The 114,187-nt window shown below is 63.6% G+C and carries 103 protein-coding genes and 1 pseudogene (2 of these 104 running past the window's edge); 48 read left to right on the top strand and 56 right to left on the bottom strand.

The annotated features are described in order from the left end of the window. Positions 1-113 carry the end of an EF-hand domain-containing protein gene (locus BHMPCIPO_RS02955; protein WP_173515386.1) on the top strand. 409 nt of this gene lie to the left of the window's left edge, so only the last 113 of its 522 coding nucleotides appear in the window; the start codon falls outside the window, past its left edge; it ends in the stop codon at positions 111-113. A gap of 105 nt (positions 114-218) precedes the next feature. Here the strand turns inward: BHMPCIPO_RS02955 and BHMPCIPO_RS02950 are convergent, their stop codons facing one another. Continuing rightward, positions 219-1,118, bottom strand: coding sequence for an LOG family protein (locus BHMPCIPO_RS02950; protein WP_173515385.1), 900 nt, complete (start codon positions 1,116-1,118; stop codon positions 219-221). 401 nt (positions 1,119-1,519) lie between these two features. Here BHMPCIPO_RS02950 and dapD point away from each other — a divergent pair, with 401 nt between their 5' ends. The 3 genes from dapD to BHMPCIPO_RS02935 all read left to right on the top strand — a co-directional run bounded on the left by dapD (position 1,520) and on the right by BHMPCIPO_RS02935 (position 4,825). Continuing rightward, positions 1,520-2,377, top strand: coding sequence for a 2,3,4,5-tetrahydropyridine-2,6-dicarboxylate N-succinyltransferase (dapD, locus tag BHMPCIPO_RS02945; RefSeq protein WP_173515384.1), 858 nt, complete (start codon positions 1,520-1,522; stop codon positions 2,375-2,377). 4 nt (positions 2,378-2,381) lie between these two features. Continuing rightward, positions 2,382-2,765: a DUF805 domain-containing protein gene (locus BHMPCIPO_RS02940; protein WP_173515383.1), complete on the top strand. Its 384-nt coding sequence runs from the start codon at positions 2,382-2,384 to the stop codon at positions 2,763-2,765. 140 nt (positions 2,766-2,905) lie between these two features. Next, positions 2,906-4,825, top strand: coding sequence for a DEAD/DEAH box helicase (locus BHMPCIPO_RS02935; RefSeq protein ID WP_173515382.1), 1,920 nt, complete (start codon positions 2,906-2,908; stop codon positions 4,823-4,825). Between the two features lie 199 nt (positions 4,826-5,024). Here BHMPCIPO_RS02935 and BHMPCIPO_RS02930 read toward each other — a convergent pair whose 3' ends face one another. Further along, positions 5,025-5,342, bottom strand: a complete 318-nt coding sequence (locus BHMPCIPO_RS02930; RefSeq protein WP_173515381.1) for a DMT family transporter — start codon at positions 5,340-5,342, stop codon at positions 5,025-5,027. Between the two features lie 56 nt (positions 5,343-5,398). Between BHMPCIPO_RS02930 and BHMPCIPO_RS02925 the strand changes: the two genes are divergently transcribed. Then, positions 5,399-5,821: a winged helix-turn-helix transcriptional regulator gene (locus tag BHMPCIPO_RS02925; RefSeq protein ID WP_246304252.1), complete on the top strand. Its 423-nt coding sequence runs from the start codon at positions 5,399-5,401 to the stop codon at positions 5,819-5,821. A 3-nt stretch (positions 5,822-5,824) separates the two neighbouring features. On the opposite strand, the gene BHMPCIPO_RS02920 is transcribed toward BHMPCIPO_RS02925, so the two are convergent. Continuing rightward, on the bottom strand, positions 5,825-6,736 hold the full coding sequence (locus tag BHMPCIPO_RS02920; protein ID WP_173515380.1) for a LysR family transcriptional regulator: 912 nt from the start codon (positions 6,734-6,736) through the stop codon (positions 5,825-5,827). Between the two features lie 140 nt (positions 6,737-6,876). Between BHMPCIPO_RS02920 and BHMPCIPO_RS02915 the strand changes: the two genes are divergently transcribed. From BHMPCIPO_RS02915 to BHMPCIPO_RS02895, 5 genes are all read left to right on the top strand, one after another. Next, positions 6,877-7,701, top strand: coding sequence for an alpha/beta hydrolase fold domain-containing protein (locus tag BHMPCIPO_RS02915; RefSeq protein ID WP_173515379.1), 825 nt, complete (start codon positions 6,877-6,879; stop codon positions 7,699-7,701). An 81-nt stretch (positions 7,702-7,782) separates the two neighbouring features. Beyond that, positions 7,783-8,985, top strand: coding sequence for an efflux RND transporter periplasmic adaptor subunit (locus BHMPCIPO_RS02910; RefSeq protein ID WP_173515378.1), 1,203 nt, complete (start codon positions 7,783-7,785; stop codon positions 8,983-8,985). A 129-nt stretch (positions 8,986-9,114) separates the two neighbouring features. Next, complete coding sequence (locus BHMPCIPO_RS02905; RefSeq protein ID WP_173515377.1) at positions 9,115-12,300, top strand: efflux RND transporter permease subunit; 3,186 nt, start codon at positions 9,115-9,117, stop codon at positions 12,298-12,300. Between the two features lie 201 nt (positions 12,301-12,501). Beyond that, positions 12,502-13,695 (top strand): succinyl-diaminopimelate desuccinylase, encoded by a 1,194-nt coding sequence (gene dapE, locus BHMPCIPO_RS02900; protein ID WP_173515376.1) that lies wholly within the window; start codon positions 12,502-12,504, stop codon positions 13,693-13,695. Further along, on the top strand, positions 13,682-14,278 hold the full coding sequence (locus BHMPCIPO_RS02895) for a hypothetical protein (RefSeq protein WP_173515375.1): 597 nt from the start codon (positions 13,682-13,684) through the stop codon (positions 14,276-14,278). The genes dapE and BHMPCIPO_RS02895 overlap by 14 nt, the downstream gene beginning before the upstream one ends. Positions 14,279-14,318: 40 nt before the next feature. On the opposite strand, the gene truA is transcribed toward BHMPCIPO_RS02895, so the two are convergent. From truA to def, 3 genes are all read right to left on the bottom strand, one after another. Beyond that, entirely contained in the window at positions 14,319-15,062 is a 744-nt protein-coding gene (gene truA / locus BHMPCIPO_RS02890) for a tRNA pseudouridine(38-40) synthase TruA (protein ID WP_173515374.1), read from the bottom strand. Then, positions 15,062-15,997, bottom strand: a complete 936-nt coding sequence (gene fmt / locus BHMPCIPO_RS02885) for a methionyl-tRNA formyltransferase (RefSeq protein WP_173515373.1) — start codon at positions 15,995-15,997, stop codon at positions 15,062-15,064. The genes truA and fmt overlap by 1 nt, the downstream gene beginning before the upstream one ends. Positions 15,998-16,163: 166 nt before the next feature. Further along, on the bottom strand, positions 16,164-16,688 hold the full coding sequence (def, locus tag BHMPCIPO_RS02880; RefSeq protein WP_173515372.1) for a peptide deformylase: 525 nt from the start codon (positions 16,686-16,688) through the stop codon (positions 16,164-16,166). Between the two features lie 151 nt (positions 16,689-16,839). Between def and BHMPCIPO_RS02875 the strand changes: the two genes are divergently transcribed. From BHMPCIPO_RS02875 to BHMPCIPO_RS02865, 3 genes are all read left to right on the top strand, one after another. Further along, positions 16,840-18,033 (top strand): DNA recombination protein RmuC, encoded by a 1,194-nt coding sequence (locus BHMPCIPO_RS02875; RefSeq protein WP_173515371.1) that lies wholly within the window; start codon positions 16,840-16,842, stop codon positions 18,031-18,033. Between the two features lie 48 nt (positions 18,034-18,081). Further along, positions 18,082-18,981, top strand: a complete 900-nt coding sequence (locus BHMPCIPO_RS02870) for a ribokinase (protein WP_173515370.1) — start codon at positions 18,082-18,084, stop codon at positions 18,979-18,981. A gap of 402 nt (positions 18,982-19,383) precedes the next feature. Then, on the top strand, positions 19,384-21,771 hold the full coding sequence (locus BHMPCIPO_RS02865; RefSeq protein ID WP_173515369.1) for a methyl-accepting chemotaxis protein: 2,388 nt from the start codon (positions 19,384-19,386) through the stop codon (positions 21,769-21,771). Positions 21,772-21,848: 77 nt separating this feature from the next. Here the strand turns inward: BHMPCIPO_RS02865 and BHMPCIPO_RS02860 are convergent, their stop codons facing one another. Then, positions 21,849-22,793 (bottom strand): nucleoside hydrolase, encoded by a 945-nt coding sequence (locus tag BHMPCIPO_RS02860; protein WP_173515368.1) that lies wholly within the window; start codon positions 22,791-22,793, stop codon positions 21,849-21,851. A gap of 351 nt (positions 22,794-23,144) precedes the next feature. On the opposite strand from BHMPCIPO_RS02860, the gene BHMPCIPO_RS02855 reads away from it, so the two are divergent. Both BHMPCIPO_RS02855 and BHMPCIPO_RS02850 read left to right on the top strand, forming a co-directional pair. After that, the gene (locus tag BHMPCIPO_RS02855; protein WP_173515367.1) at positions 23,145-23,576 is read left to right on the top strand and encodes an Hsp20 family protein; all 432 of its coding nucleotides are present in this window, start codon (positions 23,145-23,147) and stop codon (positions 23,574-23,576) included. Between the two features lie 47 nt (positions 23,577-23,623). Then, positions 23,624-23,881, top strand: coding sequence for a BQ00720 family protein (locus tag BHMPCIPO_RS02850; RefSeq protein WP_173515366.1), 258 nt, complete (start codon positions 23,624-23,626; stop codon positions 23,879-23,881). A 223-nt stretch (positions 23,882-24,104) separates the two neighbouring features. Here BHMPCIPO_RS02850 and trmB read toward each other — a convergent pair whose 3' ends face one another. The 18 genes from trmB to mutS all read right to left on the bottom strand — a co-directional run bounded on the left by trmB (position 24,105) and on the right by mutS (position 45,859). Then, the gene (trmB, locus tag BHMPCIPO_RS02845) at positions 24,105-24,803 is read right to left on the bottom strand and encodes a tRNA (guanosine(46)-N7)-methyltransferase TrmB (protein WP_173515365.1); all 699 of its coding nucleotides are present in this window, start codon (positions 24,801-24,803) and stop codon (positions 24,105-24,107) included. Positions 24,804-24,970: 167 nt separating this feature from the next. Then, a complete protein-coding gene (metK, locus tag BHMPCIPO_RS02840; protein WP_173515364.1) occupies positions 24,971-26,239 on the bottom strand; it encodes a methionine adenosyltransferase in 1,269 nt (422 codons plus the stop codon). Positions 26,240-26,441: 202 nt separating this feature from the next. Further along, positions 26,442-26,861 (bottom strand): helix-turn-helix domain-containing protein, encoded by a 420-nt coding sequence (locus BHMPCIPO_RS02835; protein ID WP_173515363.1) that lies wholly within the window; start codon positions 26,859-26,861, stop codon positions 26,442-26,444. A 146-nt stretch (positions 26,862-27,007) separates the two neighbouring features. Continuing rightward, complete coding sequence (gene lnt / locus BHMPCIPO_RS02830) at positions 27,008-28,603, bottom strand: apolipoprotein N-acyltransferase (protein ID WP_173515362.1); 1,596 nt, start codon at positions 28,601-28,603, stop codon at positions 27,008-27,010. Between the two features lie 255 nt (positions 28,604-28,858). Further along, the gene (locus BHMPCIPO_RS02825; protein WP_173515361.1) at positions 28,859-30,028 is read right to left on the bottom strand and encodes a hemolysin family protein; all 1,170 of its coding nucleotides are present in this window, start codon (positions 30,026-30,028) and stop codon (positions 28,859-28,861) included. Positions 30,029-30,040: 12 nt separating this feature from the next. Beyond that, positions 30,041-30,547, bottom strand: coding sequence for an rRNA maturation RNase YbeY (ybeY, locus tag BHMPCIPO_RS02820; RefSeq protein ID WP_173515360.1), 507 nt, complete (start codon positions 30,545-30,547; stop codon positions 30,041-30,043). A gap of 18 nt (positions 30,548-30,565) precedes the next feature. Beyond that, a complete protein-coding gene (locus BHMPCIPO_RS02815) occupies positions 30,566-31,621 on the bottom strand; it encodes a PhoH family protein (RefSeq protein WP_173515359.1) in 1,056 nt (351 codons plus the stop codon). A 27-nt stretch (positions 31,622-31,648) separates the two neighbouring features. After that, positions 31,649-33,049 (bottom strand): tRNA (N6-isopentenyl adenosine(37)-C2)-methylthiotransferase MiaB, encoded by a 1,401-nt coding sequence (gene miaB, locus BHMPCIPO_RS02810; protein ID WP_173515358.1) that lies wholly within the window; start codon positions 33,047-33,049, stop codon positions 31,649-31,651. Between the two features lie 70 nt (positions 33,050-33,119). Then, complete coding sequence (gene olsA, locus BHMPCIPO_RS02805; protein ID WP_173515357.1) at positions 33,120-33,911, bottom strand: lyso-ornithine lipid O-acyltransferase; 792 nt, start codon at positions 33,909-33,911, stop codon at positions 33,120-33,122. A 98-nt stretch (positions 33,912-34,009) separates the two neighbouring features. Continuing rightward, a complete protein-coding gene (locus BHMPCIPO_RS02800; RefSeq protein ID WP_173515356.1) occupies positions 34,010-34,507 on the bottom strand; it encodes a GNAT family N-acetyltransferase in 498 nt (165 codons plus the stop codon). Positions 34,508-34,513: 6 nt separating this feature from the next. Further along, positions 34,514-35,173, bottom strand: a complete 660-nt coding sequence (gene tsaB / locus BHMPCIPO_RS02795) for a tRNA (adenosine(37)-N6)-threonylcarbamoyltransferase complex dimerization subunit type 1 TsaB (RefSeq protein ID WP_173515355.1) — start codon at positions 35,171-35,173, stop codon at positions 34,514-34,516. Between the two features lie 258 nt (positions 35,174-35,431). Then, positions 35,432-35,998: a NifU family protein gene (locus BHMPCIPO_RS02790; protein WP_173515354.1), complete on the bottom strand. Its 567-nt coding sequence runs from the start codon at positions 35,996-35,998 to the stop codon at positions 35,432-35,434. Positions 35,999-36,104: 106 nt separating this feature from the next. Further along, a complete protein-coding gene (locus BHMPCIPO_RS02785; RefSeq protein ID WP_173515353.1) occupies positions 36,105-36,596 on the bottom strand; it encodes a universal stress protein in 492 nt (163 codons plus the stop codon). Between the two features lie 160 nt (positions 36,597-36,756). Next, positions 36,757-37,821, bottom strand: a complete 1,065-nt coding sequence (trpS, locus tag BHMPCIPO_RS02780) for a tryptophan--tRNA ligase (RefSeq protein WP_173515352.1) — start codon at positions 37,819-37,821, stop codon at positions 36,757-36,759. 209 nt (positions 37,822-38,030) lie between these two features. Continuing rightward, positions 38,031-38,423 carry a VOC family protein gene (locus tag BHMPCIPO_RS02775; protein WP_173515351.1) on the bottom strand — a complete coding sequence of 131 codons (393 nt, stop codon included), beginning with the start codon at positions 38,421-38,423 and terminating at the stop codon, positions 38,031-38,033. Further along, entirely contained in the window at positions 38,423-40,027 is a 1,605-nt protein-coding gene (murJ, locus tag BHMPCIPO_RS02770; RefSeq protein WP_173515350.1) for a murein biosynthesis integral membrane protein MurJ, read from the bottom strand. The genes BHMPCIPO_RS02775 and murJ overlap by 1 nt, the downstream gene beginning before the upstream one ends. Further along, the gene (locus BHMPCIPO_RS02765; RefSeq protein WP_173515349.1) at positions 40,024-42,867 is read right to left on the bottom strand and encodes a [protein-PII] uridylyltransferase; all 2,844 of its coding nucleotides are present in this window, start codon (positions 42,865-42,867) and stop codon (positions 40,024-40,026) included. The genes murJ and BHMPCIPO_RS02765 overlap by 4 nt, the downstream gene beginning before the upstream one ends. 238 nt (positions 42,868-43,105) lie before the next feature. Continuing rightward, entirely contained in the window at positions 43,106-45,859 is a 2,754-nt protein-coding gene (mutS, locus tag BHMPCIPO_RS02760; RefSeq protein ID WP_173515348.1) for a DNA mismatch repair protein MutS, read from the bottom strand. 103 nt (positions 45,860-45,962) lie between these two features. Between mutS and BHMPCIPO_RS02755 the strand changes: the two genes are divergently transcribed. After that, entirely contained in the window at positions 45,963-48,248 is a 2,286-nt protein-coding gene (locus tag BHMPCIPO_RS02755) for an NADP-dependent malic enzyme (protein WP_173515347.1), read from the top strand. 437 nt (positions 48,249-48,685) lie between these two features. Here the strand turns inward: BHMPCIPO_RS02755 and olsB are convergent, their stop codons facing one another. The 5 genes from olsB to BHMPCIPO_RS02730 all read right to left on the bottom strand — a co-directional run bounded on the left by olsB (position 48,686) and on the right by BHMPCIPO_RS02730 (position 54,528). After that, positions 48,686-49,576 (bottom strand): l-ornithine N(alpha)-acyltransferase, encoded by an 891-nt coding sequence (olsB, locus tag BHMPCIPO_RS02750; protein ID WP_173515346.1) that lies wholly within the window; start codon positions 49,574-49,576, stop codon positions 48,686-48,688. A 120-nt stretch (positions 49,577-49,696) separates the two neighbouring features. Next, positions 49,697-51,973, bottom strand: a complete 2,277-nt coding sequence (locus BHMPCIPO_RS02745) for a hybrid sensor histidine kinase/response regulator (protein WP_173515345.1) — start codon at positions 51,971-51,973, stop codon at positions 49,697-49,699. 55 nt (positions 51,974-52,028) lie between these two features. Then, entirely contained in the window at positions 52,029-52,520 is a 492-nt protein-coding gene (gene lspA, locus BHMPCIPO_RS02740) for a signal peptidase II (protein WP_173515344.1), read from the bottom strand. Then, positions 52,517-53,377, bottom strand: a complete 861-nt coding sequence (locus tag BHMPCIPO_RS02735) for a TrmH family RNA methyltransferase (RefSeq protein ID WP_173515343.1) — start codon at positions 53,375-53,377, stop codon at positions 52,517-52,519. The genes lspA and BHMPCIPO_RS02735 overlap by 4 nt, the downstream gene beginning before the upstream one ends. Next, on the bottom strand, positions 53,374-54,528 hold the full coding sequence (locus BHMPCIPO_RS02730) for a class I SAM-dependent rRNA methyltransferase (protein ID WP_173515342.1): 1,155 nt from the start codon (positions 54,526-54,528) through the stop codon (positions 53,374-53,376). The genes BHMPCIPO_RS02735 and BHMPCIPO_RS02730 overlap by 4 nt, the downstream gene beginning before the upstream one ends. A 307-nt stretch (positions 54,529-54,835) precedes the next feature. On the opposite strand from BHMPCIPO_RS02730, the gene BHMPCIPO_RS02725 reads away from it, so the two are divergent. Beyond that, positions 54,836-55,297 carry an SRPBCC family protein gene (locus BHMPCIPO_RS02725; protein WP_173515341.1) on the top strand — a complete coding sequence of 154 codons (462 nt, stop codon included), beginning with the start codon at positions 54,836-54,838 and terminating at the stop codon, positions 55,295-55,297. Between the two features lie 33 nt (positions 55,298-55,330). On the opposite strand, the gene BHMPCIPO_RS02720 is transcribed toward BHMPCIPO_RS02725, so the two are convergent. The 3 genes from BHMPCIPO_RS02720 to sppA all read right to left on the bottom strand — a co-directional run bounded on the left by BHMPCIPO_RS02720 (position 55,331) and on the right by sppA (position 57,164). Continuing rightward, positions 55,331-55,675 carry a DUF1049 domain-containing protein gene (locus tag BHMPCIPO_RS02720; RefSeq protein WP_173515340.1) on the bottom strand — a complete coding sequence of 115 codons (345 nt, stop codon included), beginning with the start codon at positions 55,673-55,675 and terminating at the stop codon, positions 55,331-55,333. A 97-nt stretch (positions 55,676-55,772) separates the two neighbouring features. After that, the gene (locus BHMPCIPO_RS02715) at positions 55,773-56,075 is read right to left on the bottom strand and encodes an integration host factor subunit beta (protein ID WP_025425688.1); all 303 of its coding nucleotides are present in this window, start codon (positions 56,073-56,075) and stop codon (positions 55,773-55,775) included. 129 nt (positions 56,076-56,204) lie between these two features. Next, positions 56,205-57,164, bottom strand: coding sequence for a signal peptide peptidase SppA (sppA, locus tag BHMPCIPO_RS02710; RefSeq protein WP_173515339.1), 960 nt, complete (start codon positions 57,162-57,164; stop codon positions 56,205-56,207). Positions 57,165-57,426: 262 nt separating this feature from the next. Between sppA and lptC the strand changes: the two genes are divergently transcribed. The 6 genes from lptC to ptsN all read left to right on the top strand — a co-directional run bounded on the left by lptC (position 57,427) and on the right by ptsN (position 62,620). Then, positions 57,427-58,095 (top strand): LPS export ABC transporter periplasmic protein LptC, encoded by a 669-nt coding sequence (gene lptC, locus BHMPCIPO_RS02705; protein ID WP_173515338.1) that lies wholly within the window; start codon positions 57,427-57,429, stop codon positions 58,093-58,095. Between the two features lie 15 nt (positions 58,096-58,110). Then, a complete protein-coding gene (locus BHMPCIPO_RS02700; RefSeq protein WP_173515337.1) occupies positions 58,111-58,671 on the top strand; it encodes an LptA/OstA family protein in 561 nt (186 codons plus the stop codon). 12 nt (positions 58,672-58,683) lie between these two features. After that, positions 58,684-59,502: an LPS export ABC transporter ATP-binding protein gene (lptB, locus tag BHMPCIPO_RS02695; RefSeq protein WP_173515336.1), complete on the top strand. Its 819-nt coding sequence runs from the start codon at positions 58,684-58,686 to the stop codon at positions 59,500-59,502. A 144-nt stretch (positions 59,503-59,646) separates the two neighbouring features. Then, the gene (gene rpoN / locus BHMPCIPO_RS02690; RefSeq protein ID WP_173515335.1) at positions 59,647-61,185 is read left to right on the top strand and encodes an RNA polymerase factor sigma-54; all 1,539 of its coding nucleotides are present in this window, start codon (positions 59,647-59,649) and stop codon (positions 61,183-61,185) included. Positions 61,186-61,410: 225 nt separating this feature from the next. Then, a complete protein-coding gene (hpf, locus tag BHMPCIPO_RS02685; protein ID WP_173515334.1) occupies positions 61,411-61,983 on the top strand; it encodes a ribosome hibernation-promoting factor, HPF/YfiA family in 573 nt (190 codons plus the stop codon). Positions 61,984-62,155: 172 nt separating this feature from the next. Next, positions 62,156-62,620: a PTS IIA-like nitrogen regulatory protein PtsN gene (gene ptsN / locus BHMPCIPO_RS02680; RefSeq protein ID WP_173515333.1), complete on the top strand. Its 465-nt coding sequence runs from the start codon at positions 62,156-62,158 to the stop codon at positions 62,618-62,620. A 43-nt stretch (positions 62,621-62,663) separates the two neighbouring features. On the opposite strand, the gene BHMPCIPO_RS02675 is transcribed toward ptsN, so the two are convergent. Further along, positions 62,664-63,476, bottom strand: a complete 813-nt coding sequence (locus BHMPCIPO_RS02675) for a helix-turn-helix transcriptional regulator (RefSeq protein ID WP_173515332.1) — start codon at positions 63,474-63,476, stop codon at positions 62,664-62,666. A 152-nt stretch (positions 63,477-63,628) separates the two neighbouring features. Here BHMPCIPO_RS02675 and BHMPCIPO_RS02670 point away from each other — a divergent pair, with 152 nt between their 5' ends. Both BHMPCIPO_RS02670 and BHMPCIPO_RS02665 read left to right on the top strand, forming a co-directional pair. Next, on the top strand, positions 63,629-64,396 hold the full coding sequence (locus tag BHMPCIPO_RS02670) for an SDR family NAD(P)-dependent oxidoreductase (RefSeq protein WP_173515331.1): 768 nt from the start codon (positions 63,629-63,631) through the stop codon (positions 64,394-64,396). Between the two features lie 11 nt (positions 64,397-64,407). After that, a complete protein-coding gene (locus BHMPCIPO_RS02665; RefSeq protein ID WP_173515330.1) occupies positions 64,408-65,643 on the top strand; it encodes a D-arabinono-1,4-lactone oxidase in 1,236 nt (411 codons plus the stop codon). An 89-nt stretch (positions 65,644-65,732) separates the two neighbouring features. On the opposite strand, the gene grpE is transcribed toward BHMPCIPO_RS02665, so the two are convergent. After that, positions 65,733-66,350 (bottom strand): nucleotide exchange factor GrpE, encoded by a 618-nt coding sequence (gene grpE / locus BHMPCIPO_RS02660; RefSeq protein WP_173515329.1) that lies wholly within the window; start codon positions 66,348-66,350, stop codon positions 65,733-65,735. 163 nt (positions 66,351-66,513) lie between these two features. Continuing rightward, positions 66,514-67,593 carry a heat-inducible transcriptional repressor HrcA gene (gene hrcA / locus BHMPCIPO_RS02655; protein WP_173515328.1) on the bottom strand — a complete coding sequence of 360 codons (1,080 nt, stop codon included), beginning with the start codon at positions 67,591-67,593 and terminating at the stop codon, positions 66,514-66,516. Between the two features lie 376 nt (positions 67,594-67,969). Between hrcA and rph the strand changes: the two genes are divergently transcribed. The 4 genes from rph to hemW all read left to right on the top strand — a co-directional run bounded on the left by rph (position 67,970) and on the right by hemW (position 71,052). Then, a complete protein-coding gene (gene rph, locus BHMPCIPO_RS02650; RefSeq protein ID WP_113132032.1) occupies positions 67,970-68,689 on the top strand; it encodes a ribonuclease PH in 720 nt (239 codons plus the stop codon). 14 nt (positions 68,690-68,703) lie between these two features. After that, positions 68,704-69,123 (top strand): VOC family protein, encoded by a 420-nt coding sequence (locus BHMPCIPO_RS02645; protein WP_173515327.1) that lies wholly within the window; start codon positions 68,704-68,706, stop codon positions 69,121-69,123. A gap of 17 nt (positions 69,124-69,140) precedes the next feature. Further along, positions 69,141-69,785 carry an RdgB/HAM1 family non-canonical purine NTP pyrophosphatase gene (gene rdgB / locus BHMPCIPO_RS02640; protein WP_173515326.1) on the top strand — a complete coding sequence of 215 codons (645 nt, stop codon included), beginning with the start codon at positions 69,141-69,143 and terminating at the stop codon, positions 69,783-69,785. A gap of 82 nt (positions 69,786-69,867) precedes the next feature. Further along, positions 69,868-71,052, top strand: a complete 1,185-nt coding sequence (gene hemW / locus BHMPCIPO_RS02635) for a radical SAM family heme chaperone HemW (RefSeq protein ID WP_173518063.1) — start codon at positions 69,868-69,870, stop codon at positions 71,050-71,052. An 82-nt stretch (positions 71,053-71,134) separates the two neighbouring features. On the opposite strand, the gene BHMPCIPO_RS02630 is transcribed toward hemW, so the two are convergent. From BHMPCIPO_RS02630 to BHMPCIPO_RS02610, 5 genes and pseudogenes are all read right to left on the bottom strand, one after another. Beyond that, entirely contained in the window at positions 71,135-71,749 is a 615-nt protein-coding gene (locus tag BHMPCIPO_RS02630; RefSeq protein ID WP_173515325.1) for a glutathione S-transferase family protein, read from the bottom strand. Positions 71,750-72,035: 286 nt separating this feature from the next. Continuing rightward, positions 72,036-72,448: pseudogene (locus tag BHMPCIPO_RS02625) on the bottom strand (DoxX family protein). Positions 72,449-72,523: 75 nt separating this feature from the next. After that, positions 72,524-73,798: an RNA polymerase sigma factor gene (locus tag BHMPCIPO_RS02620; protein ID WP_173515324.1), complete on the bottom strand. Its 1,275-nt coding sequence runs from the start codon at positions 73,796-73,798 to the stop codon at positions 72,524-72,526. Next, complete coding sequence (locus BHMPCIPO_RS02615) at positions 73,795-74,169, bottom strand: YciI family protein (protein WP_173515323.1); 375 nt, start codon at positions 74,167-74,169, stop codon at positions 73,795-73,797. Before BHMPCIPO_RS02615 ends, BHMPCIPO_RS02620 begins: the two co-directional genes overlap by 4 nt. Before the next feature lie 123 nt (positions 74,170-74,292). Continuing rightward, the gene (locus tag BHMPCIPO_RS02610) at positions 74,293-75,225 is read right to left on the bottom strand and encodes a DMT family transporter (RefSeq protein ID WP_173518062.1); all 933 of its coding nucleotides are present in this window, start codon (positions 75,223-75,225) and stop codon (positions 74,293-74,295) included. A gap of 160 nt (positions 75,226-75,385) precedes the next feature. Between BHMPCIPO_RS02610 and gcvA the strand changes: the two genes are divergently transcribed. After that, positions 75,386-76,330: a transcriptional regulator GcvA gene (gene gcvA, locus BHMPCIPO_RS02605; RefSeq protein ID WP_173515322.1), complete on the top strand. Its 945-nt coding sequence runs from the start codon at positions 75,386-75,388 to the stop codon at positions 76,328-76,330. 99 nt (positions 76,331-76,429) lie between these two features. On the opposite strand, the gene BHMPCIPO_RS02600 is transcribed toward gcvA, so the two are convergent. The 5 genes from BHMPCIPO_RS02600 to mutM form a co-directional block, all read right to left on the bottom strand. Next, positions 76,430-77,551: an IS630 family transposase gene (locus BHMPCIPO_RS02600; protein WP_173515064.1), complete on the bottom strand. Its 1,122-nt coding sequence runs from the start codon at positions 77,549-77,551 to the stop codon at positions 76,430-76,432. A 118-nt stretch (positions 77,552-77,669) separates the two neighbouring features. After that, positions 77,670-79,115: a chromosomal replication initiator protein DnaA gene (dnaA, locus tag BHMPCIPO_RS02595; protein WP_246304251.1), complete on the bottom strand. Its 1,446-nt coding sequence runs from the start codon at positions 79,113-79,115 to the stop codon at positions 77,670-77,672. 1,040 nt (positions 79,116-80,155) lie between these two features. Then, a complete protein-coding gene (gene rpsT / locus BHMPCIPO_RS02590) occupies positions 80,156-80,422 on the bottom strand; it encodes a 30S ribosomal protein S20 (protein WP_034797494.1) in 267 nt (88 codons plus the stop codon). A 300-nt stretch (positions 80,423-80,722) separates the two neighbouring features. Further along, entirely contained in the window at positions 80,723-81,496 is a 774-nt protein-coding gene (locus BHMPCIPO_RS02585) for an enoyl-CoA hydratase (RefSeq protein WP_173515320.1), read from the bottom strand. 50 nt (positions 81,497-81,546) lie between these two features. After that, positions 81,547-82,434: a bifunctional DNA-formamidopyrimidine glycosylase/DNA-(apurinic or apyrimidinic site) lyase gene (gene mutM, locus BHMPCIPO_RS02580; RefSeq protein WP_173515319.1), complete on the bottom strand. Its 888-nt coding sequence runs from the start codon at positions 82,432-82,434 to the stop codon at positions 81,547-81,549. Between the two features lie 173 nt (positions 82,435-82,607). On the opposite strand from mutM, the gene ubiE reads away from it, so the two are divergent. The 8 genes from ubiE to BHMPCIPO_RS02540 all read left to right on the top strand — a co-directional run bounded on the left by ubiE (position 82,608) and on the right by BHMPCIPO_RS02540 (position 90,284). Continuing rightward, positions 82,608-83,384 carry a bifunctional demethylmenaquinone methyltransferase/2-methoxy-6-polyprenyl-1,4-benzoquinol methylase UbiE gene (gene ubiE / locus BHMPCIPO_RS02575; protein ID WP_173515318.1) on the top strand — a complete coding sequence of 259 codons (777 nt, stop codon included), beginning with the start codon at positions 82,608-82,610 and terminating at the stop codon, positions 83,382-83,384. A gap of 5 nt (positions 83,385-83,389) precedes the next feature. Further along, positions 83,390-84,964, top strand: coding sequence for a 2-polyprenylphenol 6-hydroxylase (ubiB, locus tag BHMPCIPO_RS02570; RefSeq protein WP_173515317.1), 1,575 nt, complete (start codon positions 83,390-83,392; stop codon positions 84,962-84,964). 227 nt (positions 84,965-85,191) lie between these two features. Next, a complete protein-coding gene (locus tag BHMPCIPO_RS02565; protein WP_173515316.1) occupies positions 85,192-85,719 on the top strand; it encodes a GNAT family N-acetyltransferase in 528 nt (175 codons plus the stop codon). 174 nt (positions 85,720-85,893) lie between these two features. After that, positions 85,894-86,154 (top strand): hypothetical protein, encoded by a 261-nt coding sequence (locus tag BHMPCIPO_RS02560; protein WP_173515315.1) that lies wholly within the window; start codon positions 85,894-85,896, stop codon positions 86,152-86,154. A 169-nt stretch (positions 86,155-86,323) separates the two neighbouring features. Next, positions 86,324-87,103, top strand: a complete 780-nt coding sequence (locus BHMPCIPO_RS02555; protein WP_173515314.1) for an SDR family oxidoreductase — start codon at positions 86,324-86,326, stop codon at positions 87,101-87,103. 468 nt (positions 87,104-87,571) lie between these two features. Further along, complete coding sequence (locus BHMPCIPO_RS02550; protein ID WP_173518061.1) at positions 87,572-88,165, top strand: ankyrin repeat domain-containing protein; 594 nt, start codon at positions 87,572-87,574, stop codon at positions 88,163-88,165. 111 nt (positions 88,166-88,276) lie between these two features. Then, positions 88,277-88,747, top strand: coding sequence for a nucleoside deaminase (locus tag BHMPCIPO_RS02545; protein ID WP_173515313.1), 471 nt, complete (start codon positions 88,277-88,279; stop codon positions 88,745-88,747). Between the two features lie 268 nt (positions 88,748-89,015). Continuing rightward, positions 89,016-90,284 carry an MFS transporter gene (locus BHMPCIPO_RS02540; protein ID WP_173515312.1) on the top strand — a complete coding sequence of 423 codons (1,269 nt, stop codon included), beginning with the start codon at positions 89,016-89,018 and terminating at the stop codon, positions 90,282-90,284. 135 nt (positions 90,285-90,419) lie between these two features. Here BHMPCIPO_RS02540 and BHMPCIPO_RS02535 read toward each other — a convergent pair whose 3' ends face one another. Then, positions 90,420-91,070, bottom strand: a complete 651-nt coding sequence (locus BHMPCIPO_RS02535; protein ID WP_246304247.1) for a bestrophin-like domain — start codon at positions 91,068-91,070, stop codon at positions 90,420-90,422. 198 nt (positions 91,071-91,268) lie between these two features. Here BHMPCIPO_RS02535 and BHMPCIPO_RS02530 point away from each other — a divergent pair, with 198 nt between their 5' ends. Continuing rightward, complete coding sequence (locus BHMPCIPO_RS02530) at positions 91,269-92,171, top strand: cation diffusion facilitator family transporter (RefSeq protein WP_173515311.1); 903 nt, start codon at positions 91,269-91,271, stop codon at positions 92,169-92,171. 21 nt (positions 92,172-92,192) lie between these two features. Here the strand turns inward: BHMPCIPO_RS02530 and BHMPCIPO_RS02525 are convergent, their stop codons facing one another. Next, positions 92,193-93,773 carry an ABC-F family ATP-binding cassette domain-containing protein gene (locus BHMPCIPO_RS02525; RefSeq protein WP_173515310.1) on the bottom strand — a complete coding sequence of 527 codons (1,581 nt, stop codon included), beginning with the start codon at positions 93,771-93,773 and terminating at the stop codon, positions 92,193-92,195. Between the two features lie 108 nt (positions 93,774-93,881). Between BHMPCIPO_RS02525 and BHMPCIPO_RS02520 the strand changes: the two genes are divergently transcribed. Next, a complete protein-coding gene (locus BHMPCIPO_RS02520; protein ID WP_173515309.1) occupies positions 93,882-94,142 on the top strand; it encodes a hypothetical protein in 261 nt (86 codons plus the stop codon). 50 nt (positions 94,143-94,192) lie between these two features. Continuing rightward, the gene (coaBC, locus tag BHMPCIPO_RS02515) at positions 94,193-95,413 is read left to right on the top strand and encodes a bifunctional phosphopantothenoylcysteine decarboxylase/phosphopantothenate--cysteine ligase CoaBC (RefSeq protein ID WP_173515308.1); all 1,221 of its coding nucleotides are present in this window, start codon (positions 94,193-94,195) and stop codon (positions 95,411-95,413) included. Positions 95,414-95,637: 224 nt separating this feature from the next. Here the strand turns inward: coaBC and BHMPCIPO_RS02510 are convergent, their stop codons facing one another. Further along, a complete protein-coding gene (locus BHMPCIPO_RS02510; protein WP_173515307.1) occupies positions 95,638-96,444 on the bottom strand; it encodes a class II glutamine amidotransferase in 807 nt (268 codons plus the stop codon). A 262-nt stretch (positions 96,445-96,706) separates the two neighbouring features. Between BHMPCIPO_RS02510 and BHMPCIPO_RS02505 the strand changes: the two genes are divergently transcribed. The 7 genes from BHMPCIPO_RS02505 to BHMPCIPO_RS02475 all read left to right on the top strand — a co-directional run bounded on the left by BHMPCIPO_RS02505 (position 96,707) and on the right by BHMPCIPO_RS02475 (position 105,582). Further along, the gene (locus tag BHMPCIPO_RS02505; RefSeq protein ID WP_173515306.1) at positions 96,707-97,834 is read left to right on the top strand and encodes a Gfo/Idh/MocA family protein; all 1,128 of its coding nucleotides are present in this window, start codon (positions 96,707-96,709) and stop codon (positions 97,832-97,834) included. A gap of 102 nt (positions 97,835-97,936) precedes the next feature. Beyond that, positions 97,937-98,809, top strand: coding sequence for a MurR/RpiR family transcriptional regulator (locus BHMPCIPO_RS02500; protein ID WP_173515305.1), 873 nt, complete (start codon positions 97,937-97,939; stop codon positions 98,807-98,809). 106 nt (positions 98,810-98,915) lie between these two features. After that, positions 98,916-100,853 (top strand): bifunctional 5-dehydro-2-deoxygluconokinase/5-dehydro-2-deoxyphosphogluconate aldolase, encoded by a 1,938-nt coding sequence (locus BHMPCIPO_RS02495; RefSeq protein ID WP_173515304.1) that lies wholly within the window; start codon positions 98,916-98,918, stop codon positions 100,851-100,853. A gap of 74 nt (positions 100,854-100,927) precedes the next feature. Then, the gene (gene iolD / locus BHMPCIPO_RS02490) at positions 100,928-102,781 is read left to right on the top strand and encodes a 3D-(3,5/4)-trihydroxycyclohexane-1,2-dione acylhydrolase (decyclizing) (protein ID WP_173515303.1); all 1,854 of its coding nucleotides are present in this window, start codon (positions 100,928-100,930) and stop codon (positions 102,779-102,781) included. A gap of 255 nt (positions 102,782-103,036) precedes the next feature. After that, the gene (gene iolE / locus BHMPCIPO_RS02485) at positions 103,037-103,936 is read left to right on the top strand and encodes a myo-inosose-2 dehydratase (protein ID WP_173518060.1); all 900 of its coding nucleotides are present in this window, start codon (positions 103,037-103,039) and stop codon (positions 103,934-103,936) included. A 266-nt stretch (positions 103,937-104,202) separates the two neighbouring features. Then, positions 104,203-105,003, top strand: a complete 801-nt coding sequence (iolB, locus tag BHMPCIPO_RS02480) for a 5-deoxy-glucuronate isomerase (protein WP_173515302.1) — start codon at positions 104,203-104,205, stop codon at positions 105,001-105,003. A 159-nt stretch (positions 105,004-105,162) separates the two neighbouring features. After that, a complete protein-coding gene (locus BHMPCIPO_RS02475) occupies positions 105,163-105,582 on the top strand; it encodes a GFA family protein (protein ID WP_173515301.1) in 420 nt (139 codons plus the stop codon). 64 nt (positions 105,583-105,646) lie between these two features. Here the strand turns inward: BHMPCIPO_RS02475 and BHMPCIPO_RS02470 are convergent, their stop codons facing one another. The 7 genes from BHMPCIPO_RS02470 to ntrB form a co-directional block, all read right to left on the bottom strand. Next, on the bottom strand, positions 105,647-106,342 hold the full coding sequence (locus BHMPCIPO_RS02470; RefSeq protein ID WP_173515300.1) for a DUF2268 domain-containing putative Zn-dependent protease: 696 nt from the start codon (positions 106,340-106,342) through the stop codon (positions 105,647-105,649). 86 nt (positions 106,343-106,428) lie between these two features. Further along, on the bottom strand, positions 106,429-107,931 hold the full coding sequence (cysG, locus tag BHMPCIPO_RS02465; RefSeq protein WP_173515299.1) for a siroheme synthase CysG: 1,503 nt from the start codon (positions 107,929-107,931) through the stop codon (positions 106,429-106,431). Continuing rightward, positions 107,903-110,560, bottom strand: coding sequence for a nitrate reductase (locus BHMPCIPO_RS02460; protein ID WP_173515298.1), 2,658 nt, complete (start codon positions 110,558-110,560; stop codon positions 107,903-107,905). The genes cysG and BHMPCIPO_RS02460 overlap by 29 nt, the downstream gene beginning before the upstream one ends. A 2-nt stretch (positions 110,561-110,562) precedes the next feature. Further along, entirely contained in the window at positions 110,563-110,898 is a 336-nt protein-coding gene (nirD, locus tag BHMPCIPO_RS02455; protein ID WP_173515297.1) for a nitrite reductase small subunit NirD, read from the bottom strand. 4 nt (positions 110,899-110,902) lie between these two features. Next, positions 110,903-113,362, bottom strand: a complete 2,460-nt coding sequence (gene nirB / locus BHMPCIPO_RS02450; protein ID WP_173515296.1) for a nitrite reductase large subunit NirB — start codon at positions 113,360-113,362, stop codon at positions 110,903-110,905. Positions 113,363-113,366: 4 nt separating this feature from the next. After that, positions 113,367-114,167, bottom strand: coding sequence for an ABC transporter ATP-binding protein (locus BHMPCIPO_RS02445; protein WP_173515295.1), 801 nt, complete (start codon positions 114,165-114,167; stop codon positions 113,367-113,369). A 14-nt stretch (positions 114,168-114,181) separates the two neighbouring features. Then, positions 114,182-114,187: the final stretch of a nitrate ABC transporter permease gene (ntrB, locus tag BHMPCIPO_RS02440; protein ID WP_173515294.1), read on the bottom strand. 888 nt of this gene lie beyond the right edge of the window; 6 of the gene's 894 nt are visible here — the last part of the coding sequence; its start codon lies off the right edge, out of view; the stop codon is at positions 114,182-114,184.

The raw sequence follows: 114,187 nt of genomic DNA, 5'->3' as shown, positions 1-114,187 counted from the left end.
ACGGCTCCCTGAGCACCAGCGAAGTTTCGAGCGCCGCCGAGGCCATGTTCAAGCGCCGCGACAAGAACGGCGACGGCGTCATCGACGCCGCCGACTTCACCAGGAAGATCTGACGGGAGCCCCCTCTCCCCACCGCCCGGTGGAGAGGCTCCTGCCTGGCTCATAGCCCCTTGCCCCCGCGAGGGGCTATGAGCGTATCCGAGGTAGCGCGGGGCCGCTCAGCGTCGTCCGTTCGCCATCGGCACCGACTTCGGATCGACGGTTTCATAGAAGCGGGAAATGATCTCCCAGGCCTCGTCCGCCGTTTCGACGAAATGCACCAGATCGATGTCATTGGGCGCGATCGTGCCGAACTCGGCCAGCGCCTCGAAGTTGATGATCGAACGCCAGAACTTTTCGCCGAAGAGAACGAGCGGCACCAGCGCCAGGCGTCCGGTCTGCATCAGCGTCATCGTTTCAAAGAGTTCATCGAGCGTACCGAAGCCACCGGGGAAGACGGTGACGGCCTTGGCGCGCAAGAGGAAATGCATCTTGCGGATGGCGAAGTAGTGGAAGTTGAACGACAGTTCTGGCGTCACGAAGCGGTTCGGCGCCTGCTCGTGCGGCAGCACGATGTTCAGGCCGATCGACGGTGCACCGACATCGTCGGCGCCGCGGTTGCCTGCCTCCATCACGCCCGGTCCACCGCCTGTGACGACCACATATTCCTTGTAGTGCAGCTTGGCCGAATGCTCGGAGCAAATCCGCGCGAACTTGCGCGCTTCCTCGTAATAGACCGAGGCGGCTTCGAGGTTCTTGCGCTGTGTCTCGTTCTTTGCCGCCCAGGCATCGCCGCCGGGCTCGGGGATGCGGGCGCCACCGAACATCACCACGGTCGAGTTGATGCCGCGCTCTTCCAGCATCATCTCGGTCTTCAGCAGTTCGAGCTGCAGCCGCACCGGGCGCAGCTCCTCGCGGCAAAGGAAATCGTCGTCGATATAGGCGAGGCGATAGGACGGTGAGGCGGATTGTGGCGTGACCGGAACCGTCAACGCTCGCTGCCGGCTCTGCGAGCTGTCGGCCAGTGGATCCCAGACCCCGTCCTTGCGGCGCAGGGCGCGCTTCTTCATGCGTGCCATCGTGTCGTCTTTCCCGTCGCGTTCCGGACAATCGGCATCTCGTCCAGACGCGTCCTATCCTCATTTCTCGATCATGAAGGCCGTATGCGCATTTCCCGGATCGATTCCGGAAATGGCGCAGCAGACCAAGGCGCTGCCGCGGCCCTTGCGCATCTCGCACAGGTGCGCGGCGCTGTAGTGCCGGAGTCGCCCGACTTTGCCAAGCCCTTGCGGCCCAAGGGACCCGAAAAGCCCTTCAACTTTTCAGGAACATGCTCTAAGGGCCACGCGTTCTTTTGCACGCACCAAGGTCGCCGCAACGGCCAGATCTGCTGCGCAATTTTGTCCTCAAATCGATTCCGATTTAAGGAATTATGCAGTAGAGCTTTCGCAGGATAACCGCCGAACTTTAAGGAATTCCGATGACCAACCACGACCTCGCCTCCCTGTCGCAGACGATCGAGACCGCCTTTGAAGACCGCGATTCCGTGAACACCGCTACGCGCGGCCCGGTGCGCGATGCCGTCGAGACGGCGCTCAACCTGCTCGACAGCGGCAAGGCCCGTGTCGCACAGCGCGGCGAGGATGGCGTGTGGACGGTAAATCAATGGCTGAAAAAAGCAGTGCTCCTGTCCTTCCGCCTCAACCCGATGGAGATCGTCAAGGGTGGCCCGGGCCAGTCCGTCTGGTGGGATAAGGTACCGTCGAAGTTCGACGGCTGGAGCGTCAACGAGTTCGAGAAGGCCGGCTTCCGCGCCGTTCCGAATTGCGTCGTACGCCGCTCGGCCTATATCGCCCCCAATGCGATCCTGATGCCTTCCTTCGTCAATCTCGGCGCCTATGTCGGTGAAGGCACGATGGTCGATACCTGGGCGACTGTCGGCTCCTGCGCCCAGATCGGCAAGAACGTGCACCTTTCGGGCGGCGTCGGCATTGGCGGCGTTCTGGAGCCGATGCAGGCCGGCCCGACGATCATCGAGGACAATTGCTTCATCGGCGCCCGCTCGGAGGTCGTCGAAGGCTGCATCGTGCGTGAGGGCTCCGTTCTCGGCATGGGTGTCTTCATCGGCAAATCGACCAAGATCGTCGACCGCGCCACCGGCGAAGTGACCTACGGCGAGGTTCCACCCTACTCCGTCGTCGTCGCCGGTTCGATGCCGTCGGGCTCGACCATGGCCAACGGCCAGCCGGCGCCCAACCTCTATTGCGCTGTCATCGTCAAGCGCGTCGACGAGAAGACGCGCTCGAAGACCGGCATCAACGAACTGCTTCGAGACTGATGCGATGACACCGGAGGGGCCACAGCCGAGCATGACCTGGCTGTTCTTCAGCCCCTCCGGTCGCATCGGCCGCCTGCCCTTCTTTCTGTCGTGGCTGTTCTGGTTCCTGATCGGCGGTTTCGTCGTCGCCAGGATGGTCGCCAACGAAGAACACGAGACGGCGCTGGCCCTCTGGACGCTGGCGTTCGTCGTCTCGGCTCTCATTTCGCTGCCGTCGATCGCCATGCTGGCGATCAAGCGCCTGCACGATATCGGCTACCCTGGCCCGCTGTCCCTCTGCCTGTTCATTCCCGTCCTGAGCCCCGTGGTTTTCATTGCGCTCTGCCTGTGGCCGGGAGAGCCGGGACCGAACGAGTTCGGCGCCCATAGCGACGAACCCGGCCCCTGACGTTCGCCCCCTGTACAAGAACCGCGCGACCGCGTATGTAGCGCGCCATGACAGGCCCGCGACGTGTTGGCCGCGGCAATTGGCGCCTGTGACGATCCTCCTCGTCCAGGGCATGACGACCGAAATCCGAAAGACAAGATATGATTGAGTTCGAAGGGATCGCGCCTGCGATCGCCGAGGCGTTGGCAAAACGCGGTTACAATGAATTGACGCCCGTTCAAAAGGCGATGCGCGATCCGGAACTCGCCGACAGGGACGCGCTCGTCTCGGCGCAGACCGGTTCCGGCAAGACCGTCGCCTTCGGCCTGGCGCTGGCGCCGACCTTGCTCGGTGACGGGCGCCGCTTCGGCCCGGCCGGCGCACCGCTGGCGCTGGCGATCGCGCCGACACGCGAGCTGGCGCTGCAGGTCAAGCGCGAGCTCGAATGGCTCTACGGTGAGACCGGCGCGACCATCGCTTCCTGCGTCGGCGGCATGGACATGCGCACCGAGAAGCGGGCGCTGGAGCGCGGCGCCCACATCGTCGTCGGCACGCCCGGACGTCTCTGCGACCATATCCGCCGCAATTCGCTCGACATTTCGTCGCTCCGCGCCATCGTGCTCGACGAGGCCGACGAGATGCTCGACCTCGGCTTCCGCGAGGACCTCGAATTCATTCTCGAGGAATCGCCTGACGATCGTCGCACGCTGATGTTCTCGGCAACCGTTCCGAAATCGATCGCCACCCTTGCCAAGAACTACCAGCGCGATGCCGTGCGCATCAGCACCGCTTCCGAACAGAAGCAGCATGTCGATATCGAGTATCGCGCCCTGACGGTGGCGCCGAACGATCGCGAAAACGCGATCATCAACGTGCTGCGCTACTACGAGGCCAGAAACGCGATCGTCTTCTGTTCGACGCGCGCCGCTGTCAACCATCTGACGGCTCGCTTCAACAATCGCGGCTTCTCGGTGGTGGCACTCTCCGGCGAACTCAGCCAGAACGAGCGCACCCATGCGCTGCAGGCCATGCGCGACGGCCGCGCCCGAGTCTGCATCGCCACCGACGTCGCCGCCCGCGGCATCGACCTGCCGGGCCTGGAACTGGTCATTCACGCGGATCTCCCGACCAACTCCGAGACGCTGCTTCACCGCAGCGGCCGCACCGGACGCGCGGGCCAGAAGGGCATCAGCGCACTGATCGTACCGGTCAACCAGCGCCGCAAGGCCGAGCGGCTGCTCGACGGCGGCCGGATCACCGCGACCTGGGCGCGGCCACCGTCGGCCGACGAAGTCAGCCAGCGTGACGACGAGCGCCTGCTTGCCGACACGAGCTTTGCCGAGCCGATCCGCGAAGACGAACAGGCGATCGTGCGCGCCTTGCTCGAACGGCACGGCGCCGAACAGATGGCCGCCGCCTTCGTGCGCCAGTTCCGCTCGGGACGTTCGGCCCCGGAGGACCTGGTCGAGGTTGCCGTCGGCGACAATCGTGCCAAGACGCGCCGCGACGAGCGGTCGGGTCCGCGTGAGGATTTCGGCGCCGAGCGCGCCGATTTCAGCGACGGCAGCTGGTTCTCGCTGTCCGTCGGCCGCAAGCAGAGCGCCGAGCCGCGCTGGCTGATCCCGATGCTCTGCCGTCATGGCAAGCTGACCAAGCGCGACATCGGCGCAATCCGCATGCAGCAGGAAGAGACCTTCGTCGAAATGACGGCCGAGGGCGCCGAGCGGTTCCTGTCGGCGATCGGCAAGGACAAGACGCTGGAGAAGGGTATCCGGGTGAAGCCGCTGGCGGGTGCGCCCGATCTTTCGCAGCAGCGTCAGGAAAAGCCGGCCTTCGCCAAGAAGCGCCCGCGGCCAGAGGATGGCCCGCGCGACGAGCGCAAGGACTTCAAGCCGAAACGCAAGTTCGACAAGAAGCCTGCCTACTCCGACGGACCGGCCTATACCGAAGATCGGCCGCCGGAAAAGCGCGCCGACAAGCCCTGGAGCAACAAGAAGAAGGGCAAGCCGGATGCCGGCAAGGACGGCGGCTTCAAGCCCAAATCCAAGTCCAAGGGCAACGCCAAGAACCGCCAGGGCTAGAGCGGGATGAGGAAAAGTGTGTGCGGTTTTCCGCCCGCATCCCGCTCCAACTTATTAGAATCGATCACGTTTAGGATTTGGGTCAACCTGACCCAATATCATCGTGATCTGAGCCGACACGGCGAGTTCACAGCCAGTCAAAGCGCCGCGAGCCGATCGCGGCGCTTTTTTCGTGAACAGGGTTCGGGGCGCTGTCGGCTCAGGCCTCCAGAAAGCGCAGGCCGGCGACGGCGACGATGATCATCGCGATACAGGTGACGCGCAGCCAGGAGACCGGATCCCCGAAGAGCACGATGCCGAGCACCGTGATGCCGACCGAGCCGATGCCGGTCCAGGCGGCATAGGCCGTGCCCGCCGGCAGGTCACGCATCGCAATCGTCAGAAGATAGACGCTGCCGAGAGCAGCGGCGATGCCGACTGCGCTCGGCACCAGCTTCGTCCAGCCGTCAGCATATTTCAGCGCCAGCCCCATGACGATCTCGATGAGGCTCGCCGCTATCAGAAGGATCCATGCCATGTTCGTCTCCGTTGGGAATTCTCACATGACAAACAAGCTGGTAGCATAGGTACCAAATGACAATTACGCACCTTTTGGTAACCATGAATAATCCCGACACGCGGACATCCGCCACGTCCGTCCCCGACGTCTTCGATCCGACCTGTTCGTCACGCCATGCGCTGGAACTGATCGCCGGCAAGTGGCCGATGCTGATCCTCTCGGCCCTCGAAGGCGGGCCGATGCGCAATGCCGCGCTGATGCGCAGGCTCGGCGACATTTCGCAGAAGATGCTGACGCAGACGCTGAAGGAGCTGGAGCGCAACGGCCTGGTCATCCGCGAAGACAAGAAGACGGTGCCGCCGCATGTGGAATACAGCCTGAGCCCGCTCGGCCGTTCGCTCAGCGAAACGCTGCTGGTACTCGACCGCTGGGCGGAGACTCATTTCGGCGCACTGGATGCGGCACGCGAGCGCTACGACGCCGATCGGAACCGGTGAGGATCAGGCGGCATCGAGCTGCGACTGGGCAACGACCTTGACCACCCAATCGGCAAAGACGCGCAGGCGGCTGCTGAGGTGCCGGTTCGGCGGATAGACCAGATAGATCGGCATGGGTTCGACCTCCCAGTCCTCGAGGACCGGCCGCATGGCGCCGGACACCAGATCGTCGCGCACCATGAAACGAGGCGCCTGGATGACGCCCAGGCCGGCGCGAGCAGCGGCGAGATAGGTCGTCACTTCATTGGCCGCCACAGCGTAGCGGCCGTTCACCTCGATCTCCTCATTGCCGCGCTTGAAATAGAACGGCATCTGCTGTCCGGTCTGCGGCCGGAAGTAACCGACGACGTAGCAGTTCTTCGACAGATCGGACGGGTGCTGCGGCATTGCGTGACGCTGGAGATAGTCCGGTGCGGCGCAGGCAACGAAGCTCATCTCGGTAATGCGGCGGGCGATCAGCGACTGGTCGGTGAGCGTGCCGACACGGATGGCGCAATCGACGTTCTCCGCGACATAGTCGACGGTTCTGTCGGAAACACCGAGATCGATCTGGATATCCGGATAGCGCTTATGGAACTCGGGCAAGGCCGGAATGACGATCAGATTGGCAATCGCACTGGCCATTTCCACCCGCAAACGCCCCTTCGGCAAGGTCTGGGCGCTGGAAAGGCTGCCGTCGAGTTCGTCGAGATCGGTCAAAAGGCGTGCGGCGCGTTCGTAATAGAGCGCACCATCGGGCGTCACCAGCACGCGGCGGGTGGTGCGGTTCAAAAGTTTTGTGCGCAAATGCGCCTCCAATCCCTGAATGAGATTGGTCAGCGTCGCCTTGGGCATATTCAGCGAAGCGGAGGCGCGGGTGAAATTTCCGGTTTCGACGACCCGGAGGAACGCGCGCATGGCCGTGAGCTGGTCCATTTTCAAGAGCCGTGATTGTTCGAGAATACGAATAGTGTAGTCAGTTTGAAAATACTATTCCAGACAGAAGACAATGCTATTCTCCTACCGTGGCGTGTCGCCGCCACATGTGGGTTGACCTCTGGCCGAAGGCAAGAGAGATGGGCGAACTGTTCAAAGTGGAGACGATGCAGACCGGCCAAGGCTGCTGCACGGCACGCGTCTACCGCGGCGAAGCTTTGCTCAATCCGCCGCCGGTCGTGTTGCACCTGCACGGCGGCTCCTTCGTCGGCGGAACGATCGCCGCCGGCGAGCGCGTCGCCGAGGCGCTTGCGGCGGCTGGAGCGGTGGTGATCTCTCCGGAATATTCCGCGGCCTGCCTCAATCCATTTCCCGCGGCGCTCGATGTCGCCTACGCCATGCTGTCGTCGATGCGCTCGCGCTGCCCGCAGTTCGCGCACAAGAAGTCGTCGCTGTTCGTGGCCGGCGAAGAGGCAGGCGGCAATGTTGCCGCCGGCGCCGCTTTGATGGCGCGTGACCAGTATCTGACCGATCTCAAGGGCCAGATCCTGCTGTCGCCGATGCTCGACCCTTGCCTGGCGACGGAATCGTTCCGGCAATACTGTCCGCAGTCCTCGGCGCAATCGATCGCCGATGGCTGGCAGCGTTACCTCGGGCAAAGCGGTGGCTTCACCCATCCCTACGCCGCGCCGGCCCACTGCACGCGGCTTGCCGGCCTCGTGCCTTCGCTGATCGTGACCAGCGAAGAGTGTCCGATGCGCGACGAGGCTGAAGCCTATGCCGAGCGTCTGCGCAAGGCCGGCGTGATGGTTGAGTCCCATGTCCTGCCCGGACGAGCCGGATGGCTGCCGCAGAATGCGGCTTCCGGCGAAGGCTGGTCGGCGCAGCAGAAGGAAATTACCGGCATCTTCTCCCGCTTCTTCCAGAAGGCAGGGGCAAAGCCGGCGGAAATGACGGTGCGTTAGACGAGGGCGGTCACCTAGCCCATTCCCTCGATCTGACATCGAAAGCAAAGCGCCGGCTCCCAACCGGCAAGGAGAGAAAAGATGACATCGACAGTGACCCGTCGGGCCCTCTGGGGCGCCGGCCTGAGTATCCTTTTGTCTGTCGCCGGCGGTGGTGCCGTCATGCTCGGCCTGCCGCAGCATTTCGAGGCCGACGCCGCCACCGAGACCGCCGCGGCGCCACCTCCGGCCGTGCCGGTTTCGGTGGCGCGGGCGCAGTCCAAGCGCATCACCACCTGGGAAGAATTCTCCGGCAGGCTCGAAGCGATCGAGCGTGTCGAGGTTCGCCCGCGCGTCGGCGGCGCCATCCTCAAGGCGTACTTCCGCGAAGGCGCGCTCGTCAAACGGGGCGATCTCCTGGTGACGATCGATCCGGAGCCCTATGCCGCCGCCGTCGAACGGGCGAAGGCCCAGGTCGAAGCGGCCGAAGCGCGCGTCGCGCTTGCCAAGATCGAACTCGAGCGCGGCCGCAAGCTGGTGACCACCAGCGCCATTCCGCAGAGCGGCGTCGACCAGCGCGCCAGCGCCTATGACGAAGCCCAGGCAGAGGTACGCTCGGCCAAGGCGGCGCTGCGCACGGCCGAACTCGACCTGCAATATACCGAGGTGCGGGCGCCGATCTCCGGCCGCGTCGGCCGGCTCGACGTGACCGCCGGCAACCTGGTCGCCGCCGGTTCCGCCTCGCCCGTGCTGACGACGCTCGTCTCGGTCGACCCGATCTATGCGAGCTTCAACGCCAGCGAAGAGGTCGTCACGACGGCGCTCGCCAAGCTCGCGGCCTCGGCCGGCGGCAACGCGATCGAACGTCTTCCGGTCCAGGTCGGCACCGCCGCCGACGAGGGCACGCCGATCACGGGCCATATCCAGCTCATCAACAACGAGGTGGATGCGGCAACCGGTACGATCCGCGTACGCGCGGCGCTCGAAAACGCCGACGGCAAGCTGATCCCCGGACAGTTCGTCCGCATCCGCATCGGCGAACCGGACCCCGAGGAAAAGCTCGTGATCAGCGACCGCGCCATCGGCTCCGACCAGGACAAGAAGTTCGTCTTCGTCGTCGGCACCGACAACAAGGTCGAGTATCGCCAGGTGAAGCTCGGGCCGAATTCCGACGGTCTGCGCATCGTCGAAAGCGGTCTGAAGTCCGGCGAGAACATCGTCGTCAACGGCCTGCAGCGGGTCCGCCCCGGCGTCGTCGTTGCGCCACAGCAGGTCGAGGAAACGACCGCCTCGATCGCCAAATGATTTAGTCGACCCTTCGCCTGGTGCGAAGGGTTCGCCAACCAAGGCATCACTCAGCAGACATGGCCGCGTGGCGACGCCTCTCGCCGCGCACGCCTGAGGTCTGCTTGAACTCGTCCCAAGGGGGATACCATGAATTTCTCACGCTTCTTCGTCGACCGCCCGGTCTTCGCGGGCGTTCTTTCGGTCCTGATCTTCGTGGCCGGCCTGATCGGCATGACCGGTCTGCCGATCTCGGAATATCCCGAAGTCGTGCCGCCGCAGATCGTCGTGCGTGCACAATATCCGGGCGCCAACCCGGCGGTCATCGCCGAAACGGTGGCGACACCGCTCGAAGAACAGATCAACGGCGTCGAAGGCATGCTCTACATGCAGAGCCAGGCGACCGCCGACGGCCTGATGACGCTGACCGTCACCTTCGAGCTCGGCACCGATCCGGACCAGGCCCAGCAGCTCGTGCAGAACCGCGTCTCGCAGGCCGAACCGCGACTGCCCGAGGAGGTGCGCCGCCTCGGCGTCACCACCGTCAAGAGCTCGCCCGACCTGACGCTGGTGGTGCACCTGATCTCGCCGAACGGACAATATGACATCAACTATCTGCGCAACTACGGTGTGTTGAACGTCAAGGATCGGCTGGCCCGCATCGAAGGCGTCGGCCAGGTCCAGATCTTCGGCGGCGGCGACTATTCGATGCGCGTCTGGATCGACCCGCAGAAGGCCGCCGAACGCGGCCTGGCGGCAAGCGACATCGCCCTTGCCGTCCGCGGCCAGAACGTCCAGGCGGCCGCTGGCGTCATCGGTGCCTCGCCGTCCGTCCCCGGCCTCGACCTGCAGCTTTCCGTCAACGCGCAAGGCCGCCTGCAGACGCCTGAGGATTTCGCCAACATCGTCGTCAAGTCCGGCGCCAATGGCGAAGTCACCCGCCTCGGCGACGTCGCGCGTGTCGAGATGGGTGCGGCCGATTATTCGCTGCGCTCGCTGCTCGACAACAAGCCGGCCGTCGGCATGGGCATTTTCCAGGCGCCGGGCTCGAACGCGATCCAGATCTCGGAAAACGTGCACAAGGCCATGGCCGAGCTGAAGCTCACCATGCCCGAGGGCGTCGACTACGAGATCGTCTACGACACCACCCAGTTCGTGCGCGCCTCGATCGAGTCGGTCATCCATACCCTGCTCGAGGCGATCGCCCTCGTCGTCATCGTCGTCATCGTCTTCCTGCAGACCTGGCGCGCCTCGATCATTCCGCTCGTCGCCGTGCCGGTCTCGATCGTCGGCACCTTCGCGGTGATGTATGTCTTCGGCTTCTCGATCAACGCGCTCAGCCTCTTCGGTCTGGTGCTGGCGATCGGCATCGTCGTCGATGACGCGATCGTGGTGGTGGAAAACGTCGAACGCAATATCGAACAGGGGCTGTCGCCGGTCCAGGCGACCTATCGCGCCATGCAGGAAGTCTCCGGTCCGATCATCGCCATCGCGCTGGTGCTCGTCGCCGTCTTCGTGCCGCTTGCCTTCATCACCGGCCTCACCGGCCAGTTCTACCGCCAGTTCGCGCTGACGATCGCGATCTCGACCGTCATCTCGGCGCTTAACTCGCTGACGCTCTCTCCGGCGCTGGCCGCCCTTCTGCTCAAGGACCATCATGCGCCGAAGGATTGGCTGACCCGGGCGATGGACAAGCTCTTCGGCTGGTTCTTCCGCGGGTTCAACCGCTTCTTCGGAGCAAGCTCGGAAGCCTATGGCCGCGGCGTCGGCCGGATCCTAACGCGCAAGTCGCTGATCATGGTCGTCTATGTCGTGCTCCTCGGCGTCACCTTCACGCTGTTCCGCGCCATCCCCGGCGGCTTCGTGCCGGCTCAGGACAAGCAGTACCTGATCGGCTTCGCCCAGCTTCCGGATGCAGCCACACTCGACCGCTCGGAAGACGTGATCAAGCGCATGAGCGAAATCGCGCTGAAGCACCCGGGCGTCGAAAACGCCATCGCCTTCCCGGGCCTGTCGATCAACGGCTTCACCAACTCGTCGAACTCCGGCATCGTCTTCGTCGCCCTCAAACCCTTCGAGGAACGCAAGACGCCCGAACTGTCAGGTGGCGCGATCGCCATGCAGCTCAACCAGGAATTCGGCGCGATCCAGGATGCCTTCATCGCCATGTTCCCGCCGCCGCCCGTCCAGGGTCTTGGCACGACCGGCGGCTTCAAGCTGCAGATCGAGGACAAGAATGGCCTCGGCTATCAGGCACTCGACGAGGCAGCCAAGGCTTTCCTCGCCAAGGCCTACCAGACGCCGGAACTGGCCGGGCTCTATTCGAGCTACCAGATCAACGTGCCGCAGCTCTATGCCGACCTCGACCGCGTCAAGGCGCGCCAACTCGGCGTGGCCGTCACCGACGTCTTCGAGACGCTGCAGATCTACCTGGGCTCGCTCTACGTCAACGACTTCAACGCCTTCGGCCGTACCTACAGCGTGCGCATCCAGGCGGACGCCAACTACCGCAGCCATGCCGACGACATCGGCAAGCTGAAGGTCCGCTCGCAGTCCGGCGAGATGATCCCGCTGTCGGCGCTCTTGAAGGTCGAGCAGACGGTCGGCGCCGAGCGGGCGATCCGCTACAACGGCTTCCTCTCCGCCGACATCAACGGCGGCCCGGCACCGGGCTTCTCCTCCGGCCAGGCCCAGGCCGCCATCGAAAAGATCGCCGCCGAAACGCTGCCGCCGGGCATCGGCTACGAGTGGACGGATCTCACCTACCAGCAGATTCTCGCGGGCAACTCCGGCATCCTGGTCTTCCCGCTGGCGCTGCTGCTCGTCTATCTCGTGCTCGCTGCCCAGTATGAAAGCCTGACGCTGCCGATCTCGATCATCCTGATCGTGCCGATGGGCATCATGGCGGCTCTCATAGGCGTCTGGCTGACGGGAGGCGACAACAACGTCTTCACCCAGATCGGTCTGATCGTGCTGGTCGGCCTGTCGGCGAAGAACGCCATCCTGATCGTCGAGTTCGCCCGCGAACTGGAACTGTCGGGCAGCACGCCGGTCAAGGCTGCGATCGAGGCAAGCCGGCTGCGTCTCCGCCCGATCCTGATGACCTCGATGGCCTTCATCATGGGTGTGGTGCCGCTGGTGACGTCCACCGGCGCCGGTGCGGAAATGCGCTCGGCCATGGGTGTCGCGGTCTTTGCCGGCATGATCGGCGTCACCGCCTTCGGCATCTTCATGACCCCGGTCTTCTACGTGCTGATCCGCAAGCTCACCGGCGAGCGGCCGTTGAAGCACGCCGGAGCCCATATCGAAGCGCCGCATCTCGCGCCCGGCGAGTAGGGCTCCCTCCTTTCGCGATCTTCAGGCGGGCCGGATCACTCCGGCCCGTCGAAGCTGCGGCGCTGCGCCTCCGCCCAGGCGCGGCGCCGTTTTGCGGCCCGTGTGACAGTTCGCATCGCGCGTGACAGTTCCTTGGCGATCGGATAAACCAGCAGCCTCCATTCCATAGGCCCAGCGGCCATGCAGACGGCATAGCGTTAGATGACCCCCACCGATCCGATCGCCAATCTCGCCACCCTCATTCGCTGCCCCTCGGTCACCCCGGCCGAAGGCGGAGCGCTTGCCGCCCTCGAAGCCATGCTGAAGCCGCTCGGCTTTTCGGTCGACCGCGTGGTGGCCAAGGACGTCGGCACGCCCGACATCGAGAACCTCTATGCGCGGCTCGGCACCGAAGGCCCGCATCTGATGTTCGCCGGTCATACGGATGTGGTTCCCGTCGGCGACGAAGCCGCCTGGAGCCACGGACCATTCGCGGCCGAGATCGCCGGCGGCGAAATGTACGGCCGCGGCGCCGTCGACATGAAGGGCGGCATCGCCTGCTTCGTCGCGGCGATCGCCCGCCACATTGAGAAACATGGCGCGCCGAAGGGCTCGGTATCTTTCCTGATCACCGGCGACGAAGAAGGCCCGGCGATCAACGGCACCACCAAACTGTTGCAATGGGCGGCTGACAAGGGCGAGCGCTGGGACGCCTGCCTCGTCGGCGAACCGACCAACCCGGAGAGCCTCGGCGACATGATCAAGATCGGCCGGCGCGGCTCGCTCTCCGGCCGCATCACCGTCAACGGCGTGCAAGGACATGCCGCCTATCCGCATCTCGCCGACAATCCGGTGCGCGGCATCCTGCAATTGACGCAGGCGCTGATGGATCCGCCTTTCGACAACGGCACCGAGAGTTTTCAGGCATCGAACCTGGAAGTGACGACGATCGACGTCGGCAACGGCGCGGTCAACGTCATTCCGGCCAAGGCCACTGCCGCCTTCAACATCCGTTTCAACGACACCTGGACCGCGGAAAGCCTGATGGCGGAGATCATTGCGCGGCTCGATCGCGCTGCCGCTGCCGGCAGCCTGCGGCCGGATCGTGCGCCCGTCCGCTACGAGATCACCTGGGCCGAGCGGCCGAGCCACGTGTTCCTGACGCGCAACAACGCATTGATCGATTCGCTTTCCGGTGCGGTCGAGGCGGTCACCGGCCGGCAGCCGAAGCTGTCGACGACAGGCGGCACCTCGGATGCGCGCTTCATCAAGGACTATTGCCCGGTGGTCGAATTCGGCCTGGTCGGCCAGACCATGCACATGGTCGACGAGCGCGTCGCCGTCGCCGACCTTGAAACCCTGACCAATATCTACGAGACCTTCATCTCCAGCTGGTTCGATCATGCCGCTGCTTGACGAGGTGCTTGCCTATATCAAGGGCATCTGGCTCTTGGCGCAGGGCAACGAGGAGGGATTCCGCTGGTTCGACTTCAGCGAGAGCGGCCTGTGGCGATCGTTCACGACGATGCTCTGGTGCCTGCCGGCGATCGCCGTCACCTGGGCGTCCTGGCGGCTCTATTATCTCTCCGCCATGCCGACCGGCACGACCGTCGGCATAGACGCTATCTTCAAGCTGGTGCTGGTCGATCTCACCGGTTGGCTTCTGCCGCTGGTGCTGATCGCCGTGCTCTCCCGCCCGCTGGGCTTTGCCCCAGCAGTGGTGCCGGTCATCGTCACAACAAACTGGCTGTATGTGCCCTTATCCTATGCGATGGCGGTTCCGGCGGCACTGCGCCTGGTCATTCCGGGAAGCGAGGGGCTGACGGGCCTGATCGAACTCATGTTGCTCGTCGTCAACGTCGGTGTCCTCTTCCGGCTACTGCGCATGGTGACGGGCAATCAGACCTTGCTGGCCTCGGCGCTGACGGCGCTCTTCCTATTGCCTTCGCTGATGATCGGCCGACTATTGCTGGGCGTCTTCGGCCTCATTCCGGGCTGATCGCGGTCTGGGAGATGCCCTCAGGGACCTCGGCCGTCAGTCAATAATCCACCTGAAGGAAATAAAGCCCCTCGGGCGGTGCCACGGGGCCGCAGGCCTTGCGGTCGCGCGCTTCCAGCGCCGCCTGCAAGTCGTCCGGCGTCCACTTTCCCTCACCGACCAGCTTCAGAGATCCTGCGAAGGAACGGATCTGGTTGTGCAGGAAGCTCTGCGCCGTCGCGCGGATCTCGATGACGCCGCCGACAAGCGCAACGTCGAGCCGGTCGAGCGTGCGCACCGGGCTCGTCGCCTGGCAATGGGCGGAGCGGAAGGTGGTGAAATCGTGATGACCGACGAGGCGCTGCGCACCCTCGTGCATCGCCTCGTGGTCGAGCGGCTTCGGCACCCACCAGGCCCGCCTGGCTTCGAGCGCCAGCGGCGCCGGTCGTGAAATGATCCGGTAGAGATAGTGTCGGCGCAGCGCCGAGAAGCGCGCGTCGAACTCCGGCGACACTTCTTCGGCTTCCAGGATCGCCACCCGCTCGCCGGCAAGCCCCAGATGTGCGTTCAGCGCGTTGCGCAGCGTATAGGGTTTCCATGGCCGCGTGAGATCGGCATGCATGACCTGGCCGCTGGCGTGGACGCCAGAATCCGTACGGCCCGCGCCGCGGATCGAGACGGTCTCGCCGGTCAAGGACAGGATCGCCTTTTCGATCGCTCCCTGCACGGATTGACCGTTGTCCTGCCGCTGCCAGCCGACATAGTCCGAGCCGTCATATTCGACGGTCAGCTTGAACCGCGGCATCAGCCGACCCTCGTACCGGCGGCCACCGGCGTTCCACGCAGGAAGTCGGCGGCACTGAGCGCCTTGCCGCCGGCGCGCTGCAGTCGTGTAAGCCGCACCGCACCTTCGGAGCACGCAATCGTGAGGTTGTCGTCGAGCACCGTGCCGGGCTCGCCGGAGCCTGGAGCCGGCTCGGTGTTCAGCACCTTTATGCGTTCCGGCTTGCCGGCGATCCCGAGCTCGAACCAGGCGCCCGGGAAGGGCGACAGGCCGCGGATATGGTCGTGCACCTCGCGGGCAGGACGGGCGAAGTCGATGTGGGTTTCCGCCTTGCTGATCTTCTGGGCGTAGACGACGCCTTTTTCGGCTTGCTCCGTCAGCGGCAGATCGCCGGCCGCGAGCTTCGCCATCGCCTCCCGCATCAGGGTAGCGCCGACCTGCATCAGCCGGTCGTGCAACTCGCCCGCCGTCATCGTCTCGCCGATCTGGACCGCCTTGGTCAGCGCGACCGGGCCGGTGTCGAGCCCCTTGTCCATCTTCATCACCATCATGCCGGTCTCATGATCGCCGGCCATGATCGCGCGCTGGATGGGAGCCGCCCCGCGCCAGCGCGGCAGAAGCGAGGCGTGGCCGTTGTAGCAGCCGTATTTGGTGCCGGTGAGAATCGCCTCTGGCAAAAGCAGACCATAGGCGACGACCACGGCGACATCGGCGTCGAAGTCGCGGAAGGTCTGACGATCCGCTTCGTCCTTGAAGTTGACCGGCGTCAGCACGGGAACGCCCAGCAGCTCCGCCGCCTGGTGTACCGGCGATTTCTGCAAATCGAGCCCGCGGCGACCGCCCGGTCGCGGCGGCTGCGTGTAGACGGCGACGATCTCATGGCCGGCTTCGGCGAGTGCTGCCAGCGTCGGCACCGAAAACTCCGGCGTGCCCATGAAGATGATGCGAAGCGACAAGGCGTTGAACTCCGTCCTCTCAGTTCAAATTGCGCAATTCCGGACGGAAAACCGTTTCACACTTTTCCCGGAATTGCTCCAGAGATTCAGGCCCCTTCAAACGGGTTTCCCGCCTGCAAATCAAGCCCTCGGCGCGATATGTTTCGGCCGCTGCCCGTTCGGCGGCTCAGATCGCTTTCGCGCCGCGGGTCTTGGCAGCCTTGGTAAACTTGCGGATCACCATGTCGCGCTTGAGCTTGGAGATGTGATCGATGAACAGCACGCCGTTCAGGTGATCGATCTCGTGCTGCAGGCAGGTGGCGAGCAGGCCATCGGCCTCGATCGTCTGCTCCTTGCCGTCACGATCGAGATGCTTGACGGTGATCGAGGCCGGGCGCTCGACCTCGGCGTAATAATCCGGGATCGACAGGCAGCCTTCCTCGTAAACCGAACGCGCATCGGACGAAGCCACGATCTCGGGGTTGATGAAGACCAACGGCGTCTTCTCCTCGCCCTCCTTCGATACGTCGAGCACCAGCATGCGCTTGGCGACACCGATCTGGATCGCGGCAAGACCGATGCCGGGGGCGTCGTACATGGTCTCGAGCATGTCATCGGCCAGACGGCGGATGTCCGCGTCGATGGTTTCGATCGGCGTGGAAACCTGCCGAAGCACAGGATCGGGAAGGATGATAAGCGGCTTGATCGTCATGCTGCTCCCATAGCCGATCTTTCCATCGGCGCGCAAGGAAATTGCCTTGCTGCCTGCGCCACCCGCTCGCGCTTCGCGTGGCGTTAACCGCTACACGCAAATGTTCTCGTTTTGATCTACACTTCACGAGAGAATCTGTTAGGTTTGGCGCATGGAACCTGCGCCCCTCCCTCTTGCCCAACCGCTGTTTTTCGTCGGCACTTTGCCGATCGCCCTGGGCCATCTCGCGATTGCCGCCGGGCTTGTGATGATCGTCGCTGCGCTGATGGCGCTTGCGCGGCGGCGGGATACCCGCGACGAGGAGCGTCAGGAACAGATGGCGATGCTGCTTGCGGCGCAAACGGAGATGCAGGGACGGGTCGCCGCCATGGCCGAGGTTTTCGGCGCGCGCCAGGCGGAGCTCAACCAGACGCTCAGCCAGCGCATCGACGGCATGACGCACCGCATCGGCGCATCGATCACCGAGCAGACGAAGGCGACGCACGAGAACCTCAGGCGCCTTCAGGAGCGGCTGGCGGTCATCGACACCGCCCAGAACAACATCCAGTCGCTGGCCAAGGACATGGCCGGTTTGCAGGCGATCCTGTCGAACAAGCAGACGCGTGGCGCCTTTGGCCAGTCCCGCATGGAGGCGATCATCGCCGACGGGCTGCCGATGGGCGCCTTTGAATTCCAGACGACGTTGTCGAACGGCGCACGACCCGACTGCACCATCCGCATGCCGAACGGCCAGCCGCCGCTCGTCATCGACGCCAAGTTTCCGCTGGAGGCCTGGAATGCGATGCGCGATGCAGAAACCTCGGAGCGTCGCCAGCAGATCGCCCTGCTCTTCCGCCGCGACATGGAAACGCACATACGCGATATCGCCAGCAAATATCTGATATCAGGAGAAACGCAGGACACCGCCTTTCTCTTCGTGCCGTCGGAATCGATCTTCGCCGACATCCACGAGCACTTCGAAGCGATCGTGCAGAAGGCGCATCGCCAGCGGGTCGTCATCGTTTCGCCATCGCTGCTGCTGCTCTCGATCCAGGTGATCCAGGCGATCCTCAAGGATGCGCGCATGCGTGAGCAAGCGCATCTGATCCAGGGCGAAGTCGCCAGGTTGATGGAGGATCTGGGCCGTCTTGACGAGCGCGTGCGCAAGCTTCAGGGCCACTTCGCCATGAGCCAGAAGGATGTCGAGGACATTCTGGTTTCCTCCAGCAAGCTGACGCGCCGCGGCGCCAAGATCGAGGCACTCGAGCTCGAGGCCGAGGGTGGCACGCGGGAAGCAAGCGGTGAGCGTGCCGCTGTCGACAACCGCGTCGGGCAATTGCGCCTGCGGGTGGTTGACGAGGACTGACGCAGTCGGGCACTCTCCGCCCACTTTGCCAGCCAACAGGATGTTCACATGATCACTGTTTTTGGGTCCATCAACATGGACCTGATCGCCACCACCGCACGCCTTCCAAAGCCCGGCGAGACCGTCGCCGGAACGGGCTTCTCGACCGCCGCCGGCGGCAAGGGCGCCAATCAGGCGCTTGCCGCACGACGGGCCGGCGCGACGGTGCAGATGGCGGGCGCAGTTGGCGCCGACAGTTTCGCCGACGGCGCGCTGGAGCTGCTGAAGGGCGCCGGCACCGACCTGTCGCTGACCAAGACGGTAAACGGGCCGACCGGCACCGCGCACATCCTCGTCGGTGGCGACGGTGAAAACGTCATCGTCGTCGTCGCCAGCGCCAATGCGACGGTCGACGAGGCCGATGCGGTGAAGGCCGTCGACGGCATGAAGCCCGGCGACACGCTGATGCTGCAGCTCGAAATTCCGGCGGCATCTGTCGAGAAGGCGCTCACCGCAGCCAAACAGAAGGGCGTGCGCTCGGTCATCAACATCGCCCCGCTGACGCCGGACGCAGCCCGCCTCGGCCGCATGGCCGATATCGTCATTGCCAACGAGACCGAGTTCGAACTGCTCGCCGGCAGGAGCGGCATCAACAGCGCCGAACGCGAGGAGGCGATGAAGGCGCTCCATGCCGAAACGGGGCAGACGGTCATCGTCACGCTCGGCGCCGAAGGCGTCGTCGCCGTGCATGAGGGCGAGATCCAGCGAGCCAAGGGCCTGAAGATCGAGCCGGTCGACACCGTCGGCGCCGGCGATACCTTTTGTGGCTACCTCGCCGCCAGCCTCGATGCCGGCATCGCCTTCCCCGATGCGCTGCGCCGTGCGGCCGTTGCCGGTTCGCTCGCCTGCCTGAAGCGCGGCGCACAGCCCTCGATCCCGCTTGCTTCGGAAGTCGCGGCGCGCCTCTAGTTCGCGATGGGTTTGAGCCGGATCGGCCGGACACACAAACCAACGCTTCGCAAAATCGCGCTTGGCGCGGGCGGAAATCTGCCCGCGCTTTTTCTTTACCGCGCTCTCACATTACGTTGTTTTCGCCCCTCGAAATTACCGCTTGCGCAATCCAGACAGCCGATGTCGCGGAAATAAAACTTTGCGCGCAATTTTATCAAAGCAACAGGTAAAACAGCGTCCGCGTTGGCCCTATCTTAAGATTCTCCAGTCTATTCAGGACCCTGAGAGAGCCGGCTCGAAAGACCCGGTCGCCTCCAACATGCCGGTCGGCATCTGACGCTCCATGATGGAGTTCACCCCCATTGCGAAATGCGTCCGCCGCAGGTGAAGCCTGCGGACCTCCCAGCACGTGAGGATTTCATGTTCAAGTTCCAAGCCAAATCGCTGGCGACCAAACTGATCGCGGTGACAGGCGGCACGATCGCACTTGTCCTGCTCGCCTCGAATTTCGTTCTCATCTCCCAGACCCAGGATCGCGTCGAAACGCTGGTCCTCGAACAGGCGAGCGGTGAAGCCCGGGCAATCGCCTCAAACATCGCCGGTGACGTTGGCGAACTTGCAAGCGCTGCCCGCTCGATGGCCGGCATTCTCGGCCGCGCGCATGCCGAAAAGTCGCTGGAGCGCGCCGGGGTGATCAACATTCTCAGGGCGAACCTGGAACAGAACCCCTTCGCCTTCGGGAGCTGGTTCGCGGAGGAGCCCAAGGCCTTTGACGGTCGCCAGGAGGACGTCGTCAACAACAAGGAACTGGGCGCCAACGACCAGGGCATCTTCACGCCCTACTGGTCGAAGAGCCGCACGAATGAAATCCAATACTCCACCTTCGGTGCCGACTACGCGGCCGAGTGGTACAAGCTCGCGGCAAAGAGCGGCAAGGGCGCGATCACGCAGCCCTACACCGCACAGGACACCGACGTTCCGACCGCAATGAGCTCGATCGCCTACCCGGTCATGTCCGGCGGCAAGCTGCTCGGGGTCACCGGCATCGACATTTCGCTCGCCTCGCTGGCCGACGGCCTCGCGAAGCTGAAGCCTTTCGAAACCGGGCGCGTCTACCTTCTGTCGCAGAGCGGCAAGTGGCTGGTCGCACCGATCCCGGAGCTCCTGCTCAAGCAGTATGACGGCGAAGGCAGCGACGTTGTCGCGAACGCGCTCGCCTCGGGCAAGTCCGGCATCATCTCCAACCTTACCTATGATGGCAACGAACCCTTCGACCGTCTCGTCTATCCATTCGCGCTGTCTGGCGTGAACACCAACTGGGTCGTGCTCGTCGACGTGCCGCGCACGGCGATCAATGCGCCGGTCAAGGACCAGACCTATATGATGATCGTCGGCGGCCTCGTCGTGCTCGGCGCCGTGCTTCTCGGTCTCTATCTCGCCGTCCGCGGCTTCGTGCAGAAGCCTCTCGCCGCACTCGTCAAGGATGTGAACAGCCTCAGCCACGGCGACTACAGCAAGGCAATCGCCGGCCAGGATCGCTCCGACGAAACCGGCGAAGTTGCCAAGGCGCTCGAAGGTTTCCGCCACCAGCTCGCCGATACCAAGCGCCTCGAAGGCGAAGCCCGCCACGAGCGCGAACAGGCCGAGCACGAACGCAACCGCTCGGAAACCGAGCGCGCCGAAAGCAGCGCGCTGCAGCGCGATATCGTCGCCCGGCTTGGCAAGGGTCTGTCACATCTGTCGTCGGGTGATCTCGCCTTCCGCATCACCGATGACTTCCCCGGCGAATACGCCCAGCTCAAGCGCGACTTCAACGCGACGATGGAAAGCCTCGAAGAGACGATCCGCACGGTCAACCATTCGGTCGTCAACATCGGCAACGGCACGAGCGAAATCAGCAGCGCCGCCAACGACCTGTCACACCGCACCGAACAGCAGGCGGCAAGCCTCGAAGAAACCGCGGCAGCCCTCGACGAGCTGACCTCGCAGGTCAATGCCAGCGCCGAAAACGCCAAGGTTGCCGCCAAGTCGGTGGAAGTCGCCAGCGGCGACGCCGAACAGTCCGGCGAGGTGGTGCAGAAGGCGATTGCCGCCATGCAGGGCATCGAGCAGTCCTCGCACGAGGTCAGCCGCATCATCGGCGTCATCGACGAGATCGCCTTCCAGACCAACCTTCTGGCGCTGAATGCCGGCGTCGAAGCGGCCCGTGCCGGGGAAGCCGGCAAGGGTTTCGCCGTCGTCGCCCAAGAAGTGCGCGAGCTCGCCCAGCGCTCGGCAAACGCCGCCAAGGAGATCAAGACGCTGATCAACACCTCGGCCGGCCAGGTGCGCGAAGGCGTCGAGCTCGTCGGCAAGGCGGGCGGTGCGCTCGAGAAGATTGCCGAGCAGGTGGTGCAGATCAACGGCCTCATCCGCCAGATCTCGAGCTCTGCCTCCGAGCAGGCTGTCGGCCTCAAGGAGATCAACTCGGCCGTCAACCAGATGGATCAGGTGACCCAGCAGAACGCCGCCATGGTCGAAGAAACGACGGCGGCCGGCATGGCGCTCAACGAGGAGGCGCGCACGCTCAACGCGCTGGTCGCCCGTTTCCGGGTCGCCCAGTCCCCGGCATCGGTCCAGCCCTCGTCCTCCGAGATGCTGCGCGGTACGGCCGAGCGCATGCGTGCGGCCGACCGTCCGGCTCCCGCGCCTGCCCGCGAGACGCGGCCGGCCCCGGCACGGAGCAGCTACTCGGCTTCGACACAGCGGGTGCTCACCCAGACCTCGGGCGCCAACGCTCTTGCCCAGGATAATTGGGAAGAGTTCTGATCAACGGATCGGACCAAACGAAAACGGCGCCTCCCGGGGCGCCGTTTCTGTTTGGAGCATGATGATCGACCGCAGGCTCAAATGCGCGCCAGGCGCTCGGTCAAGAGATCGAAGAAGCCCTGGTCGTCGACGAAGCGCATGACCTTGGCATTGTGCGGCCGGCCGGTGACCTGCCACCAGTCGACCACGGTCATGCCCGCCGTCAGCGGCGATTTGATTTCTATCTCGACGTTGCAATCCCGGCCGGTGAAGAGCTCCGGCCGCAGCAGATAGGCAATGACCGTCGGGTCGTGCAGCGGGCCGCCATCGGTGCCGTATTTCTCGATGTCGAAGCGCTCGAAGAATTCGAGCATTTCGGCCATGGCGATCGCCGGGCGGCTGCCGATGTCGCGGATCTTCTGCACGCGCGCCTTGTGCGTGAGCACGCGATGAGTGACGTCGAGCGGCATCATCACGATCGGAATGCCCGAGCGGAAGACGATGTCGGCGGCTTCCGGATCGACATAGATATTGAACTCGGCCGCCGGGGTAATGTTGCCCCCCTCGAAGAAGCCGCCGCCCATCATCACCAGTTCCTTGACCCGCAACGCGATCTCGGGCGCCTTCTGAAGCGCAAGCGCAATGTTGGTGAGCGGCCCCAGCGTGCAGAGCGTCACCGTGCCCTCCGCCTCGTTGCGGAGCGTCTCGACGATGAAGTCGACGGCGTGCTGCTCCTCGAGCTTCATCTTGGGTTCGTCGAGCGTCGGGCCGTCGAGGCCGGTCTTGCCGTGCACGTGTTCGGCGGTCACCAGCGCGCGGGCGATCGGCTTGTCGGCACCGGAAAAAACCCGAACCTTCGGCCGGTCGCAGAGCTCGCAGAGAATGCGCGCGTTGCGGGCCGTCAAGGCCAGCGGCACGTTGCCGGCAACGGTGGTGATGCCGAGCAGGTCGATCTCTTCCGGGCTGCCGAAGGCAAGCATGATGGCGGCGGCATCGTCCTGCCCGGGATCGGTGTCTATGATTATCTTTCTCGGCGCGGGCACTCTTTCGTCCTCCCTGGGTCACGTTCGTTTGGGTCGACCCGGCCCAAAGCCGACAGCGCCGCGCGTCCGATCGGACGCGCAAGGGCCGCTGTTGCACTTTGAAGCGCTGCATGTTCCGATAAAGGGAACATGCGGTGGGCGCGATCGATTTCAATGTTCCGGAGCGGAAACGAGGCAACGTCTGCGACGCGCTGCTCGCCTCACTCTTGGATTCTGCGAGAGCGGACTATGATTTGCGTGCACGTCGGAGGCAAGCGGCTTGCACTCGTTGCGCACAGCTACCATATTGCGGCGAGGATGCTGCTGGGCAGGTCCGAAGAACGGTCGCTTGATCTCGCAAGGACTTGAGGAATGAGCCGAATTACGCCCTTTACGAGCCCGCTGCTGCTGGGTTTCGACACGATGGAAAAGACCCTTGAGCGCATCGCCAAGGGCAATGACGGATACCCGCCCTACAATATCGAGCGCATCCGCGGCGATGCAGCCGTTGACGCACCGGAGCGGCTCAGGATCACGCTCGCGGTGGCCGGGTTCTCCGAAGAAGACCTCGAAGTCACCACCGAAGAGAATCAGCTCGTCATTCGCGGCCGCCAGGTCGACAACGGCGATCGCGACTATCTGCACCGCGGCATCGCCGCGCGCCAGTTCCAACGTACCTTCGTGCTGGCGGACGGCATGAAAGTGCTCGGCGCCGAGCTGCGCAACGGCCTGCTGTCCGTCGACCTCGTCCGTCCCGAACCGGTACGTATGGTAAAGAAAATTAACATTTCGGTCCCAGAGTAGGATAACCGGCGGGATTTTCCCCTGGCCGGCGACCACGGAGTATCACCATGGGACTGAAAGCCATCAGCTCGTCACTGTCAAAAAACGACCTCGCACATCTCGGCGAAGGCGAAATCGGCTACATCCGGAAAATGCGTTCGGACGAAGTCTCGCGCTGCTTCCCGGAAGCACCCGAGATGGGACCGGGCATCGATCTCTGGGCCCTGTTCGGCGCCGACGGCACGCCGATCCTCCTGACCGACAATCGTTCCAGCACCTTCTTCAAGGCTGCCGAGGATGACCTGAAGACGGTCACCCTGCATTGATCGCACGCCCGTCTTTGACGGTGCGCTGCGATCGAACGGGATGACGCCGCCGCTCTGGTGACCCCGCAATTCCGGACGGAAGACCGCTTCGCACTTTTCCTGGAATTGGCTTCCGGTGCCCGCAATTCCGGACGGAAAACCGCTTCGCACTTTTCCTGGAATTGGCTTTTCAGTGCACGCAATTCCGAACGGAAAACCGCTTCGCACTTTTCCTGGATTTGCTTTAGACGCGGCGGAAAGTGAGATAGGCGGAACTGCGCCCTTCCCGGCGCGCCTTGGCCTCGTAGCGTGTGCTCGGCCATCCCGCGTACGGCGTCAGCCAGTCGGCTGCCTTCTCCGCCGTCCATTCGAAGGCCGCGTGATCGCGGCAATGCAACAGCGTCCAATTGACATAGGTGTCGATATCCGAGGCGAAGCAGAACAGCCCGCCCGGCTTCAGCACGCGCGCAAACCGGTCGAGATTGACCTTGGAGACGAAGCGGCGCTTCCAATGTTTGCGCTTCGGCCACGGGTCCGGATAGAGCAGGTCGATCTGGTCGACGGAAGCGGCCGGCAGCCAGTCGAGAACCTGGGTGGCGTCGTCATCATAGAGACGAATGTTGTTGACGCCGCGATCCTCGATGTGGCCGACGAGTTTGGCCATGGAATTGACGAAGGGTTCGACGCCGATGAAGCCGGTCGACGGCGCCTCGGCGGCGCGGTGAATCAGGTGTTCGCCACCACCGAAACCGATCTCCAGCCGGATGCGTTCGACATCCCCGGGAAACAATGCCTTCAGTTCGGCCGGAGCCGCACTCGAAAGATCGAGCTTCAGCGTCGGCAGCACGGTTTCCAGATGCGCCGCCTGCCGCTCGCGCAACGGCTTGCCCTTGCGGCGGCCGAAGAAGGCCTCGGTTGCTCTGGCGCGGCGCGGTTCAGTCATGTCGTTTGTCCCTTGGTCACGCTGATCCGGGTCAAGGGACCCAAAATCAAAATGAACGAAGCGGGCGCTCCTTGCCGGAGCGCCCGCCCTGAATATCGCAAGCGCCTGATAGCAGGCCGCTGCGCTATCTTCAATGCACGGCCTTCGACGCCGCGCCAGTTGCACGCTCAGGCAGCGGCCCGGCCGTTGACGGCGCCGCTCTGCTCGATCGCTGCCTTCAGCGGCTTCACCAGATCGAGCTTCTCCCAGGAGAAGGAACCGTCGCGACCAGCCTTGCGGCCGAAGTGACCGTAGGCGGACGTCTTGGCATAGATCGGCTTGTTGAGGTCCAGGTGACGGCGGATGCCAGACGGCGACAGGTCCATCGTCTTGCGGATCGCCTGCTCGACCTGATCTTCCGAGACCTTGCCGGTGCCGTGCAGGTCGACATAGATCGACAGCGGCTGAGCAACGCCGATGGCGTAGGACAGCTGGATCGTGCAACGATCCGAAAGGCCGGCAGCAACGACGTTCTTCGCCAGGTACCGCGCGGCATAGGCGGCCGAACGGTCGACCTTGGTCGTGTCCTTGCCCGAGAAGGCGCCGCCGCCATGGGGTGCCGCACCGCCATAGGTGTCGACGATGATCTTGCGACCGGTGAGGCCGGCGTCGCCGTCCGGACCGCCGATGACGAACTTGCCGGTCGGGTTGATGTACCAGGTGCAATCGTCGGCGATCTTCAGATCATCGAGGGCTTCGCGGATGTAGGGCTCGACGACCGAGCGAACCTTGGCCGAATCCCAGGTGTCATCGAGATGCTGCGTCGACAGAACGATCGAGGTGACTTCCGTCGGCTTGCCGTCGACGTAGCGCACGGTAACCTGGCTCTTGGCGTCCGGGCCGAGCTTGGCGACTTCGCCTTCGCCCTTCTTGCGGGCGGCGGCGAGCAGATTGAGGATGCGGTGCGAGTAATAGATCGGCGCCGGCATGAGTTCGGCGGTTTCGCGGCAGGCGTAGCCGAACATGATGCCCTGGTCGCCGGCACCTTCTTCACCCTGCTTGTCGGAAGCGCTGTCGACACCCTGAGCGATGTGGGCGGACTGGAAGTGCAGAAGCACGTCGATCTTGGCCGTCTTCCAGTGGAAGCCGTCCTGCTCATAGCCGATCTCGCGGATCGCCTTGCGGGCGGCGGACTTGAACTTCGAGGGGTTGATGACGTCGTTGCCGTCCTTGTCCTTCTTCAGAAGGCTCGGCGGCAGGCGCACTTCGCCGGCGATGACGACGCGGTTGGTGGTCGCCAGGGTTTCGCATGCGATGCGAACGCCCCACGGGTCGACACCGGTCTTGGCCGCTTCGCGGTAGACCAGATCCACGATCTCGTCGGAGATACGGTCACACACCTTGTCCGGATGACCTTCGGCTACGGATTCACTCGTGAACAGGTAGTTTGCACGCATGCGGGAAGTCCCCTCAATGAAGAAAAGCGCTGGCATGGTGTTAGTGGTTTTGCGTCCGAAAAACAAGCGCACAACGACATAAATATATCTTTATATCACCATCGGCACCAATCACTTTGAGGCGCCTGGCAAAAAAAGCGCGCATGAAAAAAGCGGCACAAAGGGCCGCTTTGTTTTCAAGTCCCGACGGGGAACGTTGGAACTATTCGCTTTCCGCTTCCGCAGCGAGCGCCTTGACGAGATCGACGAGGCGGCGACGAACCTTCGGGTCCGTGATCTTGACGAAGGCACGGTTGAGTTGCAGCCCCTCGGAGGACGAAAGGAAATCCACAACGTAGTTGGAACTGGAGGCTTCCGCCATGCCCGACTGGCCGCTGGTGCCTTCACCCGGCGCATCTTCGAAGAAGAAGGAAACCGGTACGTTCAGAATGCTCGAAATGTTCTGCAACCGGCTGGCGCCGACACGGTTCGTGCCCTTCTCGTACTTCTGAATCTGCTGAAAGGTGATCCCCAGACTTTCGCCGAGCTTCTCCTGGCTCATGCCAAGCATCGTGCGGCGAAGACGAATCCGACTACCGACATGAATGTCGATCGGGTTCGGCTTCTTTTTGTTTTCGATCATATCTGCGTTCCCAAACACGCTGTTTCGTTTGATCCATCGCCTGACACGCGGGCAACGCTCACCGGAGCGACCGCCACGGTGATAGGGCAAAGCCGCCACAACAAGGACGATGGTGTGGACCACTATGCAATTTTAGGGGTTTTAGGTCAATTCTTCCTAATATTAAAACCAAAACGCGAAAACACTGCAACCAGAAGGAGGAAGAGTGCAGCCAGCCAGAAGATTCGGCTTCGCATAGCGTCGTCCAAAAGCGTAGGCATCTTTCCCGGCAGAAGTGTGTCGACCACTCCCCTATAATTGTAGGACAATCCTACCATTAAAACCCCACGTGCATCAACAATTGCTGATATACCGCTATTGGCTGCGCGGATAAGCGGGGTTCCGGTCTCGACGGCGCGCAGCTGCGCCTGATGGAAATGCTGGCGCGGACCGGGCGTATCGCCGAACCAGGCATCGTTGGTGATGTTGAGAAGTGCATCCGTTCGGCGGGCGGCGCCGTCGACTTCGTCGGGGAAGATCGCCTCGTAGCAGACCAGCGGATAAAGCATCTTTCCGCCGGGCAACGTCAGCAGCGAGCGGGTCTTTGCAGAGGAGAAGCCGCCAGGCATCGAAGCGGCAACGGAACTCAAGCCCCAGGATGACAGCACCTCCTCGAACGGCAGATATTCGCCAAACGGGACGAGATGCACCTTGTCGGCAGCACCAACGATCTGGCCGCGGCCGTCGATGACATAGATCGAGTTGTAATAGCGCGGCGGCAGTCCGGAGCCCGCATCCTCGGCGCGCACAGCGCCGGCGATCAGGATCTGATCGTCGTCGAGCACCTCGGCGATGCGCGCCAGGGCGTCCGGATTGTCGGTGAGGATGAAGGGGATCGACGTCTCGGGCCAGACGACGATGTCCGGTCGCTTGCCGCCGTTTTCGGGCGCGGCGGCAGTGAGCGAAAGATGCTCCTCGAAGACCGCCGCACGCTCGCGGTCGTCGAGCTTCTTCGCCTGGTCGATCACCGGCTGGACGAGACGGACCGTCAGCGGCGGTTCGCCCACAGGCGGGGCCGGCTGCGCCAGGCGATAGAAGCCGAAGCCTACATGAGCCGTCAGGAGGACGAGCGCTGCCGCCAGGCCGATCCGGCTCCCCCGGCCGGTGGCGATGAGCGCGGGCGCCGCGAAGACGAAGACCGCCAGCATGTTGATGGTCGCCAGGTTGACGACACTTGCCGACTGCATCATCAGCGGCATCGGCGTCGCCGCGTAGCCGATGGCATTCCAGGGAAAGCCGGTGAAGAGGACGCTACGCAGCCACTCGCAAAGACCGAAGGCCAGCGCCAGCGCCGCGATTCGCCCCACGCCATCGGACCAGAACAGGCGCGCGATCAGCGTCGCAAGCGCATAGAAGAGCGCCAGGAAGGCTGGAAGACCGACGACGGCGAGCGGCAACGCCCAGGCGAATTCGTCGGCCTCCACCAGGAGCGCATTGCCGAGCCACCAGAGGCCCCCGAGGAAGTAGCCGAAACCGAACCACCAGCCGATCGCCGCCGCCGGCCAGAGCCGCCTGACGATGCCGCCATCCGGATTTCCGGTCGCGCCGTCGAGCAGCCAGACGAGGATGGGGAAAGCGACGAAAGCGAAGGCGAAGATGCCGAAGGGCGGCTGCGCCAGAACCGCGAGGAGCCCTGCGAGGAACGCGAGCAATGCCCTGGGGAGCCCGGAGAGAAGCATCACCCTGCCAGCCAGTCTTACCATGCAGCCTCCCGTCGATTCCGGCCGCCGGACACGGCGCCGGAGCGAAACAACAACCGAATCAATCGGCGCCAGTCTTCCAAAAAACGGGCTACTTGTCCCCGCCAGGGGCGGAATTGGGTGCGGAAGTCCTGTCTTCCGGTTCGGTCGGCAACAGGTCACGGCCCTCACGGGGCCCCGTTGAAGCCGGTAGACGTCAAGAGGATGGGTCGGAGGCATCTACCCGCGCATGTGGAAACGTGCGCGGGGGCCGAGCGATCATTGTTCGTCGGCCGTCGCTTCGGTAGGGGCTGCGCCGTTGGCACGATTGCCTGCCGCCGACTCCGAACCGGTTTCGCCCTCCGGCCGCGACACGCGGCGGCGAGCCGGCGGACGCTTGCGCATGATGCGAACACGTTTCACGCGACGCGGGTCCGCATCGAGGATCTGGAACTCGAAGCCCGGAATGGCCTGGACGAGCTCGCCGCGCACCGGGATGCGGCCAAGCGAGGCGAAGATCAGACCGCCGAGCGTGTCGACGTCTTCGAGCTGCTCGCGCACGTCGAAATCCGGGCCGATCGCCGTGGCGATCTCTTCCAGCTCGACGCGGGCATCGGCGACGAAGACATCGTCCGAGGTGCGGGCGAACATGACTTCGTCGTCGTCGTGTTCGTCCTCGATGTCGCCGACGACCATCTCCACGATGTCTTCGAGCGAGACGAGACCATCGGTGCCGCCATATTCGTCGATGACGAGGGCCATCTGGATGCGGGCGGCCTGCATGCGCTGCATCAGGTCCGAGGCCAGCATCGAAGGCGGCACGAACAGGAGCTGGCGGACGATGCCCGCCTCTTCCAGAGACTTGCCGAGATCGACGCGGGAAAGGTCGAAGTTCGCCTTCGGCGACCGCGGTGTCTTCTCGGTCTTTTCGCCCGGGGCCGTCACGGCAGCCGGCGCCTTGCCGTTGCGGCGACGGTTGCGGGCCTGCTTGGTGACGTAGGAAAGCAGGTCGCGGATATGCACCATGCCGCGCGGATCATCGAGGCCGTCGTTATAGACCGGCATGCGCGAGCGGCCGGACTCCTCGAAGATCACCATCAATTCGCCGATGGTGATGCTCTGGTCGACCGCTTCGATGTCGGCACGCGGGACCATGACGTCCTCGACCCGGATCTCGCGGAAGCGCAGGATGTTGTTGAGCATCGCCCGTTCGCCGGGCGAGAAGGCCGTGTTGCTGTCGGCATCGGTCTGAAGCGCGTCGGCAAGATCCTCGCGCAGGCTCGATGGACTTGCGCCGCGCAACAAGCGCGCGGCCCGGCTCCAGAAGGAAGAAGTGGATTTCGTGCCCTCGTGTCGAGTGGCGGTGCTACTACTGCCCGCCTCCGCCTCTCCAGAGGCTTCTGCCTCCTCGGTCGCGAGCGCGACGGGCTGTGTTTTGTAATCGCTCATCGGTCCAAACTGTTAATCCGGGGTACGGTCCCCGTAGGGGTCAGATAAGCCAAGACGCGCCAAAATGCGAGTCTCCAGGCTTTCCATTCTTTCGGCTTCGTCATCTTCCATATGATCATAACCGAAAAGATGCAGGAATCCATGCACGAGAAGATGCGTCAGATGCGCATCGAAGGATTTCTCGAGGTCCACGGCCTCGCGTTCGAGCGTCTCACGAGCGACGATGATGTCGCCGAGCATCGGCCCGGGCATCGCACCCGGCGTCACCGGAAAGGCAGGAAAGGACAGCACATTCGTCGGCTTGTCCTGGTTGCGCCATTCGGCGTTGATCGCCCGCATGGAAGCGTCGTCGGTGAAGACAAGGGAAAGTTCCGGCGGCGTTATTGGCAGCGGCTGCTTCTCTTCGGCCGCGAGATAAGCTGCCGCCGCTTCGAGAACGGGCGCGCAGAAGGCAAGCAATGACTCTTCCTCGGGCCAATTGCCTTCTTCCACGCTGATTTGAATGTCCAATGCCGTCATGATCGCAACGACCGCCGATCAGCGGTCGCTCTGCTCGCTTTCGTCGTGAACGGCCGTGTGCGACTCGTAAGCCCTGACGATCCGCGCCACCATCGGATGACGGACGACGTCGACGTCCTTGAAGCGGACCACCGAAACGCCCTCGACGCCCCTCAGGATCTGCAGAGCCTCGACGAGGCCCGACTTGACGCCGCGTGGCAGGTCGACCTGGCTCGGATCGCCGGTGACGATCATGCGGCCGTTTTCGCCGAGACGGGTCAGGAACATCTTCATCTGCATCGATGTCGTGTTCTGCGCCTCGTCGAGGATGACGGCGGCATTGGCAAGCGTGCGGCCGCGCATGAAGGCGAGCGGCGCGATTTCGATGACGCCGGCGGTAATCGCCCGTTCGACCTTGTCGCCCGGCATCATGTCGTAGAGTGCATCATAAAGCGGCCGGAGATAGGGATCGACCTTCTCCTTCATGTCACCAGGCAGGAAGCCCAAGCGCTCGCCAGCCTCGACTGCGGGACGCGACAGGATGATGCGATCGACGGCGCCGCGTTCCAACAACTGCGCGGCATGGGCAACGGCGAGATAGGTCTTGCCGGTACCGGCCGGGCCGACGCCGAAGACGAGCTCAGCACGCTCCATCGCGCGGATATAGGCATCCTGTGTCGGTGTGCGCGCCGCAATTGTCTTCTTGCGCGTCGAAATCTGCGCCATTGTCAATTTGGCTTTACGCTCCATGGTCGGCAATTGTAGCTGATCGTCGGCCGCAACCGCCATACGGATCGCGCCCTCGACATCCGAAGGATCAATCGACGCGCCACTCTGCAACCGCCCATAGAGATAATCGAGGGCACGGCGCGCCTGATTGGTGGCGACGACGTCACCGGAAATGGCGACGGAATTGCCGCGCGGCCGGGCGTCGATGCGCAGGCGCTCCTCGAGAAGCTTCAAGTTCTGGTCGAACTGGCCGAAGAGCTCGCTGGCGAACCGATTGTTCTCGAATGTCAGCACGAAGTGATTGGCGTCTGTCGCAGAGGTTTTCGACTGGCGCGAGGATGAAGAGATCAATTCGTGTCCGTTCAAGCGGTTCAGGCTCCTTGTTTTCGGTCCTTACCCGATCATCTCCGCAAACAGGCTGTTCGGCCCGGCCTTGATGATTCGCACCTTGATAATGTCACCGATTTGCGATGCTTTTGCATCAACATTCACGGGCTGCAGCCAAGGGGAACGCCCGACGAGCTGGCCCGGCATGCGTCCTACTTTCTCCAAAAGTAGGTCGATTTCGCGGCCGACGCAGGATTCGGCAAAGGCGCGCTGCTGCGAAAACAGCAAAGCCTGCAATCTTTCCAAGCGCTTGGCTTTCACGTCCTCGGGAATCTGGCCACCGAGTTCGGCGCCGGGCGTGCCGGGACGCGTCGAATATTTGAACGAAAATGCCTGTGCATAACCCACGGCCTCGACGAGGCGCATCGTGTCTTCGAAGTCCTCGGCGGTCTCGCCGGGGAAGCCGACAATGAAATCGCCTGACAGAGCAAGGTCCGGCTGGACGGTGCGGATACGCTCGATCAGCGCCAGATACTCGGCCGCCGTATGCCTCCGGTTCATCGCCTTGAGGATGCGGTCGGAGCCGGACTGTACCGGCAGATGCAGATAGGGCATCAGCTTCGCCATCGAGCGGTGCGCTTCGATCAGGCTGTCGTCCATGTCCCGCGGGTGGCTCGTCGTGTAGCGCAGCCGGGCGAGGCCTTCGATCTCGCCAAGCCGCCTCAGCAGATCGCCAAGTCCCCATTCGCGGCCATCGGGCCCGACGCCGTGCCAGGCATTGACGTTCTGGCCGAGCAGGGTGATTTCACGCACGCCGCCGTCGACCAGCTTTTCCGCTTCCGAGACGATCTGGGCGACCGGGCGGGAGACTTCCGACCCACGCGTATAGGGCACGACGCAGAAGGTGCAGAACTTGTCGCACCCCTCCTGCACCGTCAGGAAGGCGGTGACGCCGCGCGCGCGGGTCTTTGCCTTGTCGGGCGCCGGCAGGTGTTCGAACTTGTCCTCGACCGCATAGTCCGTCTGGACGACGCGTTCGCCGCCGCGGGCACGCTTCAGCGCCTCCGGCAGGCGGTGATAGGTGGTCGGGCCGATCACGAGATCGACCGCCGGTGCGCGCCTGAGGATCTCGTCGCCTTCGGCCTGCGCGACGCAGCCGGCAACGCCGATCACCATCTCGCGGCCTTCCTTGGCCTTCGCCTTCTTCAGCTCACGCAGGCGGCCGAGCTCGGAATAGACCTTTTCCGCCGCCTTCTCGCGAATATGGCAAGTGTTGAGGAGAACGAAGTCGGCATCCTCGAGCACGTCGGTGGAGACATAGCCATCGCGCGACAAGGCATCCGACATGCGGTCGGAATCATAGACGTTCATCTGGCAGCCGTAGGTCTTGACAAAGACCTTGCGGGCCGGTGCGCGCTCGTCGCCCGTGGCGGGCGTGGTCGACAGAAGGGCTGTTTCCTGGGTCATGGCCGGTTACTTAGTGCAAAGCGGCCCGAAGTTGAAGTATTTTCAGTAAGACTGCCTTTGCCGGCGGACGTCATGCGCGCCCGCGCAAGCGATCCGACAGCATGCTGCGAATGCGCTGCTCGATCTTGCGGCTCACTTCCTTGCGATTGGTGTGCCGGTCGTAATCGACCGCTTCGCCGAAATCGACGTCGACCTCGATCGCGCCCTCTCGCAGTATGCCGAGCAGATGCGGAACCAGGCCGATATCGCCCGGCCATGCGGCAATGGGTCTGTTGTAGCGCCCCATGGGCATGCCATGGATGCCGGTATAGGAAATGGCGACCGGCTGCACGTGCACCAGACCGGTCGGCGAGTGCGGCACGGCCGAGGCCGCCGCGCCGAAGAGGGAGGTCTTGATCTCCAGCAGGCGATTGCCGTCCGACGTCGTTCCCTCCGGAAAGAGCACGACGATCTCTCCTGCCGCCATGCGCCCGCCCATCTCGTTGACCTGCTTGCCGGTCGAGCGCTTCTGCTCGCGCTCGACGAAGATTGACGCCTGCAGCCGTGCGAGAATGCCGAAGACCGGCCAGCTCTTCACTTCGGACTTCGCGACGAAGACGACGTCGGCGACCGAGGAGAGCACCAGAATGTCCTTCCAGGAGGCGTGATTGGCGCAGATGAGCAGCGGGCGCCGGCGCTCGACCTCGCCGTGGACCCGCACCTTGATGCCGAGAGTGTAGCAGGCGAGCCGATGCCAGTATCGCGGCAAACGGCGGCGGGGCTTCAGATCAAGCCAGAGGCAGGCGACCTGGACCGGCATCAGCACGAGCGAAACCAGCGCCAGAAGCGCTGCGAAGATCGCAATCCGTAGCCAATTGATCATCCGGAAAGAGTTCCCGCGCGCGACCTTAGAAAGTTAAAGCGGGATGCGGGCGGAAAACCGCATACACTTTTCCTCATCCCGCTCTTGTGCGCTTGGGACTAGCGAAGATCGAGCCGCATGACAAGCGCGGCGGTCCGATGACCGGCCTTGTCCTGATAATAGGCGCGACGTTCGCCGACCTTGTTGAAACCGAGCTTGCGATAGAGCCCGATCGCCGCCTGATTGGTCTCGTCCACTTCGAGGAACAACGCCTCCGAGCCCTTGACCAGCGCCTCGCGCATGGCCGCCTGCATCAGCCGCCAGCCGAGACCGGAGCGTGCATAACGCGGCTCGACGCCGATCGTCAGGATTTCGGCCTCGCCGGCGACGGCGCGCGACAGGACGAAGCCGCCAAAGGCCGGGCGGAAGCTGCCATTGGTCTGCCGCGCGACGAAGCCGAACACCGTGTCCTGAACCAGCAGCGCGTGAATTTCGCCATCGCTCCAAGGAGAAGCAAAGCGCTGGCGATGCAGCGCCGCCGCTGCGAGCAGGTCGGCTTCCTCCAACGGGAAGATGTCGAATTCGGTGCGGCGGGTGAAGTAATCGGTGAAGCTCATCTCGGTCTACGCTCGGGCAATCGCGAAGCCCGCCTGCGGCTTGGCATCGGGGCCTCTCAGATATAGCGGTCGCGGCTTGGCCGAGGCTGGATCAGCAGCGGCGCCGAGCGCCGCGACAAAGGCAACATCGATGAGTTCGGGGGGCTTGGGCTGCATGTCTGCCGCGACCAAATGCGCGCCGGAACCGCCGATGACACCATCAAAACCGGAGTAGCGCTCGCACGCCGCTTCGACGGAGAGCGCTTCCGGCTCGCCCGTCGCAACGCCGGCTGCGTCGAAAGCCTGGAGATAGACTTCATCGCGCTTGGCATCGATGGCGACGAGAACAGGTTTTCCGGGCGCAGACGCCCGCAATCCTTCCGCCAGAGCTGCGAGCGTCGAGACGCCGACTGCGGGTTTGCCGAGCGCCAGCGCCAGCCCGCGGGCAGTCGCCACGCCGACACGAATGCCTGTGAACGAACCCGGACCTACGGTGACCGCGATGCGATCGATATCGGGAAGCGCGCGGCCGGCCAAGACCAGCGCCTCGTCGACGAACTCCATCAGCCGTTCGGCATGGCCCTTGCCGAGATCGGCACCGGAGCGCCCGAGCACAACGGCCGTTTCGCTGTCGTAGACGGCAGCGGAGCAGCCGGAGCCGGACGTGTCGATCGCAAGTACAATCATTTCAACGCTGGATCTTTCAGACGCCACAGGCCGCAAAGCCGACCGGTTTTGCGGCAAATCAATACTACTACAGTGCCGCGCGTCTTAGCAGACGCGCAATGGTCGCCGCAGCACTTTTGAAACGCTGCATGTCTTTGCCCTTAAACGGCTAGGATCAAAGGAAACATGCACCAGGTTGGGTCCGGATACAGGCGGAAAACCGCGCACACTCCTTCCCCACCCCGCCTTCGTTCACGAAATGCCGGACGACGTCCGGGGTCAGACGGACTCGACGGCTTCCACCTCGGGAACGAAATGGCGCAGCAGGTTCTGCACGCCATGCTTCAGCGTCGCCGTCGACGACGGGCAACCGGAGCAGGCGCCCTTCATGTTGAGGAAGACGGTGCCGTCCTTGAAGCCGCGGAAGGTGATGTCGCCACCATCCTGGGCAACGGCCGGGCGCACGCGGGTTTCCAGGAGTTCCTTGATCGTCGCGACGATCGTCTCGTCACCCTCGTCGAAGAACTCGCCTTCCTGGTCGGACTGCTCGGCGCGGCCGCTTCCGGCCATGATCGCCTGGCCCGACATGAAGTGCTCCATGATCGAACCGAGGATCGCCGGCTTCAGATGCTGCCATTCCTGGCCTTCCTTGCTGACGGTGATGAAATCATAACCGAAATAAACGCCGGTGACGCCCGGGATCGAAAACAGCCGTGCCGCCAGCGGCGAGCCGGCGCGCGCTTCTTCCTCGTCACGGAACTCGGCGGTGCCGTTTTCCAGAACAACCTTGCCCGGCAAAAACTTCAGCGTGGCCGGGTTCGGCGTGGCTTCGGTCTGAATGAACATGTCTGTCTCCGTTTCGCCGGAAGCGGCATTCGCCCAGCTCTTTAGAATAATTCAAAAGAATATAAGGGCATGGCCCTGCGGCCGCAAGGGCACATAGCGACGCAGATCAACTGAGCGCGTCGATCTCCTCGTCCGTCAGCGCATCAGGGATGACGGTGACGGGAATCGGGAAGGCTGCAGCCTTGCCCGCGATCGACGACACGAGGGGACCCGGGCCCTCTTTCGCCGATCCGGCGGCCAGCACCAGAATGGCGATGTCGCGGTCCTCTTCGATCGCCGCATGGATCTGCTCCGTGGCAGTGCCCTCGCGGATGACGATCTCGGGTTCGATACCGATCCGCTCGCGAACCGACTGAGCCACCTTTGCGAGCGTCGCCTCGGCTTCCTCGCGCGCTTCCGCACGCATGATTTCCTCGACCCCCAGCCATTGCTGGAAGTCGGCATCGGCGATCACATAGAGCAGGACGAGACCGCCATTGGAATTCTTCGCGCGCATGCCCGCATAGTGCACGGCGCGGCCGCATTCCGGGGTATCGTCTATCACCGCCATGAATTTGCGGCGGTGACCTTCAAGTCGAGAGAGTCGGGTCGAGACCATAGGGTGAACATTACATCGCGGGCGTGCCGCCGCAAGGTCTCATTTTGGCGTTTTGGAGCGGGACGAGGAAAAGTGCACACGGTTTTCCACCCGTCCCGCTCCGATCCGTGAGGATCGATGACAACGGTGATTTTGGCTCGCGGGACCCTAAATCACCGGATTACTGCAGAAAACCGATGATCTCGCGTACTTCGCTCATCGTCTTTTCCGCGCGCACCCGCGCACGCTCGCCGCCATCGCGGAGAATCGCGTCGATATGGGCGGTGTCGCCCATCAGGCGGCGCATCTCGCCGGTGATCGGCGACAGGACCTCGACCGCGAGGTCGACGAGCGCCGGCTTGAAGACCGAGAACTGCTGCCCGCCGAACTCGGCAAGCACCTGCTCCTTCGTCTTGTCCGACAGCGCGGCGTAGATGCCGACGAGGTTCTCGGCCTCAGGACGACCCTTCAGGCCATCGAGTTCGCTCGGAAGCGCATCCGGATCGGTCTTGGCCTTGCGGATCTTCTTCGAGATCGTCTCGGCATCGTCCATCAGGTTGATACGCGAGAGGTCGGACGGATCGGACTTCGACATCTTCTTGGTGCCGTCTCTGAGCGACATGACGCGCGTCGTGGCGCCGCCGATCAGCGGCTCGACCGGCGGGAAATAGGCATGGATCGGCTCTTCGCCGACGACGATATCGACACCGTAGCCGCCGCGACGGATGTGCTCCATGAAGTCGATGTTGAACTTCTGAGCGATGTCGCGCGTCAGCTCCAGGTGCTGCTTCTGGTCGTCGCCAACGGGCACATGGGTGGCGCGATAGACGAGGATGTCGGCGGCCATCAGGCTCGGATAGGCGAGCAGGCCGAGCGAGGCGTTCTCGCGGTCCTTGCCGGCCTTGTCCTTGAACTGGGTCATCCGGCTCATCCAGCCGATGCGGGCGACGCAGTTGAAGATCCAGGCGAGTTCCGCATGCTGCGGCACGGCCGACTGATTGAAGACGATATGTTTCTTCGGATCGATGCCCGAAGCGATGAAGGCGGCGGCGATCGAGCGGATCTGCCCCTTCAGGTCCTCGTGCACGAGCTGGGCGGTGATCGAATGCAGGTCGACGACGCAATAGATGCAGTCGTTGTTTTCCTGCAGCGCCACGAACTTGCAGATCGCGCCGAGATAGTTGCCGAGATGGAGATTGCCCGTTGGCTGAACGCCGGAAAATACGAGCGGCTTGAATTCGTTCATGTCGTCCTCAATAGGCTGGTGGAGGGCCTACTGCATGTTTCCTTAAATCGTCACCGATTTAAGGATAAAAACATGCAGCCATTCAAAGTATTACAGCGACCTTTGCGCGTCTGAGACGCGCGGCGCTGTGGGGCCGGCTTGGCCCATGTTGCTAACGGCATGGCTTATGCACGGGTCACGGGAGGCAATCAAGAGGGGCGAAACGCGGTCTACTCGGCCGGCTGCAGCAGGTCCCAATGGTTGCCGAACGGGTCGCTGAAAACCGCGACGACACCGTAAGGTTCGTGGCGCGGCTCTTCCAGAAAGACGACGCCTTCGGCCAGCATCGCCGCATGGTCTCGGGCAAAATCGTCGGTGAACAGGAAGAAGCCGACGCGGCCTCCGGTCTGGTTGCCGATCGCCGCCCGCTGGCGTTCGCCATCGGCCTTGGCAAGCAGAAGCGCAGTTTCAACCGCACCTTTCGGACGCACGACGACCCAACGCTTGCCTGCGTCGAGGGCAGTGTCCTCGACGAGGTCGAAGCCGAGCTTGCCGCAATAGAAGGCGATGCCGGCGTCGTAGTCCGGCACGACCAGGGCAATGCGTGCGATGGTCTGGCGCATCAGTCCCCTGCCTCCGGTGCGGCGACGGGCGCCGCAGGCGCTTTCGCCCCGCGTTTGAGATTGCGACGGATCATGCCGAGGCTGGCACCGCCAAGGCCGAAAGCAAGCGCGAAGTAGATGACCATGGCAACCGCGACCAGACCCGATAGTGTCACGGCCCGGGTGAGCAGCGACGCAGCAGAGGAGAGCTCGAAGGCAAACCAGTCGATGGCAAAATAGAGCGCCGCGGCCATGCCCGCCGCCGCGATGACGAGGCGCGGGATACGGGTGAGCAACGGCATGTCCCTGCCCCAATGACCGCGCCAGACGAGCGTCGCAAAGAGCAGGACGGCGTTCACCCAGCCGGCAACGATCTCGGCCGTCGCGATCCCACTGGCGCCGAGCCGCGGAAACAGAGTGAGCGCGAGCGACACGTTCACAACGACGGAGATGGCTGCGAAGATCATCGGCGTGCGCGTATCCTCGCGCGCGAAGAAGCCGGGAATGAAGGCCTTGATCAGCACGAAAGCCGGCAGGCCAAGGCCGTAGATCGCCAGGATGTGACCGACGATGACAGTCGATTCCGGTGAGAACTTGCCGCGCTCGAAGAGCAGCCGGACGATCGGCTCGGACATGACCAACAGCGCGGCCGCAGCCGGAAGCGTCAGGAACAGCGTGAACTCGACCGAGCGGTTCTGCAGGTTCGACGCTTCAGCGAGATTGCCGGAACGCAGCGCCCGGGCGAGTTCCGGCAGAAGCACGGTTGCGACCGCGATACCGACGACACCCAGCGGAAGCTGGTAGATGCGGTCGGCATAAACCAGAGACGAGACCGCGCCTTCGCTCGCCGAAGCGATGTTGGTGTTGATCAGCAGGTTGATCTGGGTGATGCCGCCCGTGATCGCCGCCGGCAAGGCGAGCACCAGCAGGCGCCTGACGCTGGCCGTCATCTTCGGCCGTCGGAGGCCGATCTTGATGCCGGCGTCGCGCACGGCGAACCAGACGATGGCAAGCTGCACCAGACCGGCTGCCATGACGCCCCAGGAAAGGGCATAGCCGACGGCCACCGGATCCTGGCCCGCAAACCAGGCATAGGCCAAAACCCCGATCAGGATGACGTTGAGGAACACCGGTGCAATCGCTGCCGCGAAGAAGCGGTGCAGCGAATTCAGCATGCCGCCCATCATCGCCGCCAGCGACATGCAGGCGAGATAGGGGAACATGATGCCTGCAAAGACGATGGTGTTGCCGAGCTTTTCGGGATCGCCAGCAAAGCCCGGGGCGATCAGGTTGCTGACGATGAAGGGCATCGTCAGTTCCATTGCGATCGTCAGGAACAACAGGACGGTGAAGAGAACGCCGAAGACTTCCTCGGAGAACCGCCGCGCGCCCTCCATGCCGTTCGCCTCGATCTCCTTGGCAAAGAGCGGCACGAAAGCGGAGTTGAAGGCCCCCTCGGCAAACAGCCGGCGGAAGGTGTTGGGCAGGCGAAAGGCGGTATTGAAGGCGTCGGCGACCGGACCGGTGCCGAGCGCGGCGGCCATGAAGGTTTCGCGGATGAAGCCGAACAGGCGGCTTCCAAGGGTCGCGCCGCCGACGGTTGCAAATTTCTTGACCAGACTCATGTTTCGGCTTTTGTCGTTCTTTGAGCGGAGGAGACGCCCGGCGACGGCGCGATGATGCCGGAGGGCATGCGATCGCGAGCTTCGTCACCCTCACCGGCCATCACGGCCTTGAGGCGGGCGGCAATGTTCATCTGACGGTTTTCGCTCGTCACCTTCTGGCCGACGAGGTCGGTGACGTAGAAGGTGTCGATCACCTTCTCGCCGAAGGTGGTGATGTGCGCCGAGGCGATATCGAGCGAGAGATCGGAAAGCACGGCGGTGATCTCGGACAAGAGGCCCGGACGGTCGAGGCCCTCGACCTCGATCACCGTGAACTTGTTCGACAGCGTATTGCTGATCGTCACCTCGGGCGTCACGGTGAAGGCCTTGGTGCGCTTCTTCACCTTGGTTCTGCTGGCGATCACTTCCGGCAGGCGCTTGCGGCCGGCAAGCACATCCTCGATCAGCTTGCCGATGCTGGCAGCGCGCCGCATCTCGTCCTCGTCCACGGCGAACTCACGGTTGACCAGGATCGTATCCAGCGCCCGACCGTCCGACGTCGTGAAGATCTGGGCGTCGACGATGTTGGCGCCCGCAGCCGCGCAGGCGCCGGCAATCACGGTCAGGAGACGCGGATGGTCCGGTGAGAGCACCGTGATTTCGGTGATCGCATGGAACTGGTGCGTGCGCACCATGGTCGCCAATGGCTTGCCGGCGGCATCGGCCTCGCGGACGAAACGCGCATGCCGCACCTGGTCTTCCAGTGCCACGGTCAGAAGATAGGGCTGATAATGCAGGCGGACATAGGCGTCGCGCTCCTTCTCGGACCAGTCCGTCAGTGCCTCGCCCAGCATCGTCGCGGCATGGGCCGCGCGCTCCTTGCGCGACAATTCGGAGAAACCGCCCGACAACAGCAGCTCGGTCTCGTAATAGAGCGTGCGCAGAAGCTGGCCTTTCCAGCCGTTCCAGACACCGGGGCCGACGGCACGGATATCGCAGACCGTCAGCACCAGCAGCATCTTCAGCCGCTCGAGCGACTGCACCCGTTCGGCAAAGTCGACGATCGTCTTGCGGTCGTTGAGGTCGCGCGTCTGGGCGACCATCGACATCGTCAGATGTTCCTCGATCAGCCAGGCGACGAGTTCGGTCTGTTTCGGCGAAAGTCCGAAGCGCGGGCAGAGACGCCGGGCCACCTTGGCGCCGGCGACCGAATGGTCCTCGGGCCGGCCCTTGGCGATATCGTGCAGCAGCACGGCGACATAGAGCGCCTCGCGATCCTCGATCCCCGGCATCAGCTTGGCGACCAGCGGATGCGCCTCTTCCTCGATGCCGCCTTCGATGCGCGAGAGAACGTCGACGGTGCGCAGCAGGTGCTCATCGACCGTATAGTGATGATACATGTTGAACTGCATCATCGAGACGATCTTGCCGAAATCCGGAATGAAGCGGCCAAGCACACCCGCCTCGTTCATGCGCCTGAGGATCAGTTCCGGCTTGCGGCGCGAGGTGAGGATCGACAGGAACAGACGGTTCGCCTCCTCGTTCTCGCGCAGGTGCGGCGTGATCAGGCTCAGCGAGCGCGTCACCTGGCGCAGAGCCGCCGGATGAAACTCGAGTCCGTTGATATCGGCGATGTGGAAGAAGCGCAGCAGGTTGACCGGATCGCGCTTGAAGACATCGGGGCTTGCGAGCGCGATGCGGCCGCCGTCGTCGACGAAATCGAGCGTGCCGGCGATCTTGCGGCTGCGATGGGTGAAACGGCCGATGATCCCGGAAATGCCGGGTGCTTCCTTCGCCTGCTGGTCTTCGAGTGCTGCGCAGAAGATGCGCGTCAGGTCGCCGACATCTTTCGCCACCAGGAAGTAGTGCTTCATAAAGCGTTCGACGGCAGAGAGGCCGGGGTGGTCGTGATAGCCGAGCGCTTCTGCGATCTCGCGCTGGATGTCGAAGGAAAGCCGCTCTTCCGCCTTGCCGGTCAGGAAATGCATGTGGCAGCGCACGGCCCAGAGGAAGTCCTCGGCCTTCTGGAAGAGCTTGTATTCCTGCCGCGACAAGACCCCAAGCTTCACGAGGTCGGCGGTATCCTTGAGCCGGTAGAAATACTTGGCGATCCAGAACAGCGTGTGCAGGTCGCGAAGGCCGCCCTTGCCCTCCTTGACATTCGGCTCGACGAGATAGCGCGTATCGCCCGCCTTGCGGTGGCGCTCGTCACGCTCGGCAAGCTTTGCGGCGATGAAGTCCGGGCCGGTATTGCGCACGATCTCGTGGTCGAAACGCGTTTCGAGCTCGGTGCTCAGCGCCTCGGAGCCGCAAATGTAACGCGTCTCCAGAATGGCCGTGCGGATCGTCATGTCGGCGCGCGACAGGCGGATGCATTCGTCGATGGTGCGGGTGGCGTGGCCGACCTTGAAGCCCAGATCCCAGAGGATGTAGAGCATGAACTCGATCGCCGGCTCCGCCCAGACGGCCTTCTTGACCGGTAGCAGGAACAGAAGATCGATATCCGAACCCGGCGCCAGCGTGCCGCGGCCATAACCGCCGACTGCAGCCACCGCGATGCGCGAGGCCGGCGGCGCATTGGCTGCGTCGAAGATCTCGTTCAGCACGAAATCGTGCAGCACGGTGATTAGTTGATCCTGCAGCCAGGAAATGCGCTCGGCGCAGAGAATGCCGGCGCCGTTGGCGTTGAACAGCTCGCGCGCCTTCGTCCGGCCAGCGGTATTCGCCTGCTTGAAGGCGGCAAGCAGCGCCTGGCGCATCGGCTCGCGCTGCTCGGCATGGGCCGAGGCGATGAAGTCGCATTTCGCACGCAGCGCTGCGACGTCGAGGATCTCGGGGAAAGATATTTCGTGTCTGCCCATGAAGTGCCGAGGGGCGTCCTGTCCGACTGGTTGCGTGGTCGCTCTAGCGAGCGCTCCTGCATGATCCTTGCGACCGAGGCCGAAAAAGGACCACACAGCATTTCAATCGCCGCGCCGGCAAAGGCGCGCGGCGCTGTATAGCCTTTTTACCGGCACCTGCACAGGAAAAAGGCGCGCACCGCCTCAGCCCATTTTAACGGTTGGCGGGATGCGGCCGGAAAACCGCGCACACCTTTCCTCATCCCGCCTTGGCGGCGCTCAGTTCCTTCTTCAGCGCGTAGAGCGCGTCGAGTGCTTCGCGCGGCGTCATGTCGTCCGGGTTCAGCGCCTTCAGCGCCTCCTCGACCTTGGACGGACCTGCGGCCTTCACCTCTTCGCGGCGGATCGCCACCTGGAACAGCGGCAGGTCGTCGATCAATTGGCTCGCCGGGTTCTTGCGGTCGGCGTCCTCGAGCTTGGCGAGCACGTCCTTGGCGCGTGCCACGACCGAGGCCGGCAGGCCGGCAAGGCGGGCGACCTGAATACCGTAGGAGCGGTCGGCAGCGCCCGGCCCCACCTCGTGCAGGAAGATCACGTCGCCGTGCCATTCCTTGACGCGCATGGTCGCGTTTGAAAGTCGTCCGAGCTTTTCCGAAAGCACGGTCAGCTCATGGAAGTGGGTGGCGAACAGGCCACGGCAGCGGTTCGCCTCGTGCAGATGCTCGACCGCCGCCCAGGCGATCGACAGGCCGTCGAAGGTGGCGGTGCCGCGGCCGATCTCGTCGAGGATCACCAGGGAACGGTCGGTCGCCTGGTTGAGGATTGCCGCCGTCTCAACCATCTCGACCATGAAGGTCGAGCGCCCACGCGCCAGATCGTCGGATGCGCCGACGCGGGAGAACAGCCGATCGACGATGCCGATATGGGCGCTCGCGGCAGGAACGAAAGTGCCCATCTGCGCCATGATCGCGATCAGCGCGTTCTGGCGCAGGAAGGTCGATTTACCGCCCATGTTGGGACCGGTGAGCAGCCAGATCGCGCCACCCTCCTCACCGTCGGGCGGCGAGAGATCGCAGCCATTGGCGACGAAGGCATTGGCCGCCTGACGCTTCAGCGCCTGCTCGACCACCGGATGGCGGCCGCCGTCGATCGCGAACATGCGCGAGCGGTCGACGGTCGGGCGGGCATAGGCCTGCTCCTCGGCAAGCACGGCGAGACCGACCGAGACGTCGACCGTCGCAAGCGCCAAGGCCGCCGCCTTGAGCGTCTCGGCAGCGGCGACGACCTCGGCCGCCATCTGGTCGAAAGCCTCGATCTCGATCGACAGTGCCCGGTCGGCGGCGTTGGCGATCTTGCTTTCGAGCTCGGCCAGCTCCGTCGTGGTGAAGCGCATGGCGTTCGCCATGGTCTGGCGGTGGATGAAACGGGCACGGCCGGCATCCGTGTCGGTCATCGAGCCGGCATTGCCGGCGGTTACCTCGATGAAATAGCCAAGCACGTTGTTGTGCTTGATCTTCAGCGACTTGATGCCGGTCTCTTCGGAATATTGCAGCTGCAGGCCGGCGATCACCCGGCGCGACTGGTCGCGCAGCGCACGGACTTCGTCGAGCTCGGCATTGGCGCCTTCGCGCAGGAAACCGCCGTCGCGTTTCAGGAGCGGAAGTTCCTCGCCAAGCATGGCATCGAGCAGGCCGAGCAGACCGGCCGGCAGTGCGTCGATCGCCGCCCGCGCATCCTTCAGCTCATCCGACAGCGTACCTGCCGCCATCAACCGTGAAATCGAAGCGGAGGCATGCAGGCCGGCCTGAATGGCGCCGAGGTCTCGCGGGCCGCCTCGGCCGAGCGCCAGCCGCGACAGGGCGCGCGGCATATCCGGCGCCCGCCGCAGCGCATCGCGCAGGTCGCCTGCGAAGGAAGGTTGGTCCGCAAGAATCTCGATCGAGTCGAGGCGCCGGTTGATGCGATCCGGATCGGTCAGCGGCGACATTAGCCGCTCGGCGAGAAGCCGCGCGCCGCCGCTTGTCACCGTCCGGTCGAGCGCCTTCAGAAGCGTCCCTTCGCGCGCGCCCGACAGGGTCTTGACCAGTTCGAGGTTGGCGCGGGTCGCCGGATCGATGAACAGCGTCGAGGCGGCACTTTCGCGCTCGGGGATGCCGAGCGCCGGACGCTCGGCAAGCTGGGTCTTCTCGACATAGGAGATCGCTGCCGAGGCAGCCGCCAGTTCCGCACGCGAGAACGTGCCGAAGCCGTCGAGCGTCTTCACGCCGAAATAGCGGGCGATACGCCCCTCGGCCGTCGCGCTGTCGAACAGCACCGCCGGCTGCGGCACGGCCACGCGGCCGAGCACATCGAAGACTGGCCTCAGCTCCGGGTCGTGGAAGACCGTATCGGCAAGGATCAGTTCGCGCGGCTCGATGCGCAGGATATCGGCGAGAAGCCGGCTTTCCGCGGTCTCGGCCAAGCGGAAGATGCCGGTGGAGATATCGATCCAGGCGAGCGCATATGCCGGCTCGGACCCGCTCTTGATCCGCGCCAGCGCCATCAGATAGTTCGTCTCCGACGGCGACAGCAGCTTCTCCTCGGTGATCGTGCCAGGTGTCACCAGGCGCACTACGTCGCGGCGCACCACCGACTTGCTGCCGCGCTTCTTCGCTTCCGCCGGATCTTCCACCTGCTCGCAGACAGCAACACGGAAGCCGAGCCCGATCAGTTTCTGCAGGTAGTCGTCGGCGGCATGCACCGGTACGCCGCACATCGGGATCTCCTGGCCCATGTGCTGGCCACGCTTGGTAAGCGTGATGCCGAGCGCCCGCGATGCCTCGACCGCGTCCTGGAAGAACAGCTCGTAGAAGTCGCCCATGCGATAAAACAGGAGCGAATCCGGGTTGTTCGCCTTGATCTCGATGAACTGTTCCATCATCGGCGTCGCCGAGGAGCGGCTCTCCTCGGTCGCCAGATCGGCTGCGGACAACACCTCGCCGGCGCGGTTCGATTGGTCTGTCACGAAATTCATGATTGTTCCGAAAAAAGAGATGGCACACTATCCCCAAGCAATTATAGACGACAACCATAAAGAGGCGCGTCGCAAGGCTCGCCCACAGGAGGATGGAGTAAACATGCCGGCTACCGACAAGACCGATCGCGCCGTGACGACCGTCACCGCGCAGGAAGCGCTCGACTTTCACTCGCAGGGCCGTCCCGGAAAGCTGGAGATTTCTCCCACCAAGGCCATGGCGACGCAGCGCGACCTTTCGCTCGCCTATTCGCCCGGTGTCGCCGTGCCGGTGAAAGCCATCGCCGAGGATCCGAACACCGCCTATGACTATACGACGCGCGGCAACATGGTGGCCGTGATCTCGAACGGCACCGCCATTCTCGGTCTCGGCAATCTCGGGGCGCTCGCCTCCAAGCCCGTCATGGAAGGCAAGTCGGTGCTGTTCAAGCGCTTCGCCGACGTCGATTCCATCGACCTCGAGGTCGATACCGAGAATGTCGACGAATTCATCAACTGCGTGCGCTTCCTCGGCCCCTCCTTCGGCGGCATCAACCTCGAAGACATCAAGGCGCCGGACTGTTTCATCATCGAGCAGAAGCTGCGCGAGGTCATGGACATTCCGGTGTTCCATGACGACCAGCACGGCACCGCGATCATCGCCGCCGCCGGCCTCATCAACGCGCTGGCACTGACGGGTCGCGACTTCAAGACCACCAAGCTCGTCTGCAACGGCGCCGGCGCTGCCGCCATCGCCTGTATCGAGCTCATCAAGTCGATGGGCTTCAACTCGGATAATGTCATCCTCTGCGACACCAAGGGCGTCATCTTCGAGGGCCGCACCGAGGGCATGAACCAGTGGAAGTCGGCGCATGCGGTCAAGACCGACCGCCGCACGCTCGCCGAAGCGCTCGATGGCGCCGACGTGGTCTTCGGCCTGTCGGCCAAGGGTGCGCTGTCGGAAGACATGGTCCGCTCGATGGCGCCGCGCCCGATCATCTTCGCCATGGCCAATCCGGATCCGGAAATCACGCCGGAAGAGGTCGCCCGCATTCGCGACGACGCAATCGTCGCCACCGGCCGCTCGGACTATCCGAACCAGGTCAACAACGTGCTCGGCTTCCCCTACATCTTCCGCGGCGCGCTCGACGTGCGCGCGACGACGATCAACGACACGATGAAGATCGCCGCCGCGCAAGCGCTGGCGAGCCTTGCCAAGGAAGATGTGCCTGACGACGTCGCGGCAGCCTATCAGGGCAACCGCCCGCGCTTCGGCCCGCAATACATCATTCCGGTCCCCTTCGATCCGCGCCTGATCTCGGCGATCCCGATGGCCGTTGCGAAAGCGGCAATGGAGAGTGGCGTCGCCCGCAAACCGATCACCGACCTCGAAGCCTATGGCCGCCAGCTCTCCGCCCGGCGCGACCCGATCGCTTCGACGCTGCAGCGTATCTACGAACGCGTCCGGCGCCAGCCGAAGCGCATCGTCTTTGCCGAAGGCGAAGAGGTGCAGGTCATGCGCTCGGCGATCGCCTATGCCAACCAGCAGCTCGGCACCGCCATCCTGCTCGGCCGCGAGGAACGCATGCGCGAGACGGCGGAGCGCGAGGGCATCGACCTCGACCGCCCCGGCATCCAGATCGTCAATGCACGGCTGTCCAAGCGCGTCGGCGCCTATACCGACTATCTCTATGCCCGTCTGCAGCGGAAAGGCTTCCTTTTCCGCGACGCCCAGCGCCTGATCAACAACGACCGCAACCACTTCGCCGCCTGCATGGTGGCACTCGGCGATGCCGACGGCATGGTCACGGGTACTACCCGCAACTATTCGACGGCGCTCGAAGACGTGCGTCGCTGCATCGATCCGAAGCCGGGCCATCGCGTCATCGGCGTCTCGATCGCGCTCTGCCGCGGCCGTACCGTGCTTGTCGCCGACACGGCGGTTCACGACATGCCCTCTTCGGAAGAGCTTGCCGATATCGCCGAGGAAGCCGCCGGCCTCGCCAAGCGACTCGGCTACATGCCGCGGGTGGCGATGCTCGCCTACTCCACCTTTGGCCATCCTAAGGGCGAGCGCTCCGAGCGGGTGCGCGAAGCGGTCAACATCCTCGACAAGCGTCGCGTCGACTTCGAGTATGACGGCGAAATGGCGGCGGACGTGGCGCTCAATGCCCGCGTCATGGAGCAATATCCGTTCTGCCGCCTCTCGGGCACGGCCAATGTGCTCGTCATGCCGGCGTTCCACTCGGCATCGATCTCGACCAAGATGTTGCAGGAGCTCGGCGGTTCAACCGTAATCGGTCCGCTGCTCGTCGGCTTCGACAAGTCGATCCAGATTGTTTCGATGTCGGCCAAGGATTCCGACATCGTCAACATGGCAGCGATTGCCGCCTACAACGCCAGCATGTGACCACCGGCGAATGTACTATTTTGGCGCAGGCCTACAGCGCCGCGCGTCTTATGAGACGCGCAAAGGTCGCTGTAGCACTTTGATTTGCTGCATGTCTTTGTCCTTAAATCGAGGTCGATTTAAGGACAAAGACATGCAGTAGCAATCAAAGTCGCCAGGCCTGCCGGAATAGTAACAAATCGGCACAACTTATAAAAAGATGAGCTCGCACCTCCTGGAGAGAAGAGGCGAGCTCAGAATCAGGCAACCGTACTACGTTTCAGGTAATGAAAGACGGAGGATTTTGGTCTCTATGCCGACCGATCTCCGGAAATGATCGGCCATTCCTCCGTTATTTTCTCTATTCTATCGTCATGAAATTAGAGAAGAACTTGACAATACAAATCTCTCTTTCAGGCTAGAAAGTCAAACTGGTCATTAATATTTGGTTAATCCCGTCAGGAGACGGACGTCGCGAACCGCCCGGCATCGGCGCCATAATAATTGAGATAGCGGCCGGAAATATTGCTGATCGGCAGCACGATCAAAACATCCGTCGTATGGAAGGCATGATCGACCACCGCGCCGTCGCCAACCATTGCGCCAAGGCGCATGTAGCCCTTGATCAATGGCGGCAGGGCGGCGAGAGCCTTTTTCGCATTAATCGCCTCGGCCGGCATCAGGTCCATGGTCCGATGCAGCTCCGGACGGGCGGTCACCGCCCATTCGTCACGGGCGCGAATGTTGTGATGCAGGAAGGAGAGCGCCAGCGCGTGCTCCGCCGGCACGACACCGGGGAAGGAGCCGCAGCCGAACATGGCGTCCATGCCGTATTTAAGGGCATAGGCCCAGTTTCCCTGCCAAAGCAGTTCCACCGTCCGCTTGGTGCGGTAGTCCGGCAACACGCAGGAGCGGCCGAGTTCCATGAAGCGCTTGGTCGGGTGGCGCGCAAGAAGCTGATCGATCGCAAATTCGGAAGCCGAATAGAAGCCGCCGGCCCGCTCGGCCACATCCTGGCGCAACAAGCGATAGGTGCCGACGATCTGATCCTCGGCATCGCCCTCGATCGAGGTGTCGAGAACCAGGAGGTGATCGCAGATCGCGTCCCAGCTGTCGACGTCGCGCTTGCGGCGATCGGCTTCGGCGCCAACCTGCGCCTTCATCTCCTCGACGAAAACCTTGTAGCGGACGGCCTGGGCAGCATCGATTTCCGATGCCGTGCGCGCCAGGCGCGTCTCGAGATTGGCGATCCGGCCAAGAACGTCGGTCGTCGGAACGGCGGCCTTCTTGCCGATGCAAGCCTGAGAAGTGTCTACCACGTTCGCCGAATCCAGTAGCTCGATGGCCATCCGCGTCATCCCGAATCAATTCCGTCTGCCGGGCTTAGACCACGTTTCTGCAACAACATAGTGACATGAAGACGGCGCACAACCCCCGCTCCCGGATGGATACCGTTACCACTGCCGAAGTTACCGTTTGCGCAGCAGGCGGTCGATCTCCGAAGTCAGCAGTTGCGGATCGGCGGGCTTCGACAACACGGCGTCCGCACCGGCGCCCATCAGTTTGTCGCGCGTATCGGCGCGCACATCCGACGTCAGGATGATCACGGGCAAGCGTGGCGCCGAACGCGCGGTCTCGTCGGCGCGCAGGTGCTGCAGCAGCGAAAGCCCGTCGCCACCCGGCATGTTGAGATCGGTCACCAGCAGTTCCGGAAGCGGACGCTCGCCGGGCGCATGCAGGGCCTCGGCAACGGCGCCGAAGTCGCTGACGACGCGGACCGAATGCCCGGACCGTTGGAGCACGGTGCGAACGATCAGCGCGTTGACCGGATCGTCTTCGGCCAGAAGGATTCCATTCGCCCGGTTGCGGACGGGAGCGGTCGCCGGCTCCTCCCGCAGGACGGGCCGGTTGTCATTGATCGCGTCGCGCTTCTCGATGCCCTTCAGGCGACCGAGCAGCACCTCGACCAGGGATTTTTCGCGCAGCGGCCGGATCAGCCAGGCCTCGTAGCCGTCCATCTGGTTGACGGGATGGCTGTTGCGCTCCTCCGGGTTGATCAGGTAGGTGCGCCGCACGTCCAACCGCGCGATCGCCGGCTGCAGCGAAAGCAACTGCTTGTATTGCTGGGCGTGGCGGTGGTCGACGATCACGTCGGTCAGGGCTGCGCCGCCGGCGAGCACGTCCGCAAGAACATGCTGGGCCGCGGCAAGCGTGGTCGCGCGATGGCACCGACCGCCGAGTGTGGCGATCGTCGCGGCGAGCGCCGCCGAGGCTGGACCATCCGGCGCCATCACCAGGACATGCGAGCCGGCAAGGCACGACCGGCGCTCCGGCGCCACCGGCTCGATCTCGGCAAAGGGCAGGCGAATTTCAAAGCGACTACCGCGCCCCGGCGCGCTTGCCGCCGTGAGGCTGCCGCCGCAGGCCTGCATGATCCGCCGCGAGATCGCGAGGCCGAGCCCGGTCCCCTTCGCCCGCTGCTCGTCGTTGCCGGCCTGCTCGAACTCCTCGAAGATGCGTTTCAGATCCTCCGGCGACATGCCCGGACCGGTGTCGTCGATCCGGATTCGCACGCATTCGTCGACCGTATCGGCACTGACGAAGACGCCGCCGACCTCGGTGAATTTGACCGCGTTGCCGATCACGTTGAATAGCACCTGGCGCAGACGCGCCGCGTCGAAGGCCATCTCGGCGGGCACGTCGACGGCGACCGTCGCGCCGATCTCGATGCCTTTCTCATGCGCGCGGTTGGAGAGCATCTCCACCACGCTCTCGACGACGCCGCGCGGATCCTGCCGGGTCGGGCGAAACTGGAACCGGCCGGCCGAAAGCGACGAGAAATCGATCAGGTCCTCGACGAGCTGGACCAGCGCATGGCCGGACTGCTGCATGCCGGCGAGGTAGTTCTTCTGCTCGCTCGACAGCCGGGTCTGGCCGAGCAGATGGCTCATGCCGAGGATGCCGGAAAGCGGCGTGCGGATCTCATGGCTGACGGTGGCAAGCAGCCTCGACTTCGCCTTGCTCGCCTCCTCCGCCCGCCGGCGCGCCGCTTCGCGTTCGCGCGCCGCCTTCGCCTCCTCGGTGACGTCTCGGGCGATGCTGTGGCGCATGAGCTTGCCGCTGGCCGGATCGCGGGCGATCACGTCGTGCCAGTCGTAAAGACGCACGCCATCCGATACCGCAATCCGCACAAGGTAGTGATTGGGCGCGATCTTCGGCTCGAAGCTCAGGCCAAGCGTCGCGCAATCGAGGCCGCGGACATCGGAGCGGCCGCAGATCTGATGGAAGACTGCATTGGCATGAACGATCTTTCCGTCCATGCCGCGCATGATCGCGAGGTCACCCAATGCATCATGAATGGTCGAGAGCAATGCGGACGTTTCGGAGCGGTGCCAATCGCCATCCCTGTCCGCTTCGTCGCGTGCCTGCCTGCCATCGAGAGACCGTATGGCTTCGACGACGAGCAGGAGCACGCCGACCGAGCCTGCCGCCGCAACCACCGCGGAGAACAGGTAGAAGCCGGCACTCATGCCGATGACGAGAATGAGCCCGGAAGCGATCAGGCCGAGCAAGGCCAGCGAGGCCTGACCGACCGCATGGCGCTTGCCGTCGACGGGCGCTTCCTGCCCGGGGACCGGAGGCGGCATCTCGACCGGGAGCGGAGCCACCGGCGGCACATCACCCGTCCGGCTTCCTGTGCGGAAGCCGGATTCGATCCGCTCCAGCAATCGTGACGGTTCGCTCATGCGATCCGGCTAACACGACAAGCGTTCCGAATGGCTTCAATGCACCGGTAAAATCTTAACGATCGGCCTTTTTCGCGTGCAACAGCTCGTCAAGGATGATGGCGCCGGCACCGATGGTGATGAAAGTATCGGCCAGATTGAAGACGGCGAAGGACCAGGTCTCCGTATAGAAGAGGATGTAGTCGATCACGTAGCCGAAGATCAGCCGGTCGACGAGGTTTCCGAGCGCACCGGCGATGATCAGCGCGTAGCCGAAATGCGCGAAGAACCGGTCCTTCGGCGTGCGCTTCCAGAGCCAGAGCACGAAGGCGACGACGGCAAGCCGCATGCCGACGATGAACCAGCCCTCCATGCCCGACAGCATCGAGAAGGCAACGCCGTAATTATAGGTGCGGTAGAGCGCCAGCATCGGCACGACGCGGACCGCCTGGTTGAAGGGCAGATAGAGCTCGACCAGATACTTGATCACCTGGTCGGTGATGAGTGCGAGAAGGATGAAGACCGCGATCGGCAGCGGCCGGGAAAACAGCACCTGCTTCTCGCTCATGCGCGCGCGTCCAATGTCAGCAGATGACGGCGTGCCTCGAACAGCATGATGCCGGTGGCGATCGCGAGGTTCAGCGAATCGGCGCGCCCGGCCTGCGGGATGCGTGCAAGCGCACCGGCCTCACGGGCAAGCTCTTCCGGCAGACCCGCCTGTTCGTTGCCCATCAGGATCACCACGGGCTTCGACTTGTAATCGATGGTGCGGTAGTCGACGGCACCGGCAAGATGGGTCGCAACCACCTTCGCACCGGCGGATTTCTGCCAGCGGATGAAATCTTCGGCGCTCGCGCGTGCCACCGGCATCGCGAAGACCGAGCCCATGGTGGCGCGTACGGTTTCGAGCGAAAACGGATCGGTGGTCTCGCCGACGAGTATGATGCCGGAGGCGCCGGCTGCATCGGCGGTGCGGATGATGGTGCCGAGGTTGCCGGGGTCGCGGACCCGATCGAGCGCCACATAGGTTTCGCCCAGTTGCGGCTTCAGATCCTTCAGCGACTGATAGCGCTGCTCGAAGATGCCGACGACCATCTGCGGGTTGTCGCGCCGGGTGATCGTCGAGAGCACCTTCTCGCTGACTTCGAGCACGAGGCCGCCCTTGGCGAAGGTCTTCGCTGCCACCTGTTCGACATGCGGCTTGCCCTTGGCAGCCTTGCCATAGATCAGCGTCTTGATCTTCCAGCCGAGATCGAGCGCGTCGATCACCAGCTTCAGGCCCTCGGCCATGAAGGAACGCGTTTCGTCGCGGTGCTTCTTCTGCGCCAGCGCACGGATGTCCTTGATGATCGGGTTGGTGAGGCTCGTGACCTCCTTCACCTGACCGACACGACCGGTGCCGTGTTCGCTTCTGTCATTGCTCATTGCGGTACCCAGCGGCTGAAGAGAGAGGTCGAAAGCGCCCTGCCCGGCTCGCGGCCGTCAAGTCCGCCCTCGCGGATGATGAGCTCGCCCGATTCCACCCGGCCGCCGCGGCCGCGCATCGTCTCGCGCATCAGTTCATGGATCGAATAGAAGCTCGCCCGGATCGAATAGGCGGTCAGCACCAGGCCGCGCGCTTCCGGCGAGAGGATCTCGCGGCAGATGTCGAGCATTGCCGCCAGGTGATCGAAGAGCTGCCAGACTTCGCCATTCGGACCCCGGCCGAACTTCGGCGGGTCGGTGAGGATGATGTCGTAACGGCTGCCGCGGCGCTCTTCCCGCTGGATGAACTTCATTGCGTCGTCGCAGATCCAGCGGATCGGCAGCTTTTCGGCGCGCGCCAGTTGCTGGTTCTCGCGCGCCCAGCCGATCGCCTTCTTCGAAGCGTCGACATGGGTGACCTCGGCCCCGGCCTTGGCGGCGATCAGTGAGGCGACCCCGGTATAGCCGAAGAGGTTCAGGACCTTGAGCGGGCGCCCGGCAGCTTCCACTTGGTCCTTGACCCAGCTCCAGTGCGCCAATTGTTCCGGAAAGACGCCGACATGACGGAACGAGGTAAAGCGGCCGTGGAAATCGGTTCCGAGCAGCTGCATCGGCCAGGTTTCGCCGAGCACGGCACCCGGAAAGCGCCAGCGGCCCATGCCGTCCTCATCAGTGTCGCCGGTGAAAATCGCGTCGGCCTTCTCCCAGATGTGATCGGGCAGGCTGCGCGGCCAGAGCGCCTGCGCCTCCGGGCGCACGATGCGATAGGGGCCGTATTGCTCGAGCTTCTCGCCGGCGCCGCTGTCGATCAGATGGTAACCCGAAGCGCCTGATGTCTCCAGGATGAGCGGCACGCGCTCGGCCGGCTTTTCGCCGGTTCGCCGGGCGATCACCCGCGCCGGTGCTTCCTGCGCGGGAGCCTGCCGGACGGGCTTGTCGCGCGTCTCCGCACCCGGCGCGGTCGCTGGCCGCGGCGGCCGTTCCTTGAAGCCGCTGCCCTTCGGCGGAACCGGACGCTTCTGATCATGACGGCCGCCGCCACGCGCCTCGGCGCCACGGCCCTTGGCCGTCGTCACGGAGGCATTCTTCGACCGCCGGTCCTTTTCCTTCACGCTGAAATCCCTGGGCTTGTTAGAACATGTGCCGCCTGCCCTCCGCAACATCGAGCGCGGACGGGCAGGCGTCATGAGGTTTGTTGCCGCAGCCTGAAGCCACGGCATCCATTAAACGTGCAAATAGCATCGCTGATGCACTTGGCAAAGTCGTTTCCGTTTTGCGAAGATCAGCACGGGAGAACCCGCCGCGAATTTCCTTGGGTCGGAACCGGCTTGGGGACAAGATTCTGGCAGCAGGCCTAATATGTGACAGCGACCTTGGCGCGTCGAGGCCGACGCGCGGCGTGCAATGGGAGGAAAGCGCATGGACATGACCTGCGAAGAACGGATTTCGGCTGGGCGCGACGCAGTGTGGCGCAGCCTCAACGATCCGGAAATCCTGAAACGGTGCATCCCCGGCTGTCAGTCGCTGGAGATGACTTCGCCGACCGAACTTGCAGCGGTCGTGAAGATCAAGATCGGCCCCGTCTCGGCTTCCTTCACCGGCAACGTCGTGCTCTCCAATCTCAACCCGCCGGAAAGCTATACGATCTCGGGCGAAGGAAAGGGCGGCATCGCCGGTTTCGCCAAGGGCGGCGCCGATGTCACCTTGACTGAGGATGGCGCCGAAACGGTGCTGCGCTACGACGTCAAGGCGGAGGTCGGCGGCAAGCTCGCCCAGCTCGGCTCGCGCCTCATCGATTCGACCGCAAAGAAGCTGGCGCAGCAGTTCTTCACCAACTTCTGCGCGGCCGTTGGCGGCGAGCAGGCGGAAGCGGCGAGCTGAACGACCGCCACTTCACAGCATCAACACAAACGCTCAATTCTGAGGGGCGGCCAAGGTCACCTGGGTGGCGAGCTTTTCGGCCTGGCTGCGATGCTTCTCGGCTTCGCGGTGCCATTTCACCGCCTCGTTCGCCTCGGTGCGTGCGCGGCGGCGATACTTGCCCTGACTGAACCAGGTAGCCGCCGCACCGAGGATTACGCCGACGATGACGGCGAGAAACAGGAAGACGAAGAAGGGTGCGCTGACCGACAGCACGCTGTCTTCCGGGCGGAAAGGGTTCAGCGCCAGCGTCACGCTCTGGCGGTTGGCGACACTGAGAACGATCAGGATCACGCCAACCGGGATGAGAACAACGATATTGATCAGTTTCTTGAACATTCAATCGCTCCAGCTTGCGGGCAGCCGCACGGTTTCCGGTGGCCACATGGGACAACGGGCGTCAATTGCGCCGGACCGCTGAGACCGAGAAAGACGATCAGTCTTCGTCGTCGCCATTCATCCCGGGATTAAGGCGCTCACGCAATTCCTTGCCGGTCTTGAAGAACGGCACCCACTTTTCCTCGACGAAAACGGAATCGCCGGTGCGCGGATTGCGCCCGGAGCGCGACGGACGGTTTTTGACGGAGAAAGCACCGAAGCCGCGCAGTTCCACCCGATTGCCTGCCGCGAGCGCGTCTGTGATCTCATCGAGAACCGCATTGACGATGTTTTCGACATCGCGGTGATAGAGATGCGGATTGCGAGCTGCAACAATCTGCACCAGTTCTGACTTGATCACTGTCGCCCCCTCAAATTCTTGTTTGTTTTGCTTTTTCGGTCTGCATTGTGATTGCCGCAAGGGTCTGGCCGACGCTTACGAAAACGCCAGCATCTCCTGACGGCTCAGGCTGGGTATATGTCGCCTTCCTCATTGGCCATCAACCTGCCAAACCGAAACAAGACCGTCAAGAAACAACTTGTCGCCCGCAATTTTTTCGAGGCCGCTCATTGCCGGAAAAGCGTCATATCCCAACATCTTGATCCAATTCGCGGCCACCGCGCCGAGGCCAAAAGGCAGGGTCTTGCGCGGTGCCTCCCAATCGACGATCGGCAGGTCCTTCGATACCTTTTTCTCCGTGAGGAAGGCGCGGATTTCGTCCTCGCCGCCGAGCGTGTCGACGAGCTTCGCCTTCAGCGCCTGGCGCCCGGTGAAAATGCGGCCGTCGGCAAGCAGCAGCGCCTCGGGACGCGGCAGCTTGCGGCGCTCGGCGACCAGGTCGACGAACCAGGCATAGCTGTCGTCGATCATTCCCTGGATCATCGATTTGGCCTCGTCGCTTGCCGGATGGAATGGCGACGGCTCCGCCTTCAGCGGCCGCGACTTGATCGATTCCAGCGATACGCCGAGCTTGTCCATCAGGTCCTTGATCTGCGGATACTGGAAAATGACGCCGATGGAGCCGGTGATCGAGCTTTCGCCGGCGACGATCGTGTCGCCCGCGAGCGCGATCATGTAACCCGCGGAAGCGGCGAGCGTGCGGACGTTGGAAACGACGGGCTTCTTGGCGGCAACCTTGCGGATCGCCTTATAAAGAACCTCGCCGCCGTAGGTGGTGCCGCCCGGGGACGAAATGGTCACGACCAGCGCCTTGACGCTGTCGTTGTCGGCAATCCTCTGGAGCCGCTCGAGGAGCTCCCGGTCGTCCTGGATCAAGCCGCTGATGCTGACACGCGCCACGTGCTGGCGGGTGCGGCTGACGTCGTCCGCAGCGCCGGACCAGGCGAAGATGGCGAGCGCCGCCAAGAGAAGCAGGCCTGCCACCACCCAGCGCCAGAAACTCAATTTCCGACGCAGGCTGCGGCGATCGGCGATGGCGAGTTCGTCCATGTGGGTTTCTCCCGAATTGTTGGCGCAGCTTCTGTCAGTTTCCGCGGGAACGTGCTATCTGCGCGCGCAGAGGCATATTCCATAAACGCGCTTGGCCACGGTTGAAAGCCGCGGCTGGCGTTTTCGTGCTTCACCCGAGTTTTTTTGCAGCGCCATTGTGCAGCAGCAAAAAATATCCATATTTGCGACGACTTACACCAGTGTATGTATATGACCCTTCGTGGGTCAGCGACAAAAAGCAGTAGAACCGACAGGCCCTTTCATGTTGAACCACGCGCCAGCCCCGGGCATTTATGCCGATACGGGCGAGAGCTCCGCCGACGCCTATGCGCTCGCCGCGAGGCACTCCGTGCGCGTCCGGCGGCTGAAGGTCATCCTGCCCGTGGCCGCCGGCATCATTGCCGTGATCTTTGCCGCCGTTTCCTTCGTCAGAGCCTTCATGCCCGTTGATCTGCAACTCGAAACGGCAACGATCGAGGACGGCAAGATCGTCATGCAGAATCCGGCCATCTCCGGCCGAAACAAGCAGGGCATCAGCTATTCGATGAAGGCCCAGCGGGCGCTCCAGGATATCGCCAATCCGGATATCATCACCCTTCAGACGATCCATGCGGAAATGCCGATGAAGGATTCGTTGGTCGCGACGGTAGACGCCACCAACGGCATCTATGACCGTGGCGCCAATACGCTCGACATGAACGCCCCGTTCACCATTTCCGTCAATAATGGCATGAACGCCGACTTCCAGTCGGCCTATCTGGACATCAATGCCGGCGAAATGGAAACGAAGCGGCCCGTTGCGATCAGCATGAAGGGCGGTTCGATCATTGCGCAGACGCTGCGAATGACGGATAAGGGACGTATTGTAATATTTGAGGGCATGGTGAGGGTGAACGTTGAGCCCACCGCCATCCGCAAGAACGCGAAATAGGATCCGGTGCACTCCATGTCGGCCACAACCGCCTCTTTTTTCAGGATTTCCGCCAGTCTGGCGATTGCCGGCGTCGGCGCTTTGATCATTGCCTCCGGCGCTTCGGCGCAGGCCACGTCCAGCAAGATGAAGGGCCTTGAACTCTCCAACGACAAGCCGATCCAGATCGAAAGCGACAAGCTCGAGATCAAGGATCCGGAGAGCAAGGCGATCTTTACCGGAAACGTCAAGGTCGTGCAGGGTACGACGACGCTTCAGGCCGGCAACATGGTGGTCTTCTACAAGTCCGGCGGCGGCTCGGTTTCGAGCGGCGACGCGGACATCGACCGCATCGAGGTCAGCGAAAAGGTCTTCCTGAGCTCGGGCACGCAGCAGGCGACGGCAGACACCGGTTCCTTCGACATGACGAAGCAGGTCTTCGTGCTCAAGGGCGACAAGGTCGTGTTGTCGGAAGGCAAGAACGTCTTCGTCGGCTGCCAACTCAATGTTCAGATGAAAACCGGAGAGGCTCAACTCGAAGCCTGTGGCGGCCGCGTGCAGATCCAGCTCGACCCGAAGTCCCGCAAGCAAAACTGACGTAGACCGCTCGTGCACTTTCCCTTCCTTCACAAGCGCAAACGGGTCCGCAAGCCGTCGGCGACAGTCGCGGTCGTTACCGGACACGCGGTCGACAAGGCGCGTTACGACGGCACGCTGATCGCGCGCGGCCTGACGAAGGCCTATCGCGAGCGCCGGGTCGTCAACGGCGTTTCACTGGTGGTGCGCCGCGGTGAAGCCGTGGGCCTGCTTGGACCAAACGGCGCCGGCAAGACCACCTGCTTCTACATGATCACCGGCCTCGTGCCGGTCGACGAAGGCTCGATCGAGATCAACGGCAACGACGTCACGACCATGCCGATGTACCGCCGCGCGCGTCTTGGCGTCGGCTACCTGCCGCAGGAAGCGTCGATCTTTCGCGGACTGACGGTCGAGGAAAACATCCGCGCCGTGCTCGAGGTCCATGACAAGAATTTGGAGCGCCGCGAAAGCAAACTCAACGATCTGCTCGGCGAGTTCAACATCAGCCACCTGCGCAAGTCCCCGGCGATTGCGCTCTCGGGTGGCGAGCGGCGGCGCCTCGAAATCGCCCGCGCACTTGCGACCGATCCGACCTTCATGCTGCTGGACGAACCGTTCGCCGGCGTCGATCCGATTTCGGTCGCCGATATCCAGGCGCTCGTCCGTCACCTCACCTCGCGCGGCATCGGCGTACTCATCACCGACCACAATGTCCGCGAGACGCTCGGCCTCATCGACCGCGCCTACATCATCCATGCCGGCGAAGTACTGACCCATGGTCGCGCCAACGACATCGTCACCAATCCTGACGTGCGCCGGCTCTATCTCGGCGACAATTTCAGCCTTTGAGGGCGCTTCGCGGGCGATTCCGCCCGCGACAACGCTTGACCAAACCTTCTTGATAAGCAATTTTTGGGCCAATTGATAAGGGTCCGTCCGGTTATCGGAGAAGCATTGCGGCCCCAGGAGATTTCTCGGGAGTTTCGCGTCAGCATGGCACTGTCCGCCAACCTTCATCTGCGCCAGTCCCAGTCCCTGGTGATGACGCCACAGCTCATGCAGTCGATCCAGCTGCTGCAGATGACGCATCTCGAGCTCAATCAGTTCATCGCCCAGGAGGTCGAAAAGAACCCGCTGCTCGAATTTCAGGCAAATGACGATCTGCCGGTCACGCCGGAGCGCGGCGAGAACACGGCAGGCGACGAACCTCCCGGTGACGATTTCGGCGCACAGGCAGACCTTTACGACAGTGCGACGTCGCCCAACGGCGAACGGCTCGGCGAACAGCTCGACGCCGATTTCGCCAATGTCTATCAGGACGACACGGCGCCGCAGCGTGCGGACGCGCCGGAACTGCTCGGCCAGTGGAAGTCGATGCCCGGTGGTAGCGAGGGCGAAGACTACGACCTCGACGATTTCGTTGCCGGCCGCAAGAGCCTGCGCGAGACGCTCACCGAACAATTGCCCTTCGCGCTGCCGGCCCCCTCGGATCGGCTGATCGCGCAGCACCTCATCGACCAGCTCGACGAGGCCGGCTATCTCCAGGCGGACCTTGAAGAAGTTGCCGAACGGCTGGGTGCCGCCCATGCCGACGTCGTGAGGGTATTGCTGACGCTGCAGCAGTTCGATCCGCCCGGCGTCTTCGCGCGCTCGCTCGGCGAATGCCTCGCGATCCAGTTGCGCGCCCGCGACCGCCTCGATCCGGCGATGGAGGCACTGCTCGCCAATCTCGAACTGCTGGCGCGGCGCGATTTCGCAACGCTCAAGAAGATCTGCGGCGTCGACGAGGAGGACTTGATCGACATGCTGGCGGAAATCCGCAAGCTCGACCCGAAACCCGGGACCAGCTTCGAGACCAGCGTCAGCGAGGCGATCGTGCCGGATATCGTCGTGCGGGCCGCGCCCGATGGCACATGGATGGTCGAGCTCAATCCGGACGCCCTGCCGCGCGTGCTGGTCAACCAGGACTATTTCGCTGCGGTCTCGCGCGGCACACAGAAGAACAGCGCCGACCAGGCCTTCCTGAACGAGTGCCTGCAGAACGCGAATTGGCTGACCCGCAGCCTCGACCAGCGTGTCCGGACGATCATGAAGGTTGCCACCGAGATCGTTCGCCAGCAGGACGCGTTCCTGGCCAACGGCATCGGCCATTTGAGACCGCTGAACCTCAAGACGGTCGCCGATGCGATCAAGATGCATGAATCGACCGTCAGCCGGGTGACCTCCAACAAATACATGCTGACGCCACGGGGGCTTTTCGAGCTCAAGTATTTCTTCACCGTCTCTATCGGCTCGGCCGAAGGCGGCGATAGCCATTCGGCGGAATCCGTGCGCCACCGGATCCGCACGATGATCCAGGAGGAGAGCGCCGAAGCGGTGCTTTCCGACGACGATATCGTCGACAGCCTGAAGAAGGCCGGCATCGACATTGCCCGCCGCACGGTCGCCAAATACCGCGAGGCGATGAGCATCCCCTCCTCCGTGCAGCGGCGACGGGAAAAGCGGGCGCTGGCCAAGGCCTCCGGCTTCTGAGCACCGGAAGTTAAGCCGCATTAACTTTTTTGCGACCTCCAATTGACTCTCCCCGACACAGGCGATATGAGCCCGCCGCAATCGCCGGGGACATGCTCGCCCCGGAAGCGAACCGGTACGACCGGTGGCTGCGACAGAGGCGCGCCCGCAAGTCTGAAAGGCTTGGATGACGGGACCGCTTGGAATAGACTGGCTGCGCAAATCACGAACGAGAGAGGAAACTCCATGAGTGTGCGTGTATCCGGTAAACAGATGGAAATCGGCGATTCGTTCCGTGCCCGCATCGGCGAGCAGATCGAGCAGGCCGTTACCAAATATTTCGACGGAGGATATTCAAGCCAGGTCACTGTGGAAAAATCCGGGTCGCGCTTCAGCGCCGACTGCAAGCTTCATCTCGATACGGGCGTGGTTATGCAGGCGAACGGTCAGGCGAACGACCCCCAGGCTGCCTTTGACGCCGCATCGGATCGCATCGAAAAGCGCCTGCGTCGCTACAAGCGGAAGCTGAAGGATCACCATAACGGCAACGGACAGAACGCTGCCGAGGTAACCTACACAGTGATGGATTCGGTGCCCTTCGAGGACGACGAAGTCCCCGAGGATTATGCGCCGACGATCGTCGCCGAAAGCACGAAACAGTTGAGGACGATGTCTGTCGCCAGTGCCGTGATGGCGCTCGACATGACGGACGAACCCGTCCTGATGTTCCGCAGTCCCGGCAAGGACGATCTGAATATCGTCTACAGACGCAACGATGGAAATATTGGCTGGATCGACGCTGCCAATATCAAAGCATGAGCGGATAGGGGAGCGCCGGCACGCTGGCGCTTCCCACGCCCATAATCAGCGGGCAGGCCGGGAAATGTGACTTTTCTGTGCATGGAACCCGCCACGATAAAGATGGTTAGAGCCATTGCGACGCATTTGTGATGATGTTGTCCGGCTCTAACCGGCGAACGAGGACAAAAGAATGGCATTGGCAGGTCTACTGCATCAAAATGCGATCATCCCGGCCATGAGGGCCAACTCGAAAAAGCAGCTCCTCCAGGAATTGGCGGCAAAAGCATCTAAGCTCACCGGGCTTCCCGAGCGTGAAATCTTCGACGTGATCCTGCAGCGGGAGCGCCTCGGCTCCACCGGCGTCGGCAACGGCATCGCCATCCCGCACGGCAAGCTCAACAATCTTCCCTCGATCATCGGCATCTTCGCGCGACTGGAAACACCTGTCGATTTCGAAGCGCTCGACGACCAGCCCGTCGATCTCGTCTTCCTGCTGCTCGCTCCGGAAGGTGCCGGCGCCGATCACCTCAAGGCGCTGTCGCGCATCGCCCGCGTCCTGCGCGATCAGGACATGGTCGCCAAGATCCGCTCGAGCGATTCCGCCAGTGCGATCTACACGTTGCTCAACGACGACGCGACCTCGCACGCCGCCTGAAGACAGCGAACGGCGCGCGTCCGCCGGACGCGCATTGCCTGCCTCAGTAAAGCTGACGACCGTTCAAATGATCTATGAAAATCCGGAACAAGGCGCCTTGGCTCGATATCCCAAGCCGGCGATAGATGTTCTTGCGATGGATCCGGACCGTTCCTTCGGCAATGTCCATCACCTTGCCGATCGAAAGGTTGCTGTGTCCCCTGAGGATGAGGCGCACAATGTTGCGCTGCTGCTTCGTCAGCCGGTCTGAACAAAGGCTCTCGAATGCCGCTTCCATCGCGTCATCGCCCTCTTCCGATGGCGGCGGCGCAAAGGATTGCCCCTGCTGGCGCCAGTTCGAACGAACCGCCTCGCGCACGATCGGCTCATAGACCCGCAGACGCCCGAGTTCGGCCTCGCTGAAAGGCTCGCCGCCGCGGCCGCGCATCAGCGAGTAGGTCGCCTGCAGGCCACCGTCGAGCGGAATGACGAAGCCGACTTCCTCCACCAGAACGCCCGATTCCATCGACACACAGGGATGCACCTCGGCGGACGACGAGAAATCGGACTGGAAGAACCGGTCCGGTGCCAGTTCGCGCATGCGCCAGAGGCCGGCCGGTTGGCCGGCGCAACAGGCGACATAGAAGGGGTCGAGCAGATAGGCGCCGCCGAGATAGGCGGAAAGCGCGCTCGCCGACACTTTCGCCGTGTAGCCGTCGTGGAGCACGATCGGCCTTGCGTCATAGGGATAGGCAAAGGCGACGGAGAGATCGAAGCTGGCGACCGATCGCAGCATCCGGTCGAGCGCCTGGCCGAAATCCTGCGTGCCGATCAGACCGATCATCGCCGATATATCGGCGGACTCCCTTGCCAGCATTCCGGTTTCATCCCCCAATCCTCGTATCCCGCATGGGATATCGACAGGTCCTGCTTCGTCAACAATAATTCCCGTCAAGAGAGGGCAACAGGTCGTCGTAGAACGGGCCGCCATTGGCGATTGCCGCGAGCGACGCCGATGAGGAGGGCGCAATGGCAGGCAGGCTTTCAGGCAAGGTGGCACTGATCAGCGGCGGCGCGGGCGGTTGTGGCCTGGCGGCATCAGAGCTTTTCGCGCGCGAAGGCGCCAAGGTCGGCATCGTCGACCTGCCGCGCAGCAAGGGCGAAGAGGTCGCGGCGTCGATCCGCGCCAATGGCGGCGAGGCGATCTTCGCACCCGCCGATGTCTCGGAATCTGCAGAGGTGACTTCGGCCGTCAAGGCGGTCGAGGCAGCGTTCGGCGCCATTACCGTTCTCTTCAACCACGCCGGGATCCTCGCCGTCGGCCCCTTCCTCGAGGTCGAGGAAGATGAATGGGACCGGCTGATGGCGGTCAACGTGCGCAGCATGTTCCTGATGACCAAGGCGGTCCTACCCGGCATGCTTTCCGCCGGCGGCGGCAGCATCGTCTGCACCTCGTCGATCTCGGCCGTGGCCGCAACGCCGATGGAGGTACTCTACGACACGACCAAGGGCGCCTGCCACATGTTCGCCCGCGCCATCGCCGTCGAGTTCCGCGACCGCGGCATCCGCTGTAACGCCGTCTGCCCGGGCTTCATCGCCACCGACCATGGCAAGCGCGAGCTGGTCGGCCTCAGCAAATACGGGGTCGACGTTTCGGAGGCCGCGATCGCCGCGCAGCAGGGCCGCATGTGCGACCCGAAAGAAGTGGCGAACGCGGCGCTGTTCCTGGCGAGCGACGAGGCGAGCTTCATCAACGGCACGCATCTGTTCGTCGACAATTGCTTCACCGCGGTTTGAGGGAGGGGAAAATGCTTCAGGCAGGTGGCCACTGGCGCAACTGGGTCGGAAACCAATCATGTATCGTGCGCCATCGCGGCGCGCCGGAGAGCGAGGCGGCACTGGCGGAAATGGTGCGCGAGGCGACCGCGCAAGGGCTGAACGTGCGCTGCGCCGGCTCCGGCCATTCCTTCACGCCGGTGGCGCTTACCAGCGGGCTGCTGCTGACGCTCTCAAGCATGCAGGGCGTCGTCGGCATCGACTACGCGCGCAAGCGCGTGGCGGTGAAGGCGGGCACCACGATCAATCAGCTCGGCAAGGTACTGAAATCCAGCGGCCTGTCGCTGATCAATCAGGGGGACATCGATAGCCAGGCACTGGCCGGCGCGCTGACGACCGGCACACACGGGACCGGCGCGAGACTCGGCAACATGGCCTCGCAGATCGTCGGCATGCGCCTGGTGCAACCGGATGGCAGCATTCTCGTCGTCGACGAGACCACACCGGACCTGCTCGAGGCGGCGCGGGTGTCGGTCGGCATGCTCGGTGTGATCTCCGAGATCACGCTGCAGGCGATGGACAGCTACAACCTGCATGAAAAACTCTGGCGCTGCACCTTCGACGAAATGATCGAACAGCACGACGAATTGGCCGCCAAGCACCGCCATTTCGGCTTCTTCTGGTGCCCGGTACCGGAGAGCCGGCATTGCTATTGCCTGCCTGACACGGCGCCGGTCTCGACGACGGACAGGACCTCCGACGTCTGCGAGATGAAGGTGATCGACATTACCGAGGAAGCACCGACGGAGCGCCGCTTCGAGAAGATCGCCTATTCCTCGGAGATCTACCCGATCGAGTATGTCCCGAACTTCCACGAGCTCGAATATGCGGTGCCCGTCGCCCACGGCAAGGAGGCGGTAAAAGCGGTGCGCAATCTGATGCTGGAGAAGCACCCAACCTGCATCTATCCGATCGAGTACCGCTTCACCGCCGGCGATACCGGCTGGATCAGCCCCTTCTACCAGCAGGATTCGATCACGCTTTCGGTTTCCGGTGAGCCCGGCACCGACTATTGGGAATATCTGAAGGACGTCGATGCGATCCTGCGTCAATACGGCTCCCGGCCGCACTGGGGCAAACTTCACTTCCTCGGCGCCGAAGACGTCACGGCGCTCTACCCGCGCGCCGGCGATTTCCGGGCGCTGAGGGCCAAGGTCGACCCGGAAGGCCGATTCCTCAACGACCACCTGCGCCAGCTCTTCGGATAGCGATCGCGCTGGCGCCGGCGTTCTCCTGTCCCCCAAACGAAAATGCCGCGCGAAACTCGCGCGGCATTTTCGAATTCTGACGAGCTGGATCAGGCCGTCGGAGCGTCGCCGTTCTCGGCAGCCACGGCCTTCGGGCCGCCCTTGGAAACGCCGACCATGGCCGGACGCAGCACTCGGTCACCGATGGTATAGCCGGCCTGAACGACCTGCAGCACCGTGTTGTTCGGCACGTCCGCATTGGGGATCTCGAACATTGCCTGGTGGAAGTTCGGGTCGAACTTCTGGCCCTCCGGCTCCAGCTTCTTGACGCCGTGGCGTTCGAGCGCCGCAAGCATCGAACGCTCGGTCATTTCCACGCCCTCGATCAGGGCGGTGAGGCCAGCCTCGCCTGCTTCCTTGGCCTCTGCCGGAATGGCATCGAGCGCCCGGCGCAGGTTATCCGAAACCGCGAGCATATCGCGGGCAAAACCGGCGACGGAGTAGGACTTCGCATCCCTGACGTCGCGTTCGGTACGGCGGCGCAGATTGTCCATCTCGGCGGCAAGCCGAAGGTACTTGTCGCGCAGCTCGGCATTTTCCGCCTTGGCGAGCTCCAACGGATCGGGCTCGACAACCGGCGCAGCTTCAGCGGCTTCGGCAGCATCCGGCGCGGCATCAACTACCTCGTCGGTGGCCTCGGGTCCGTGCTTGTTCGTATCGTCGGTCATGACGTTCTCCGCAGTGTCGTCTCTATCGTCCTTCGCATTTCCACGTCGCAAGCGCGAGCCTGCGTTTCAGCAAAAATGCCCTGTGACTGGATTTGAAGCCGATATCGAGGTTTGGGGGCGAAAAATCAAGGGTTCAATCACGCGCGCGACCAAAAGCGCGGCTTTAGCGGGAAAGCCGCGACATCAGTTGCGCGGTATAGTCGACCATCGGCACGATGCGGGAATAGTTGAGTCGCGTCGGGCCTATGACGCCGACCGCACCGACGATGCGGTCCTCGCCATCGCGATAGGGTGCGACGATCAGCGACGAACCGGAGAGCGAGAAGAGCTTGTTTTCCGAGCCGATGAAGATTCGGACACCCGGGCCGCTCTCGGCAAGATCGAGCAGCTCGATCAGGCTGTCCTTCTTTTCAAGGTCGTCGAAGAGCATGCGGAGCCGATCAATATCCTCGGCCCCCTCCAAGCCTTCCAGCAGGTTGGCCCGCCCGCGCACGATCAGCCGCGCCGGTTTCTCGTCGCCCTCACTGCCCGACCAGATGGCGAGGCCACGCTCGACGAGGTCCTGCGACAGCGCGTCGAGTTCGCCGCGCACCGTCTGCTTGACCTTCTCGAGCTGCGTGCGCACCTCGGCGATCGTCTGGCCGGCAAGATGGGCGTTGAGGAAGTTTGCCGCTTCGGTGAGCTGCGAGCTGGTGACCCCGGCCGGCAGTTCGATGATGCGGTTTTCCACCTGGTCATGCTCGCCGACGAGAACGGCAAGCGCCTTGGTCGGCGCCAGGCGGATGAACTCGACATGCTTCAGCACGGGATCGGCCTTGGCGGTGATGACGAGGCCCGCCCCGCGTGACATGCCCGACAACATCTGGCTCGCCTCGGCCAGCAAAGCGTCCACCGGCTGGGCATGGTCGCTGCGCCGAACCTGACGGTCGATCGACGCCCGGTCCTCGATCGAGAGATTGCCGACCTGCATGAAGGCATCGACGAAAAAGCGCAGCCCCGTCTGGGTGGGCAGGCGGCCGGCACTGACATGCGGCGAATAGATGAGACCGAGATCTTCGAGATCGCTCATCACATTGCGAACGGACGCGGGAGAGAGCGACATCGGCAGGAGTCGCGACAAATTGCGCGAGCCGAGCGGTTCGCCGCTCGCCAGATAGGTTTCCACGATGCGACGGAAAATTTCACCCGAGCGCTCGTCCAGCGCCGCGGCGATTTCCTTTGCTCCGGGACTGCGCAGTACCATGTCACTCCACACTTGCAGGCACATCCTGCCGTGCCCGGAATATAGTGATCCTGCTGGCCGATGGCAAAAGGGAAAAATCGCCCGGCCTCCCGGCCATCCACCGGTTCCATCTACCTCTGCCTTGCTCAACGGTGCCGCGCGATCCGTTGGGAGGCGCGAGAGCGAGATGAGGAAAAGCGTAGCGGTTTTCCGCCTGCATCCCGCTCCAACATACAGGAAACGGTCACGTTTATGATTTCGGGTCGAACTAACCCGAAATCATCGTGATCCAAGCTCGCCGCCGCACTTCAAGCTGCCGCATAATTTTGTCCCCAAGTCGATTTCGATTTAGGGAATTATGCAGTAGAAGGCTCCCCAGATACGATAGGAGTTGACGATGCGGCCATCCGGCAGAAAAACCGACCAAATGCGCAAGGTTTCTTTCGAGCGCAATTTCTCCAAGCACGCGGAAGGCTCCTGTCTGGTGCGGTTCGGTGACACGCACGTGCTCTGCACGGCCAGCCTCGAAGAGAAGGTTCCGGCCTGGCTGCGCAACGGCGGCAAGGGTTGGGTTACCGCGGAATACGGCATGCTGCCGCGCGCCACCGGCGAGCGCATGAAGCGCGAGGCGGCAAACGGCAAGCAGAGCGGCCGCACCCAGGAAATCCAGCGCCTGATCGGCCGGTCGCTGCGCGCCGTCGTCGACCTGCCGGCGCTCGGCGAACGCCAGATCTCGATCGACTGCGACGTCATCCAGGCGGATGGCGGCACGCGCACGGCCTCGATCACCGGTGCCTGGGTCGCGTTGTACGACTGCCTGAAGTGGATGGAAGCGCGCAACATGGTCAAGGTCGAGAAGGTGCTGAAGGACCATGTCGCCGCCATCTCCTGCGGCATCTTCGCCAACCAGTCGGTGATCGACCTCGACTATCTCGAGGATTCCGCCGCCGAGACCGATGCCAACTTCGTCATGACCGGCTCCGGCGGCATCGTCGAGATCCAGGGCACGGCCGAAGGCAAGCCCTTCAGCGAAGAGGAATTCGCGAGCCTGATGGGTCTTGCGAAGTCCGGCATCGCCGAACTGGTCGCGCTGCAGAAGCAGGCGATCGCAGGCTGACCGCAGGAGAAGAGATGGCCCCGGCACTGGAAGGCATACTCGAGACTGCGCTCTATGCGGCCGATCTCGATGCCGCCGAGGCCTTCTACGGCGGCGTGCTCGGCCTGACGCGGATCACCCGGGCGGGGAACCGGCATGTCTTCTTCCGCTGTGGCCAGGGCGTGCTTTTGATCTTCAATCCGGCCGAAACGGTAAAACCGCCGGCGCCGGACGCCGCGCTGCCGGTGCCGCCGCACGGTACGACCGGCCGGGGTCACATGTGCTTTCGCGTATCGGCCGAGGCACTCGACGCCTGGAGGGCGAAACTCGAAGCATCCGGCGTCGCCATCGAAAGCGATCTTCGCTGGCCGAACGGGGCGCGATCCTTCTATTTCCGCGACCCGGCCGGCAACAGCCTCGAATGTGCGGAACCGGGCCTGTGGTCCATCGAATGAACACGAAACGAGACACTATGCGCAAACTGGACAACAAGACGCTGATCGTCGCCAGCCACAATGCCGGCAAGATCCGCGAAATCCGCGACCTGATCGGCCCGCTCGGCTTCGAGGCGAAGTCGGCCGCGGACCTCAACTTCATCGAGCCAGACGAAACCGGCACCACCTTCGAGGAGAATGCGACGATCAAGGCGCTCGCCTCGGCCAAGGCTTCCGGCCTGCCGGCGCTTTCGGACGATTCCGGTCTTGCGATCGACGCGCTTGGCGGCGCACCCGGCGTCTACACCGCCAACTGGGCGGAGCGCGAGGACGGAAGCCGCGACTTTGCCATGGCCATGGAGAGGGTCGAAAAGGCGCTGCAGGAAAAAGGCGCAATCACGCCGGCCGAGCGCACGGCCCGCTTCGTCTCGGTGCTCTGCCTTGCCTGGCCGGACGGCCATGTGGAGCTCTTCCGCGGTGAGGTCGAAGGCCACGTCGTCTGGCCGCCGCGTGGCAGCCAGGGCTTCGGCTACGATCCGGTGTTCCAGCCGAAAGGCTACGAAACCACCTTCGGCGAGATGAGCGCCGACGAAAAGCACGGCTGGAAGCCGGGCGACGCAGAGGCCCTGTCGCACCGCGCCCGCGCCTTCAAGATTTTTGCCGAGACCTGCCTCGGAGCCTGATTGGAGCGGAATCAGGAAAAGTGTGGGCGGCTTTTCGCCCGCATCCCGCTCCCTATGAAAAGTGACCATGAGAGACGCAACGATGCAGACGGCCACGCTAACGGCGATCGGTGACGGCATGGACCCCGGTTTCGGGGTCTATGTGCACTGGCCGTTCTGCGCGGCCAAATGCCCCTATTGCGACTTCAACAGCCATGTGCGTCACCAGCCGGTAGACCAGCCGCGTTTCGTTTCCGCCTTCCTGAAGGAGATGGAAGAAGCACGTGAGCTTTCCGGTCCGCGCAGCGTCACCAGTATCTTCATGGGCGGCGGCACGCCGTCGCTGATGGAACCGGCGACGGTCGATGCGATCCTGCAGGGGATTGCCCGCCACTGGCATGTGCCCAACGGCATCGAAATCACCATGGAGGCCAATCCTTCGAGCGTCGAGGCGACGCGCTTCCACGGCTATCGCGCTGCCGGCATCAATCGTGTCTCGCTCGGCGTCCAGGCGTTGAACGACCGCGACCTCAAGTTCCTCGGACGGCTGCACAATGTCGAGGATGCGCTGAAGGCGATCCGGCTCGCGCGCGAGATCTTCCCGCGCATGTCCTTCGACCTGATCTACGCCCGCCCCAACCAGACGGTCGAGGAGTGGGAGCGCGAATTGAAGGAGGCCGTGTCCTACGCGGTCGACCACCTGTCGCTCTACCAACTGACGATCGAAGAAGGCACGCCCTTCTACGGGCTGCACAAGGCCGGCAAGCTCATCGTTCCGGATGGCGAGCAATCGGCCGTGCTCTACGAGGCGACCCAGGACATCACGGCGGCGATCGGCATGCCGGCCTACGAGGTCTCAAACCACGCCCGACCGGGCGCTGAGAGCCGCCACAACCTCACCTACTGGCGCTATGGTGACTATGCCGGCATCGGCCCCGGCGCCCACGGCCGCCTCAGTGTCGGCCCCGGCAAGATCGCGACCGCCACCGAACGCAAGCCGGAGGAATGGCTGCGCCTTGTCGAAACCTACGGTCATGGCATGGTCGAACGCGAAGCGCTCGATCTCGAAGCGCAGTCCGACGAATTGCTGCTGATGGGCCTGCGCCTGAAAGAGGGCGTCGACCTCGCCCGCTGGCAGAGCCTCTCCGGCCGCGATCCGGACCCGGAGCGCGAACAGTTCCTGATCGACAACGGCTTCATCGAGCGGCTGGGCAACTCGCGCCTGCGCTGCACACCGGCCGGCATGCTGATCCTCGATGCGGTGGTTGCCGACCTCGCCTGCCCCTGAGCCGATAGGACGCAATTCCGGACGGAAAACCGCGGCACCCTTTTCCTGGTATTGCTTCAGGCGGTTTTCGCCGGCTGCGGCCTCAATCGAACGTCTCACCCGAAAGCGGCGTCGCCTGCATGGACGGCCGCCGCTCGAACGCATCGAACCAGTGGCTCAGCCGCGGGCGGCTGCGGAACGACGGCAGGTTGCGAAATGCCATCCAGGAGAGCGTCGTGGAGAGCGCGATCTGGCCGATATCGACGTCTTCCTCGGGCGACAGCGCCTGCTCCAGCCAATCGTAAGTCGCCTCGATCTTCTCTTCGTACCCCTTGGCGAGTTCCGGATACCGCAGATGTTCCGGGCGCCTCTCCCATTCCCAGCGCAAACCGATGCCGGTCTGGGCAAGGACCTGCGCCACCGACTGCATGCGCAACGCCCGCCACCGCGGCTCGCCGCTTTCGGGGATCAGCTTGCGCCCGTCATGTAGCGTGTCGAGATAGGCGCAGATGACATCGGAATCGAAGATCGGCTCCTGCCCCTTGCGCAGCAGCACCGGAACCTTGCCGAGCGGGTTTTCGGCGTAGACCTCGTCATTGCGGCGCGTCGGGCTGGTCTCGTGGTGGATGACCTCGAGCCGGTCGGCAAGACCGACCTCGTGCGCGAAGACGAGTGCCTTGCGGGCGAAAGGAGAATGAGTCTGATAGTAGAGGATCATGTTTGCCTCGCGGGATCCGACGTGAATTCCTGTTCCCGCGAAGAAATATTGCATTGCGGCCGATAAAGGCGCTCTGTTTTGGCGGCCGTTCTGCAAGTTTGTATCGCGATACGTTACTTCATCGGATCGCCCTTCAGCCGGTTGAGTTCGATGCCTTCGGCCTACGGCAATCAGCGCCGCATGCAGGCGTTTCGCCACATCTCCCGGAACGCCGGAAAGGCCCGCGATGTAGTCTTCGACAGTCTTGGTCATGGTCGTCTGTCACGCGTTCGGTTAGGGGTGGCCATCAGCTCTTGAACGGGATCAGGTTGCGCAGCCGCGTGTCTCTGAGCCACAGGCCGCCCAGGCGACGACGCCGAGATAGAAGCCGAAGAGCAGGTGGGTGAAGAGCGGGCTACCCGCCCGCAAATGCGTCGCCATGGCGCCACCGAGATAGCCGGTGAGCAGAATGGCACCGAGGATCGACGTCCGCGGGAACACATAGAGCAGCGTGCAGAGAAGCGTCAGCACACCGAGCAGCCGCGCCAAGCCCTGATCCGCGGGATAGCCGAGGGCAACCATGGTTTCGGTGACCACCTGAAGCGGCACGAGCTTGATTGCCGCATCGAAGACGAGGAATGCGACGAGCACGCCACTCAGGACGCGGCCGATGATGACCGACTTTGCCGTCGGAACAGGCATGACAAAGCTGGTGTTCATTGGTGTCTCTCCTTGGATCTCGTTTCGGTCCAAGGACGAAGCTGCGCGACCGATCCCGACAGGGCCACCGAACTTTTATCTCTTTTCGGCGCGGCCGCTTTCGATGCCTGGCTCCTCGCCGAGCTTGTCGAGTTGCATGCGGATATAGGCGCACTCGGCGGCGTTGGTCGCAAGCGCGATGGCATGATCGAAGGCGACGCGCGCCTCGCGAACCTTGCCGAGTTGCTTCAGGAGGTGTCCGCTGAGGCCGTGGAAATAGAAGTAGCCGGACAGTTTGTCGGCCAGCGGCTCGATCATGGCGAGAGCCGCTTGCGGGCCGTCGCGCTTCGATACCGCCACGGCCCGGTTGAGGGTGATCACCGGCGAGGGCTGCAGCCTTTCGAGCGCCTGGTACAAGAGATCGATCTGCGCCCAGTCGGTGTCCTCGGGGCGCTCGGCCCGCGCGTGCAGGGCAGCGATCGCCGCCTGAATCTGATAGGCGCCGGGCTGGCGATGGCGCATCGCCCTGTCGATCAGCGCCAGCGCTTCGTTGATCAGCGGCCGGTCCCACAATCCGCGGTCCTGATCTTCGAGCAGGATGACTGCCCCGTCGGCATCGAAGCGGGCGCGTGCGCGGGAATGCTGGATCATCATCAACGCCGTCAGCCCCATGATCTCCGGTTCGGCAGGAAAGAGCTGCAGCAGCAGGCGCCCAAGGCGGATCGCCTCCTCGCAGAGATCGGCCGAGACGCTTTCCGGGCCGTTCATGGCCGAATAGCCTTCGTTGAAGACGAGATAGATCATCGTTGCGACGGCGGCGAGCCGGTCGGCACGATCGGCTGCATCAGGCGTCTCAAAGGCAAGACCAGCGGCCGCGACGCGGGACTTGGCGCGGGTGATACGCTGCTCCATCGCCGCTTCGCTGACGAGAAAGGCGCGAGCGATCTGCTTGACGGAAAGGCCCGAGACGATGCGCAACGCCAGAGCGATCTGTTGCGTGGCGGGGAGCGCGGGATTGCTGCAGACGAACAGCAGGCGAAGAATGTCATCGCGATACTGCGCCCCATCCAGCCGGTCAGCGAGATCGCTTTCCTGATCCTCGAGGTCGGAGAGCATTTCTTCGGGCGGCAGCGCCGTCTCGCGTGACTGGCGCCGGACCTTGTCGATGCCGCTGTTGCGGCCGACGAAGATCAGCCACGCCGCAGGATCGCGCGGCGGTCCGCTCTTCGGCCAAGTCTTCAAAGCCCGGATGCAGGCCTCCTGAAACGCTTCCTCGGCCGTATCCAGATTGCGGAAATAGCGCAGCAATGCGCCCACAGCCTGCGGCCGGGCTGAAACGAGTGCGAGGTCTATCCAGGCGGTGTCTGTCATGAAGCAAGCTCACTGGGTTTGTAGAGGGCGAGAGGTCGGATTTCGTAGGACCCGGCAGCCGGATTCGCGGAACTCAGGTCACGGGCAAAGTCGAGCGCTTCGTCGAGAGACGCGCAATCGACGACATAGAAGCCGAGCAGTTGTTCCTTCGTCTCGGCAAACGGGCCATCGGTGACGATCGTCTCGCGATGGCTGTGCCGAAGCGTCATTGCTGCCGCTGTCGGCTGCAGGCGCGCCACTGGTCCAAGCCTGCCGGCCTCGGCATATTTGCTTTGGACGGCTGCGAGATCACGCATGACCTTTTCGTCCTGCTCTTTGCTCCAGGCACTCGTGACATCTTCTTGGTTATAGCAAAACACGGCGTAAAGCATGGAACTCACCTGCTCCTCGGTTCAAAGACGATGGTGTCGACAGATAGCCGACAACGCCTGTGAAAAATACAGGGCCGGTAGTGCTTTCGCCTACCGGCCCGCAAGACGTGTGAGCGTGAACGTTCAGACGTTCTCGCGGCATTCCAGGTTGGGCTCGACGGCCGGCCGACGCAAGAGGCGGAGAAGGCGCCCATCGATCGCCGCGAGGCCGGCCGCAATCAGCGCCATGCCCAAGAAATGCTTGGGCTCCAGCGTCTCGCCCAGGAACATCGCGCCGAGCAGGATGGCGCTGACCGGGATCAGGAAGGTGACAAGCATCAGGTTGGTGACGCCAGCCGTCTCCAGGATACGGAAGAAGAGGACGTAGGCGAGCGCGGTCGAGACCAGGGCGATACCGACGATCGCTGCCCAGACGTCGAGGCCGGGCATGGCGAGCGTCCAGGGATGATCGACGAGCAGCGACAGCGGCACCAGCATCACGCTGGCTGCCGAGACCTGGCCGGTCGCGGTGACCAGCGGTGCAACGCCCATGCGCTTGAAGCGGCGGGCAAAGACACCGGCCAGCGAATAGGAGAGCGCCGCGCCGAGAACGGCGAGCTGGGCAAGGAGGTTCGAGCCGAGCCCACCGAGTGCCGCCGGACCAATCATTACGGCAACACCGAGGAATCCGACGACCACGCCGGCGAAGCGGTTGACGGTCAGCTTCTCGTCGTCGGTCAGGAGATGAGCCACGATCACGCCGAAGAGCGGCGTGGTGGCGTTGAGGATCGAGGCGAGGCCGCTGGCAATATGCGTCTGCCCCCAGACGATCAGCGAGAAGGGAATGAGATTGTTGAGCAGTCCCATGCCGAAAAACGCCAGCCACACGCGCGGATCCCGCGGCATCGACAATCCGGCAAAACGCACGAACAGGAGCAGCGCGGCCGCCGCGAGACTGACCCTCAGCGCCACGATCGTAAAGGGCGGCAGCGCCCTGACGGCGATGCCGATGAAGAAGAAGGAGCCGCCCCATAGGATGGACAGCAGGACCAGCATGCCCCATTCCCGGGCGCCCATGACCTTGGCGTGAGTTGCTTGCACCACGACCGTAACCCTCTTTGTTTGCCTGACTAAATCATAGCGGCTTCGGTTTCCTTGACACTGTGCCATTAATCTCAGGATATTAGGCACAGAACAAACGATCATTTCTCGACGTATGATTGAGTTTGACTAAACCATGGCGACATCCCTGCCCTCACTCGCATCGCTTCGCGCCTTCGAGGCAACGGCGCGACATTCCAGCGTCACCAAGGCGGCGCGCGAACTCAATGTCACGCCCGGGGCCGTCAGCCTGCAGGTGCGGGAGCTGGAGCAGACACTCGGCGTGACGCTCTTCGAGCGGCGGCCGAGGCAACTGGTCCTGACGGAAGACGGCAGCATCTATTTTTCGACGCTCCGGCGGGCATTCCGCATGATGCGGGAGGCGACCGAAGAGCTGACCGCACGCAAACGTGCGCCGGTGCTGACGGTGAGTTGCACGCCGACCTTCGCCGCCCAATGGCTGGTGCCGCGCATTGGCGCTTTCGAACAGCAGGTGCCTGGAATCGATGTCCGCATCAGCACCACGAACCGTCTGACGGATTTCGACAATGACGGCGTCGACGTCGCCGTCCGGCACGGGCTCGGTCGCTATGACGGTCTCGTCAGCGAACGCCTGATCGACGACGACCCGGTGCCGGTCATCCACCCGGCGCTCAGGGCCAAGCAGCCGCTCGACACACCCAGCGACCTCGCCCGCCATGCGCTGCTGCACGACGTGCACCGCCAGGACTGGCGGCTGTGGCTGGCGGCGGCGGGGGTCGAGGGAGTGGACCCCGGGCGCGGGCCGGTCTTCGTCAACAGCAACGGCGCCATCGAGGCGGCGAAAGCCGGAGACGGCGTCGCGCTGGTGCGGCTCTCCCTGGTGGCGCGCGAGCTTGCGGAAGGCCTGCTGGTCGCCCCCTTCCCCGAGGGCGTGATGACCGGCCTTGCCTATCACCTCGTCTACCCGCCGGCCGCCCTCGACCGACTGCCGGTCGTCGCCTTCCGCACCTGGATCATCGCGGAAGCGCGGGCACAAGAGATCATCGAGGATCAGACGATCAGGTCGGCGCAACGACCGACGTTGAAAGCGGTGCGCTAGAGCATCCCGCTTTCAAGTGGAATCACTTGAAAGCGGAAAGAGCTCTAGAATCAAAAGTGCTAGAGCGACCTTAGTGCGTTCATCTGAACGCACGGCGCTCTAGTGTCCTGATTCAGAAGTTTCTGCCGATTTGTTTTGCACATCGGCGATTTGCAGGGTTGCCAGGCAAAAGCGTTTGATGGTGGCGAGGATATCGTCTGCCGATTTGGTCCATCGGAACGGTTTGGGATCGGTGTTGACGGCGTCGATATAGGCGGTGATTGCCGCCTCCAATTCAGCGGTGGAGCGGTGCACGCCGCGCCGGATTTGCTTTTCGGTCAGGTTGGCAAAGAAGCGCTCGACCTGGTTGAGCCATGACGCCGCCGTCGGGGTGAAATGAATGTGCCAGCGGGGCCGCTTGAGAAAGAAGCTGCGGATGGCGCTGGTCTTGTGGGTGGCGTAGTTGTCCATGACGATGTGGATATCAAGGTCTGGCGGCACGTTGGCTTCGATTTCGCGCAGGAATCTCAGGAATTCCTGCGCGCGGTGACGCTTGAAGCAGCGACCGATGATCTTGCCGGTGGCAGCGTCGAGCGCGGCGAAGAGCGAAAGTGTTCCATGCCGGGTGTAGTCGTGGCTGCGCCGCTCGATCTGGCCGGGCCGCATCGGCAACACCGGCTGGCTGCGATCGAGTGCCTGGATCTGGCTCTTCTCATCGACGCAGAGCACCAGCGCCCGCTCGGGCGGGTTGAGATAAAGGCCGACAATGTCGCGCACCTTCTCGACGAATAGCGCATCCGAAGACAGCTTGAAACTTTCGGCGCGATGCGGCTGCAGCCCGAAGGCCGTCCAGATGCGATGGATCGTCGAGGGCGCATGTCCGACCGCCCGTGCCATCGAACGCAGGCTCCAGTGGGTGGCGTCCGGCGGTGTCGTCTCCAGCGTCAACCGGATCGTCTCGGCGATCTCTTCGTCGCCGATCTGGCGCGGCGCGCCGGGACGCGGCTCGTCGTAAAGCCCATCGAGCCGCTGCTCGGCGAAACGCCGTCGCCATTTGGCCACCGTGTTCGGCATCGTGCCAAGCCGCGTGGCAATCTCCTTGTTCTCAACGCCGTCCGCGGCCATCAGCACGATCTGGGCCCGCCGCGCCAGGCCCTGCGCCGTGCCGCGGCGGCGAACCAATGTCTCCAGTTCACCGCGCTCCTCACCCGTCAAGACAATCGCAACCGCCGCTTTGCCCATCGATCATCCCCTTCTCAAACAGGGAAAATGATCGCACAAATTTATCGATCAGGACACTAGAATCCAAACGAAAAAGGCCCGGAAAGCCGGGCCAATTTCTTGAAACAGTCGGCCGCGACTATTCGTTGATCAGCCGCTTCAGAAGCTCGATCTCGTGGCTGAGCTTGGTATCGCCGGCGATCAACTCTTCGATCTTGCGCACGGCATGCAGCACCGTCGTGTGGTCGCGTCCACCGAAACGACGGCCGATCTCCGGGAAGGAGCGCGGGGTCAGAGTCTTCGACAGATACATGGCGATCTGGCGCGGCTTGACGATGACGCGGGTGCGGCGATTGGAGACGAGTTCCTGGCGCGAGACGTTGTAATGTTTGGCGACGACGCGCTGAATATCTTCGATCCGAACGCGGCGCGGCTCGCCGGCATTGACGAGATGGCCGAGCAGTTCATCGACGCGCTCGATCGAAAGCTGCGGCTCGAAGGACCGGCGGAACAGGAGCTGGTTGAACGCGCCTTCCAGTTCGCGACCGCTCGCCGTCACGTTACGGGCGACATGGCTCAGGATATCGCCGGGGATGTCGAGCGATCCGTCTTCCTGGCGGGCGACTTCCAGCCGGCGCTTCAGCATTTCGAGGCGCATGTCGTAGTCCGGGCCGTCCATCTCGATGGCGACACCACCCTGGAGACGGGAACGAACGCGGCTGTCGAGCGACTCCAGCTCCCACGGCGCGCGGTCGGCGGCGACGACGACCTGCTTGGCGGAATCGAGCAGCATGTTCAGGAGATGGCAGAACTCGTGCTGGATCGACTTACCCTGCAGGAACTGCATGTCGTCGATGATCAGGAGATCGATGTTGCGCAGCGACTCCTTGAGCGACAGAGCATCGTTGTCGCGAATGGCCGTGGCGAAACGCCACATGAAATATTCGGCCGTCAGATAGACGACGCGCGGTGCACGCGCGCTCTGCAGCGCCTGGATGGCGATCGCCTGCAGGAGGTGCGTCTTGCCGAGACCGACGCTCGAATGGATGAAAAGCGGATTGAACCGCACCGCACCGGCACCGGCTTCGGCGATCGTCCGGGCGGCGGCAAGCGCCACGCGGTTCGAGGACCCCTCGACGAAGTTCTCGAAGTTATAGCGCTGGTCGAGCGGCGAGCCGAAAAGCGGCGCCTGGGCCGGCTTCTGAACGCTCGCGACCGCGGCTGCGGCAACGGTTGCGACCGGCTGCGCTGCGGCCGGACGGCGCGCAGGTGCGGCCGGAGCAGCTTCGGCTGCCTGCGGCAACGCTTCTTCCTGTGTCGTCGACCGGGCGCCGCGGGTCGCGGTCCGCACCAGGATCTCGACCTTCAGAATCTCGCCGTCTTCCTGCTGGAAGATCGAGGTGATCAGATCGAGATAACGATTGTTGATCCAGGACTTCAGGAACGTGGTCGGCACCGAGAGACGCACGACGCTCTTGGATACGGAATGGAGCTTCAGACGCCCAAACCAGCTTGCGAAGACATCCGGACCGACTTGAGCCTTGAGACGCGCACTTACCCGCTCGAACAGTGCGTCGTGCCTCATGTCGAATTTTTCCCCCGCCGCCTGAGATAGATTGCTTCCGGCTTGGAATGCGTCTCCTTCTTTCTGAAGTGCGCCCGCCGTCACCAAATTCATCTGCATTTTGCCGCCTTCCATTCATGTTCAGATGCCGTCATCGCTGCCGGCGTCATTTCTTATGTCCGTCGCCTGCAGCGCCTCGGAAGGCCATGCCGCATTCGCCGAACGTCACAGTCGCAGTCAACGCCGGGCTCCTCATCTCCCGCCTCGCTGCGCGCTACGCGCATCCGCCCGCCCACCTGTGGCCGGAGGATGTCCCCTCGCGCCTCTTGTCAACAATCCTCCGGTGCGCTTCCCGCACCGCCTCGGATCCTCCTCCTCGTCAACAGCTCTTCGCACCCTCGTACGAAGCGTCGAGCCGCGCGTTGGACCTTTGCCGTCCGTCGGGTGCCGCTTGCACCCGCCGTCGACACATGAGCCCCCGTCACAACCATAGGACGAAAGCTTCTCATCCGGAGTGGAACGAACCATCCGGTTTTTCACCTTCGACTTGTCTGATTGAACGACGCGGAGCCGCCCTGATACAAAGGACAGAAACATCGAAACCATTTCTTCGAAATGGCGTCTTCTGCTTCCTTTACAGATGTGGTCCGTGTCCCCTGTGAAGGGCATTTAGGCAGGATCGATGGGCAAGATCAATCGCGATTTTTAAGCAACCTTAAGCACTGACCGTTGACTCTCAGCCTGCCTTTTGCTTGCCGCATTCCGAGTCCGCGAAGAATCGCTGTTGAATCAAGGGTTTTGATTTTTCGGCCTTTGCTTAGCTGGCGAAAAAGAAAAAAAATAAAAAATCGCTTGACTCATTCCGGGGTCAGAGGAGCCCCAGCCAGAGACATCCTTCTGACAAGGACCTCTCGTAAGTCATTGAATTTGTTTAAAAAATTTTGTCATCGCACTGACACAAGGTAATACTGCCGGATTAACCATCGCGATGACAGAAGTATGAATCCGAAAAGCCCGGCGCAAGGGCCGGGCTTTTCATTAACAGATTTTTCTTAGCCGGATTAGGCCGAAAGCGACTTCACGCGCTGCGCGAGACGCGAAACCTTGCGCGATGCAGTGTTGGCGTGCAGGACGCCCTTGGTGGCTGCGCGCATCAGCTCGGGCTGAGCTGCCTTGAGCGCTGCGGCTGCAACTGCCTGGTCGCCGGTAGCGATCGCTTCTTCGACCTTGCGGATGAAGTTGCGAACGCGCGAACGACGGGCCTTGTTCACTGCGGTGCGGCGTGCGATCTTGCGGGTCGCCTTTTTCGCCGAAGTTGTATTGGCCATTGGTGCCTCTCTTCGAAAACTGACATTAACTCCGCCCTCGCCGTGCCGGGTCACTGCGACCTGTCATCAAAGCAATTCGGGAGTATTTCCGGAAAGCCCAGATGGCGTTCCAAACTGAGGGCGGCGTATAGCGGGAAACGGCCGCCCCGTCAACGCGCAATTTCCAGAATCTGCGAGTCCCCTTTGGCTTGGATCACGATGGTCTTGGGTCGGATCGACCCAAGACCATAACGCGATCGATACTCCCAAGCCTTGAGCGGAGGCAGACGGAAAATCGCGTACACTTTTCCTCATCCCGCCCTAGCGGTGCTTGAACTCCGGCTTGCGCTTGGCGACGAATGCGGCCATGCCCTCCTTCTGGTCTTCGGTCGCAAACAGCGAGTGGAAGAGCCGCCGTTCGAAACGAAGCCCCTCGGCGAGCGTCAGCTCCAGCGAGCGGTTCACCGCCTCCTTCGCCATCATGACCGCCGGCAGCGAGAAGGATGCGATCTTCTCGGCAGCCGCCAGCGCTTCCTCCATCAGTTTTTCCGGCGCCACCACACGCGAAACGAGTCCCGCGCGCTCCGCCTCCGCCGCATCCATCATGCGGCCGGTGAGAACCAGGTCCATCGCCTTCGCCTTGCCGACGGCACGCGTCAGGCGCTGCGAGCCGCCCATGCCGGGAATGACGCCGAGGGTGATTTCGGGCTGGCCGAACTTCGCGGTCTCGGAGGCGATGATGAAGTCGCACATCATCGCCAGTTCGCAGCCGCCGCCGAGGGCATAGCCGGAAACGGCTGCGATGACCGGCTTGCGCGCCGCGGCCACCTGGTCCCAGCCGCCGATGAAGTCGCCGAGATAGCTGTCGACGAAATCGAGCGACTGCATCTCCTTGATGTCGGCGCCGGCGGCAAAGGCCTTTTCCGAGCCGGTGACGACGACGGCGCCGATCTCCTTGTCGGCGTCGAAGGCCTTCAGCGCCGCCGCGAGCTCGCGCATGACGGTCGAATTCAGCGCATTCAGCGCCTGCGGACGATTGAGCGTCACGAGGCCGACGCGGCCGCGCGTTTCGACCAGCAGCGTTTCGTAGGTCATTCCTGTTTCCTCCGGTTCATTTGAGACGCCAGGCCGCAGACGGCCGGCGTTCATTTCTGGCAATGCGGGCAATAGAAGGTCGAGCGGCCCGCCTGTACGATACGGGCGACCGTACCGTTGCAGCCCGGCGTGCGGCAAGCCTCTCCTTCGCGGTCGTAGACGGAGAAGGAGTGCTGGAAGTACCCCAGCGATCCGTCCGCCTGGATATGGTCCTTCAGCGACGAGCCGCCGGCGGCGATGGCGTCAGCGATGACTTCGCGGATCGCATTCGTCAGTCGCAGGAGCCCGTCCTTCGGCTTGCCGCGCTTGTCGACGAGTTCCCCCGCGGGCTTCAAGGGAGACAGGTGTGAGCGCCAGAGCGCCTCGCAGACGTAGATATTGCCGAGGCCGGCGATGTTCTTCTGGTCGAGCAATGCCGCCTTCAGCGGCTGCGCCTTGCCGGAAAAGCGCGCGGCAAGATAGGCGGCATCGAGCGCGTTTCCGGTCGGCTCCTCGCCAAGCGCGCGGAAATAGGCGTGGCTTGCCACGGTGTCGCGGCGGGCAAGATCCATGAAGCCGAAACGGCGCGGGTCGTTGTAGATCACCCGCACCGGGCCGTCGGCACCGTCGAGATGGAAGATGACGTGATCGTGCTTCTCGTCCTTGCCGCGCGGATGATGAAACTCGCCCTTCGCCGCGGCCGGCCCTGCCTCGATACGGAAGGAACCGGACATGCCGAGATGGGCGATGATCACGTCGCCCGCTTCCAGATCGATCATCAGGTACTTCGCCCGGCGTGACAGCGAGACGATGCGCTGGCCGGCAACGGTCGAGGAAAAATTCTCCGGAAACGGGAAGCGTAGGTCCGCTCGGCGCAACTCCGCATTGACGATCCGCGCGCCCTCCATGGTCGGCGCCAGGCCGCGCTTGACAGTTTCGACCTCGGGCAACTCCGGCATGAATGCACTCCTGCGATCTCGGCCACCGGGATGCGGCGGCTGGCATTTCCTTGGCGGCCTTCTTATCCTATAGGGGTGCGCTATGCCGCAGGCGCGGTCCCGTCCACGAGATAGCGCGGATGGGGCCTTTTCGCTATGGTGCCGGAAAAATTGGTTCAGATGGAGTTCTTCGTATGACGGATCAGCGCGTATCGGCCGATGGCGGCATGGAAACATCCTTCGGTTTCCGCAACGTCGACGCCGGCGAAAAGCAGCCGCTCGTCAACGACGTATTCCACAAGGTGGCGAAGCGCTACGACATCATGAACGATGTGATGTCGGCCGGCCTGCACCGCGCCTGGAAGGACGCGATGATCGCCGCGCTCAACCCGCCGCGCCGCGAAGACTACAGGGTACTGGACGTTGCCGGCGGCACCGGCGACATCGCCTTCCGCATCATCGAGGCGTCCGACCGCAAGGCGCATGCGACCGTGCTCGACATCAACGGCTCGATGCTCGCCGTCGGCGCCGAACGGGCGGAAAAGAAGAAGCTTTCCGCCAACCTTGATTTCGTCGAGGCCAATGCAGAGGAACTGCCCTTCGAGGCGAATTCCTTCGATGCCTATACGATCGCCTTCGGCATCCGCAACGTGCCGCGCATCGACGTGGCGCTGAAGGAGGCATACCGCGTGCTGAAGCGCGGTGGGCGCCTGCTGGTGCTGGAATTCTCCGAGGTGGAGATGCCGCTGCTCGATCGCTTCTATGACGCCTGGTCGTTCAACGCGATCCCGAAGTTCGGCAAACTGATCACCGGCGACGAGGCTCCCTACCAATATCTGGTGGAATCGATCCGCAAGTTCCCGAACCAGCGCGACTTCGCCACCATGATCACGCAGGCCGGCTTCTCGCGCGTCTCCTTCACCAATTACACCGGCGGCATCGCAGCGCTGCATTCCGGCTGGAAAATCTGATCCCGATGAGCACGCCTGGAGCATATGTCCGCCTCGCGCGGATCGGCTGGGTTCTCGTGCGCGAAGGCGTCGTCTCGGCCATCCCATCGGAGCATCTGCCGCCCTTTGCCCGCTTCGCCCAGAAGGTGGCGGGGCTGCTCGCGCGCCGCAGGGTGCTGGGCGAGGAACGCAGCGACCGGCTGTCGCGCGCCGTCGCCCGCCTCGGCCCCTCCTATGTGAAGATCGGCCAGTTCCTGGCAACCCGCCCCGATGTTGTCGGCGCGGAGTTCGCGGCCGACCTGTCGCTGTTGCAGGACCGCATGGCGACCTTCCCGCAGGCAGAAGCGAAGGCCGCGATCGAAGGTTCGCTCGGCCGGCGGGTCGATGACCTCTATGCCGAATTTTCCGAGCCGATGGCGGCTGCCTCGATTGCGCAGGTGCATCCGGCCATCGTGATGCGCGACGGCGGACCCGAAAAGGTCGCGGTCAAGGTCATCCGCCCCGGTGTTCGCCAGCGCTTCGCTTCCGACATCGAGGCGATGTATCTCGTCAGCCACATGCAGGAGCGCTTCCTGCCCTATACGCGGCGGCTGAAGCCGGTCGAGGTCACCAAGACGCTGGAACAGACGACCAAGATCGAAATGGATCTTCGCCTGGAGGCCGCCGCCCTTTCGGAGCTTGGCGAGAATACCAAGGACGATTCCGGCTTCCGCGTGCCGAAGGTCGACTGGGAACGGACCGGCCGCGACGTCGTCACCATGGAATGGATCGACGGCGTCAAGATGTCGGATATCGAGGGGCTGAAGGCTGCCGGCCACGACCTCAACCAGCTCGCCGAAACGCTGATCCAGTCCTTCCTGCGGCACACGCTGCGCGATGGCTTCTTCCACGCCGACATGCACCAGGGCAACCTTTTCGTCGATGAAGCCGGCCATATCGTCGCCGTCGACATGGGCATCGTCGGAAGGCTTGGAAAGAAGGAGCGCCGCTTCCTGGCGGAGATCCTGTTCGGCTTCATTACCCGCGACTACCAGCGAGTCGCCGACGTGCATTTCGAGGCGGGCTACGTGCCTTCGCACCACGATGCGGCGAGCTTCGCCCAAGCGATCCGCGCGATCGGCGAGCCGATCCACGGCCAGCCGGCCGAAACCATCTCGATGGCGAAGCTCCTCACCCTGCTCTTCGAGGTCACCGAACTCTTCGACATGCAGACGCGCCCTGAACTGGTGATGCTGCAGAAGACCATGGTGGTCGTCGAAGGGGTCGCGCGCACCCTCAACCCGCGTTTCAACATGTGGAGGGCGTCCGAACCGGTCGTCGGCAAATGGATCCGCGACAATCTCGGACCGAAACGCATCGTCACGGATTTGCGCGACGGCCTGCATGCGGCACTCCGGCTTGCGGAAGCCGCCCCCGAGATCGCCGCCCGTACGGAAAAGTTCTCCAGCGAGATCATGGCGATGAGCGCGAACGGTCTACGCTTCGACGCGGAAACCGCGCATGCGATCGGCAAGGCGGAAGCCAGACACACGCGCTCCGGCCGTATGGCGCTGTGGCTGATCGCCGCCACGCTCGTCTACATCGCCTGGCAGGTGACCTGATCGGCCTTCACGCCGGGCGTTCGGCGTGTTCTGCGGACTTGTCTTTCCACTTTCGCTTGCTATTCTTCCGCCATGGACAATCGCTCGATGACCGCAATGGTGCTTTGCACGCATACCCCAGGGGTGTGCGGGAGACCTGTTGCGCTGAGCTGAGCGAGAAGTCCCCCACCACCCCTGCCGAGGCGAGCAGGGTTGGGTCCTGTTCCTCGGACGAAAGAGAGGAAACAATGACCGAAACGCACGCTCCTCCTGACATCAGCATCCGCGCGGCGCGCGTCGTCGACTGGGAGGCCGTTGCCGCCCTGATGAACCAGCCGGGCATCCGATCCGGAACACTCCGTTTGCCCTTTTCCACCCCGGAGCAGACACGCAAGTGGATGGAAACCCGATCGGATGACGACACGGTCATCGTTGCCGAACGCGACGGTCGGATCGTCGGCATGGCGGGCCTGCATCGCAGCAAGGGACGGCGCCACCATTCGGCCGCCCTCGGCATCAGCGTCGACGACAATCACCGCGGCGAAGGAATTGGTAAGTCTCTACTTACAGCCCTGATCGACGCTGCCGACAACTGGCTGGGCATCAGCCGCATCGAACTCACCGTGTTCACCGACAATGAGCCCGCGATCGCACTCTACCGCAAGGCGGGCTTCGAGATGGAGGGCACACACCGGGCCTATGCGCTTAGGAACGGTGCGCTGGCGGACGTTTTCGCCATGGCGCGTATCCGCACGCCAGCGGCACAGCGCGTCTAGCGGAAAAGCCCCGAACTTCGGCAGCCGACAACCGCTGCAGCCGGCGGATCGCGGTCCTCCGCAACCGACGGCTACAGCCTGTTCCATCCGGAACTGCGAATATATCGGCCCCGTGCGATCTTCTCCCCATGGATGACGAAGGTTCATCCCAACCAACCCAGAGGAGAGAACATCATGCGCAAGTTCATCATCGCAGCCGCTGTTGCCTTCACCGCCGCCGTCTCCTTTGCCGCCCCTTCACAGGCCGGCGGTTTCTCGATCGGTTTCGGCCATGGACACTACGGTCATGGCTGGGGTGGGCATGTCGGCTATGTCGGCGACTACTATGGCGGCCCCTATTATTACGAAGATGAGCCCTATTGCTTTATCAAGAAGGTCAAGCGCTACGACCACTACGGCAACGTCTACTTCAAGAAAATTCGCATCTGCCGTTGATTTTCGGCAAGGGCGCGGGGCAAGAAGCCCGGTCGGTTTTCCGACCGGGCTTTTCCATTCCGGCAGCCCATCCGCCGACAGTCAAAAGGATTCCGCTTCGAGGAAAACTGTAGTAGCTCCTAGCTCCTATTCCTGGTCATTCTGAATTCCGCATCGAGGAGCATCGGATATGGATCTTGGCATCGCTGGAACACGCGCGCTGGTGCTCGGCGGCAGCAAGGGACTGGGCCGCGGCATTGCCGAGGCGCTGGCGAACGAAGGCGTCACCGTTGCATTGACCGGTCGCGATGCCGCATCGGCGGCCAAGGTGGCAAGCGACATCGGCCCGTCGGCGCGGGGCTACGCGCTCGACCTCTCGAAACCCGAACTGCTCGACGGACTGCTGGATCAGCTCGAAGCCGATTTCGGCGCGATCGACATTCTGGTGCTGAATGGCGGTGGACCGCCCCCTTCGGCTGCCTCGACGATCGAACCCGAATTTTGGCGCGCGCAATTCGAAACCATGGTGCTGGCCGGCATGCGCATCACCGGACGGGTGCTGCCTCACATGCGGGAGCAGCAGTTCGGACGCATCATCGCCGTCGCCTCCACCAGCATCCGCGAGCCGATCGTCGGGCTGACCGCTTCGAACGCGCTCAGAAGTGCGGTCGCCGGCTGGCTGAAGACGCTTGCCGGCGAGGTCGCAGCCGATGGCGTGACCGTCAACCTGCTTCTCCCCGGGCGGCTTGCCACCGACCGCACGCTGAGTTTCGACCGGATGGACGCGGAGAGCGAAGGCGTCGATATCGCAACGGTCGCGGCGCGCAGTCAGCGGGAAATCCCGCTCGGACGCTACGGCACACCGGCGGAATTCGGGGCAGCCGCGGCCTTCCTCGCCAGCCGCCAGGCAAGCTACGTCACCGGCGTCGCACTCCCGGTCGATGGCGGCCTCAGCCGCTCGATGCTCTGACGCAGCGCAGAACCTATCCACCTGTGGCAGGTGTGATCCAATCGTCAGATCACACCTCGCTTGCTGCCCGACGGTAGCATGCAGCCGGCCGCCACAGGCAACATCATTCAGATTTCCACTTTTGCTCATTCATACATTTAATTTCCAAATAGATGCTCTGCCACCTATGATCCGCGCGGAGGGGCAATGCCGGGCGCGGGAGACGTTCGGTAAAGACGTGTGTCTTGCGCCCTTGAAAAGGTCACGGACCAGTTCAGGTAAGCACGAGATCGCAATGAGCGAGAGCGGTACCAGGCACAGCCACCCTCAGGTTCCGAACCCGCTCTCAACCGAAATCGCTGCGGTCGGTGGGTGCGTCCGACCGATCGGCATGATCGGAAAGACGAAATGCGACAAAGACTTTTCGGCTCGCTGGTCGGCGCATCGATCGCCGCCCTCAGCCTTTCACCTGCAGCTGTGGGGGCCTCAATGCTCGAAACCCAGCTGATTTCCGCTGCCGAAGCCGGTGATGCGGACAAGATCAAATCGCTGCTGCAGCAAGGCGCGAGCGTCGAGACCCGCGATGCCAGTGGCGCAACGGCCCTGCTCGTCGCCACCCATGAAAACCGTGTCGCTGCGGCGCGCGCCCTGATCGGGGCCGGCGCGGACGTCAACGCCAAGGACAAGATCCAGGACAGCCCCTATCTCTACGCCGGCGCGCGCGGTCATCTCGAAATCCTGAAGCTGACGCTCGCGAATGGCGCCAACCTCAAGAGCACTAACCGCTATGGCGGCACCGCACTCATCCCCGCCTCCGAGCGCGGCCATGTCGAGACCGTCAAGACGCTGATCGAAGCCGGGGTCGACGTCGACCACATCAATCGGCTCGGCTGGACGGCGCTGCTCGAGGCGATCATCCTCGGCACCGGCGGCGAAAAACACACCGAGATCGTGCGGCTGCTGATCACGGCCGGCGCCGACGTCAACCTTGCCGACGGCGACGGCGTCAGCCCGCTGACCCATGCGCGCCAGCGCGGCTACGACCGCATTGAAAAGCTGCTGGTCGACGCCGACGCCCGTTAGACCATTTCGCTCATGGAACCGACGGAACGATCTCACCCTCTGCATTTACGCAATTCCGGACGGAAAAGCCGCTTCACACTTTTCCAGGAATTGCTCTAGCGGGAGTCTCCCATGAACCAGGAACAGACCTATCTGGCCGAGGCGGTGACGCTCGCCCGCCGCAACATCGAGAAAGGCGGTCGCCCCTTCGGCGCGGTCGTCGTCAAGGACGGCAAGATCGTCGGCCGCGGCGTCAACGAGATGCTGTCGACCGGGGACCCGACTTCGCATGCGGAACTCAACGCGCTGCGCGCCGCCGCTCAAAATCTTCGCTCCCCGCGGCTCGAAGGTGCCGCTGTATACGCCAGCGGCCAGCCCTGCCCGATGTGTCTAGCGGCCATGCGCATGGCCGGGATCACCGAGATCGCCTATGCGCATTCGAACGCCGATGCCGAACCCTTCGGGCTCTCGACCGCAGCGATCTACACCGAACTGGCAAAGCCGCTCGCCGAGCAGGCCATGCGCTTCCGCCATGTGCCGGTCGACGACAGCGCCGCGGTGCCGCTCTATGCAGCTTGGCAGGAGCGGCAGGGGACGGATTAGCCGGCAGCCCAATCCCGGGGGGCAAGCGCAGCCGTCGCATTGCGAGACTGTCCGAGGTGGCCACGACCGGTGGCCGCCCCAGGCTTTCCGTACAGGTCCAAGCGGACTGGAAAAGCCAGTACCCTCACCGCTTCATCGGCCGACGGTGGCTGATCCCCCTTGCCTTGCACACGCGCTGGATGTAGTCGCAAAGGGAATCTCGCGCTCGATTTCCCTCGTTCCGCATTCCGCAAGGAGCGGAGCAACCTCCAGCCTGCAGGTGCCTGCGATGAATGCCTATTCCGAAAACGCCGGCCGCCATGTCGCGCTGCTTCTCATCGCAGGCTCCGGCGTGGTGACCATCGCCAAGGGCATGAGCCTGACGTTCCTGGCGATTCGCCTGCAGCGTGATTTTGGTCTCGGTCCCGCAGGCATCGGCGCCCTGATCGGCGCCGGCCCGCTGCTCGGCGCAATCGTCAGCCCTTTTGCCGGCACGCTGTCCGACCGCATCGGCCGAAAAGGGGTGCTGACCGCAGCGCTTCTCATGGCCGGTCTGGCGCTGGCAGGGCTCGGACTGGCGCAATCGATCGCTGCTTTCGCGCTGGCGCACATCGTTTCCGCCGTCGCAGGCGCCGTCTATGAACCGGTTGCACGTGCCTTGATGAGCGACGCGGCGCCGGCGCATCTGCGCCTCAAGGTCTTCTCCTGGCGCTATCTCGCCATCAATGCCGGCTGGGCCATCGGGCCGTTGATCGGCGTATGGGTGGGCGCCGCCTATTCGACGCTCTTCGTCAGCGCCGGCATCATGCATGCAGCCTTCGGCCTGACGCTCCTCTTGACGGTGCCCGAAGCCGGCAGCGGGCAGATGACGCAAACCAAGGGGGCATCACAGGCTGCCGGTGGCTGGCGCGAGCTTATTGCCGCCCTGCGCGACCGGCGGCTGGTCTTCTTCGTGATAGGCGGCACGCTGCTGCTCGCCGTTCATGGTCAGTGGTCGGTGACCCTGTCGCAGTATCTCAACACCGATTTCGCGGATGGCGTCGCTCTCTTCGCGCTCCTGGTTTCGACCAATGCTGCAACGGTGCTGATCGCCAGCACGCCGGCTCGATTCGTCATCGAAAGGATCGGTGCGCTGCCGGCGCTGTCGCTCGGCTGCCTCTTGTTTCTGATTGGCGAAATCGGTTTCGCAGCCTCGTCCGAGGCGGAAATGCTCATCGCCTCGATGATCCTCTTCACCATCGGCGAGGTGCTCGTCGTGCCCTCGGAATATGTGTTGGTCGACGGTATTTCCAATGCCGGCAACCGCGGCACCTATTTCGGTGCGCACTCGCTGTCGTCGGTTGGAAATTTCCTCGGGCCGCTCATCGGCGGCCTCGCACTTGGCGCCGTCGGGGGCGCCGGCATGTTCCTGCTGTTCGCGCTGCTTGCGGCGGCCAGCGCGCTTCTGTTTGCGGTCGGTCACTCCATGCCGCCGCCGCACCCCGAGACGGCACGCGCCGATGCGTCCGACAGTGGCGCCCTCCACGGGGACCTTCTGCGGCTGGGTCAATTCGGATAACGCCGTTATCCGCCGTTTGTTGGCCGCGACGCGCTGATCTGCTGCTGCACCCGCTCGAGCGGCCCCGGGGCGAGGGCAGCCGGTGGCTGGTACGGATTCGAGAAGGCATAGATCAGGAACAGGATGATGCCGGTATTAGGCGCCGAAGAGACAAAGCAGCAGCAGATTGCGCCGCATCGGCGGGAAGGAATAATAGGCGAGCGCAATGAAGATGACGCCGGAAAGCGCCGCGAACCAGAAGATGCTGTCGATCGAGTCCGCGACGTTGCTTTCCCGCTTGGTTCGACTTTGCGAGATGTCATGCAGCCGCTCCAGCATCTGGCTGCGCAGGCTCTCCTGGCGCTTGTCGGCCGGAACGAGGTTCAGCACCTGCTGGTAGGCACGATCCCATTGAACCCAGGCCTCGGGTGAAAGCCGACCCTTGTCCGCCAGCGACTGCCATTCGCCATCGATCACCTGGTCCGCGTAGGCGGCGATCGCCTGCTGGATCGGCGCCTTGATGGCTTCACTATAACGCTCGGCATCGTAGAAAATGTCGGCGATCGCACCGGCTTCCGTCGCCATTTCGTACTTGAGCTGCTGGTATTCGACCATCTCCTGCGCGAAGACGAGCGCGAGGATCAGGCCATGCAGCGCGGAGATGCGGAAGATGACCGAACTCGCAAGTTCCTTTTCGTGCCCTTCCGCCTCGCCGCCCATGATCAGCCGCATCAGGAAATAGGCCGCGAGCGTCAGGCCGACCGTACCCAAGACAAACAGGGCACCAAGAAACATTTCGCCAAGCATTTCCCCTCCACGTCATTCGCCACGGGTGACCTCCGGCAATACTGAGCGTGCAACCCTCGAAACACAACGCTGAGCTTTATTGGCGCGCACGCGCGGCGACTGTGCTACGAAGGGGCGAAACGCAATGTTTGCATTGGCTGCCACCATTTCGCATGCCAACCTACGGCGCCGCACCGAAACAGGAGTAAAAACAACATCATGACGGCTCCGACCGAGCAGGCTGTGCTCAAACGATCGATCGCCGCGACCATCGTCGTCGGCACGACGGGCGTGCTGTTCGGCCTGTTGTCCGGATCGGTCTCGATCGTGTTCGACGGGGTGTTCTCCGCCGTCGACGCCTCCATGACGCTGCTGGCGCTCGGCGTGACGCAGCTGATCCCGAAGCAGAGCAAGCGGTTCCAGATGGGCTTCTGGCACATCGAGCCGATGGTGCTGCTCTTCAATGCCGGGCTGCTTACACTGCTTTCGTTCTACGCGATGGTGAACGCCGTAGGGTCAATTCTGTCGGGCGGAAACCAGCTCGCCTTCGACTGGGCGATCGCCTATGCCGCCGTCGTCGTCGTGATCTGCCTCGTCATGTTCTTCTACATACGCCGGGCGAACCGGCCGATCGGTTCGGAGTTCCTGGCGCTCGACGTGCGCGCCTGGGCGATGTCCGGCGTGATCACGGCCGCCCTCCTGATCGCATTCCTGACCGCGGCCACGCTGAAGGGCACGGCTTACGCGCACTGGACGCCCTATGTCGACCCGACGATCCTGATCGTGCTGACGCTCTGCCTGATCCCGCTGCCGATCCGCACGGTCTTCCAGGCATTGAAGGAGATCTTCCTGGTCGCGCCCGCCGAACTCGACGAGCGCGTGCGTCAGGCGGCCGCCAACGCCGTCGCGCGCCACGGCTTTGCCGATTATCGCACCTATGTCGCCAAGGTCGGGCGATCCAAGATGATCGAGATCTATCTGATCGGCACGCCGGAAACCAAGGTCGGCACGCTCGCCGAGCTCGATCGGATTCGTGCCGAGATCGGTGTAGAGATCGGCGACCCCGGCCACGACCGCTGGCTGACGATCGCCTTCACCGGAGAGGTGCAGTGGGCGGAATGATCCGCGCGGCTACCGGCACGATCAAGAAAGCTCAATGCGCCGCGTGATCCCGATCGCCTCCAGAAAGGTGTGGTCGTGGCTGACGACCAGCAGCGCGCCGTCATAGGCCTGCAAGCCCGCCTCGACCGCCTCAATCGAATCAATGTCCAGATGGTTGGTCGGCTCGTCGAGGATCAGGAGTTGCGGCGGGCTACTACCACCGAGCACGCAGGCGAGACCGGCGCGCAGCATCTGGCCGCCCGTGAGGCTCGAGACGACCTGCAGGGCCGCATCCGCCCGGAACATGAAGCGAGCCAACGCCGCGCGGCAGGCATTCTCGCTTGCTCCAGGGTTGATGCGTCGGAAATTGTCGCGGATCGAGAGCGCGGGATCGAGCAGGCTCACCCGCTGATCGAGCATGGCGTAAGCGACCAACACCCGGGTGCTGCCCGACCACGGCTGAAGTTCGCCGGTCAATAGCGACAAGAGTGTCGTCTTGCCGGAGCCGTTGCGGCCGGTGAGCGCGACGCGCTCCGGTCCGACGATCGAAAGCGACAGGCGATCGACAACAGGCTTCCCCGCCTCATAGCCCACGCTGGCATCGCCGATCTGCAGCACGCTGCGCCCGGCGGGGAGCCCGGTCGGAGGAAGGCGAACGATCAGCGGCTGCAGGATCTCGATGCGTTCCCGCGCGTCTGCCAGGTCCCCGACCGCCTGATCGCGCCGGCGTTCGGCCAGGCGGGCATTGTCGCCGCCGGTCTTCTCGCTACGCTCCTTCCTGGCGTCGAGAAGCAGCAATGGTTCGTCGCCCTTGGCGCGCTTGCGGCGGCCGGCGGCATCCTTGCGCGCCTTGCGTTCGGCCGTTTCCTGGGCCTTGCGCTCGACTTCGGCCAGACGCCGCTCGGCATCGGCCAGATCGTGGCGGGTCGAGGCCAGCTCGATCGCCTTGCGCTCGCGGTAGTGGCTCCAATTGCCGCCATAGGTCGTCGTGCCAAGCGTCGTCAGTTCGACGATCGCGTCCATCGTTTCCAGGAGTTCGCGATCGTGGCTGACGACAATGGCGCCGCCGCGCCAACCGGCCATCAACGCGGCAACGGCGGCTCGCCCTTCACGGTCGAGACTGTTGGTGGGTTCGTCGAGCAGGATGAAATCCGGCTCCTGGAAGACGAGGGCCGCGAGTTTCACACGCGTCATCTGGCCGCCGGAAAGGGCGGCAAGGCGCGTCTCTGCCGCAGCGTCGAGACCGACGCGGGCGAGCGCGGCCTCCAGCCGGGATTCGAGCGTCCAGTCGGCGACGGCAAGTTCGTCCATACTGGCCAACCCCTCTTCCGCTCGCTTGAGGACGGCGAGCGCCCTGGAGACGCCGAAGAGGTCGGCTACGGTCTCATCGGCCGCGACCTGCACCGTCTGGCTCAAGACGCCAAGGCTGCCTTCGACGGAGACCCTGCCTGTCTGCGGCACCAGCGAACCTTCGATCAAGCGCAGGAGCGTGGATTTGCCGACGCCGTTGCGGCCGACAAGGCCGGTGCGCAGCGGACCGAAGGTCAGGTCGAGATCGGAAAAGAGGCTTCGGCCCTCAGGCGTGGACCACGAAAGTTGGGAGAGTGAAATCGAAGCAGGCATGGATACGGTTTTCCCTGATGGCAAGACGGTTCGGCTTGGCGGTCAGGGTGAAATCCATCGATGCGTGTATCCTGTTCAAATTTCTATCGGCGTCATAGATAGCATCGAATGCGCCCGTTTCAAGGCGACTTCGAAGCAGCGACGACCAGAGGTCAGGCGTGGCTGCGCCGCTCGGCACCCTTGCCGAAGGTCAGGCCAGAGGCGCGAATGCTGCGCGTTACCGGCATCGTGACCGTACTCGTCGTTGAAGCGCTTGAAGTGGCCGCTGTCATCTTCGACCACGCATTGCACCGACCGGGTCGCTCAAGTAGGTTCCATTTCAGGCAGGCCCGCGAGACGAGCCGCATCGAGAGTTCTGGTATCGCGTAAGACCCGGCGGCCCATGCCGGGCAAGAGGGCGGCCGAAAGGCCGGTTGCAAATGACACTGTCGCGCAAGCGCATTCTCCTGATCATCTCCGGCGGCATCGCGGCTTATAAGAGCCTCGATCTCATCCGCCGGCTGCGCGAACGCGGCGCGAGCGTGCGGCCGGTGATGACCTCAGGCGCGCAGCAATTCGTGACGCCGCTTGCCGTCGGCGCGCTTTCCGCCTCGCATGTCTATCTCGACCTCTTTTCGCGCGAGGACGAACAGGATGTCGGTCATATCCGGCTGGCGCGCGAGTGCGACCTCGTCGTCGTTGCGCCGGCAACTGCCGACCTGATGGCGAAGATGGCGAACGGCCACGCCGACGATCTTGCCTCCACCATCCTGCTTGCGACCGACCGGCCCGTGCTGGTTGCGCCGGCGATGAACCCGAAGATGTGGGCGCATCCGGCCACGCGCCGCAACCGCGCGACGCTTGCCAGGGACGGCATCCGCTTCATCGGTCCGGAGGCCGGCGAGATGGCGGAAAGCGGCGAGGCCGGAGAAGGGCGCATGAGCGAGCCGCTTTCGATCGTGGCGGCCGTCGAGGATCTTCTCGCGGGCGCGCCGAAACCGCTTGCCGGACGCAGTGTCATCGTCACCTCCGGGCCGACGCATGAGCCGATCGATCCGGTGCGCTACATCGCCAACCGCTCCTCCGGCAAGCAGGGCCATGCAATCGCCGCTGCGCTCGCGAAACTGGGCGCAAACGTCACGCTGGTCTCCGGCCCGGTGACGATCCCGGATCCGGCGGGTGTCAAGGTCGTGCATGTGGAGCGGGCCGAGGAAATGCGTGATGCGGTGCTTGCCGCCCTCCCCGCCGATGTCGCCGTCATGGTTGCCGCCGTTGCCGACTGGCGGGTGGCGACGGCTGCCGGCAACAAGATCAAGAAGAAGCCGGGCGAAGCCCCGCCGCCACTCCGGCTTGCCGAAAACCCCGATATCCTGAAGACGGTCGGGCATCACGCCAAGCGGCCGAAACTGGTGATCGGCTTTGCCGCCGAGACGGAAAACGTCGCCGATAACGGCCGCGCCAAGCTCGAACGCAAGGGCGCCGACTTCATCCTCGCCAATGACGTCTCGCCGGCGACCGGCATCATGGGCGGCGATCGCAACAAGGTGAAGCTGATCTCGGCTGCCGGTAACGACGACTGGCCGGAGATGGACAAAGACGCGGTGGCCGAGAAGCTTGCGGCGATGGTTGCGGCCGAACTGGCGCGGAAGGAACGGGGCTAAACAATCGATCGTCGGGGGCCGATGCCCCTCACCCTAACCCTCTCCCCGCAAGCGGGGCGAGGGGACGTGGCAAACGCCCCACTTTGTGGTTAGGCGACAGAGGTTCCGTCGTTAGAGGGTACAAATCGCGAAGGGTTGCTTTGCGGTCGAGCGAGCGCCGCGGGTCTCCTTCTCCCCGCCTGCGGGGAGAAGGTGGCGGCAGCCGGATGAGGGGCCTCAATGCCTCACGCCATCTGACGCGACCTGACCGGCGCGCCTTTGGTTGAAAACAGCCGGACATCGACACCGTTTTCGCCGACGATAACCGCCGTGCCGTCGGGGATTTCGACCCAGGCGTTGTCATCGTCATTGAGCGGCTCGGAGACGAGGCAATAGCCGCCGCTCGGGCCCATCGGTGCGGCGTAGAGCGTCGGCGCCTTCCAGTCGGAGGCATAGCGCACGGCGTAGAGATCGTGGCCATCGGAAAAGGCGGCGGTGAAACGGACCAAGACTTGCCGCTCAAGGTGCTCTGCAAGCTGTTCGACGAAGGCGAGCGCTTCGGCAATGGCGCCCAGCGGATCACGGTCGAGCCCGAACTGCATCGCCAGCAGGAACAGGAGTTCCGAATCCGTCGTGCCGGTGCGTGCCGAATAGAGGTCGTTGTCGAGCATGCTCTCCATCGGCCGGCGCAGATGCTCGAAGTCGCCGATCTGGCCGTTGTGCATGAAGGACCAGCGGCCGAAGACGAACGGATGACAGTTGTCGCGCCGCGTGCCGCCGCCGGTCGCGGCGCGCACATGGGCGAGGAAGAGCGGCGAGCGGATCTGCCGGGCGATGCTCTTCAAGTTGCAGTCGGACCAGGCCGGCAGGATATCGCGGTAGCGCCCGGGCTCCGGGTGATCGCCATACCAGGCGACGCCGAAGCCGTCGCCATTGGTGGCGGTCTTTGCCCGTGTCGCGCAGTGGGATTGTTCGATCAGCGAGTGCGCCGGAGAGGTCACCAGTTCCTCGAGATAGAGCGGCTCCCCGCGATAGGCTGCCCAGCGGCACATGCTGATTTCACTCCAGCTTCGCCCCGTTCACGCAGAGGCGATTCGTTAACCATGACGAAGCGCGATGTTCCAACGGAACATGGTAAAAATGCGTTAACACATTCCCCCTTCGTCAAGATCATCCTGGCCGGAACGCACAGATTTGGCTGTTTCCGCCGACACAGACCCGGACCTACGCGCTATTTCGAATAAATATTCCATATTGACAAATCATGCACAAAACATTTCATTTCGAGCCAATACGGCCAGGGAGGAATTCAAGATGGGCAGCAAGCGCAAACTCGGGATCGGCCTGATCGGCACGGGCTTCATGGGCAAGGCCCATGCGCTCGGCTTCACCATCGCGGCGCGGGTCTTCGACCTGCCCTTCGAGCTCGACCTCGTTTCGGTCGCCGACGTCACCGTCGAGAGCGCCGAACGGGCCCGCGGCCAGCTCGGCTTCCGCAAGGCGACCGCCGACTGGCGCGAACTACTCACCGATCCGGATATCGACATCATCGACATCACCACGCCGAACCTCCTGCACAAGGAGATGGCGCTGGCGGCAATCGCCCATGGCAAGCATGTCTATTGCGAAAAGCCGCTCGCGCCGACCGTCGCCGAATGCCGGGAGATGGTCGAGGCGGCCGAGAAGGCCGGCGTCGTCACCCAGGTCGGCTTCAACTATCTCAAGAACCCGCTGATCTTCCTCGCCAAGGAGATCATCGAAAGCGGCGAGATCGGCGAGATCCGCTCGATGCGCGGTATCCATGCGGAAGACTTCATGGCCGATGCGAACGTGCCGTGGGGCTGGCGCCTGAACCCGGCAAGCGGCGGCGGCGCGCTTGCCGATATCGGCAGCCACATCATTGCCTCCATGCGCCACCTCGTCGGCCCGATCAAGTCGGTGCTCGCCGAGACCATCATCCAGATCCCGGAACGCCCGATCGCCGCCGGCGCCGGCGAGACCCGCGCGGTCGAAGTGGACGACATCACCCGCGCCTTCGTGCGCTTTGAGAATGGCGCCACCGGCAGCTTCGAGGCGAGCTGGATCGCGACGGGCCGCAAGATGCAACACGATTTCGAGATCTACGGTTCGAAGGGCAGTATCGTCTTCACGCAGGAGCGGCTGAACGAGATCCGCCTCTACAAGACCGGCGACGACATCCGCAGCCGCGGCTTCCGCACCATCTGGGCGGGGCCTGAACATCCGCCCTATGGCGCCTTCTGCGTGGCACCCGGCCACCAGATCGGCTTCAACGACCTGAAGGCGATCGAGGTCAAGGAATTCCTCGACGCCATTGCCGGCGGCACGTCGCCCTCGACCGATTTCCGCGAAGGCTACGAGGTGCAGAAGGTGCTTTCGGCGACCTATCAGTCGGCCAAGACCAACGAATGGGTACATATTTAGACAAGAGCAGAAAAATGGAATGCCTGTTCTATGCCGTTCCCAACTAATCGATTAGGGTGAGGTTCACGAACCATACCTAAGACCGAGGGAGACGGACGAGACATGGCCATGCCGGAAACGACGACAGAGGTCCCGCAGGATTTCGAGGCGCTGAAGGCCGCCATTCTGGAACGCAAGGCGGAGCTGCCGAAACGGCTGCGCCAGGTGGCCGCCTATTCGCTCGACAATCCCGACGAGATCGCCTTCGGCACGGCGGCGAGCATCGCAACCTCCGCCGAGGTACAGCCCTCGACGCTGGTGCGCTTCGCCCAGCATTTCGGCTTCGAAGGCTTTTCCAGCCTGCAGCAGATCTTTCGCGCGCGCCTGCGCGAGCGCACGCCCGGCTATGAAGACCGGTTGAAGGCCCTGAGCGCCAATGACCACAGCAAGCTCGAAAGCGGCTCGATCTTCAACGGTTTCGTCGCTGCCGCCCACCGCTCGCTCGACAACATCGCCTCGTCCGTCGATCCCGAAGCCTTCGAGCGCGCTGTCGATATCCTGGCCAAGGCAGACACGATCTACCTGATCGCCAAGCGCCGCTCCTACCCGATCTCCAGCTACATGGCCTATGCCTTCGGCAAGCTGAAGGTGAGGTATCAGCTCGTCGGCACGGCCGCCGGCATCGACGACGACATGCTGGCGATGGCGACGAAAAACGACGCAGCGTTTGCCGTCAGCTTCTCGCCCTATGCATCCGAAAGTGCAGCCCAGGCGCGGTTGCTCGCCGAGCGCAAGGTGCCGGTGGTGTCGCTGACGGATTCGGCCTTCTCGCCACTGGCTGAATCCTCGAAGGTCTGGTTCGAACTGGTCGAGGCCGATCATGCCGGCTTCCGTTCGCTTTCCGCCAGCATGGCGTTTGCCATGGCGCTCACGGTCGCCATTGCCGAGAAGCGCCAGCGCCTTGCCGAGGGCGATCAGGCCGAACGGAATGGATAGAATGAAAATTCCATATTGACGAAACGTCGGAATTTATGTTTCATACCGCTATCACCCACAGTACGAAAATGGTCGGGCCCGCCAAGGTGTCCGCGGGGAGGAAGCAGTGAGCCAGAACGTTTCGGCACAGGGAGCAAGACCGCTCGACCTGATCACCATCGGCCGGGCTTCGGTCGATCTCTATGGCCAGCAGATCGGCACACGCCTGGAAGACGTTTCGAGCTTTGCCAAATCGGTCGGCGGCTGCCCCTGCAACATCTCGGTCGGCACCGCCCGCCTCGGCCTGAAGTCGGCGCTCCTGACCCGTGTCGGCGACGAGCAGATGGGCCGTTTCATCCGTGAGCAGCTCACCCGTGAAGGCGTCGAGACGCGCGGCATCGTCACCGATCCGGAGCGACTGACGGCGCTCGCCATCCTCGCCGTCGAGAACGACAAGTCCTTCCCGCTGCTCTTCTATCGCGACAACTGTGCCGACAATGCGCTGTGCGAGGACGACGTTTCGGAAGAGTTCATCCGATCCGCCCGAGCCGTCCTGGTTTCCGGCACGCATTTCTCCAAGCCGAACACCGATGCCGCCCAGCGCAAGGCGATCCGCATCGCCAAGGAAAACGGCGCGAAGGTCGTCTTCGACATCGACTATCGCCCGAACCTCTGGGGCCTGGCCGGCCATGACGCCGGCGAAAGCCGCTACATCGCGTCCGACCGCGTTTCGGCCCATCTGAAAACCGTTCTTTCCGATTGCGACCTGATCGTCGGCACCGAAGAGGAAGTGCTGATCGCCTCGGGCGAAAGCGACCTGCTGCAGGCGCTGAAGACGATCCGTTCGCTCTCCGTGGCGACGATCGTCTTGAAGCGCGGGCCGATGGGCTGCATCGTCTATGACGGTCCCATCACCGACGATCTCGAAGACGGCATCGTCGGCAAGGGCTTCCCGATCGAGGTCTACAACGTGCTCGGCGCCGGCGACGCCTTCATGTCCGGCTTCCTGCGCGGATGGTTGAAGAACGAACCGCATGCGACGTCCGCCACCTGGGCCAATGCCTGCGGCGCCTTCGCCGTCTCGCGCCTGCTCTGCGCCCCGGAAATCCCGACCTGGACCGAACTGCAGTTCTTCCTCGAAAACGGCAGCAAGGAACGGGCACTGCGCAAGGACGAGGCGATCAACCACGTGCATTGGGCGACCACCCGTCGCCGCGAAATCCCGCTTCTGATGGCGCTTGCGATCGACCACCGCAGCCAGCTCGAAGACATGGCCGCCGGCGACCAGGCATTGCTTGACCGTATTCCGGCGTTCAAGGTGCTGGCAGTCAAGGCGGCCGCACAGGTCGCAGCCGGCCGCTCCGGGTTCGGCATGCTGATCGACGACAAATACGGCCGTGACGCGCTTTATGCCGCCGGCGCATACCGCGATTTCTGGATCGGAAAGCCGATCGAGCTTCCCGGTTCGCGGCCGCTGCAGTTCGAATTCAGCCAGGATCTCGGCAGCCGCCTGATCGATTGGCCCGTCGACCATTGCATCAAGGTGCTTTCCTTCTACCATCCGGACGATCCGGCCGAACTCAAGGCACAGCAGGTGGCGAAGCTTCGCTCGGCCTTCGAGGCCGCCCGCAAGGTCGGCCGCGAAATCCTGATCGAGATCATTGCCGGCAAGCACGGCAGCCTCGACGACCAAACCATTCCGCGGGCTCTCACCGAGCTCTACGATGCCGGCCTCAAGCCGGACTGGTGGAAGCTCGAGCCGCAGGCAAGCCGCGGCGCCTGGGCGGCGATCGACGCCGTCATCGAGGCGCGCGATCCGCTCTGCCGCGGCGTGGTACTGCTCGGTCTCGAAGCGCCCTATGAGCAGCTCAAGGATGGCTTTGCAGCCGCCCGTACCTCGAAGACCGTCAGGGGCTTCGCCGTCGGCCGCACGATCTTCGCCGATGCCGGCAGGGCCTGGCTCGGCGGTACGATGAGCGACGAGCAGGCGATCGCCGACATGGCCGGAAAGTTTGGGGCGCTGGTGGATCTCTGGCTGCAACTGGGTGAAACAAAGGCGGCATAGGGTCGAAGGACAATCGTCGACGATGCTGCAGACAGGTGGAACGGGACGATTCCGCCACGAGGAGGAAACAGAATATGAGCCAGAAGACCGTGCGCCTGACCATGGCACAGGCCGTGGCAAGGTTCCTGACCCGCCAGATGACCGTCATCGATGGCAAGAGGGTGCCGATTTTCGGCGGCGTCTTCGCCATCTTCGGCCATGGCAATGTCGCGGGCGTGGGCGAAGCGCTGCATGCGATCAAGGACACACTGCCGACCTATCGCGCCCAGAACGAGCAGGGCATGGCGAACGCGGCAATCGCCTTCGCCAAGGCGAGCTTCCGCCGCCGCTTCATGGCCTGCACCACCTCGATCGGCCCCGGCGCGCTCAACATGGTGACCTCGGCGGCACTCGCCCATGTCAACCGCCTGCCGGTGCTGCTCCTGCCCGGCGATGTCTTCGCCAATCGCCGCCCTGACCCGGTGCTGCAGCAGGTCGAAAGCTTCGGCGACGGCACGATCTCGGCAAACGACTGCTTCCGTCCCGTGTCGCGCTATTTCGACCGCATCACCCGGCCCGAACAGATCATTCCGGCGCTCCGCCGCGCCATGCAGGTGCTGACGGATCCCGCCGATTGCGGCCCGGTGACGCTGTCGCTCTGCCAGGACGTGCAGGCGGAAGCCTATGACTATCCGGAAAGCTTCTTCGACGAGAAGGTCTGGGTGCCGCGCCGCATCGAGCCCGATCTCGACGAATTGGCAGCTGCGGTCGCGGCACTCAAGCAAGCGAAGAAGCCCATCATCATCGCCGGCGGCGGCGTGCTGTACTCGGAGGCGACGAAGGAGCTCGGCGACTTCGCCGAACGTCACGGCATTCCGGTCGTCGAGACGCAGGCCGGCAAGTCGGCGCTGCCGCACTCGCATTCGCTCAACATGGGTTCGGTCGGCGTCACCGGAACCTCCGCTTCCAACGCGCTCGCCGAGGAAGCCGATGTAGTCCTCGCCGTCGGCTCGCGCCTGCAGGACTTCACCACCGGCTCCTGGGCGCTCTTCAAGAACGAAGGCCTCAAGATCATCGGCCTCAACGTCCAGCCCTTCGATGCCGGCAAGCACAACGGCCTGCCGCTGATCGCCGATGCGCGCGCCGGTCTCAACCGCATCTCCGGCGGGCTTGGCAGCTACAAGGCCGATCCGAGCTGGACCGCCAAGGCGAAGGCCGGCAAGGCCGAATGGCTGACGGCTGCCGACAAGGCGACGGCCACGACCAATGCGGCCCTTCCCTCCGACGCCCAGGTGATCGGTGCCGTGCAGCGCGCCCGCGGCGGCAAGAACACGACGCTCGTCTGCGCCGCAGGCGGTCTGCCCGGCGAACTCCACAAGCTCTGGCAGGCGGAAGAGCCCGGCAGCTACCACATGGAATACGGCTTCTCGACCATGGGCTACGAGGTTGCCGGCGGCCTCGGCGTCAAGCTTGCCAAGCCCGAAAGCGACGTCATCGTCATGGTCGGCGACGGCAGCTACATGATGCTGAACTCGGAGATCGCCTCCTCGATCATGCTCGGCGCCAAGTTCACCATCGTGCTGCTCGACAATGCCGGCTATGGCTGCATCAACCGGCTGCAGATGGGCACCGGCGGCGCCAACTTCAACAATCTGCTGAAGGACACGCATCACGTGGAGCTGCCGCAGATCGACTTCGCGGCGCATGCCGCCGCCATGGGTGCCGTCACCCGCAAGGCCGGCTCGATCTCCGAGCTCGAAGCGGCACTCAAGGAGACCGCGAATGAGACGCGCACGACCGTCATCGTCATCGACACCGATCCGCTGATCACCACCGAGGCCGGCGGCCACTGGTGGGATGTCGCGGTGCCGGAGGTCTCCGGCCGCAAGCAGGTGAATGAAGCGCGCGAGGGCTACGAGAAAGCCCTCACCGCCCAGCGCTTCGGCTGATCAAGAAGTTAGCGCTCGCGTTCTTGTACGCGAGCGCTTCTGCATGTCGGGCAATGCCCGGGAGGACGAAACAGAGAGAACGGCCCCTCACCCTAGCCCTCTCCCCGCACGCGGGGAGAGGGGACACCAGAGGGCGCGGCATTTCCCTTCTCCCCGCCTGCGGGGAGAAGGTGGCGGCAGCCGGATGAGGGGCCGCCTGAGTGCTAAAACAGATAACGACGAAGCGACCGCTTCAGCAGACAGAAAGTGAACGACATGATCCGCTACGGAACCAACCCGATCGCCTGGAGCAATGACGACGATCATTCGATCGGCGCGCATCTGACGCTCGACGATTGCCTCTCCGATTGCCAGAAGATCGGCTTCGACGGCATCGAGAAGGGCCACAAGATGCCTGCTGATCCGGAGGCACTGAAGCAGAAGCTCGCGTCCTACGATCTCGTCTTCGTTTCCGGCTGGCACTCGACCAACCTGCTCACCCATGACGTCGAAGCCGAGAAGAAGGCGATCCAGCCGCATCTCGACCTCCTGAAGCACAATGGCTGCAAGGTGGCGATCGTCTGCGAAACCTCGAACGCCATCCATGGCGACGATACCAAGTCGGTCACCAACGACAAGCCGGTGCTGCCGGCCGATCAGTGGAAGAAGTTCGGCGCCGACCTCGAAGCGATCGCTGAGTATTGTGCCGACCAAGGCATCGACCTCGTCTACCACCACCACATGGGCACGATCGTCCAGACCGGCGAGGAAATCGACCTGCTGATGCAGAACACCGGTCCCGCCACCAAGCTGCTGCTCGACACAGGCCACGCCTGGTTCGGCGGCTCCGATCCGGCCGAGGTGGCGAGGAAATACATGCACCGCGTCCGCCACATCCATTGCAAGAACGTGCGCCCGGCCGTTCGTAAGGTCGTTGAGAGCGAAGGCCTCTCCTTCCTCGAAGGCGTGCGCCGTGGCGTCTTCACCGTTCCGGGCGACAGCGAGGGCGGCGTCGACTTCCTCCCCGTCCTGAAAATCGCCGCCGAGCACAATTATTCCGGCTGGCTGGTGATCGAGGCGGAACAGGATTCGGCCGTGCGCAACCCGTTCGAGTACCAGTCGCTCGGCCTGAAGTCGCTGAAGGCCTTCGCCAAGGAAGCCGGGCTCGACAAGTAAGCCCGCGCTTTCGGTTGCCGGGCTTGACGGGGAATGCCCCTCATCCACGCGGTGAGGGGAGCCCCTCATCCGGCTGCCGCCACCATCTCCCCGCTTGCGGGGAGATGGGAAACGCCGCACCGTCTGAGGCTTTTCCTGCGAATAGGGAAAGGCTCGCGGCATGCTCCAACCGTCCCCTCTCCCCGCCTGCGGGGAGAGGGTTAGTCCTCGGGTTAAACCCGAGGAGAGGGCAAGCCCCGCAAATTCGAAGACCTGGAGACCGTCCTATGTCCAAGCTGCTCGTCAAACCGAAGGCCAAATCAGGCCTCATGCAAAACGTGACGCCGGAGAGCGCCGGCTGGACCTATGTCGGTTTCGCGCTCGAACGGTTGAAGGCCGGGGAGACGACCGAAGGCGAGACCGGCGACAGGGAAGTCTGCCTGGTGCTGGTTTCCGGCAAGGCGAAAGTTGCCGTCGACGGCGAAAGCTTCGGCGAGCTCGGCGAGCGCATGACGCCGTTCGAGGGCCAGCCCTATGCCGTCTATGTGCCGAAGGGCAGCCGCTGGCAGGCAACGGCGGCCTCCGACCTCGACCTCGCCATCTGCTCTGCGCCGGGCGGCGACGGCTTCAAGGCGAAGGTGATCGCGCCGGGAACGCATCCGCAGATGACCCGCGGCAAGGGCACCAACACCCGCTACGTCACCAACATCATGCCGGAGGATGACGGCTCGGCGCAGTCGCTGCTCGTCGTCGAGGTGATCACGCCCGGCGGCCACACCTCTTCCTACCCGCCGCACAAGCACGACCAGGACGACCTGCCGGCCGAGAGCTACCTGGAAGAGACCTATTACCACCGCCTGAACCCGCCGCAGGGCTTCGCCATGCAGCGCGTCTACACCGACGACCGCTCGCTGGACGAGACCATGGCGGTCGAGGACGGCGACGTAACGCTGGTGCCGAGGGGATATCACCCCGTGGCTGCAATACACGGCTACGACGTCTATTATCTCAACGTCATGGCCGGACCGAAGCGTACCTGGAAGTTCCACAACGCCCCGGAACACGAGTGGCTCTTCACAGGCGTGTAAGTTCATACTTACGCACTCGCAGCACCATGCTTCCAGCCGGTCCGGCCACTGGCGACCGTCGTCGATCGTCCGGCGTGAGCCATTCCAAGCTCAAACGCGGAAAGCGGCATACACTTTTTGCCGCTCCGCTCTAGCTTCCCTGCTTTCAGGGAGGCCTCCATGCATATCGACGGGCAATGCCACTGCGGCTACGTAACCTATGAGGCCGAGATCGATCCTGCCGATGTCGCCATCTGCCATTGCACCGATTGCCAGCAACTGACGGGATCCGCCTATCGCGTGACCGCCGGCACGGCGCGTGAGAATTTCCGGCTGACCGGCGGCGAACCGAAGCTCTACGTCAAGATCGCTGAAAACGGTCGCCAGCGGCTGCAGTTCTTCTGCCCGAACTGCGGCTCGCCGATCTATACGACCGGCACGGACGAGGACGCGTTGGAAGTCGGCATCCGGGTCGGCACGATCAACCAGCGCCGGGAGCTCAGGCCGCGGTCACAGATCTGGTGTTCCTCGGCACTGCCCTGGATCGGCGACGTCGGGAGGTTGCCCGGCCGCGATCGCGACGAGGCGCCTTACGCATAGATCACGATGGTTTTGGGGCGGGATGCCGGCGGAAGACCGCACACAGTCTTCCCGCTCCAGCCGCTCAAGCGGCGGCCAGTGGGCCTTCCTTCAACAACGCCCAGGCTTCGCCGACGACAACCGATGCAGGCGTCGCCGTCATCTGCGACGGGCGTGCATCGGGGTTCGCGGCGAGATAGGTTTTCACGAGGTGATAGCCGATCGTATAGCCGGCCCAGCGCGGCGGTGTGCGATCGCTGCCGAAGAACCAGCCGGCATGATCGTAGCTTTCCGCCCAGAGTTCCCGCTCGGCACGCTCCAGCAAACCTGCCCAATCGCCCGCGGTAATCGCGTGGTTCCAGGCATGACCGTCGCCGCCATTGATCTCGACATCGAAAGCATCCGCAAGACCTTCGGTGACCAGAGCTTCACCCAGCTTGGACCCGTAGCCGCAGGTCGCGTGGTGGAAGGAATGGTGCAGTTCATGTGTCAGCATTTTCCGCAATTCGTCGGCAGCCAGACTGGCTTCGAAATTGTCGTTGCCGGGATCGAGCGTGAGGAAAACGAGCCCTCGGCGATAACAGCCGCCCGCCACACCAAGTTCGGGAATGGTCTCACCCGGCCTGTTTTCGACGACGATATCGATCGGAACGGCACTGTCCGCGGCTGGGACGCGCGCGCCGACCCGCTCGGCCGTGTCGCACACCTGGCGCATAATCTCTTCGCGCCAACGGGCAAGCGATCCATCGGCCTCAAGGAAGTGAACACGCAAGTCCAGCATCTGGCGAATCTCCCGTCAGCGACATCACTATCGCACGGCAAGGTAAGCCTACGGCCGGCGATTGCAACGCCGAGTGAGGGAAAGCTTCAACCGGCAAGCGAACCTGCGGCAAGAGGCGCAGGTCGGACAGTGACCATCGGCAGCCGCCTGACGCCAAAAGCGGCACCGATGCCGATCAGCACCGGGTCATCATAGCCGATCACGGCGATGCCGGCGGCAAGGTCGTGCAAGGTCCCCTGCCAGCGCCGCTCGTTGCCGCGGCTGACATTGGCCGAGATGACGACCGGGGTCTCGCCGGATAGCCCCTCCTCCTGGAGGCGCGCGGCGATGGCGGGTGCGGTGCGTCCGCCCATGTAGAAGACCGTCGTGGTCCTTGGGTCGGCCAAAGCCCGCCAATCCATGTCGGCGGGCAGGCCGCCGTGGCGGGAATGGCCGGTGACGAAACGCACCGCCTGGGCATGGTCGCGATGGGTGAGCGACAGGCCGAGACGCGCGGCCATGGCACTCGCGGCGGTGATGCCGGGCACGACATCGACCGGGATGCCCTCGTCTTCCAGCCGCGCGATCTCTTCGCCGGCCCGGCCGAAGATCATGGGGTCGCCGGCCTTCAGGCGAACGACGCGTTTGCCGGCGCGCGCCAGCGCCACCATCATGTCGTTGATGTCCTCCTGCCGGCAGCTTTCGCGCCCGCCGCGCTTGCCGACCAGCATGCGCTTGGCCTCGCGGCGGGCGAGTTCCAGAACCTCGTTAGAAACGAGATCGTCGAACAGGATGACGTCGGCCGCCTGCAGCGCTCGGACGGCTTTCAACGTCAGATACTCGCTGTCGCCGGGGCCGGCGCCGACGAGCGTCACGCGGCCGGTGGCGGCATGGTTCGCCGACAGGCGCTCCATCTCCGCCACCAGTCGCGTATCGACACCCTCCTCCGGTGTCGCCTGAAAAGCGAGATCGACGAAACGCTCCCAGAAGGCGCGGCGCGGCGCACCGGGCTTCAGCCGCACATTGACCTTGTCCCGCAGCGTCTGCGCCAGCACCGCCCAATCCTTCAGTACCGGCGGCAGCAGCGTCTCGATACGGCGGCGGATCGCCTGGGCGAGGATGGGTGCTGCGCCATCGGTCGAGATCGACACGACGACCGGCGAACGGTTGACGATGGAACCGAACTGAAACTGGCAGAAAGCGGGTTTGTCGATGACGTTGACCGGCACGCCGGCCCGTTGTGCCGCCTCAAAGAAGGCTTCTGCCTCCTCCTCGCTCTCGCAATCGGCGACCGCGAGCGCCGCGCCAGCAAGGGCATCTCCTTGCCAGACCTCATTGTGATGCACGAAGCAACCGGAGGGATGAGCGGCACCCTGCCTGATCAATGCCGCGCAGACCTCACCGAGCTCTTCCGTCGGCGCATAGATATGAACTTCGGCGCCGCAGGCGGCCAGCAGCTCCGCCTTCCAGGCCGCAGGGTCGCTGCCGCCTGACACCACGACGCGCTTGCCTTCGAGCGACCAGAAGACCGGGAGCTTGGCGAGTGCAGCCATGCGCGCCGGCTCGGCGCGCGATTGCTTTTCATTCCGCAGCGGCAGCAAGGCATCCATCGATGATCCCCCTGATTTCGGCGCGGCAGGAGCCGCAATTGGTTCCGGCGCTCACGGCCTGTCCGACCGCTTCGACCGAGCGGCAGCCGCCACGGACGGCGGCGACGATCTGGTTGACGCCGACGTTGAAGCAGGAGCAGACGGTCGCGCCCGGGTCGGGCCTGTCGGCACCGGGCCGGCCAGCAACGAGCGCGAAGCGCATGCGCAAATCTGGGTGCGAGGCGCTGAGCTGCTCGACCGCCCAGTTGCGGGCGACCGCCACGGGCTCGGGCGCGAGAAAAAGCGCCAGCAGCAGGCGATCGCCGTCGAAGAAGGCGAGCCGCCTTTGACCAGAGGGGCCGTCGGCGTAGCCGATGGGCTCGATATCTTGAGGCAAACCGAAGATCTGGTGGCACCAAGCGACCCAATCCTCCGGCGTCTCTTCCGCGGCAAGTTCCAGACGCCAACCGCCCCTCGCCTTGGCGACGGCCCAATAGCCGAGATCAAGACCCGAGGGTTTCGCCGCGCTGACCGCGAAGCCATAGGTCGAGGCGGAAAAGCGGCTGATCGCGACGGCGACGTTCTTGGAGGCCGGCTGGCCGGAGACCGGATCGGTGACCGGCGGGACAAGGGCATCGACGCGCGCCTTCGCGGCGAACTGGTCGTTCCAGTGCATGGGCACGAAGAGATTGCCGCGCGCCTGACGCTCGGTGATGAGCGCCCGGACGATCGCCGAACCGTGGGGGCTTTCGAGCACGACGAGATCGGCTGGCGCAATTCCAAGGTCCATCGCGTCGCGCGGATGGATCTCGACAAAAGGTTCGGCGAGATGAGCCGAAAGCCGCGCGCTCTTTCCGGTGCGAGTCATCGTATGCCAGTGGTCACGCACGCGGCCGGTATTCAAGGTGAAGGGAAAGGCCTCGCTGACGCGATCCGGCACGGCGCTCGCCACTGCCACGAAGCGGGCACGCCCATCCGCGTGGAAGAAGCCGCCATCGGCAAAATAACGGGTCTCAGCCTTCGGCCTCTCCTGTGGTTGCGGCCATTGGAATGGCGCGAGCGCGTCATAGTCGGCAGCGTCGATTTCAGCATGAGCGCCGATATCGAAATCACGCCGCCCGTCATTCTCGAAGCCAGAAAGGCCGGCATGCTCGGCAAAAATCTCGGCGGGCGAGGTAAAGGCGAAGGCACCCTGGAAGCCCATGCGGCGGGCTACCTCGGCAAGCTGCCACCAGTCAGCGCGGGCTTCGCCGGGAGCCGCAAGGAAACCACGCTGGCGGGAGATGCGACGCTCGGAATTGGTGACCGTGCCGTCCTTCTCGCCCCAGCCGAGCGAGGGCAGCAGCACATGGGCGTGGCGGGTGGTGTCGGTTTCTCGGAGCATATCGGAGACGACCACGAAGGGACAGGCCTTGAGGGCGGCCTCGACGGCATCGGCATCCGGCATGGAAACCACCGGATTGGTCGCCATGATCCAGATCGCCTTGATGCGACCGTCGGCGACGGCGTCAAACATGTCGACGGCCTTCAGCCCCGGCTTGGCGGCGATCGACGGCGCGCCCCAGAAGCGGCGCACCTGATCGCGATGCCCCGCCTTCTCGATATCCATGTGGGCAGCCAGCATGTTGGCGAGGCCGCCGACCTCGCGACCGCCCATGGCGTTGGGCTGGCCGGTGAGCGAAAACGGCCCCATGCCCGGCCGGCCGATGCGGCCGGTGGCGAGATGGCAGTTGATGATCGCGTTGACCTTGTCGGTGCCGGAGGAGGACTGGTTGACGCCCTGGCTGTAGCAGGTGACGACCTTTTCCATCGTCTCGAACAGGCGAAAGAAGGCGGTGATTTCCGAGATTTCGAGCCCCGTCGCCTGCACAAGAGCGGCCTGGTCGAATGCACCCGCTGCGGCGACGGCTTCGGCAAAGCCGCTGGTGTGGGTGGCGATGTAGGATTGGTCGACAGCAGGGCTTGCCGCCAGATGGGCGAAGAGCGCGTTGAACAGCGCGACATCGCCATCCGGCCGGATTGCCAGATGCAGGTCGGCGATATCGGCGGTCATCGTGCGGCGCGGATCGATCACCACCACGCGCATCTCGGGTCGCGCCGCCTTGGCGGCGGCGAGGCGCTGATAGAGCACCGGGTGACACCAGGCGAGATTGGAGCCGGTGAGCACCACGAGATCGGCGAGTTCCAGGTCCTCGTAGCAGCCGGGCACGGTATCCGAGCCGAAGGCTCGGCGATGGCCGGCAACGGACGAGGACATGCAGAGCCGCGAATTGGTGTCGATATTGGCCGAGCCGATGAAGCCTTTCATCAGCTTGTTGGCGACGTAGTAGTCTTCGGTCAGCAACTGCCCGGAGACATAGAAGGCGACCGAGTCCGGCCCGTGTTCGGCGATCGCCTGGGCGAAACGCGCGGCGACGAGATCGAGCGCCTCGTCCCAGCCGGTCTGCTTGCCGCCGATCTCCGGATGCAGCAGCCGGCCGTCGAGGTCCAGGGTCTCGGCCAGCGCCGAGCCCTTGGAGCAGAGCCTGCCGAAGTTGGCGGGATGATCGGCGTCGCCGCGGACGGCGACGGCGCCATTATCGGTGACCGTTGCGATTACGCCGCAGCCGACGCCGCAATAGGGACAGGTGGTCTTGACCTCCCGCTCCATGGCTATTCCGCCGCGACCAGCAGGCTTTCGAGCGCGATGTAGAGCGCGCCACCGTCGATGCGCACGGGGATCGTGCGCACCGCGCCCTCGTCCGCCCCAAGCGCCTTGCCGGTTTCGAGCGAGATCACCCAATTGTGCAAGGGGCAGGTCACCGCCGCGCCGTGGACGATGCCCTGCGACAGCGGCCCGCCCTTGTGCGGGCAATGATCCTCGATGGCGAAGACGTCGTTTTCGGCGGTACGGAACACGGCGATCTTGCCCTGGGGCGTCTTCACGCAGCGCGCGCCCCTCAGCGGAATGTCGGATATGTCGCCGATCGGATGCCAGTTCATGTCCATCACCTCACTCCGCAGCTTCAGAAAACCCGACCGTCGCCATCGGCCGGAACTCGTGTTTGTCCTTGCCGGAGACGCGCTCCGACCAGGGGTCGACCTGGGCGAATTTCTGGCTGAAGACGAAGCGATCGAAATAGGCCTTGCGCTTCTCGGCATCGCCGATGATCTGACGGCGGATTTCGTCGAGGCCGACGCGTTTCGCCCATTTGTAGATACGCTCGAGGTAGCGCGCCTGTTCGCGATACATCTGCGTCAGCGCCACGATATGCTCCAGCGCCTCGTCCTCCGTCTTCACGAGGCCCAAGACTTCGGTGCCCTTGATGTCGAGCCCGGCCGCGCCGGCGAAATGGATTTCGAAGCCGGAGTCGACGCAGACGACGCCGATGTCCTTGCAGGTGGCTTCCGCGCAGTTGCGTGGACAGCCGGAGACCGCCATCTTCAGCTTGGCCGGCGTCCAGGAACCCCACATGAACTTTTCGATGCGGATGCCGAGGCCGGTCGAATCCTGGGTGCCGAAGCGGCACCAGTCGGAGCCGACGCAGGTCTTCACCGTGCGCAGCCCCTTGGCATAGGCTTGGCCGGAGACGAAGCCGGCCTTGCCGAGATCGGCCCAGACCGCCGGCAAGTCTTCCTTCTCGATGCCGAGCAGATCGATGCGCTGGCCGCCGGTCACCTTGACCAGAGGGATCTCGAACTTGTCGACGACGTCGGCAATCGCACGCAATTCCTGCGCATTGGTGACGCCGCCCCACATGCGCGGCACGACCGAATAGGTGCCGTCCTTCTGGATATTGGCGTGGACGCGCTCGTTGATGAAACGCGACTGGTAATCGTCGGCATATTCGTCCGGCCAATCGCAGACAAGGTAGTAGTTGAGCGCCGGACGGCATTTGGCGCAACCGCAAGAGGTCTTCCATTCCAGTTCCTGCATGACCGCGGGAATGGTCTTCAGGCCCTTGGCCTTGATCAGCCGGCGCACGTCGTCATGGCCGAGTTCGGTGCAGGTGCACATCGGCTGGACGGCGGCCGGATTGTAGCTGTCGCCCAGCGTCAGCGACATCAATTGCTCGACGAGGCCGGTGCAGGAGCCGCAGGAGGCGGACGCCTTGGTATGGGCGCGCACGTCGTCGAGCGAGGTCAGGCCCTTCGCCCCGATCGTCTGGACGATCTTGCCCTTGCAGACGCCGTTGCAGCCGCAGATCTCCGCATCATCCGGCAAGGCTGCAACGGCCGCCATAGGGTCCAGCGGAGACCCTCCCTGATAGGCCTGGCCGAAGATCAGGGTTTCGCGCATGGCGGAAATGTCGGTCGCTCGCTTCATCAGGTCGAAGAACCACGAACCGTCTGCCGTCTCGCCATAGAGCACTGCGCCGATGATACGGTTGTCCTTGAGGACCAGGCGCTTGTAGACGCCGGCCGTGGCATCGCGCAGCACGATCTCCTCGCGCCCCTCGCCGTCGGCGAAGTCGCCGGCCGAGAAGAGATTGATGCCAGTGACCTTCAGCTTCGTGTTGGTGACCGAGCCGTGATATTCCGCCTCGCCGCCGGCCAGTCGATCGGCAAGCACCTTGGCGCTCTCGTAGAGCGGGGCCACGAGGCCATAGCACGTGCCGCGATGTTCGGCGCATTCGCCGAGCGCGTAGATCGAGGCGTCGGAGGTCATCATGCCGTCGTCGACGACGATGCCGCGGTTGACGGCGATCCCGGCCTCCTTGGCGAGACCGGAGGCCGGACGAATGCCGACCGCCATGACGACGACCGTGCCTTCGATGATCCGGCCGTCCTCGAGTTCGATGCCTTCGACCTTGCCTTCGCCGATGATGCGCTTGGTGTTGGCCTTGGTGATGATGTCGATGCCGCGTTCGGTCAGCGCCTTTTCGAGCAGATAGGCGGCCGCCGGATCGAGCTGGCGCTCCATGATCGTCGGCATCAGGTGGATGACGGTGACGTCCATACCCTGGCGCTTGAGGCCGTAGGCGGCCTCGAGGCCGAGCAGGCCGGCACCGATGACGATGGCGCGGCCACCCTTGCGGCTGGCATCCAGCATCTTCTCGACGTCGTCGAGATCGCGATAGGCCAGCACGCCTGGCAGATCATGTCCGGGAACGGGGATGATGAACGGGCTGGAGCCGGTGGCGATCACCAGCTTGTCGTAGCCGACGGTGATGCCGTTTTCCGAAGTGACGGTGCGGGCCGCCCGGTCGATCTGGCTGACCTTCGCGCCCTTGTGCAGGGTCACGCCGTGGGTCTCGTACCAGGCGTCGCCGTGGATGACGATATCCTCATAGGCTTTTTCGCCCGACAGCACCGGCGACAGCATGATGCGATCATAATTGACGCGCGGCTCGGCGTTGAAGATCGTCACCGCATAGCGGCCCGGCGCCTTTTCGAAGAGTTCTTCGAGCATGCGGCCCGGCGCCATGCCGTTGCCGATGATCACGAGCTTCTCGGTGGTTTGGTCGGCCATGGGATCACTCCGCAGCTTCGACGAAGCGGTGGCGCTCATAGAGGAACTTGAGCACGGCTTCGCGGCATTTGAGGTAGGTTCGGTCGCCGGCAAGCTCGATGCGCCGGCGCGGACGGGCGAGCGGTACGTCGAGGATTTCACCGATGCGGGCCGAAGGGCCGTTGGTCATCATGACGATGCGGTCGGAAAGCAGCACCGCCTCGTCGACGTCGTGGGTGATCATCAGCACGGTGTTGCCGAGTTCGGCATGAATCTGCATCACCTGATCCTGCAGATGCGCCCGCGTCAGCGCGTCGAGCGCGCCGAAGGGCTCGTCGAGCAGCAGCACCTTCGGCTCCATTGCGAGCGCGCGGGCGATGCCGACGCGCTGCTTCATGCCGCCGGAGATTTCGGAAGGGCGCTTCTCGGCCGCATGCGCCATCTGCACCAGTTCCAGATTGCGCATTGTCCAGTCGTGGCGCTCGGCCTTGCTCTTCGTTGCCGAGAAGACCTTGTCGACGCCGAGGCGGACGTTCTCGTAGACCGTCAGCCAGGGCAGCAGCGAATGGTTCTGGAAGACGACGGCGCGGTCTGGTCCCGGCTCGTCGGCGACACGGCCGTCGAGCAGCACGACACCTGTCGTCGCCTGAGTCAGGCCGGCAACGATGTTGAGCAGGGTCGACTTGCCGCAACCGGAATGGCCGATGATCGAGATGAACTCGCCCTTATCGACCGACAGCGAGACCTGCTTCAGCACCTCGGTGCGGGTACCGCCGCGCTCGAAGCTCTTGTCGATCAGTTCCAGCGAAAGATAGCTCTTGGTCATGGCTTTCCCCTCTCTCAGGC

This window comes from Ensifer sesbaniae (assembly GCF_013283665.1).
GTDB classification, from domain to species: domain Bacteria; phylum Pseudomonadota; class Alphaproteobacteria; order Rhizobiales; family Rhizobiaceae; genus Ensifer; species Ensifer sesbaniae.
This window is presented reverse-complemented; position numbering and strand designations above follow the sequence as displayed.

Coding starts and splice junctions, on each gene's coding strand:
- BHMPCIPO_RS02950 (WP_173515385.1), bottom strand. CDS start 1,118: ATGGCACGCATGAAGAAGCGCGCCCTGCGCCGCAAGGACGGGGTCTGG.
- dapD (WP_173515384.1), top strand. CDS start 1,520: ATGACCAACCACGACCTCGCCTCCCTGTCGCAGACGATCGAGACCGCC.
- BHMPCIPO_RS02940 (WP_173515383.1), top strand. CDS start 2,382: ATGACACCGGAGGGGCCACAGCCGAGCATGACCTGGCTGTTCTTCAGC.
- BHMPCIPO_RS02935 (WP_173515382.1), top strand. CDS start 2,906: ATGATTGAGTTCGAAGGGATCGCGCCTGCGATCGCCGAGGCGTTGGCA.
- BHMPCIPO_RS02930 (WP_173515381.1), bottom strand. CDS start 5,342: ATGGCATGGATCCTTCTGATAGCGGCGAGCCTCATCGAGATCGTCATG.
- BHMPCIPO_RS02925 (WP_246304252.1), top strand. CDS start 5,399: ATGACAATTACGCACCTTTTGGTAACCATGAATAATCCCGACACGCGG.
- BHMPCIPO_RS02920 (WP_173515380.1), bottom strand. CDS start 6,736: ATGGACCAGCTCACGGCCATGCGCGCGTTCCTCCGGGTCGTCGAAACC.
- BHMPCIPO_RS02915 (WP_173515379.1), top strand. CDS start 6,877: ATGGGCGAACTGTTCAAAGTGGAGACGATGCAGACCGGCCAAGGCTGC.
- BHMPCIPO_RS02910 (WP_173515378.1), top strand. CDS start 7,783: ATGACATCGACAGTGACCCGTCGGGCCCTCTGGGGCGCCGGCCTGAGT.
- BHMPCIPO_RS02905 (WP_173515377.1), top strand. CDS start 9,115: ATGAATTTCTCACGCTTCTTCGTCGACCGCCCGGTCTTCGCGGGCGTT.
- dapE (WP_173515376.1), top strand. CDS start 12,502: ATGACCCCCACCGATCCGATCGCCAATCTCGCCACCCTCATTCGCTGC.
- BHMPCIPO_RS02895 (WP_173515375.1), top strand. CDS start 13,682: ATGCCGCTGCTTGACGAGGTGCTTGCCTATATCAAGGGCATCTGGCTC.
- truA (WP_173515374.1), bottom strand. CDS start 15,062: ATGCCGCGGTTCAAGCTGACCGTCGAATATGACGGCTCGGACTATGTC.
- def (WP_173515372.1), bottom strand. CDS start 16,688: ATGACGATCAAGCCGCTTATCATCCTTCCCGATCCTGTGCTTCGGCAG.
- BHMPCIPO_RS02875 (WP_173515371.1), top strand. CDS start 16,840: ATGGAACCTGCGCCCCTCCCTCTTGCCCAACCGCTGTTTTTCGTCGGC.
- BHMPCIPO_RS02870 (WP_173515370.1), top strand. CDS start 18,082: ATGATCACTGTTTTTGGGTCCATCAACATGGACCTGATCGCCACCACC.
- BHMPCIPO_RS02865 (WP_173515369.1), top strand. CDS start 19,384: ATGTTCAAGTTCCAAGCCAAATCGCTGGCGACCAAACTGATCGCGGTG.
- BHMPCIPO_RS02855 (WP_173515367.1), top strand. CDS start 23,145: ATGAGCCGAATTACGCCCTTTACGAGCCCGCTGCTGCTGGGTTTCGAC.
- BHMPCIPO_RS02850 (WP_173515366.1), top strand. CDS start 23,624: ATGGGACTGAAAGCCATCAGCTCGTCACTGTCAAAAAACGACCTCGCA.
- trmB (WP_173515365.1), bottom strand. CDS start 24,803: ATGACTGAACCGCGCCGCGCCAGAGCAACCGAGGCCTTCTTCGGCCGC.
- metK (WP_173515364.1), bottom strand. CDS start 26,239: ATGCGTGCAAACTACCTGTTCACGAGTGAATCCGTAGCCGAAGGTCAT.
- BHMPCIPO_RS02835 (WP_173515363.1), bottom strand. CDS start 26,861: ATGATCGAAAACAAAAAGAAGCCGAACCCGATCGACATTCATGTCGGT.
- lnt (WP_173515362.1), bottom strand. CDS start 28,603: ATGGTAAGACTGGCTGGCAGGGTGATGCTTCTCTCCGGGCTCCCCAGG.
- BHMPCIPO_RS02825 (WP_173515361.1), bottom strand. CDS start 30,028: ATGAGCGATTACAAAACACAGCCCGTCGCGCTCGCGACCGAGGAGGCA.
- ybeY (WP_173515360.1), bottom strand. CDS start 30,547: ATGACGGCATTGGACATTCAAATCAGCGTGGAAGAAGGCAATTGGCCC.
- miaB (WP_173515358.1), bottom strand. CDS start 33,049: ATGACCCAGGAAACAGCCCTTCTGTCGACCACGCCCGCCACGGGCGAC.
- olsA (WP_173515357.1), bottom strand. CDS start 33,911: ATGATCAATTGGCTACGGATTGCGATCTTCGCAGCGCTTCTGGCGCTG.
- BHMPCIPO_RS02800 (WP_173515356.1), bottom strand. CDS start 34,507: ATGAGCTTCACCGATTACTTCACCCGCCGCACCGAATTCGACATCTTC.
- tsaB (WP_173515355.1), bottom strand. CDS start 35,173: ATGATTGTACTTGCGATCGACACGTCCGGCTCCGGCTGCTCCGCTGCC.
- BHMPCIPO_RS02790 (WP_173515354.1), bottom strand. CDS start 35,998: ATGTTCATTCAGACCGAAGCCACGCCGAACCCGGCCACGCTGAAGTTT.
- BHMPCIPO_RS02785 (WP_173515353.1), bottom strand. CDS start 36,596: ATGGTCTCGACCCGACTCTCTCGACTTGAAGGTCACCGCCGCAAATTC.
- trpS (WP_173515352.1), bottom strand. CDS start 37,821: ATGAACGAATTCAAGCCGCTCGTATTTTCCGGCGTTCAGCCAACGGGC.
- BHMPCIPO_RS02775 (WP_173515351.1), bottom strand. CDS start 38,423: ATGCGCCAGACCATCGCACGCATTGCCCTGGTCGTGCCGGACTACGAC.
- murJ (WP_173515350.1), bottom strand. CDS start 40,027: ATGAGTCTGGTCAAGAAATTTGCAACCGTCGGCGGCGCGACCCTTGGA.
- BHMPCIPO_RS02765 (WP_173515349.1), bottom strand. CDS start 42,867: ATGGGCAGACACGAAATATCTTTCCCCGAGATCCTCGACGTCGCAGCG.
- mutS (WP_173515348.1), bottom strand. CDS start 45,859: ATGAATTTCGTGACAGACCAATCGAACCGCGCCGGCGAGGTGTTGTCC.
- BHMPCIPO_RS02755 (WP_173515347.1), top strand. CDS start 45,963: ATGCCGGCTACCGACAAGACCGATCGCGCCGTGACGACCGTCACCGCG.
- olsB (WP_173515346.1), bottom strand. CDS start 49,576: ATGGCCATCGAGCTACTGGATTCGGCGAACGTGGTAGACACTTCTCAG.
- BHMPCIPO_RS02745 (WP_173515345.1), bottom strand. CDS start 51,973: ATGAGCGAACCGTCACGATTGCTGGAGCGGATCGAATCCGGCTTCCGC.
- lspA (WP_173515344.1), bottom strand. CDS start 52,520: ATGAGCGAGAAGCAGGTGCTGTTTTCCCGGCCGCTGCCGATCGCGGTC.
- BHMPCIPO_RS02735 (WP_173515343.1), bottom strand. CDS start 53,377: ATGAGCAATGACAGAAGCGAACACGGCACCGGTCGTGTCGGTCAGGTG.
- BHMPCIPO_RS02725 (WP_173515341.1), top strand. CDS start 54,836: ATGGACATGACCTGCGAAGAACGGATTTCGGCTGGGCGCGACGCAGTG.
- BHMPCIPO_RS02720 (WP_173515340.1), bottom strand. CDS start 55,675: ATGTTCAAGAAACTGATCAATATCGTTGTTCTCATCCCGGTTGGCGTG.
- sppA (WP_173515339.1), bottom strand. CDS start 57,164: ATGGACGAACTCGCCATCGCCGATCGCCGCAGCCTGCGTCGGAAATTG.
- lptC (WP_173515338.1), top strand. CDS start 57,427: ATGTTGAACCACGCGCCAGCCCCGGGCATTTATGCCGATACGGGCGAG.
- BHMPCIPO_RS02700 (WP_173515337.1), top strand. CDS start 58,111: ATGTCGGCCACAACCGCCTCTTTTTTCAGGATTTCCGCCAGTCTGGCG.
- rpoN (WP_173515335.1), top strand. CDS start 59,647: ATGGCACTGTCCGCCAACCTTCATCTGCGCCAGTCCCAGTCCCTGGTG.
- hpf (WP_173515334.1), top strand. CDS start 61,411: ATGAGTGTGCGTGTATCCGGTAAACAGATGGAAATCGGCGATTCGTTC.
- ptsN (WP_173515333.1), top strand. CDS start 62,156: ATGGCATTGGCAGGTCTACTGCATCAAAATGCGATCATCCCGGCCATG.
- BHMPCIPO_RS02675 (WP_173515332.1), bottom strand. CDS start 63,476: ATGCTGGCAAGGGAGTCCGCCGATATATCGGCGATGATCGGTCTGATC.
- BHMPCIPO_RS02670 (WP_173515331.1), top strand. CDS start 63,629: ATGGCAGGCAGGCTTTCAGGCAAGGTGGCACTGATCAGCGGCGGCGCG.
- BHMPCIPO_RS02665 (WP_173515330.1), top strand. CDS start 64,408: ATGCTTCAGGCAGGTGGCCACTGGCGCAACTGGGTCGGAAACCAATCA.
- grpE (WP_173515329.1), bottom strand. CDS start 66,350: ATGACCGACGATACGAACAAGCACGGACCCGAGGCCACCGACGAGGTA.
- hrcA (WP_173515328.1), bottom strand. CDS start 67,593: ATGGTACTGCGCAGTCCCGGAGCAAAGGAAATCGCCGCGGCGCTGGAC.
- rph (WP_113132032.1), top strand. CDS start 67,970: ATGCGGCCATCCGGCAGAAAAACCGACCAAATGCGCAAGGTTTCTTTC.
- BHMPCIPO_RS02645 (WP_173515327.1), top strand. CDS start 68,704: ATGGCCCCGGCACTGGAAGGCATACTCGAGACTGCGCTCTATGCGGCC.
- rdgB (WP_173515326.1), top strand. CDS start 69,141: ATGCGCAAACTGGACAACAAGACGCTGATCGTCGCCAGCCACAATGCC.
- hemW (WP_173518063.1), top strand. CDS start 69,868: ATGCAGACGGCCACGCTAACGGCGATCGGTGACGGCATGGACCCCGGT.
- BHMPCIPO_RS02630 (WP_173515325.1), bottom strand. CDS start 71,749: ATGATCCTCTACTATCAGACTCATTCTCCTTTCGCCCGCAAGGCACTC.
- BHMPCIPO_RS02620 (WP_173515324.1), bottom strand. CDS start 73,798: ATGACAGACACCGCCTGGATAGACCTCGCACTCGTTTCAGCCCGGCCG.
- BHMPCIPO_RS02615 (WP_173515323.1), bottom strand. CDS start 74,169: ATGCTTTACGCCGTGTTTTGCTATAACCAAGAAGATGTCACGAGTGCC.
- BHMPCIPO_RS02610 (WP_173518062.1), bottom strand. CDS start 75,225: ATGGGCGCCCGGGAATGGGGCATGCTGGTCCTGCTGTCCATCCTATGG.
- gcvA (WP_173515322.1), top strand. CDS start 75,386: ATGGCGACATCCCTGCCCTCACTCGCATCGCTTCGCGCCTTCGAGGCA.
- BHMPCIPO_RS02600 (WP_173515064.1), bottom strand. CDS start 77,551: ATGGGCAAAGCGGCGGTTGCGATTGTCTTGACGGGTGAGGAGCGCGGT.
- dnaA (WP_246304251.1), bottom strand. CDS start 79,115: ATGAGGCACGACGCACTGTTCGAGCGGGTAAGTGCGCGTCTCAAGGCT.
- rpsT (WP_034797494.1), bottom strand. CDS start 80,422: ATGGCCAATACAACTTCGGCGAAAAAGGCGACCCGCAAGATCGCACGC.
- BHMPCIPO_RS02585 (WP_173515320.1), bottom strand. CDS start 81,496: ATGACCTACGAAACGCTGCTGGTCGAAACGCGCGGCCGCGTCGGCCTC.
- mutM (WP_173515319.1), bottom strand. CDS start 82,434: ATGCCGGAGTTGCCCGAGGTCGAAACTGTCAAGCGCGGCCTGGCGCCG.
- ubiE (WP_173515318.1), top strand. CDS start 82,608: ATGACGGATCAGCGCGTATCGGCCGATGGCGGCATGGAAACATCCTTC.
- ubiB (WP_173515317.1), top strand. CDS start 83,390: ATGAGCACGCCTGGAGCATATGTCCGCCTCGCGCGGATCGGCTGGGTT.
- BHMPCIPO_RS02565 (WP_173515316.1), top strand. CDS start 85,192: ATGACCGAAACGCACGCTCCTCCTGACATCAGCATCCGCGCGGCGCGC.
- BHMPCIPO_RS02560 (WP_173515315.1), top strand. CDS start 85,894: ATGCGCAAGTTCATCATCGCAGCCGCTGTTGCCTTCACCGCCGCCGTC.
- BHMPCIPO_RS02555 (WP_173515314.1), top strand. CDS start 86,324: ATGGATCTTGGCATCGCTGGAACACGCGCGCTGGTGCTCGGCGGCAGC.
- BHMPCIPO_RS02550 (WP_173518061.1), top strand. CDS start 87,572: ATGCTCGAAACCCAGCTGATTTCCGCTGCCGAAGCCGGTGATGCGGAC.
- BHMPCIPO_RS02545 (WP_173515313.1), top strand. CDS start 88,277: ATGAACCAGGAACAGACCTATCTGGCCGAGGCGGTGACGCTCGCCCGC.
- BHMPCIPO_RS02540 (WP_173515312.1), top strand. CDS start 89,016: ATGAATGCCTATTCCGAAAACGCCGGCCGCCATGTCGCGCTGCTTCTC.
- BHMPCIPO_RS02535 (WP_246304247.1), bottom strand. CDS start 91,070: ATGCTTGGCGAAATGTTTCTTGGTGCCCTGTTTGTCTTGGGTACGGTC.
- BHMPCIPO_RS02530 (WP_173515311.1), top strand. CDS start 91,269: ATGACGGCTCCGACCGAGCAGGCTGTGCTCAAACGATCGATCGCCGCG.
- BHMPCIPO_RS02525 (WP_173515310.1), bottom strand. CDS start 93,773: ATGCCTGCTTCGATTTCACTCTCCCAACTTTCGTGGTCCACGCCTGAG.
- BHMPCIPO_RS02520 (WP_173515309.1), top strand. CDS start 93,882: ATGCGCCCGTTTCAAGGCGACTTCGAAGCAGCGACGACCAGAGGTCAG.
- coaBC (WP_173515308.1), top strand. CDS start 94,193: ATGACACTGTCGCGCAAGCGCATTCTCCTGATCATCTCCGGCGGCATC.
- BHMPCIPO_RS02510 (WP_173515307.1), bottom strand. CDS start 96,444: ATGTGCCGCTGGGCAGCCTATCGCGGGGAGCCGCTCTATCTCGAGGAA.
- BHMPCIPO_RS02505 (WP_173515306.1), top strand. CDS start 96,707: ATGGGCAGCAAGCGCAAACTCGGGATCGGCCTGATCGGCACGGGCTTC.
- BHMPCIPO_RS02500 (WP_173515305.1), top strand. CDS start 97,937: ATGGCCATGCCGGAAACGACGACAGAGGTCCCGCAGGATTTCGAGGCG.
- iolD (WP_173515303.1), top strand. CDS start 100,928: ATGAGCCAGAAGACCGTGCGCCTGACCATGGCACAGGCCGTGGCAAGG.
- iolE (WP_173518060.1), top strand. CDS start 103,037: ATGATCCGCTACGGAACCAACCCGATCGCCTGGAGCAATGACGACGAT.
- iolB (WP_173515302.1), top strand. CDS start 104,203: ATGTCCAAGCTGCTCGTCAAACCGAAGGCCAAATCAGGCCTCATGCAA.
- BHMPCIPO_RS02475 (WP_173515301.1), top strand. CDS start 105,163: ATGCATATCGACGGGCAATGCCACTGCGGCTACGTAACCTATGAGGCC.
- BHMPCIPO_RS02470 (WP_173515300.1), bottom strand. CDS start 106,342: ATGCTGGACTTGCGTGTTCACTTCCTTGAGGCCGATGGATCGCTTGCC.
- cysG (WP_173515299.1), bottom strand. CDS start 107,931: ATGGATGCCTTGCTGCCGCTGCGGAATGAAAAGCAATCGCGCGCCGAG.
- BHMPCIPO_RS02460 (WP_173515298.1), bottom strand. CDS start 110,560: ATGGAGCGGGAGGTCAAGACCACCTGTCCCTATTGCGGCGTCGGCTGC.
- nirD (WP_173515297.1), bottom strand. CDS start 110,898: ATGGACATGAACTGGCATCCGATCGGCGACATATCCGACATTCCGCTG.
- nirB (WP_173515296.1), bottom strand. CDS start 113,362: ATGGCCGACCAAACCACCGAGAAGCTCGTGATCATCGGCAACGGCATG.
- BHMPCIPO_RS02445 (WP_173515295.1), bottom strand. CDS start 114,167: ATGACCAAGAGCTATCTTTCGCTGGAACTGATCGACAAGAGCTTCGAG.